Source organism: Streptomyces kronopolitis, assembly GCF_050953795.1.
GTDB classification, from domain to species: domain Bacteria; phylum Actinomycetota; class Actinomycetes; order Streptomycetales; family Streptomycetaceae; genus Streptomyces; species Streptomyces kronopolitis_A.
Window position 1 is genome coordinate 3,663,872 of the sequence record NZ_CP191850.1, and the last position, 112,020, is coordinate 3,775,891.

General features: G+C 70.9%; 113 protein-coding genes and 4 tRNA genes (2 of these 117 only partly in view). 18 read left to right on the plus strand and 99 right to left on the minus strand.

Annotated features, from left to right (window positions below):
- Window positions 1–918, plus strand: the 3' portion of a protein-coding gene (locus ACQP17_RS16010) for a cyclase family protein (RefSeq protein WP_433856929.1). 9 nt of this gene lie to the left of the window's left edge; the window shows 918 of its 927 coding nt (coding positions 10–927); its start codon lies off the left edge, out of view; its stop codon occupies window positions 916–918.
- Window positions 919–1,001: 83 nt separating this feature from the next.
- Here ACQP17_RS16010 and ACQP17_RS16015 read toward each other — a convergent pair whose 3' ends face one another.
- The 5 genes from ACQP17_RS16015 to ACQP17_RS16035 form a co-directional block, all read right to left on the minus strand.
- Window positions 1,002–1,487: an ATP-binding protein gene (locus ACQP17_RS16015; RefSeq protein WP_433856930.1), complete on the minus strand. Its 486-nt coding sequence runs from the start codon at window positions 1,485–1,487 to the stop codon at window positions 1,002–1,004.
- 470 nt (window positions 1,488–1,957) lie between these two features.
- The gene (locus tag ACQP17_RS16020; protein WP_433859916.1) at window positions 1,958–2,956 is read right to left on the minus strand and encodes an acyl-CoA dehydrogenase family protein; all 999 of its coding nucleotides are present in this window, start codon (window positions 2,954–2,956) and stop codon (window positions 1,958–1,960) included.
- Window positions 2,957–2,964: 8 nt separating this feature from the next.
- Complete coding sequence (locus ACQP17_RS16025) at window positions 2,965–4,146, minus strand: acyl-CoA dehydrogenase family protein (protein ID WP_433856931.1); 1,182 nt, start codon at window positions 4,144–4,146, stop codon at window positions 2,965–2,967.
- A gap of 261 nt (window positions 4,147–4,407) precedes the next feature.
- Window positions 4,408–6,693 (minus strand): protein kinase, encoded by a 2,286-nt coding sequence (locus ACQP17_RS16030; RefSeq protein WP_433856932.1) that lies wholly within the window; start codon window positions 6,691–6,693, stop codon window positions 4,408–4,410.
- A 206-nt stretch (window positions 6,694–6,899) separates the two neighbouring features.
- Window positions 6,900–9,050: a serine/threonine-protein kinase gene (locus tag ACQP17_RS16035; protein ID WP_433856933.1), complete on the minus strand. Its 2,151-nt coding sequence runs from the start codon at window positions 9,048–9,050 to the stop codon at window positions 6,900–6,902.
- Window positions 9,051–9,239: 189 nt separating this feature from the next.
- Between ACQP17_RS16035 and ACQP17_RS16040 the strand changes: the two genes are divergently transcribed.
- A complete protein-coding gene (locus ACQP17_RS16040; RefSeq protein WP_433856934.1) occupies window positions 9,240–10,544 on the plus strand; it encodes a serine hydrolase domain-containing protein in 1,305 nt (434 codons plus the stop codon).
- Window positions 10,545–10,569: 25 nt separating this feature from the next.
- Here ACQP17_RS16040 and ACQP17_RS16045 read toward each other — a convergent pair whose 3' ends face one another.
- Window positions 10,570–12,276 carry a glycerol-3-phosphate dehydrogenase/oxidase gene (locus ACQP17_RS16045; RefSeq protein ID WP_433856935.1) on the minus strand — a complete coding sequence of 569 codons (1,707 nt, stop codon included), beginning with the start codon at window positions 12,274–12,276 and terminating at the stop codon, window positions 10,570–10,572.
- Between the two features lie 219 nt (window positions 12,277–12,495).
- On the opposite strand from ACQP17_RS16045, the gene ACQP17_RS16050 reads away from it, so the two are divergent.
- Window positions 12,496–13,743 (plus strand): nucleotide sugar dehydrogenase, encoded by a 1,248-nt coding sequence (locus ACQP17_RS16050; RefSeq protein ID WP_433856936.1) that lies wholly within the window; start codon window positions 12,496–12,498, stop codon window positions 13,741–13,743.
- A 524-nt stretch (window positions 13,744–14,267) separates the two neighbouring features.
- On the opposite strand, the gene ACQP17_RS16055 is transcribed toward ACQP17_RS16050, so the two are convergent.
- From ACQP17_RS16055 to ACQP17_RS16070, 4 genes are all read right to left on the minus strand, one after another.
- The gene (locus ACQP17_RS16055) at window positions 14,268–15,383 is read right to left on the minus strand and encodes a GuaB3 family IMP dehydrogenase-related protein (RefSeq protein WP_249633899.1); all 1,116 of its coding nucleotides are present in this window, start codon (window positions 15,381–15,383) and stop codon (window positions 14,268–14,270) included.
- 115 nt (window positions 15,384–15,498) lie between these two features.
- Complete coding sequence (gene guaB / locus ACQP17_RS16060) at window positions 15,499–17,001, minus strand: IMP dehydrogenase (protein WP_364885354.1); 1,503 nt, start codon at window positions 16,999–17,001, stop codon at window positions 15,499–15,501.
- A gap of 139 nt (window positions 17,002–17,140) precedes the next feature.
- The gene (locus ACQP17_RS16065; protein WP_040899000.1) at window positions 17,141–17,716 is read right to left on the minus strand and encodes a sigma-70 family RNA polymerase sigma factor; all 576 of its coding nucleotides are present in this window, start codon (window positions 17,714–17,716) and stop codon (window positions 17,141–17,143) included.
- 279 nt (window positions 17,717–17,995) lie between these two features.
- Window positions 17,996–18,607 carry a response regulator transcription factor gene (locus tag ACQP17_RS16070; RefSeq protein ID WP_003948568.1) on the minus strand — a complete coding sequence of 204 codons (612 nt, stop codon included), beginning with the start codon at window positions 18,605–18,607 and terminating at the stop codon, window positions 17,996–17,998.
- 380 nt (window positions 18,608–18,987) lie between these two features.
- On the opposite strand from ACQP17_RS16070, the gene ACQP17_RS16075 reads away from it, so the two are divergent.
- Window positions 18,988–19,320: a WhiB family transcriptional regulator gene (locus ACQP17_RS16075; RefSeq protein WP_433856937.1), complete on the plus strand. Its 333-nt coding sequence runs from the start codon at window positions 18,988–18,990 to the stop codon at window positions 19,318–19,320.
- A gap of 469 nt (window positions 19,321–19,789) precedes the next feature.
- Here ACQP17_RS16075 and ACQP17_RS16080 read toward each other — a convergent pair whose 3' ends face one another.
- Complete coding sequence (locus ACQP17_RS16080; RefSeq protein ID WP_189101039.1) at window positions 19,790–20,701, minus strand: LysR family transcriptional regulator; 912 nt, start codon at window positions 20,699–20,701, stop codon at window positions 19,790–19,792.
- 172 nt (window positions 20,702–20,873) lie between these two features.
- Between ACQP17_RS16080 and ACQP17_RS16085 the strand changes: the two genes are divergently transcribed.
- Complete coding sequence (locus tag ACQP17_RS16085) at window positions 20,874–21,539, plus strand: MOSC domain-containing protein (RefSeq protein ID WP_433856938.1); 666 nt, start codon at window positions 20,874–20,876, stop codon at window positions 21,537–21,539.
- A gap of 180 nt (window positions 21,540–21,719) precedes the next feature.
- Window positions 21,720–22,493 (plus strand): SDR family NAD(P)-dependent oxidoreductase, encoded by a 774-nt coding sequence (locus ACQP17_RS16090; protein WP_433856939.1) that lies wholly within the window; start codon window positions 21,720–21,722, stop codon window positions 22,491–22,493.
- 143 nt (window positions 22,494–22,636) lie between these two features.
- Here ACQP17_RS16090 and ACQP17_RS16095 read toward each other — a convergent pair whose 3' ends face one another.
- Window positions 22,637–24,580 (minus strand): DUF2264 domain-containing protein, encoded by a 1,944-nt coding sequence (locus ACQP17_RS16095; protein WP_433856940.1) that lies wholly within the window; start codon window positions 24,578–24,580, stop codon window positions 22,637–22,639.
- Window positions 24,581–24,739: 159 nt separating this feature from the next.
- Here ACQP17_RS16095 and ACQP17_RS16100 point away from each other — a divergent pair, with 159 nt between their 5' ends.
- Window positions 24,740–25,798, plus strand: coding sequence for a hydroxyacid dehydrogenase (locus tag ACQP17_RS16100; RefSeq protein WP_433856941.1), 1,059 nt, complete (start codon window positions 24,740–24,742; stop codon window positions 25,796–25,798).
- Between the two features lie 495 nt (window positions 25,799–26,293).
- On the opposite strand, the gene groL is transcribed toward ACQP17_RS16100, so the two are convergent.
- Together groL and groES are read right to left on the minus strand one after the other, a co-directional pair.
- Window positions 26,294–27,919, minus strand: a complete 1,626-nt coding sequence (gene groL / locus ACQP17_RS16105; RefSeq protein ID WP_189101158.1) for a chaperonin GroEL — start codon at window positions 27,917–27,919, stop codon at window positions 26,294–26,296.
- Between the two features lie 134 nt (window positions 27,920–28,053).
- Window positions 28,054–28,362, minus strand: a complete 309-nt coding sequence (gene groES / locus ACQP17_RS16110; RefSeq protein WP_189101048.1) for a co-chaperone GroES — start codon at window positions 28,360–28,362, stop codon at window positions 28,054–28,056.
- Between the two features lie 582 nt (window positions 28,363–28,944).
- On the opposite strand from groES, the gene ACQP17_RS16115 reads away from it, so the two are divergent.
- Both ACQP17_RS16115 and ACQP17_RS16120 read left to right on the plus strand, forming a co-directional pair.
- Entirely contained in the window at window positions 28,945–30,303 is a 1,359-nt protein-coding gene (locus ACQP17_RS16115) for an FtsW/RodA/SpoVE family cell cycle protein (protein WP_433859917.1), read from the plus strand.
- A 684-nt stretch (window positions 30,304–30,987) separates the two neighbouring features.
- Window positions 30,988–32,247, plus strand: a complete 1,260-nt coding sequence (locus ACQP17_RS16120; RefSeq protein WP_433856942.1) for a THUMP-like domain-containing protein — start codon at window positions 30,988–30,990, stop codon at window positions 32,245–32,247.
- Here the strand turns inward: ACQP17_RS16120 and ACQP17_RS16125 are convergent.
- The 4 genes from ACQP17_RS16125 to tsaB form a co-directional block, all read right to left on the minus strand.
- The gene (locus ACQP17_RS16125) at window positions 32,231–32,596 is read right to left on the minus strand and encodes a hypothetical protein (protein WP_433856943.1); all 366 of its coding nucleotides are present in this window, start codon (window positions 32,594–32,596) and stop codon (window positions 32,231–32,233) included. The genes ACQP17_RS16120 and ACQP17_RS16125 overlap by 17 nt on opposite strands.
- 129 nt (window positions 32,597–32,725) lie before the next feature.
- Window positions 32,726–33,883 (minus strand): tRNA (adenosine(37)-N6)-threonylcarbamoyltransferase complex transferase subunit TsaD, encoded by a 1,158-nt coding sequence (gene tsaD / locus ACQP17_RS16130; protein WP_433856944.1) that lies wholly within the window; start codon window positions 33,881–33,883, stop codon window positions 32,726–32,728.
- Between the two features lie 5 nt (window positions 33,884–33,888).
- Window positions 33,889–34,446 (minus strand): ribosomal protein S18-alanine N-acetyltransferase, encoded by a 558-nt coding sequence (gene rimI, locus ACQP17_RS16135; protein WP_433856945.1) that lies wholly within the window; start codon window positions 34,444–34,446, stop codon window positions 33,889–33,891.
- On the minus strand, window positions 34,443–35,117 hold the full coding sequence (gene tsaB / locus ACQP17_RS16140) for a tRNA (adenosine(37)-N6)-threonylcarbamoyltransferase complex dimerization subunit type 1 TsaB (protein ID WP_433856946.1): 675 nt from the start codon (window positions 35,115–35,117) through the stop codon (window positions 34,443–34,445). The genes rimI and tsaB overlap by 4 nt, the downstream gene beginning before the upstream one ends.
- Window positions 35,118–35,249: 132 nt before the next feature.
- Between tsaB and ACQP17_RS16145 the strand changes: the two genes are divergently transcribed.
- A complete protein-coding gene (locus tag ACQP17_RS16145) occupies window positions 35,250–35,825 on the plus strand; it encodes a hypothetical protein (RefSeq protein WP_433856947.1) in 576 nt (191 codons plus the stop codon).
- 41 nt (window positions 35,826–35,866) lie between these two features.
- Here the strand turns inward: ACQP17_RS16145 and ACQP17_RS16150 are convergent, their stop codons facing one another.
- The 9 genes from ACQP17_RS16150 to ACQP17_RS16190 form a co-directional block, all read right to left on the minus strand.
- Window positions 35,867–36,148, minus strand: a complete 282-nt coding sequence (locus ACQP17_RS16150; RefSeq protein WP_433856948.1) for a hypothetical protein — start codon at window positions 36,146–36,148, stop codon at window positions 35,867–35,869.
- A 187-nt stretch (window positions 36,149–36,335) separates the two neighbouring features.
- Window positions 36,336–36,854 (minus strand): tRNA (adenosine(37)-N6)-threonylcarbamoyltransferase complex ATPase subunit type 1 TsaE, encoded by a 519-nt coding sequence (tsaE, locus tag ACQP17_RS16155; RefSeq protein WP_433856949.1) that lies wholly within the window; start codon window positions 36,852–36,854, stop codon window positions 36,336–36,338.
- Window positions 36,855–36,991: 137 nt separating this feature from the next.
- Complete coding sequence (locus tag ACQP17_RS16160; protein WP_433856950.1) at window positions 36,992–38,329, minus strand: alpha/beta fold hydrolase; 1,338 nt, start codon at window positions 38,327–38,329, stop codon at window positions 36,992–36,994.
- Complete coding sequence (gene alr, locus ACQP17_RS16165; RefSeq protein WP_433856951.1) at window positions 38,326–39,513, minus strand: alanine racemase; 1,188 nt, start codon at window positions 39,511–39,513, stop codon at window positions 38,326–38,328. The genes ACQP17_RS16160 and alr overlap by 4 nt, the downstream gene beginning before the upstream one ends.
- A 59-nt stretch (window positions 39,514–39,572) precedes the next feature.
- A complete protein-coding gene (locus tag ACQP17_RS16170) occupies window positions 39,573–40,388 on the minus strand; it encodes a L,D-transpeptidase family protein (protein ID WP_433856952.1) in 816 nt (271 codons plus the stop codon).
- Between the two features lie 109 nt (window positions 40,389–40,497).
- Window positions 40,498–41,922, minus strand: coding sequence for an NAD(P)H-hydrate dehydratase (locus tag ACQP17_RS16175; protein WP_433856953.1), 1,425 nt, complete (start codon window positions 41,920–41,922; stop codon window positions 40,498–40,500).
- A gap of 61 nt (window positions 41,923–41,983) precedes the next feature.
- The gene (locus ACQP17_RS16180; RefSeq protein ID WP_189101073.1) at window positions 41,984–42,352 is read right to left on the minus strand and encodes a holo-ACP synthase; all 369 of its coding nucleotides are present in this window, start codon (window positions 42,350–42,352) and stop codon (window positions 41,984–41,986) included.
- Window positions 42,349–44,196 (minus strand): glutamine--fructose-6-phosphate transaminase (isomerizing), encoded by a 1,848-nt coding sequence (gene glmS, locus ACQP17_RS16185; protein ID WP_433856954.1) that lies wholly within the window; start codon window positions 44,194–44,196, stop codon window positions 42,349–42,351. The genes ACQP17_RS16180 and glmS overlap by 4 nt, the downstream gene beginning before the upstream one ends.
- 81 nt (window positions 44,197–44,277) lie before the next feature.
- Window positions 44,278–44,556: a hypothetical protein gene (locus ACQP17_RS16190; RefSeq protein ID WP_364880200.1), complete on the minus strand. Its 279-nt coding sequence runs from the start codon at window positions 44,554–44,556 to the stop codon at window positions 44,278–44,280.
- 195 nt (window positions 44,557–44,751) lie between these two features.
- Here ACQP17_RS16190 and coaA point away from each other — a divergent pair, with 195 nt between their 5' ends.
- Both coaA and ACQP17_RS16200 read left to right on the plus strand, forming a co-directional pair.
- Window positions 44,752–45,735, plus strand: a complete 984-nt coding sequence (gene coaA, locus ACQP17_RS16195; protein ID WP_433856955.1) for a type I pantothenate kinase — start codon at window positions 44,752–44,754, stop codon at window positions 45,733–45,735.
- Between the two features lie 22 nt (window positions 45,736–45,757).
- Window positions 45,758–46,699, plus strand: coding sequence for a DUF389 domain-containing protein (locus ACQP17_RS16200; protein ID WP_433856956.1), 942 nt, complete (start codon window positions 45,758–45,760; stop codon window positions 46,697–46,699).
- A gap of 41 nt (window positions 46,700–46,740) precedes the next feature.
- On the opposite strand, the gene glmM is transcribed toward ACQP17_RS16200, so the two are convergent.
- The 4 genes from glmM to ACQP17_RS16220 all read right to left on the minus strand — a co-directional run bounded on the left by glmM (window position 46,741) and on the right by ACQP17_RS16220 (window position 51,204).
- A complete protein-coding gene (gene glmM, locus ACQP17_RS16205; RefSeq protein ID WP_433856957.1) occupies window positions 46,741–48,099 on the minus strand; it encodes a phosphoglucosamine mutase in 1,359 nt (452 codons plus the stop codon).
- Window positions 48,100–48,237: 138 nt separating this feature from the next.
- Entirely contained in the window at window positions 48,238–48,747 is a 510-nt protein-coding gene (gene rpsI / locus ACQP17_RS16210; RefSeq protein WP_159744876.1) for a 30S ribosomal protein S9, read from the minus strand.
- A 42-nt stretch (window positions 48,748–48,789) separates the two neighbouring features.
- The gene (gene rplM, locus ACQP17_RS16215) at window positions 48,790–49,233 is read right to left on the minus strand and encodes a 50S ribosomal protein L13 (RefSeq protein WP_362605970.1); all 444 of its coding nucleotides are present in this window, start codon (window positions 49,231–49,233) and stop codon (window positions 48,790–48,792) included.
- 336 nt (window positions 49,234–49,569) lie between these two features.
- A complete protein-coding gene (locus ACQP17_RS16220; protein WP_433856958.1) occupies window positions 49,570–51,204 on the minus strand; it encodes an ATP-binding cassette domain-containing protein in 1,635 nt (544 codons plus the stop codon).
- Window positions 51,205–51,260: 56 nt separating this feature from the next.
- Here ACQP17_RS16220 and ACQP17_RS16225 point away from each other — a divergent pair, with 56 nt between their 5' ends.
- Window positions 51,261–52,133 carry a hypothetical protein gene (locus tag ACQP17_RS16225; protein WP_433856959.1) on the plus strand — a complete coding sequence of 291 codons (873 nt, stop codon included), beginning with the start codon at window positions 51,261–51,263 and terminating at the stop codon, window positions 52,131–52,133.
- Between the two features lie 43 nt (window positions 52,134–52,176).
- Here ACQP17_RS16225 and truA read toward each other — a convergent pair whose 3' ends face one another.
- The 48 genes from truA to ACQP17_RS16465 all read right to left on the minus strand — a co-directional run bounded on the left by truA (window position 52,177) and on the right by ACQP17_RS16465 (window position 90,131).
- Complete coding sequence (gene truA / locus ACQP17_RS16230; RefSeq protein ID WP_433856960.1) at window positions 52,177–53,031, minus strand: tRNA pseudouridine(38-40) synthase TruA; 855 nt, start codon at window positions 53,029–53,031, stop codon at window positions 52,177–52,179.
- A gap of 92 nt (window positions 53,032–53,123) precedes the next feature.
- The gene (rplQ, locus tag ACQP17_RS16235) at window positions 53,124–53,600 is read right to left on the minus strand and encodes a 50S ribosomal protein L17 (protein WP_433856961.1); all 477 of its coding nucleotides are present in this window, start codon (window positions 53,598–53,600) and stop codon (window positions 53,124–53,126) included.
- A gap of 128 nt (window positions 53,601–53,728) precedes the next feature.
- On the minus strand, window positions 53,729–54,751 hold the full coding sequence (locus ACQP17_RS16240; RefSeq protein ID WP_003956430.1) for a DNA-directed RNA polymerase subunit alpha: 1,023 nt from the start codon (window positions 54,749–54,751) through the stop codon (window positions 53,729–53,731).
- Window positions 54,752–54,860: 109 nt separating this feature from the next.
- Window positions 54,861–55,487: a 30S ribosomal protein S4 gene (rpsD, locus tag ACQP17_RS16245; RefSeq protein ID WP_249637718.1), complete on the minus strand. Its 627-nt coding sequence runs from the start codon at window positions 55,485–55,487 to the stop codon at window positions 54,861–54,863.
- Between the two features lie 29 nt (window positions 55,488–55,516).
- Entirely contained in the window at window positions 55,517–55,921 is a 405-nt protein-coding gene (gene rpsK, locus ACQP17_RS16250) for a 30S ribosomal protein S11 (RefSeq protein WP_004571845.1), read from the minus strand.
- Window positions 55,922–55,985: 64 nt separating this feature from the next.
- A complete protein-coding gene (rpsM, locus tag ACQP17_RS16255; RefSeq protein WP_129295752.1) occupies window positions 55,986–56,366 on the minus strand; it encodes a 30S ribosomal protein S13 in 381 nt (126 codons plus the stop codon).
- 196 nt (window positions 56,367–56,562) lie between these two features.
- Window positions 56,563–56,676 carry a 50S ribosomal protein L36 gene (gene rpmJ, locus ACQP17_RS16260; RefSeq protein WP_003956441.1) on the minus strand — a complete coding sequence of 38 codons (114 nt, stop codon included), beginning with the start codon at window positions 56,674–56,676 and terminating at the stop codon, window positions 56,563–56,565.
- A gap of 60 nt (window positions 56,677–56,736) precedes the next feature.
- Entirely contained in the window at window positions 56,737–56,958 is a 222-nt protein-coding gene (infA, locus tag ACQP17_RS16265; protein WP_003956442.1) for a translation initiation factor IF-1, read from the minus strand.
- 213 nt (window positions 56,959–57,171) lie between these two features.
- The gene (gene map, locus ACQP17_RS16270) at window positions 57,172–58,014 is read right to left on the minus strand and encodes a type I methionyl aminopeptidase (RefSeq protein WP_364880212.1); all 843 of its coding nucleotides are present in this window, start codon (window positions 58,012–58,014) and stop codon (window positions 57,172–57,174) included.
- 177 nt (window positions 58,015–58,191) lie between these two features.
- Window positions 58,192–58,845, minus strand: coding sequence for an adenylate kinase (locus ACQP17_RS16275; protein WP_433856962.1), 654 nt, complete (start codon window positions 58,843–58,845; stop codon window positions 58,192–58,194).
- Window positions 58,845–60,158: a preprotein translocase subunit SecY gene (gene secY, locus ACQP17_RS16280; RefSeq protein ID WP_364880215.1), complete on the minus strand. Its 1,314-nt coding sequence runs from the start codon at window positions 60,156–60,158 to the stop codon at window positions 58,845–58,847. The genes ACQP17_RS16275 and secY overlap by 1 nt, the downstream gene beginning before the upstream one ends.
- 226 nt (window positions 60,159–60,384) lie before the next feature.
- Window positions 60,385–60,840, minus strand: a complete 456-nt coding sequence (gene rplO / locus ACQP17_RS16285) for a 50S ribosomal protein L15 (RefSeq protein WP_189101096.1) — start codon at window positions 60,838–60,840, stop codon at window positions 60,385–60,387.
- Window position 60,841: 1 nt separating this feature from the next.
- Entirely contained in the window at window positions 60,842–61,024 is a 183-nt protein-coding gene (gene rpmD, locus ACQP17_RS16290; protein WP_030074796.1) for a 50S ribosomal protein L30, read from the minus strand.
- Window positions 61,024–61,626, minus strand: a complete 603-nt coding sequence (gene rpsE / locus ACQP17_RS16295) for a 30S ribosomal protein S5 (RefSeq protein WP_006604888.1) — start codon at window positions 61,624–61,626, stop codon at window positions 61,024–61,026. Before rpsE ends, rpmD begins: the two co-directional genes overlap by 1 nt.
- A 46-nt stretch (window positions 61,627–61,672) precedes the next feature.
- Window positions 61,673–62,056 carry a 50S ribosomal protein L18 gene (rplR, locus tag ACQP17_RS16300; RefSeq protein WP_249637716.1) on the minus strand — a complete coding sequence of 128 codons (384 nt, stop codon included), beginning with the start codon at window positions 62,054–62,056 and terminating at the stop codon, window positions 61,673–61,675.
- A gap of 3 nt (window positions 62,057–62,059) precedes the next feature.
- On the minus strand, window positions 62,060–62,599 hold the full coding sequence (gene rplF, locus ACQP17_RS16305) for a 50S ribosomal protein L6 (RefSeq protein WP_189101100.1): 540 nt from the start codon (window positions 62,597–62,599) through the stop codon (window positions 62,060–62,062).
- Between the two features lie 22 nt (window positions 62,600–62,621).
- Entirely contained in the window at window positions 62,622–63,020 is a 399-nt protein-coding gene (gene rpsH / locus ACQP17_RS16310; RefSeq protein ID WP_260639342.1) for a 30S ribosomal protein S8, read from the minus strand.
- A gap of 239 nt (window positions 63,021–63,259) precedes the next feature.
- Complete coding sequence (locus tag ACQP17_RS16315; protein WP_003956452.1) at window positions 63,260–63,445, minus strand: type Z 30S ribosomal protein S14; 186 nt, start codon at window positions 63,443–63,445, stop codon at window positions 63,260–63,262.
- A 5-nt stretch (window positions 63,446–63,450) separates the two neighbouring features.
- Window positions 63,451–64,011, minus strand: coding sequence for a 50S ribosomal protein L5 (rplE, locus tag ACQP17_RS16320; RefSeq protein WP_364880217.1), 561 nt, complete (start codon window positions 64,009–64,011; stop codon window positions 63,451–63,453).
- A complete protein-coding gene (gene rplX / locus ACQP17_RS16325) occupies window positions 64,011–64,334 on the minus strand; it encodes a 50S ribosomal protein L24 (protein WP_006604883.1) in 324 nt (107 codons plus the stop codon). Before rplX ends, rplE begins: the two co-directional genes overlap by 1 nt.
- Before the next feature lie 3 nt (window positions 64,335–64,337).
- Window positions 64,338–64,706: a 50S ribosomal protein L14 gene (rplN, locus tag ACQP17_RS16330; protein WP_003998823.1), complete on the minus strand. Its 369-nt coding sequence runs from the start codon at window positions 64,704–64,706 to the stop codon at window positions 64,338–64,340.
- A 104-nt stretch (window positions 64,707–64,810) separates the two neighbouring features.
- Entirely contained in the window at window positions 64,811–65,092 is a 282-nt protein-coding gene (gene rpsQ, locus ACQP17_RS16335) for a 30S ribosomal protein S17 (protein ID WP_006604882.1), read from the minus strand.
- Window positions 65,092–65,316, minus strand: coding sequence for a 50S ribosomal protein L29 (gene rpmC, locus ACQP17_RS16340; protein WP_018090896.1), 225 nt, complete (start codon window positions 65,314–65,316; stop codon window positions 65,092–65,094). The genes rpsQ and rpmC overlap by 1 nt, the downstream gene beginning before the upstream one ends.
- Entirely contained in the window at window positions 65,316–65,735 is a 420-nt protein-coding gene (gene rplP, locus ACQP17_RS16345; protein ID WP_006604880.1) for a 50S ribosomal protein L16, read from the minus strand. Before rplP ends, rpmC begins: the two co-directional genes overlap by 1 nt.
- Window positions 65,736–65,740: 5 nt before the next feature.
- The gene (gene rpsC / locus ACQP17_RS16350; protein ID WP_433856963.1) at window positions 65,741–66,568 is read right to left on the minus strand and encodes a 30S ribosomal protein S3; all 828 of its coding nucleotides are present in this window, start codon (window positions 66,566–66,568) and stop codon (window positions 65,741–65,743) included.
- Window positions 66,568–66,915 (minus strand): 50S ribosomal protein L22, encoded by a 348-nt coding sequence (rplV, locus tag ACQP17_RS16355; RefSeq protein WP_037839423.1) that lies wholly within the window; start codon window positions 66,913–66,915, stop codon window positions 66,568–66,570. Before rplV ends, rpsC begins: the two co-directional genes overlap by 1 nt.
- A 43-nt stretch (window positions 66,916–66,958) precedes the next feature.
- Entirely contained in the window at window positions 66,959–67,240 is a 282-nt protein-coding gene (gene rpsS / locus ACQP17_RS16360) for a 30S ribosomal protein S19 (RefSeq protein WP_018090899.1), read from the minus strand.
- 12 nt (window positions 67,241–67,252) lie between these two features.
- Window positions 67,253–68,089, minus strand: a complete 837-nt coding sequence (rplB, locus tag ACQP17_RS16365; protein ID WP_018090900.1) for a 50S ribosomal protein L2 — start codon at window positions 68,087–68,089, stop codon at window positions 67,253–67,255.
- Window positions 68,090–68,128: 39 nt separating this feature from the next.
- The gene (gene rplW, locus ACQP17_RS16370) at window positions 68,129–68,452 is read right to left on the minus strand and encodes a 50S ribosomal protein L23 (RefSeq protein WP_069567068.1); all 324 of its coding nucleotides are present in this window, start codon (window positions 68,450–68,452) and stop codon (window positions 68,129–68,131) included.
- Window positions 68,452–69,105 (minus strand): 50S ribosomal protein L4, encoded by a 654-nt coding sequence (rplD, locus tag ACQP17_RS16375; RefSeq protein ID WP_189101108.1) that lies wholly within the window; start codon window positions 69,103–69,105, stop codon window positions 68,452–68,454. The genes rplW and rplD overlap by 1 nt, the downstream gene beginning before the upstream one ends.
- Window positions 69,106–69,113: 8 nt before the next feature.
- Window positions 69,114–69,758 (minus strand): 50S ribosomal protein L3, encoded by a 645-nt coding sequence (gene rplC / locus ACQP17_RS16380; protein ID WP_030986140.1) that lies wholly within the window; start codon window positions 69,756–69,758, stop codon window positions 69,114–69,116.
- Between the two features lie 14 nt (window positions 69,759–69,772).
- A complete protein-coding gene (rpsJ, locus tag ACQP17_RS16385; RefSeq protein ID WP_003948644.1) occupies window positions 69,773–70,081 on the minus strand; it encodes a 30S ribosomal protein S10 in 309 nt (102 codons plus the stop codon).
- Between the two features lie 644 nt (window positions 70,082–70,725).
- Complete coding sequence (panD, locus tag ACQP17_RS16390) at window positions 70,726–71,148, minus strand: aspartate 1-decarboxylase (protein WP_433856964.1); 423 nt, start codon at window positions 71,146–71,148, stop codon at window positions 70,726–70,728.
- A 218-nt stretch (window positions 71,149–71,366) separates the two neighbouring features.
- Window positions 71,367–72,560 carry an elongation factor Tu gene (tuf, locus tag ACQP17_RS16395; protein ID WP_433856965.1) on the minus strand — a complete coding sequence of 398 codons (1,194 nt, stop codon included), beginning with the start codon at window positions 72,558–72,560 and terminating at the stop codon, window positions 71,367–71,369.
- 158 nt (window positions 72,561–72,718) lie between these two features.
- Window positions 72,719–74,839, minus strand: a complete 2,121-nt coding sequence (fusA, locus tag ACQP17_RS16400; protein WP_433856966.1) for an elongation factor G — start codon at window positions 74,837–74,839, stop codon at window positions 72,719–72,721.
- A 39-nt stretch (window positions 74,840–74,878) separates the two neighbouring features.
- The gene (gene rpsG / locus ACQP17_RS16405) at window positions 74,879–75,349 is read right to left on the minus strand and encodes a 30S ribosomal protein S7 (RefSeq protein WP_004571813.1); all 471 of its coding nucleotides are present in this window, start codon (window positions 75,347–75,349) and stop codon (window positions 74,879–74,881) included.
- 2 nt (window positions 75,350–75,351) lie between these two features.
- A complete protein-coding gene (rpsL, locus tag ACQP17_RS16410; protein ID WP_003948652.1) occupies window positions 75,352–75,723 on the minus strand; it encodes a 30S ribosomal protein S12 in 372 nt (123 codons plus the stop codon).
- 379 nt (window positions 75,724–76,102) lie between these two features.
- Window positions 76,103–76,585, minus strand: a complete 483-nt coding sequence (locus tag ACQP17_RS16415; RefSeq protein WP_433856967.1) for a DUF1707 and DUF4190 domain-containing protein — start codon at window positions 76,583–76,585, stop codon at window positions 76,103–76,105.
- A 244-nt stretch (window positions 76,586–76,829) separates the two neighbouring features.
- Window positions 76,830–80,729: a DNA-directed RNA polymerase subunit beta' gene (locus ACQP17_RS16420; RefSeq protein WP_189101116.1), complete on the minus strand. Its 3,900-nt coding sequence runs from the start codon at window positions 80,727–80,729 to the stop codon at window positions 76,830–76,832.
- Between the two features lie 100 nt (window positions 80,730–80,829).
- The gene (rpoB, locus tag ACQP17_RS16425; RefSeq protein ID WP_364880230.1) at window positions 80,830–84,315 is read right to left on the minus strand and encodes a DNA-directed RNA polymerase subunit beta; all 3,486 of its coding nucleotides are present in this window, start codon (window positions 84,313–84,315) and stop codon (window positions 80,830–80,832) included.
- A 622-nt stretch (window positions 84,316–84,937) separates the two neighbouring features.
- Window positions 84,938–85,324, minus strand: a complete 387-nt coding sequence (gene rplL / locus ACQP17_RS16430) for a 50S ribosomal protein L7/L12 (RefSeq protein ID WP_189101118.1) — start codon at window positions 85,322–85,324, stop codon at window positions 84,938–84,940.
- Window positions 85,325–85,432: 108 nt separating this feature from the next.
- Entirely contained in the window at window positions 85,433–85,984 is a 552-nt protein-coding gene (rplJ, locus tag ACQP17_RS16435; RefSeq protein WP_364880232.1) for a 50S ribosomal protein L10, read from the minus strand.
- 317 nt (window positions 85,985–86,301) lie between these two features.
- A complete protein-coding gene (locus ACQP17_RS16440; RefSeq protein WP_433856968.1) occupies window positions 86,302–87,165 on the minus strand; it encodes a hypothetical protein in 864 nt (287 codons plus the stop codon).
- Window positions 87,166–87,315: 150 nt separating this feature from the next.
- Complete coding sequence (rplA, locus tag ACQP17_RS16445) at window positions 87,316–88,032, minus strand: 50S ribosomal protein L1 (RefSeq protein WP_433856969.1); 717 nt, start codon at window positions 88,030–88,032, stop codon at window positions 87,316–87,318.
- A gap of 82 nt (window positions 88,033–88,114) precedes the next feature.
- A complete protein-coding gene (rplK, locus tag ACQP17_RS16450; protein WP_083105792.1) occupies window positions 88,115–88,549 on the minus strand; it encodes a 50S ribosomal protein L11 in 435 nt (144 codons plus the stop codon).
- A 168-nt stretch (window positions 88,550–88,717) separates the two neighbouring features.
- Window positions 88,718–89,581, minus strand: coding sequence for a transcription termination/antitermination protein NusG (gene nusG, locus ACQP17_RS16455; RefSeq protein WP_433856970.1), 864 nt, complete (start codon window positions 89,579–89,581; stop codon window positions 88,718–88,720).
- Between the two features lie 73 nt (window positions 89,582–89,654).
- Complete coding sequence (gene secE, locus ACQP17_RS16460) at window positions 89,655–89,951, minus strand: preprotein translocase subunit SecE (RefSeq protein WP_189101125.1); 297 nt, start codon at window positions 89,949–89,951, stop codon at window positions 89,655–89,657.
- A 107-nt stretch (window positions 89,952–90,058) separates the two neighbouring features.
- Window positions 90,059–90,131: transfer RNA gene (locus ACQP17_RS16465), tRNA-Trp, on the minus strand.
- A 183-nt stretch (window positions 90,132–90,314) separates the two neighbouring features.
- Here ACQP17_RS16465 and ACQP17_RS16470 point away from each other — a divergent pair.
- Entirely contained in the window at window positions 90,315–91,550 is a 1,236-nt protein-coding gene (locus ACQP17_RS16470) for a pyridoxal phosphate-dependent aminotransferase (RefSeq protein ID WP_364880241.1), read from the plus strand.
- 147 nt (window positions 91,551–91,697) lie between these two features.
- The gene (locus ACQP17_RS16475; protein WP_433856971.1) at window positions 91,698–92,756 is read left to right on the plus strand and encodes an adenosine deaminase; all 1,059 of its coding nucleotides are present in this window, start codon (window positions 91,698–91,700) and stop codon (window positions 92,754–92,756) included.
- Between the two features lie 15 nt (window positions 92,757–92,771).
- Here ACQP17_RS16475 and ACQP17_RS16480 read toward each other — a convergent pair whose 3' ends face one another.
- The 6 genes from ACQP17_RS16480 to ACQP17_RS16505 all read right to left on the minus strand — a co-directional run bounded on the left by ACQP17_RS16480 (window position 92,772) and on the right by ACQP17_RS16505 (window position 95,308).
- Entirely contained in the window at window positions 92,772–93,827 is a 1,056-nt protein-coding gene (locus ACQP17_RS16480; RefSeq protein WP_433856972.1) for a UDP-N-acetylmuramate dehydrogenase, read from the minus strand.
- Between the two features lie 62 nt (window positions 93,828–93,889).
- Window positions 93,890–94,324 carry a MaoC family dehydratase gene (locus ACQP17_RS16485; RefSeq protein WP_006604857.1) on the minus strand — a complete coding sequence of 145 codons (435 nt, stop codon included), beginning with the start codon at window positions 94,322–94,324 and terminating at the stop codon, window positions 93,890–93,892.
- Window position 94,325: 1 nt separating this feature from the next.
- Window positions 94,326–94,778, minus strand: coding sequence for a MaoC family dehydratase N-terminal domain-containing protein (locus tag ACQP17_RS16490; RefSeq protein WP_189101133.1), 453 nt, complete (start codon window positions 94,776–94,778; stop codon window positions 94,326–94,328).
- Window positions 94,779–94,862: 84 nt separating this feature from the next.
- Window positions 94,863–95,027 (minus strand): 50S ribosomal protein L33, encoded by a 165-nt coding sequence (gene rpmG / locus ACQP17_RS16495; protein ID WP_006604855.1) that lies wholly within the window; start codon window positions 95,025–95,027, stop codon window positions 94,863–94,865.
- Between the two features lie 89 nt (window positions 95,028–95,116).
- Window positions 95,117–95,189, minus strand: a tRNA-Met gene (locus tag ACQP17_RS16500).
- Window positions 95,190–95,235: 46 nt separating this feature from the next.
- Window positions 95,236–95,308: transfer RNA gene (locus ACQP17_RS16505), tRNA-Thr, on the minus strand.
- Between the two features lie 182 nt (window positions 95,309–95,490).
- Between ACQP17_RS16505 and ACQP17_RS16510 the strand changes: the two genes are divergently transcribed.
- Both ACQP17_RS16510 and ACQP17_RS16515 read left to right on the plus strand, forming a co-directional pair.
- Window positions 95,491–96,753: an amidohydrolase family protein gene (locus tag ACQP17_RS16510; protein WP_433856973.1), complete on the plus strand. Its 1,263-nt coding sequence runs from the start codon at window positions 95,491–95,493 to the stop codon at window positions 96,751–96,753.
- A gap of 90 nt (window positions 96,754–96,843) precedes the next feature.
- The gene (locus ACQP17_RS16515; protein ID WP_433856974.1) at window positions 96,844–97,506 is read left to right on the plus strand and encodes an SDR family oxidoreductase; all 663 of its coding nucleotides are present in this window, start codon (window positions 96,844–96,846) and stop codon (window positions 97,504–97,506) included.
- Window positions 97,507–97,687: 181 nt separating this feature from the next.
- Here ACQP17_RS16515 and ACQP17_RS16520 read toward each other — a convergent pair.
- Window positions 97,688–97,769 (minus strand) — tRNA-Tyr (locus ACQP17_RS16520).
- 188 nt (window positions 97,770–97,957) lie between these two features.
- Here ACQP17_RS16520 and ACQP17_RS16525 point away from each other — a divergent pair.
- Complete coding sequence (locus ACQP17_RS16525) at window positions 97,958–98,446, plus strand: YajQ family cyclic di-GMP-binding protein (protein WP_018090929.1); 489 nt, start codon at window positions 97,958–97,960, stop codon at window positions 98,444–98,446.
- 76 nt (window positions 98,447–98,522) lie between these two features.
- Here ACQP17_RS16525 and ACQP17_RS16530 read toward each other — a convergent pair whose 3' ends face one another.
- The 13 genes from ACQP17_RS16530 to ACQP17_RS16590 all read right to left on the minus strand — a co-directional run.
- Window positions 98,523–98,915, minus strand: coding sequence for a YccF domain-containing protein (locus ACQP17_RS16530; RefSeq protein WP_433856975.1), 393 nt, complete (start codon window positions 98,913–98,915; stop codon window positions 98,523–98,525).
- 132 nt (window positions 98,916–99,047) lie between these two features.
- Window positions 99,048–99,911, minus strand: coding sequence for a zinc metalloprotease HtpX (htpX, locus tag ACQP17_RS16535; protein WP_364880253.1), 864 nt, complete (start codon window positions 99,909–99,911; stop codon window positions 99,048–99,050).
- A 239-nt stretch (window positions 99,912–100,150) separates the two neighbouring features.
- Complete coding sequence (locus tag ACQP17_RS16540; protein ID WP_433856976.1) at window positions 100,151–101,683, minus strand: NADH-quinone oxidoreductase subunit N; 1,533 nt, start codon at window positions 101,681–101,683, stop codon at window positions 100,151–100,153.
- Complete coding sequence (locus tag ACQP17_RS16545; protein ID WP_433856977.1) at window positions 101,683–103,401, minus strand: complex I subunit 4 family protein; 1,719 nt, start codon at window positions 103,399–103,401, stop codon at window positions 101,683–101,685. The genes ACQP17_RS16540 and ACQP17_RS16545 overlap by 1 nt, the downstream gene beginning before the upstream one ends.
- 98 nt (window positions 103,402–103,499) lie before the next feature.
- On the minus strand, window positions 103,500–105,497 hold the full coding sequence (locus ACQP17_RS16550; protein WP_433856978.1) for an NADH-quinone oxidoreductase subunit 5 family protein: 1,998 nt from the start codon (window positions 105,495–105,497) through the stop codon (window positions 103,500–103,502).
- Window positions 105,494–105,856: an NADH-quinone oxidoreductase subunit NuoK gene (nuoK, locus tag ACQP17_RS16555; protein WP_433856979.1), complete on the minus strand. Its 363-nt coding sequence runs from the start codon at window positions 105,854–105,856 to the stop codon at window positions 105,494–105,496. The genes ACQP17_RS16550 and nuoK overlap by 4 nt, the downstream gene beginning before the upstream one ends.
- Entirely contained in the window at window positions 105,856–106,464 is a 609-nt protein-coding gene (locus ACQP17_RS16560) for an NADH-quinone oxidoreductase subunit J family protein (protein ID WP_433856980.1), read from the minus strand. Before ACQP17_RS16560 ends, nuoK begins: the two co-directional genes overlap by 1 nt.
- Window positions 106,461–107,051 carry a NuoI/complex I 23 kDa subunit family protein gene (locus tag ACQP17_RS16565; protein ID WP_433856981.1) on the minus strand — a complete coding sequence of 197 codons (591 nt, stop codon included), beginning with the start codon at window positions 107,049–107,051 and terminating at the stop codon, window positions 106,461–106,463. The genes ACQP17_RS16560 and ACQP17_RS16565 overlap by 4 nt, the downstream gene beginning before the upstream one ends.
- The gene (locus tag ACQP17_RS16570; protein WP_364880261.1) at window positions 107,048–108,016 is read right to left on the minus strand and encodes a complex I subunit 1/NuoH family protein; all 969 of its coding nucleotides are present in this window, start codon (window positions 108,014–108,016) and stop codon (window positions 107,048–107,050) included. The genes ACQP17_RS16565 and ACQP17_RS16570 overlap by 4 nt, the downstream gene beginning before the upstream one ends.
- A complete protein-coding gene (locus ACQP17_RS16575) occupies window positions 108,013–109,326 on the minus strand; it encodes an NADH-quinone oxidoreductase subunit C (protein ID WP_433856982.1) in 1,314 nt (437 codons plus the stop codon). The genes ACQP17_RS16570 and ACQP17_RS16575 overlap by 4 nt, the downstream gene beginning before the upstream one ends.
- Window positions 109,323–109,961: an NADH-quinone oxidoreductase subunit B gene (locus ACQP17_RS16580; RefSeq protein ID WP_249637696.1), complete on the minus strand. Its 639-nt coding sequence runs from the start codon at window positions 109,959–109,961 to the stop codon at window positions 109,323–109,325. The genes ACQP17_RS16575 and ACQP17_RS16580 overlap by 4 nt, the downstream gene beginning before the upstream one ends.
- Window positions 109,952–110,353, minus strand: coding sequence for an NADH-quinone oxidoreductase subunit A (locus ACQP17_RS16585; protein WP_364880264.1), 402 nt, complete (start codon window positions 110,351–110,353; stop codon window positions 109,952–109,954). Before ACQP17_RS16585 ends, ACQP17_RS16580 begins: the two co-directional genes overlap by 10 nt.
- A 232-nt stretch (window positions 110,354–110,585) precedes the next feature.
- Window positions 110,586–112,020 carry the 3' portion of a hypothetical protein gene (locus ACQP17_RS16590; protein ID WP_433856983.1) on the minus strand. It continues 20 nt past the right edge of the window, so only the last 1,435 of its 1,455 coding nucleotides appear in the window; its start codon lies beyond the right edge, outside the window; its stop codon occupies window positions 110,586–110,588.

The window sequence follows — 112,020 nt, forward strand, 5'->3', positions numbered from 1 at the left end:
CCGCAGGAGTTCCACGACATCGCCGCACGCGTGAACAACTGGGGCCGCTGGGGGGCGGACGACGAGATCGGCACCCTCAACCTGATCACCGGCCGGGTCGTACGGGAGGCCGCCGCCTGCGTCCGCAGCGGCCGCCGCGTCCCGCTCGCGCTGCCGCTCCAACAGGACGGCGTACAGACCGGCGTGATCCCCGGCCGGATCAACCCGCTGCACACCATGACCGCCGTCAACCACGAGATCTTCGGCCCGGACACCGTCGCGACCTCGGACGACGCGGTCACCATGGGCCTGCAGTGCGCCACCCACTGGGACGGCCTCGCCCATGTCTCGCACTCCGGGCGGCTCTACAACGACCGCCCCGCCCATACGGTCACCGCACACCTCGGCGCCACCGCCCTGGGCATCGAGCGGGCCACGCCGATCGTCTCCCGCGGCGTCCTGCTGGACGTCGCCCGCGCCCACGGCACCGACCGGCTGCCGCCCGGCCACGCCGTCACCCCCGAGGACCTGGACGCCGCCGAGGAGCTGGCCCGCACCACGGTCCGGCCCGGCGACGTCGTCCTCGTACGGACCGGCCAGCTGCGGCACTACCTGGCCGGCGACCGCCAGGCGTACGCCTTCCCGTCACCGGGCCTGTCGCTGCGCACCCCGGAATGGTTCCGGGCGCGCGATGTCGCGGCGGTCGCCAACGACACCCTGACCTTTGAGATCTTCCCGCCGGAGATCGAGGACCTGTGGATGCCGGTGCACGCCCTCCACCTGGTCGAGATGGGCATGCCGCAGGGCCAGAACTGGAATCTTGAGGAGCTGTCCGCGGCCTGCGCGCAGGAGGGGCGCGGCGCGTTCTTCCTGTCCGCGACGGCCGAGCCCTTCGTCGGCGGGACCGGCGCACCGGTCGCGCCCGTGGCGGTGCTCTGAAGCGGCCTCGCCGGGCCACTCCACGCTCCCCGCACCCGCCGGGGCACCGGACCGGCCGACTGCCCCGCGGCCTCGTCCTCGTACTACGCCCGATGCGTCACGGCGCGCGGCGCCGCGTGACGGGGCTCGAAGGCCCCCAGATCGGCCCCCGCCGCCATCAGCAGCGGCTGGCCGCGGTCCACCTCGCACCAGATCCGCTTGCCGGTGCCCTCCTGCTGCCAGCCCCACCGGTCGGCCAGACCGTCGACCAGCTCCAGACCGCGGCCGTTGGTGTCGTCGCCCTCGGCGTGCCGCTGGCGCGGCGGGCGGCCGCTGGCATCGGCGACCTCGACCCGGACGGTGCCGACCACGGCGCCCGACCCGGTGAAACACATCCGCAGCACGGCCGAAGCGCCGGTGTGGACCACGGCGTTGGTGACGAGTTCGGAGATCAGCAGGATCAGCGTCTCCGCCACCGGCTCATCGACCCCTATGCCGGAGCCCACGAGCCGCGACCGGGCCCATCGCCGAGCCCGCCCCACCTCCGCGGGGTCGGGTCGTACGTCCAACTGCACCTGAAGCACCTGCACCGCTCACACCATCCGAACCGGCGGAAACATCGCCTCGCGCCTCCACGGAGTCACGGTGCGTGACCCCGGTGGAGCACAGCATGGTTGACGTTGAGTCACCCCAACAAGCGCTTCGGGCATATTCCAGCGCAAGGGAGTATGCATCCTGCATACTGTGCGACGCACTTTGCGGGGAGTCGAACAAGGGGGGCGACCGGGCCCACGCCTTGGGCGGGCGGCGCGCAGTCCGTCACCCGGAGCCGTCGCCACGACGACACCGGGTTCGTTGCGCCTCAGAACCACTCGCACCCAACGGAGCGTACCCGAGCCGAACGCCGACTCCCCCCTGTGACGAGTCACGCATAGGACACAACCCGATATCGACCCTCCGTGACCACTTCTGCGTAGTGAGTCCGACATTTCGCGCAGAGGTTGCCAGAGTCTGACGTCCACCCCTCCCGGCACCGCCGTCACCGCTCCGCCCCGCGCCGTCAGGCGATCAGGTCCGCGGCCAGCAGTTCTTCCGCCTCCCCGGCGACCCCCCAGCACTCCGCCCGCAGCCAGGCCCGCTTGAGGTGCAGATGGACATCGGCCTCCCAGGTGAAGCCCATACCGCCGTGGACCTGCACACAGTCCCGCGCGTTGCGCACCGCGGCCTCGTCGGCCAGCAACTTCGCCCCGGTGACATCGAGATCACCCTCCGTGACCGATGCCGCGTAGACCGCACACCGGGCCATTTCCGCCCGTACCAGCATCTGCGCGCAGAGGTGCTTGACCGCCTGGAACGAGCCGACGGGGGCGCCGAACTGCTCGCGCCGGCGGGCGTGGGCGACCGCCAGCTCGACCGTCCGGGCCGCGCTGCCCAGCTGTTGCGCCGCGGTGAGCAGGGCGGCCTCGCGGCGCAGCCGGGGCACGTCGAGGGCGAGGGCCTCGGTGCGCGGCAGCCCCGTGACGCGGGCGAGCGGGGTGAGCGGATCGACGGAAGCAAAGGGGGCGCAGGACACGCGCTCCGCCGCGCTCCGGTACACGCCAGCGATGCGCCCCTGTGCGCCCCCGCCCGCGCCGTCGCGGCACTCCGCGCCCCGCTCCGTGCCCCGCCCCACCAAGATCAACTCATCGCAGACGGCCGGGTGTTCCCACAGCGCCGGCTCCCGCCCGCCCTCGCACAGCCCGACGATCCTCTCCCCGGACGCGACCCCGGCCACGACCCCGGCCAGCAGGTGGCACGCCACCAGCGGTCCGGGCAGCAGCGCCCGCCCGGTCTCCTCCAGGACCAGCACCGCCTCCGGCAGCCCCAGCCCCACCCCGCCCGCCTCCTCCGGCAGCCGCAGCGCGAAGAACCCGGCCGCGCCCAGCTCCCGCCACAGCGCACGGTCCGGCGCCGCGCCGGCGACCGCGTCCCGCAGCCGCTCCGGCCCGAATCGCTTGGCCAGCAGCTCCCGGGCGGCTCGCCGCAACGCCCGCTGGTCCTCGGTGAGTTGGAAGTCCACCGGCCCGGTCACCGCCCCTTCGGCAGGCCGAGGATGCGCTCGGCGACGATGTTGCGCTGGATCTGCGAGGTGCCGGCCGCGATGGTGTACGAGAGGGACGAGAGCCGGCCGGCCACCCACTCGTGGTCCACGTCCAGCGCACCGGCCCCCAGCACCTCCGCCGCCGCGTCGTACAGCTCCTGGCGGGCGTGCGAGTAGCGCAGCTTGAACACCGAGCCGCCGGCCCCCGGGACGCCCCCGCCACCGGGCCGCCCGCCGTGCGGCCGGGCGGCGGCCGCCTCGCTCACGTTCCACTGGGTCAGCCGCCACAGCGCCGCGAACTCCGCGTGCAGCCGGCCCAGCCGGCGGCGCAGCACGGCGTCGTCCCAGCGGCCGTTGTCCCGGGCCGTGCGGGCGAGCGCGCCGAGCATCCGGCGGCACGCCACCACCTCGCCGACGAAGGCGGTGCCGCGCTCGAAGGACAGCGTCACCATCGTCACCCGCCAGCCGTCGTTCTCCGCACCGACCCGGTGGGTGACCGGCACCCGGACCTCGTCGAGGAACACCTCGGCGAACTCCGCCGAGCCGGCGAGGGTGCGCAGCGGCCGGACCGTCACGCCCGGGGCGTCCATGGGCATCGCCAGCCAGCTGATGCCGCGGTGGCGGGGCGCGTCCGGGTCGGTGCGGACGAGGAGTTCGCACCAGTCGGCGACCTCGGCGTGCGAGGTCCACAGCTTGGTGCCGCTGACGACGTAGTGGTCGCCGTCGCGCACCGCCGTGGTGCGCAGCGCGGCGAGGTCGGAGCCGGCGTCCGGTTCGCTGAAGCCCTGGCACCAGATCTCGTCGCCGCGCAGGATCGGCGGCAGCCAGCGGGCACGCTGCTCCGCGCTGCCCTCGGCGGCGACGGTCGGCCCGGCGTGCAGCAGCCCGACGAAGTTCGCACCGACATAGGGGGCCCCGGCCCGCTCGGTCTCCTCCAGGAAGATCAGGTGCTGGGTGGGGGTGGCGCCCCGCCCGCCGGCGTCCTCGGGCCAGTGCAGCCCCGCGTATCCGGCGTCGTACAGCATCCGCTGCCAGGCCGCGTCGTACGCCCGCCGGCCGGGCCAGTCGTCCGCCGCGGGCTTCGCGGGGAGGGTGGGCAGCACCTCGCCGAGCCACCGCCGCAGCCGCGCCCGGAAGGCGTCCTCCTCCTCGGTGCAGGTGAGGTCCATGGCGCGCCTACCGGCCGGGGGCCGCGCGGGGCGGGCGGCCCGCGGGCGGGCGCACCGGGTCGTCGGCGCCGAGGAGGCGCGGTGGCTCCATGGGGTTGCGCATCGTCGTCCCCTCACCCCGTGTCCGGCCGGGCCGACCGGCATCGACAGATCTGACGCCTCGTCAGAATTAGCCTAGCCGCGGACGCGGTGAGCCGACAAGACGTCGACTACCCATCCGCATAAGCGATATGACGACACGTCAGAGATGCATACGGCCGCTCAGCCCGGGCGGTAGGCGCTGGTGGCCTGGGAGTAGAGCTGGTCGATCTCGTGCCGGCCGCTGTCCGGGCCGATCACCAGGACGAGGTGGTAGCGGCCGTTGTGGATCATCGCGAGGTTGCGGACGTAGACCACCCGGCCGCTGTTGTCGCGCCAGGAGAAGGTGCCCTCGGCCATCGCCGTCTTCCCGACGTCGATCCGCTGCAGGCCGGAGGCCGAGGCCCAGCCCGAGGAGCGGTACGGCGCCAGCTCGGCTTCCTTGTTCTGCAGATACGCCATCGGGTCGGTGCCGAAGCGCGCCGTGGTGTCCCGGCCGGGCACGACCACCAGCTCGTAGTCCCCGCCGACGTACCGCACCTGGCGCCGGTCGTTGGCCCCGCGCCGCTGCCAGCCCTTGCGGACCGCGACCTGGAAGCCCTCCGGGTCGGTGCGGACCTCGAAGCCCTTGGCGACGCCCGCGGGCGCGGTGGTCTGCGACGCGCCCGTGCCGCCGCCCCGCTCACCGCCGTCGGACGGTGCGGCGCTGTGACCGGGTGCCGCGCTCGCGCCCGGACGGCCCGCGCCGTGCCCGCCGGCCTTGGAGTCCTGGCCGGAGTCCGGCAGGAACGCCAGCGCGTAGACGACCGCACCGACGAGCAGCAGCACGACCGCGACGAGCAGCAGCCGGGCCCGCGGGCGCGGGGCGCGGCCCGGGCCCGCCGACGGGGACGCGGCGTCCGGGCCGGACCCGCTCCCGTGCGGCCCGGCCGGCTCGCCGTCCGCCGGCCCCGGCGACGCGGTCGGCCGGACGGGCCGGGCCTGCCGGGGCGGCCGGAGCGGCTTGGGCTGCTTCGGGGGGCGGGGCGGACGGGGGGCGGGGGCGAGCGGGGCGGACTGCTCCGCCTCCGGCGCGGCCCGTCGGGGCGCCGGCGCGGCGGGTGGTGCCGCGAGCGGCGTGATCGGCGGTGGCGCGAGCGGGGCGGCGGGGGCCGCGGCGACGGCCGGCGCGGGCTGCGGCCGGGCCCGCCGGGAGGCCCGGGTCTTCTTGTGACGCCCCTTCCGCACGAGTTCACCACGGCGCCGCACGATCGGCAGCCGCCGCGGATCGGCCTCCTGCTCCAGCGCCGGCACGGTCACCAGCCGGCTCTGGGCCACCGGCTCCGGCGCCGTACGGATCAGCGACCGCAGCCAACCGTTCAGCTCCTCGAAGTCCGGACGGTCGGCGGGGTCCTGACGCAGCAGCGACTCGACGACGGGACGCAGCGCCCCGCACTCCTCGGCCACCGCCGGCGGCCGGGAGCAGACCAGCTGCGCCAGCTCGGCGGCGCTGTCCTCCGGGAACGGCGGCTCCCCCTGCACACACCGGTAGAGCAGCGCGCCGACCGCCCACAGATCGGTGGCCGGACCCACCGGCGGCGCCAGCTGCCAGTTCGTGTGGACCGGTCCCGCCTGCTCCGGCGCCCAGCGCTCGGTGACCGGGCCGATCACCGTCAGCCGGGCCTGCCGCGCCCGCTCGGCGGCGAGCCCGGCGCTGGGGCGGCCGAAGGCGGGGGCGGCGCCGTCCGCCGCGGGCGGCCGCTCGTCCGGCGCGGACTTGGTCAGGGAGGTCCGCTCGGCGGAGCCGCCCGGCGCGGGGTCCTTCGCCGCCGGGCCGTCGGTTGCCGCGGCCCGCGGGCTCCCGGTCGCGGCGGGTGACTCGTCCCCGCACAGCGCCTCCTGGGCCGCGCCCGCCGCCAGGCCGGTCAGGATGGCCCGGCCGTCTTCGCAGACCAGGACCGTACGGGCGGTGATGTTGCGGTGCAGCCAGCCGTCCGCGTGCAGCACCCGCAGCGCGGCCAGCAGATCCGCGGCGATCTCCGCGGCGCGGTGCGGGGACAGCGCCCGCTCGGCGAGCAGCGCGGACAGCGGGCGCGCGGTGAGGAGTTCCGCGACCACCCACAGGCTGCCGTCCTGGACGAAGACGTCGAAGACCTGCTCCAGCCGGGGGTGATCGGCCAGCTGGGCCGCCGTCGTCGCGGCTTGGAGCGCGCGCCGCACGGCGGGATCGCGGGGACTGCGGTCGGCCGCGGACACGCCCGGCGGGCGCGCCCCGCCCGGACGGACGCCGTGCCCCGCCTCGGGCGGCCCGGCCGCCTCGGCTCCCACGACCTCCGCCTCGACGACCTCCGGCAGCGGCACCTGACGGAGCAGGACCTCCTGCCCGCTGAAGGTGTCGAAGGCCCGGGTCTCGGCGAATTCGTCCTCGCCGAGGGGCCGCAACGGCAGGCGGTATCTCTCGGCGAGCACCCTTCCCGCGTACTCGTCCACGACGCCTCCCCGCAGCGCGCACTGTGTCTGCCGTCGCGCGCCGGAGCCGCCCATCGGCGCCGGCGCCTCCGGTCACTTCCGGTCGCATTCCCGCCGATTGCGGATGCGTACGGTCCTCGCCGTCTCACGATACGTGCCACCGCCGGAGCGCGCGGCCCGCTCGGCCCAACGACGCGCGCCCCGTCCGTTCTTCACCCGGACCGTCCTCAGCCCTTCAGCGCGAACGTCTTGAAGGCGGTGTGGATCAGGTCCTGGCACGCCTTGTCCGACCAGGCGTCCGCCTTGCAGGTGATCATGATCGCGTAGCCGTGCCGGTCGTCGGCCCGGAAACCGCGGTCGAGGACCCGGACCTTCTCCCCGCTCTGCCGGCGGGTGAACGACCAGTCGGCGACCGTCGGGTAGCCCCGCCACTTCACGGACTTGATGCCGATGAGGTGGTAGTCCTCGCTGGAGCCGCGCACGGCCGGCTCCAGGCTGCGCCAGGAGGCCGCCGCGTCGGTGCCGGGCTTGGCGTTGTAGTCGATCTGGACCCGCGGGAAGCCGCCCGAGGCGCTGTAGATGACGCCGGAGCCCTGGCCCGCGGTGCCCGTCTGGTGGAAGCCCTCGGGCATCGCCATACGGAAGTGGTAACCGCCGTTGGAGACATCGGCGAAGCCGTCCGGCACCGCCTTGCCGCCCGCGTCGCCCTTGTCGCCCTTGTCGTCCCCGGCGTCCGTACCGCTCGTGTCGCCGGCGGGTGTGACCTCCGTCGACTGCGGGGCGGGATCGCCGGGGGCGTCCTTCGCGGTGTCCCCGTTCGAGGTGTCCGACTCCGCCGAGGGCTTCGACCGGCCCGCGGAGGCCGCCTTGTCGTGTGTGCCGGCGGCCTTGCCGTGCGTCTGCGCGGAGTCGTCGCCGCTGAGCGCGAGGGCCAGCACCGTGCCCAGCACCGCCAGGGCGACGACCACGGCCACGATGATCAGGGTGCGGCGCGGGACGACATCGGTCACCGAAGCGCGGGTCGACGGACGGTTCCCGTCGCCGGGCCTGGCGGCCTCCACCCGGGCCTTCGCGGCGACCGCCGCGGCGCGCACGGCCTGCAGGGCACCGTGCATCCGCTCCTTGGCGGCCTCGGTGTCGAACCCGGGGCGGGCGCTCGCCGGGCGGTCCGCCTCCGCGGCGGCGGTGGCGGCGTCCTTGTCCGCCGCCTTCGCCGGCGCGGCACCGGAGGCGTCCCGGACGGGCTTCGCTGCCGCCTTCTGCGGGCGCCCGGTCCACTCCGGCGTGCGCGCCGCGGCGGCCTTGCCGGCCGCGGCCGGCTTCTCGTCCGCGGCGGCGGTGCCGGAGCCGCTCGCGCTCCCGGCCGCCGGCTCGGTGACCGGCACGGCGGCCGGCCTCGCCTTCGGCTTGCGCGCCGGCCGCGCCTTCGGGGCGGGCTTCGGGGCGGCCTTGGGCTTCGCCTCCGCCCGCTTCCCGGGCGCCGTCGGCAGCACCATGGCCCGGGTCTCGTCCAGCGGGGGCTCGGGCTTGCCGGGCTCGGGCGCGTGCACCACGTCCAGCAGCAGCGCCCGGGCACCGGCGTCGTCCAGCCGGGCCGCCGGGTCCTTCACCAGCAGCCCGTAGATGACCTCTTCCAGCACGCCGGCGCTCTTCGGCGGCTCGACCGGCTCGGTCATCACCGCGGTCAGGGTGGCGATGGCCGAGCCCTTGTCGTACGGCGGCACGCCCTCGACACAGGCGTACAGCAGGCCGCCCAGCGACCACATGTCGGCCGGCGGCCCGGGCTTGTGGCCGCGGGCGCGCTCCGGGGAGATGTAGGAGGGGGCGCCGACGAGCATGCCGGTCGAGGTCACGGAGGGGTCGCCCTCGACCTGGGCGATACCGAAGTCGGTCAGCACGACCCGGCCGTCGTCGGACATCAGGACGTTGGACGGCTTCACATCACGGTGCAGGATGCCCTCGCTGTGCGCGGCACGCAGCACGTCGAGCACGGCCATGCCCACCTCGGCGGCGCGGCGCGGGGTCAGCGGGCCGTCGTCACGGACGACCTCGGCCAGCGAGCGGCCCTCGACCAGCTCCATCACGATCCACGGGCGGTCGTCCTCGTCGACCACGTCGTAGACCGTCACGGCGCCGTTGTTCCGGATCCGGGCGATCGCCTTGGCCTCGCGGAGCGTACGGGTGATCAGACGACGCTTCTCGTCCTCCTCGACCCCGCCCGGGAAGCGCAGCTCCTTGACTGCGACCGTACGGCCCAGGACCTCGTCGCGTGCCCGCCAGACGGTGCCCATACCGCCCCGGCCGAGAACATCGGCGAGCCGGTACCGGCCGGCGAGCAGCCTGCCCTCCTTGCCGTCCATCTCGACCTCGTCACCCACTGAATCCCCTCTGCAATCCAGTCGAGTTGGCAGCTTCGACGTCCCATCGATCACCAAACTGACCCAACTCGGACAACCCACCCTGGCAGAGCCTTCATTCTCCCTCATCCGGAGCCATGCGGAAGGCCCGGGTCGGTGCCGGGCAACACCGCGTACCCGTCATGATGGCCCGGACGAACGGGAGTCCCGATGACGATGCGCCCGCCGCGCCCGGCCCCGGCCGGTGACCTGCGCCCGGCCGGGCGCCGCCGCGCCGCGGTCCCCACGGGCGTGCTGGCCGCGCTGGCCCTGGCGGCCTGCACCGCCCGGCCCGTCCTTGCCCCCGCCCCGCCCGCGCACGTCGTCCACCGCTCGCCGGCGGCGGGAACGGCCCGGCCGGCCCCGCCCCGGCCGGCCGCCGACGGAGCGGGAACGGCCACGTCCGCACTGCGCCGTCTGGTCGACGACGGTGCGCCGGGCGCCGCCTCGCTCACCACCCGCGCCGGCGCCTCCTCCGCCGCGCGCTTCCGCGCGGCCGGGGTCGCCGATCTGCACAGCGGCCGCCGGATCGGGCGACAGGACCACTTCCGGGCCGGCTCCCTCACCAAGACCCTGGTCGCGACCGTGATCCTGCAACTCGTCGCCGAAGGCCGGCTGACCCTCCACGACAGCGCCGCCGCCCACCTCCCGCCGGGCCTGCCGACCAGGGGGAACGGCACGGGCAGCGATCTGCGGCGGGTGACGGTCCACCAGCTGCTGGACCACACGAGTGGTTTGTTCAACTACACCGCGGACCCCCGGCTGTCCCGGCAGCTGAGCGGCACGGGCTTCAGCCCCCACCGCTACGACAGCCACACCCCGGGCGAGCTGCTGCGGATCGCGCTGGACCATCCCCCGGTGGCCGCGCCGGGCGCCCGCTACGCCTACTCCAACACCAACTACCTCGTCCTCGGCCTGGTCATCGAGGCCGTCACCGGACACCCGTACGCCACCGAGATCCGCCGCCGCCTCCTCGTTCCCGCCGGTCTCGGCCACACCTCCTTCCCCGGCACCGACCCGGCGCTGCCCGAGCCGCACGGCCGGGGGTACTCCCGGATCGGCCACCGCCGCGTCGACGCCACCTCCCTGAACCCCAGCCGGGCCGGCGCGGCCGGCGAGATGGTCACCACCCTCGGCGATCTCAACCGCTTCTTCTCCGCGCTGCTCGGCGGGAAGTTCCTGGCGCCGCGCCAGATGGCCGAGATACGCAGCGAGAAGGGCACCGGCGGCGCCTACGGCCTCGGCCTGTACGCCACCGGGCTGCCCTGCGGCGTCACGGTCTGGGGCCACGACGGCGACATCAACGGCTCCTTCGCCCGGACCGCGGGCACCGCCGACGGCCGTCATGTCGTCAGCTACCGCATCAACACCGACCACCTGGCCGACCCGGCGCACGGCACCGACGTCCTGACCGCGGAGTTCTGCCCCCGGCGGCCCGGGGACCGGCCCGGCACCGGCCCGCCGTCCCGGCCGTAGGAGTCGCGACCGCAGGGCTCGCGGCCTACAGCGGCACGATGTCCGGCGCTCCCAGCCGCGCCGCATCCGCCGTCAGATCGTCCGGCTGGCGCTGCGATTCACGTTCCGCCTCGACCCGCTTGTGGTAGTGCGCGATCTCCTTCTCGACCTGGTCGCTGTCCCAGCCCAGCGCCGGGGCGATCAGCTCGGCCACCTCGCGGGCGCTGCGGGCGCCGCGGTCGAAGGTCTCGAAGGAGATCCGGGTGCGCCGGGTCAGCACGTCGTCGAGGTGCCGGGCGCCCTCGTGCGTGCAGGCGTAGACCGCCTCGGCCCGCAGGTAGTCGTCCGCGGCCGCCAGCGGTTCGCCCAGCGAGGGATCGGCCACCACCAGCTCCAGCAGCTCCTCGGCCAGCGAGCCGTAACGGTTCAACAGATGCTCGATGCGCGCCACGTGCAGCCCGGTGCGTGCCGCGATCCGGGCCCGCGCGTTCCACAGCGCCCGGTAGCCCTCCGCCCCGACCAGCGGCACGTCCTCGGTGACGCACTCCGCCACCCGCTGGTCGAGCGCGTGCACCGCCTCGTCCACCGCGTCCTTGGCCATCACCCGGTACGTCGTGTACTTGCCGCCCGCGACCACCACCAGGCCCGGCACCGGATGGGCGACGGTGTGCTCGCGCGACAGCTTGCTGGTGGCGTCCGACTCCCCGGCCAGCAGCGGACGCAGCCCGGCGTAGACACCCTCCACGTCGTCCCTGGTCAGCGGCGTCGCGAGCACCTCGTTGACATGCTCCAGCAGATAGTCGATGTCCGCGCTGGAGGCCGCCGGATGCGCCTTGTCGAGATCCCAGTCGGTGTCCGTGGTTCCCACGATCCAGTGCCGCCCCCACGGGATGACGAACAGCACGCTCTTCTCGGTCCGCAGGATCAGCCCGCTCGTCGAATGGATCCGGTCCTTCGGGACGACCAGGTGGATCCCCTTCGACGCGCGGACGTGGAACTGCCCGCGCTCCCCGATCAGCGCCTGGGTGTCGTCCGTCCACACCCCGGTGGAATTGACGATCTGCCGCGCCCGGATCTCGTACTCACCGCCGCCCTCGACGTCCTCCACCCGCGCGCCGACCACCCGCTCGCCCTCGCGCAGGAAGCCCACCACCCGCGCCCGGTTGGCGACCGCCGCCCCGTAGGACGCCGCGGTCCGCACCATCGTCGCCACGTAGCGCGCGTCGTCCATCTGGGCGTCGTAGTACTGCAACGCTCCGACCAGCGCACCCTTCTTCAGGCAGGGCGCGACCCGCAGGGCCCGCTTGTGCGAGAGGTGCCGGTGCACGGGCAGCCCGCGGCCGTGCCCCGACGAGACCGACATCGCGTCGTACAGCGCCACACCCGCACCCGCGTACCAGCGCTCCCAGCCCTTGTGCCGCAGCGGATAGAGAAACGGCACCGGCTTGACCAGATGCGGCGCCAGCCGCTCCAGCAGCAGCCCGCGTTCCTTCAGCGCCTCTCTGACCAGCGCGAAGTCCAGCATCTCCAGATACCGCAGACCGCCGTGGATGAGCTTGCTCGACCTGCTGGACGTGCCCGAGGCCCAGTCCCGCGCCTCGACGAGTCCGGTGGACAGGCCGCGGGTCGCCGCGTCCAGCGCGGTCCCCGCGCCGACGACTCCCCCGCCGACCACGAGGATGTCCAGCTCCCGCTCCGCCATTCGGGCGAGCGCCTCGGCCCGCTGCGCCGGTCCCAGTATCGCTGTCTGCACCGCTGCCTCCCGCTGTGATCGGGGCCACACCCCCCGGTCCGTCGATTCTGTCCGCGCTGCGTTCCGGTATCCACCCTCCGCTCACGACGGCAACACCCCGCCGGGCTTGATCCACCAATCCCTATTCTGGGTCAAATATCCGCTTAGTCTACTTATGCGCCATCCGCATACGTCATGCGCACACGTCATTCGCAGTCGCTCGGGAAGGACGGCCGCAGCATGCCCGCAGATCTCGCCGTCATCGGACTCGGTCACCTCGGCCTCCCCCTCGCCCAGGCCGCCACCACCGCCGGCATCACCACCCTCGGCTACGACCCCGACCCGCACTCCGCCGCCCTCTCGGGCGCCGACGGGCCGCTGTCCGCCACCGAACTCCGCCGCCTGCTCTCGGCCGGCTTCCGCACCACCACCGATCCCACCGCCCTCAGCCGGGTCCGCACGGCCGTCATCTGTGCGCCCACCCCCCTAGGCGAGGACCGCACCCTGGACCTGGGCGGCATCGCCGACGCCGCCCGCACCCTGGCCGCGCAGCTGCGGCCGCACACCACGGTGATCCTCGAATCCACCGCGTACCCCGGCACCACCGAGGAATTCCTGCGCCCCCTCCTGGAGGAGGGCTCCGGCCTCACCGCCGGACGCGACTTCCACCTCGCCTGCTCCCCCGGCCGCCACGACCCCGGCAACCGCACCCACCACTACGCCAACACCCCCAAGGTCATCGGCGGCCTCACCCCGGCCTGCACGGAGGCGGCCGCCGCCTTCTACAACCGCCTCACCGACAAGGTCGTCCGCGCCCGCGGCCTCCGCGAGGCCGAGACCACCAAGCTGCTGGAGGCCAACTACCGCCACCTCAACATCGCGCTGATGAACGAGATGGCGGTCTTCTGCCATGACATCGGCGTCGACCTGTGGGACGTCATCCGCTGCGCCGAGACCAAGCCGTTCGGCTTCCAGTCCTTCCGCCCCGGCCCCGGCGTGGGCGGCCACGCCGCCCCCATCGACCCCAACCACCTGGCCCACACGGGCGGTTCACCGGGCCACCCGCTCCGCATGGTGGAGCTCGCCCAGGAGGTGAACGCCCGGATGCCCCGCTACGTCATCCAGCGCTGCGCCACCCTCCTCAACCACCACGGCAAGTCCGCCCGCGGCGCCCGCGTCCTGCTGCTCGGCGTCACCTACAAGCCGGACATCGCCGACCTGACCGGCTCCCCGGCCCACGAGATCGCCTCCCGGCTGCGGGAACTGGGCGCGCACCTCACGTACCACGACCCGTACGTCCCCCGGTGGAACGTCCTGGACCGCCCCGTCCCCCGCGCCGACTCCCTCTACGAAGCGGCCGCCGCCGCGGACCTGACCGTCCTCCTCCAGGCCCACCGCACGTACGACCTCCAGGGCCTGTCCGTGAAGGCCCAGCTCCTCCTCGACACCAGGGGGGCCACCCCCGCCGGGGCGGCGCATCGGCTTTAGCGCCGGGCATCGGCGAACGTGTGTGACTGCGGCGCCGTTTCGCCCTTCGCCTTCGGCGGGGTGGGTTGGTTGGGCGGGGGCGCCTGTGCTGTGTGGTGGGTGCCGGTGGCGGTCCTCCGGGGCCTGTGTTGTGGACTGCTTCGCTTTACGTCCACAACACAAGCCCCTCCGGCCCACCCCCTCCCGTCCGGATCGGCACCCCCGCCCGGTGGGAGGAATGGTGAAAAACCAGAAGCTCGGCCGTGGCGTACTCCGGCCGAGCTTCTGGCTTTTGTCTTTGACACTCCCCCCACCGGGGTGGGGCCCCCACAACTACGGGAGGGGGCAGGGGCGGAGGGGTGTGTTGTCGGACGTAAAGCGAAGCAGTCCGACAACACACCCCGGAGCCCCTGCCACCGCCACCCCCACACAGCAACCGGGACCCCACCCCACAACCACCCCCGCTCCCGCCGAAGGCGGGAAAAACCCACGGAAGAACCACGGCGGGAAACCCGGCAACGTGGGAAGGCCCAGCTCAGCGCAGCTCAGCGCCGCGGCGCCACCGTGACCTCAACCCGCTGGAATTCCTTCAGCTCCGAGTACCCGGTCGTCGCCATCGCCCGTCGCAGCGCGCCGAAGAAGTTCATCGAGCCGTCGGGAACCGTCGACGGCCCGAGCAGCACCTCCTCGGTGGTGCCGACCGCCCCGAGGTCCATCCGCTTGCCGCGCGGCACGTCCTCGTGCACGGCTTCCATGCCCCAGTGGTGGCCGCGGCCGGGCGCATCCGTGGCGCGGGCCAGCGGGGAGCCCATCATCACGGCGTCGGCGCCGCAGGCGATCGCCTTGGGGAGGTCGCCGGACCAGCCCACGCCGCCGTCGGCGATGACGTGGACGTAGCGGCCGCCGGACTCGTCCATGTAGTCACGGCGAGCGGCCGCGACATCCGCGACGGCGGTCGCCATCGGGACCTGGATGCCCAGGACGTTACGGGTGGTGTGCGCCGCGCCGCCGCCGAAGCCGACCAGCACACCGGCCGCGCCGGTCCGCATCAGGTGCAGCGCCGCGGTGTAGGTGGCGCAGCCGCCGACGATGACCGGGACGTCCAGCTCGTAGATGAACTGCTTGAGGTTCAGCGGCTCGGCCGCGGAGGAGACGTGCTCGGCGGAGACCGTCGTGCCGCGGATGACGAAGATGTCGACGCCGGCGTCCACGACGGCCTTGGAGAACTGGGCCGTGCGCTGCGGGGAGAGGGCCGCGGCGGTCACCACGCCCGCGTCCCGCACCTCCTTGATGCGCTGGCCGATCAGCTCTTCCCTGATCGGCGCGGCGTAGATCTCCTGGAGCCGCTTGGTGGCCGTGGGGCCGTCCAGCTCCGCGATCTCGGCGAGCAGCGGCTCCGGGTCCTCGTACCGGGTCCACAGGCCTTCGAGGTTGAGGACGCCCAGGCCGCCCAGCTCGCCGATGCGGATGGCGGTCTGCGGCGAGACCACGGAGTCCATGGGAGCGGCCAGGAAGGGCAGCTCGAAGCGGTAGGCGTCGATCTGCCAGGCGATCGAGACCTCCTTCGGGTCGCGGGTGCGGCGACTCGGTACGACGGCGATGTCGTCGAATGCGTATGCCCGGCGGCCGCGCTTGCCGCGCCCGATCTCGATCTCAGTCACGTGTGTGGCCTTTCCCTCTACGTCTGCCGTACCAGTATCCCCGACACGCCGAAGCCCGCGGCCGGGGTGCGGCCACGGGCTTGTGCACGCGTACGGACGGTGCCGTACGCGCAGGTCAGCGCCGAGTGTAGTTCGGAGCCTCGGTGGTCATCTGGATGTCGTGCGGGTGGCTCTCCTTGAGACCCGCGGAGGTGATGCGCACGAAGTGGCCCTTCTCCTTGAGCTCGGAGATGTCGGCGGAGCCGACGTAGCCCATGGAGGCCCGCAGACCGCCGACGAGCTGGTGGGCGACCGAGGAGAGCGGGCCGCGGTAGGGCACCTGGCCCTCGATGCCCTCGGGGACCAGCTTGTCCTCGGACAGCACGTTGTCCTGGAAGTAGCGGTCCTTGGAGAAGGAGCGGGCCTGGCCGCGGGACTGCATCGCGCCCAGCGAGCCCATGCCGCGGTAGGACTTGAACTGCTTGCCGTTGATGAAGACCATCTCGCCGGGCGACTCCTCGCAGCCGGCCAGCAGTGAGCCCAGCATGACGGTGTCCGCGCCGGCCGCGATGGCCTTGGCGATGTCACCGGAGAACTGGAGGCCGCCGTCACCGATCAGCGGTACGCCCGCGGCGTGCGCGGCCCGCGCCGCCTCGTAGATCGCGGTGACCTGCGGGACGCCGACGCCGGCGACGACGCGGGTGGTACAGATCGAGCCGGGGCCTACCCCGACCTTGATGCCGTCGGCGCCCGCGTCGATCAGCGCCTGCGCGCCGTCGCGGGTGGCGACGTTGCCGCCGACGACATCGACGCTGATGTTGGACTTGACCTTGGCGATCATGTCGAGGATGCCGCGGCTGTGGCCGTGCGCACTGTCGATGACGAGGAAGTCGGCACCGGCCTCGACCAGCGCCTGCGCCCGCTCGTACGCCTCGCCGCCGACACCCACCGCGGCACCGACGACCAGCCGGCCCTCGGCGTCCTTGGCCGCGTTCGGGTACTTCTCGGCCTTGACGAAGTCCTTGACCGTGATCAGGCCCTTGAGCACGCCCGCGTCGTCGACCAGCGGCAGCTTCTCGATCTTGTGGCGGCGCAGCAGCTCGATGGCGTCCTCGCCGGAGATGCCGACCTTGCCGGTGACCAGCGGCATCGGCGTCATGACCTCGCGGACCTGACGGCTGCGGTCCATCTCGAAGGCCATGTCACGGTTGGTGACGATGCCCAGCAGCTTGCCCGCGGCGTCGGTGACCGGCACCCCGCTGATGCGGAACTTGGCACACAGCGCGTCGGCCTCGGCCAGCTCGGCGTCCGGACGGACCGTGATCGGGTCGGTGACCATGCCGGACTCGGAGCGCTTGACCAGGTCGACCTGGTTGGCCTGGTCCTCGATGGACAGGTTGCGGTGGAGTACGCCCGCGCCGCCCTGCCGTGCCATGGCGATGGCCATGCGCGCCTCGGTCACCTTGTCCATCGCCGCCGACAGCAGCGGGATGTTCACCGTGACATTGCGCGAGACCCGGGACGCGGTGCTCACCGCGTTCGGCAGCACCTCCGACGCACCCGGCAGCAGCAGCACGTCGTCGTATGTCAGCCCGAGCATGGCGAATTTGGCGGGCATACCGTCGACGTTGTCACTCATGACACCTTCCCCAATGCTCTTGCCTCAGCGCGGACTCCCATGCTAACGGCCTAAGGAAGTGTCCCAATCCACGAGCGATGAGGGCCTCGTCACTTGTGTATTTCTACGGCGAATCCACGCCGCGCGGACCGGGAATCTGCTACTGCTCGGCGAGCGCCCGCAGCCTGCTCAGCGCACGGTGCTGGGCGACCCGGACGGCGCCGGGCGACATCCCCAGCATCTGCCCGGTCTCCTCCGCCGTCAGCCCGACGGCGACCCGCAGCAGGACCAGCTCCCGCTGGTTCTCCGGAAGGTTCGCCAGCAGCTTCTTGGCCCACTCCGCGTCGCTGCTCAGCAGCGCCCGCTCCTCGGGACCGAGGGAATCGTCCGGCTGCTCCGGCATCTCGTCGGACGGCACGGCCGTGCTGCCCGGGTGCCGCATCGCCGCCCGCTGCAGATCGGCGACCTTGTGGCCGGCGATGGCGAAGACGAACGCCTCGAAGGGCTTGCCGGTGTCGCGGTAGCGCGGCAGCGCACAGAGCACCGCGACACACACTTCCTGTGCCAGATCCTCGACGAAGTGCCGGGCGTCACCCGGCAGCCGCGACAGCCGGGTGCGGCAGTAGCGCAGGGCGAGGGGGTGCACATGGGCCAGCAGGTCGTGGGTGGCCCGCTGGTCGCCCTCGACTGCGCGGGCGACGAGATCGCCGATTTCCTGCTTCCCGTCCTCACGCATCGGACCATGGTGCCTTGGCGCCGCACGATCCGCGGCATCAGGTCCGTACTTGTGCACTGAAGCGTTATGCGCGGCAGGTGCGCCGGCTGTCATGTCCTGCGCCCTCCCCTCGTGCCCGACCGACCCGTCCCCGAGGAACTCCATACCTCAAGGATGCGGCACCGCGCGGCGAATCGGACCGCCGGCGGACGCGGCGGCCTGCGGGGCACCCTGCCACCCCGCCCGCCGCAGGGCGGGCGGGGATCTTCACTCCCCCGCATCGCTGCACGTCATAACGCCTTAGCGGACCAGTCCCCAGCGGAAGCCCAGGGCCACCGCATGTGCGCGGTCCGAGGCGCCGAGCTTCTTGAAGAGGCGCCGGGCATGCGTCTTGACGGTGTCCTCGGAGAGGAACAGCTCACGGCCGATCTCGGCGTTGGAGCGGCCGTGACTCATGCCCTCCAGCACCTGGATCTCCCGCGCGGTGAGCGTCGGTGCGGCGCCCATCTCGGCGGAGCGCAGCCGCCGCGGGGCGAGCCGCCACGTCGGGTCGGCCAGCGCCTGGGTCACCGTCGCCCGCAGTTCGGCGCGCGAGGCGTCCTTGTGCAGATAGCCGCGGGCACCGGCGGCGACCGCGAGCGCGACCCCGTCCAGATCCTCGGCCACCGTGAGCATGATGATCCGGGCGCCGGGATCGGCGGACAGCAGCCGGCGCACGGTCTCGACACCGCCGAGACCGGGCATCCGTACGTCCATCAAAATAAGGTCCGAGCGATCGGCGCCCCAGCGGCGGAGGACTTCCTCGCCGTTGGCCGCGGTCGTCACGCGCTCGACGCCGGGCACGGTCGCAACCGCCCGACGGAGCGCCTCTCGGGCAAGCGGGGAGTCGTCGCAGACGAGGACGGATGTCATGACCGTCCTCCGCAGCTGATGCGCGTCACCTTGAGCCTCCAGGCTGGTACGTATCGTCACCTGTTGCGATTGACGGCCTCGGACACCTGCCCTACGGCTACCTCTGCCAATCGCCTCCGCACACTCAACGACGGTCACTCGAAAGAGTTACGGCTTCGGCGACCGAGTTCAGCACGCTCCGTAAGGAGCCGGATACGCAGACGACTCAATGGGCGACCGGCATCCGCGCGTGCACCATATGCCCTATTTAGCTCTCTTTCTTCCATTTTCGTGGTGACTGTGGCTAGATTCGCAATGAGTCATATTTACATCTACTTCGACAGTAGATGTACCGTCGTGAGCACCGAGCCCGCACCAGCATCGCTTCGAGGGGACACGCAATGGCAGATTTCTCCCGCCTCCCGGGCCCGAACGCCGACCTGTGGGACTGGCAGCTGCTGGCCGCCTGCCGTGGCGTGGACAGCTCCCTCTTCTTCCATCCGGAGGGTGAGCGCGGAGCGGCCCGCAGTGCGCGTGAGACATCGGCGAAGGAAGTCTGTATGCGCTGCCCGGTACGGGCCGAGTGCGCGGCGCATGCACTGGCCGTCCGTGAGCCCTACGGGGTCTGGGGCGGCCTGACGGAGGACGAACGCGAGGAGCTCATGGGCCGGGCCCGCCACCGGCTGATCCCCGCGTCCTCCATGACCGGCCACGCGAGCACCCCGGGCGCCTGACCCACGCGGAGCGGATCGCCCCTGAAGAAACGTTCCTGCAAGAGCTGTGCGTCTGCGGGCTCGGGTGGGGGCTTTGCGGCGGGGGAGGGATGGGGGTGGTGGTGCGGCTGGGCGCGGGTGCGTCGGGTGCGTTGGGTGCGTTGGGTGCGTTGGGTGCAGTGACGATGCGGGACGAGTTCGGGTGTGGCTGGGTGCGGGTGTGGCCAGGTGCGGGTGTGGTTGTGGCCAGGTGCGGGTGTGGTGGTGTAACTCAGCGCGGGCGGGTGCGGTGACGAGGCGGGCGGGCGCGGATGCGGTCGGGTGCGGGGGTGGCCGGGCGCGTGCGGCCGGGCGCCTTGACCGAGGTGGGGCGGGGGGGCGGGTGCGGGTGTAGCAGGGCGGGTGCGGTGACGCGGGCCGGGTGGGTGGTGTCGGGGTGCCGGAATCTCGGCGGAGGGCGGTGCGGGGACGGCCCGGTGCGCGGGTTCGCTCAGCGGCCCGCGGCGTCCGCCAGCTGGTCGAGCGTGGCCTCGACGGCGGGGACGTGTGCCAGATCCGGCAGGGTGAGCGCGACGATCTCACGGTGGACGGCGGGCTCCATCCGTACGGCCGTGGCCCCCTTGAGGCGTACCGATGTCAGGGTCAGCTCGGGCAGCGCGGCGACCCCCAGGCCGACGCCGACCAGGCCGATCACCGCGGGGTAGTCGTCCGTCGCGAAGTCGATGCGCGGGGTGAAGCCGGCGCTCTCGCAGACCTCCACGAGATGCCGGCGGCAGCGCGGACAGCCCGCGATCCAGGGCTCGTCGGCCAGCTCGGAGAAGTGCGCGCTCTTCGCCGTCGCCAGCCGGTGCCCGTCCGGCACCAGGCCCACCAGCCGGTCCGCCAGGATCGGCCGCACCACCAGGTCGTCCCACTCGGCGGCGGCCGCCGGGTCCGCTCCGCGCACTTCCGGATAGCGGAAGGCGAGCGCGATCTCGCAGTCGCCGTTGCGCAGCATCTCGATCGAGCGCGGGGGCTCGGCCTCGACCAGCGAGACCCGGGTGCCCGGGTGGGCCGCGCGCATGGCCGCCAGAGCGGTCGGGACCAGCGTCGAGCTGCCGGAGGGGAAGGACACCAGCCGCACCCGTCCGGCGCGCAGGCCCGCGATGGCCGCGATCTCCTCCTCGGCGGCGGTGAGCCCGGCGAGGATGCCGACGGCGTGCCGCACGAGTGACTCGCCCGCCTGGGTCAGCCGCATCTCCCGGCCCGTACGGACCAGCAGCGGGGTGCCGGCGGACTGTTCCAGCGCCTTCATCTGCTGGCTGACGGCCGGTTGGGTACAGCCCAGTTCGCGCGCGGCGGCGGAGAACGAACCGGTCCGGGCGACCGCACGCAGCACACGGAGATGACGGGCCTCGATCATGCCCCAAGCATAAGCGGGTCTTGGGTTGATCGGGAAAAAGTGTGCCGATGCTTTTGGGCGGACGCGCGATACGTGGCGCCGGCCCGCTTCGCCGCTCCATGACGGGCGGCGAACGGGGAAGATGCTGAGGAGGCCCTCGGGGGCCACGTCGAGCGAGCAATCGGAGCGCCACATGAAGCTGCTGACCGTGAACGTGGGGCGGCCCGCACCGTCCGGGCACACCGACGCGGTGGGTGGCACGGGTATCGACAAGCGACCCGTGGACGGACCGGTGGCGGTGACCGCCCCGGGACCCAAGGGCACCGGCGGCAGCGGGCTGGCCGGTGACGCGGTGGTCGATCTGCGCCATCACGGCGGCGACGACCAAGCGGTTTACGCCTATTCCCGGGAGGATCTGGACGACTGGGAGCGGGAGCTGGGCCGCGAGCTGGCCAACGGGTCGTTCGGCGAGAACCTCACGACGGCAGGGGTGGAACTCACCGGCGCGCTGATCGGCGACCGCTGGCGGGTGGGCCCGCGGCTGCTGCTGGAGGTGAGCTGTCCGCGCATTCCCTGCCGGACGTTCCAGGGGTGGCTGGGCGAGCACGGCTGGCTGAAGCGGTTCACCCAGGCCTCGGTGCCCGGCGCCTATCTGCGGGTGATCGAGCCGGGCGAGATCAGCGCCGGGGACGCCGTCGAGCTGGTGCACCGCCCGGCGCACGAGGTGACCATCCAGCTGATGTTCCAGGCCCTGACCCTCCGTCGGGAGCTGCTGCCGCGGCTGCTGGAGGCGGGTGAGGCGCTCCCGGCGGAGGCGCGGCGACGGGTGCTGGCGTACGAGGAGCGAAGGAAAGCCTGAGTCCCGGGGCCGGACGGCCGGCCCGGGTGGTGCGGGGTGCCCGGGCGGCAAGGCCCCCGCGGGCGGCGGACGGTGGGCTTCCGGCCGGGGCGGCGGACGGCGGCGCGGCGCTCGGAGGGGGTGGCCGCGTCGGTGGGGTTGGGGCTCGGGCCCCGCGGCCGGTGCGGATAGCGTGCCCGTATGACGACTGCACTGATCACAGGAGCCACGGCGGGCATCGGGGCGGCGTTCGCCCGACGGCTCGCGAGCGACGGCCACAGCGTGGTGCTGGTGGCCCGGGACGAGAAGCGACTGCACGAGCAGGCCACCGAGTTGCACGACCGGCACGGCATCGAGGCGGAGGTGCTGAGCGCCGACCTGGCCACCGAGGACGGCATCGCCGCCGTCGAGGCGCGGCTCTCGGACACCAGGCACCCGGTGGATCTGCTGGTGAACAACGCCGGGTTCGGCAACAAGGGCGAGTACCTCGAAGTCCCGATGGCCGACGAGCTGACGATGCTGAAGGTGCACTGCGAGGCCGTACTGCGGCTGACCACGGCCGGGGTGCGCGGGATGCGGGACCGCCGGCGCGGCGCGGTGGTCAACGTGGCGTCGGTGGCGGCGTTCGTGCCGCGCGGCACCTACGGCGCGAGCAAGGCGTGGGTCGTGCAGTTCACCCAGGGCGCCGCGCGGGATCTGGCGGGCAGCGGGGTGCGGCTGATGGCGCTGTGCCCCGGGTTCGTCCGGACCGAGTTCCACCAGCGGGCCGGGATGGGGACGGACAACATCCCCGGCTGGATGTGGCTGGACGCGGACAAGCTCGTCGACGCCGCGATGAAGGACCTGACACGGGGCAAGTCGCTGTCCATTCCGGACCCCCGCTACAAGGCACTGATGGGCGCGGTGAAGCTGGCGCCCCGTGGCGTGCTGGGCGGGGTCACCTCCCGTACGGGCCGGAAGTTCGGGCCGCGCTGACGCACGGTCGCCTTCCGCGCCGGCGGACGCGGCGCCGTGGGGGCGCGCCGACCGGAAGCACGGGGGTGCGGGGAGCCGTGACGACACGGAGCGGTGACGGCGGGCGGTGAGGGCCCGGTTCCGGAGCCCGGGGGCGGTTCGCCTCATGGCCGGGACACCTGCCCTGACACCCCGTCATCCTCCGTGTCCGGCGGGGGCAGGTCGAGGCGGGTGCGGGTGCCGTCCTGCCAGGTGACCTCCATGCCGTGCCGGGTGAGGCGGACGGTCGCCAGGGTGTGGACGGGGGCCGGGTCAGGGTCGGCGGTCAGCGACGCCAGGGCCGCGAAGAGGGTGCCCCCGGGACCGGCGGTGACGGTGCCCTCCACGGCGAGGGTCGCGGTACGGGGACCGATGAGGGTGCTTCCCGTAGGGGTGCGGCGGGCCGGGGTGTCGTAGCCGTGGACGGGGTGGAGCTGGGCGGTGGGGCCGTCGGGGGTGGTGGCCCAGCCGGTCTGGCGGACGCGGGTGCCGGGGGCGGCGCCGGTGACCCGGTGGACGCGGAGTTCGGCGCGGCCGTGGACGAGGGTGGCGGACAGGATCCGGATGCCGGCGAGTTCGGTGCCGTCGGGGGCGCGCGGGGTGTGGACGGAGGAGGCCCGATCGGGGCCGGTGGCCTGCGGGACGGCGGGGCCGCGGGTGGTGGGGCGGCCGTCGAGCAGCAGGGCGAGGTGGTTGTCGGGCAGGGCCGGGTCGTCGTCGGTGGGCGCCGTGGGCCCGGTGCGGGTGGAGTAGGCGAAGCGGGCGTAATAGGGGTCGGGGGTGGTGCGGACGGAGTTGCTGCCGTGGTTGTGGAGGCGGACCAGTCCGTCGGAGGCGGTGGACTGGAGCAGCAGGCCCGTGGTGCCGAAGGGCCCGGCGGCGTCGGCGGTTTCGGCGGGCAGCGCCTCCTCGGGGGCGGTCCAGGCGGGATGGCCGGCGGGCAGCAGCAGGCCGAGGAAGCCCTTGGCCGCCCAGTACGGCGACGCCGGGCCGGAGTAGCTCTGGAGCATCGGCGCGTACGGCCCGTACCAGCCGAGGGGTAGCAGGCCGTCCGGGGTGAGGGCGCCGCGGTCGAGGAAGTGGCGCACGGCACCGGAGGCGAGACGGCGGGTGGCACCGGGGGTGAGCGGCGTGTGGCCGGTGAGGGCGCCCAGCCACGGGGCGGCTGCGGCGGCGAAGCGGTAGGTGAGGGAGCGGCCGAAGGGCAGAGGCGCGCCGTTGGCGTCGAAGAGGCGGGTGCTGGCGTCCAGTTGGGCGCGCAGCCGGGGGCCGTACGTCGCCAGCAGGGTCCGGTCGGCCGCCAGATGGGCGTGCAGGACCGGGTAGAAGTGCAGCGCCCAGCCGTTGTAGTGGTCGAAGGCGCGGTTGTCGCCGTCCGCGTACCAGCCGTCGCCCCGGTACCAGTCCTCGATGCGGGTCAGCGCACGGTCGATGGCCGCCCCGGAACGGTCGGTCTCGATGCCCGTCTCGCGCAGGAAACCGCCGACGGTCAGACCGAAGAGCCACCAGTTGTTGTCGACGGGGGACGGGCCCAGGGCCGGCAGCAGCCACTCGGCGACGCGGGTGCGGACGCGCTCGTCGAGGGTGTCCCACAGCCATCGCCGGGTCAGGCGCAGCCCGAGGGCGAGCGAGGCGGCCTCGACGCGGGCCTGGCGCACGGTCTCGATGCGGGGCCAGGACTCCGGGTCGGCGGGGGTGGGTTCGCGGGCGGCACCGGACCTGCGGGTGCCCGCGGCGAGCCCCTCGGCGTAACGGGGGAGGTGGCCGTGTGGATCGTGTCCGTTGTCGCCGGCCACCCGGAGCGCGGCGAGCAGGAACGTACGGGCGAAGCCTTCGAGGCCGTCCGAGCGGGGGCCGGAGGAACTGGGGCGGGCCCCGGGGAGCACGATCAGGCCGTGTTGCGGGGAGGCATGGCGGGCGGTGGCCCGCAGCAGGGCATCGGCCGTCACCTCCCAATGGGCCCGGGTCCAGCCGGTGTACGGGCTGCGGCGGCGGTCCTCGGGCGGCAGCGCCCAGGGCGGATGCCCCGGAGAAGGCCGATGGCGGCCCGCACTCCCCCATGTCCTCACGTCTCCGCCCCCTTTCCGTACCGGTCCGCTCCCCGCCGTCCGCCCCCGGCGCCCTCGCACCGACGGCTCCGCGGCGACACACTGAGGTGCCGCTCCCCCCGACGGTGGCGGCAGGTGACGCGCACTGACGGGCGACCGCGAAGGAGCACGTTCCTCACTATGCACCCGACCCCTGACCACCCCGCCAGGCCTGTGGATAACCCTCCCGCCCGGCCCGCCGTGCTGCTGTCGATGGAGCCCGGCATCGCCGGCCGGCTGCTCGACACCCGCCATCGCACCCGCCTGACGGCCCTGGCCCGTACCGACCCGCACCTCGTCGCCCACGACCTGACCGCCCCCTCCCCCGCGGTCGCCGCCGCCCTCGCCGAGGCCGAGGTCCTCCTCACCGGTTGGGGTGCCCCACCGCTCACCGGCGCCGTCCTGGCCGCGGCGCCCGGGCTACGCGCCGTCATCCACGCCGCCGGCTCGGTACGGCATCACCTCACCGACGCCTGCTGGGAGCGCGGCATCGCCGTCAGCTCGGCCGCCGCCGCCAACGCGCTCCCGGTCGCCGAGTACACGCTCGCCGCGATCCTCTTCGCCAACAAGCGCGTGCTGCACGCCGCCCACCGCTACCGGGACCTGCGCGCACCGCATGACTGGGCCGACGCACTCGACGGCGCCGGCAACCACCACCGCACCATCGGCATCATCGGTGCCTCCCGCATCGGCCGCCGCGTCATCGAACTGCTGCGCCCGTTCGACCTGCGGGTGCTGCTTTACGACCCGTACGTGGACGCGGACGAAGCCGCCCGGCTCGCCGTGACGCCGGTCCCCCTCGACGCGCTCTGCGCCGGCAGCGACCTCGTCACCGTGCACGCCCCGCAACTGCCCGCCACCCGCCATCTGCTCGGCGCCCCCGAACTGGCCCTGATGCCCGACGGCGCCACCCTGATCAACACCGCCCGCGGCTCCCTGGTCGACCCGGACGCGCTGCTCCCCGAGCTGGTCAGCGGCCGTCTGCACGCCGTCCTCGACGTCACCGAACCCGAACTCCCGCCGCCCGGCTCGCCGTTGTGGGACCTCCCGAACGTCCTGCTGACGCCCCACGTGGCGGGGTCCCTGGGCACCGAACTCCACCGCCTGGCCGACCACGCCCTCGACGAACTCGAACGGTACGCACACGGCCGCCCCTTCAGCGCCCCCGTACGACTGGAGCATCTGCACCGCTCGGCATAGCGCGCCGGTCCGGGGTCCAGCAGGCGCGCACGGGCGGGGTGCCCGGGAGCCCGGCAAGCGCGCACGGGCGGGGCGGGCCTCGCCCCCCGCGCCCCCGCATGGCCGCACGGCCGCGCGGCCGCACACGGGGCTCCCCTCCATTCCAGTCCCGCCCACCCCCCGAAGGGGGGTGGGCGGCGGGGAAACAACACACCAGGGGATGGGCGGCGCGGAAACAACACACCAGGGGACGAGTTACGGAAGCCACCGCCCCGGGGCCCCTGGCGTCCGAGGCCGCCCCGGGGATCCCGAAACCCGAGCTCACCCCGGAGCCCTGGAAGCCCCAAACCCGGGAACCCAGAAAGCCCCCGAGAGCCCCCCGTAAAACCCCTCCCCGCCCCGCCCCTCCCCTCCCCAAAAACCCCGAAGACCCGGCCCCCGCCGAAGCGGAAGCCGGGTCTTCGGAAGACGGTCCACGGCGGGCCCGCAGGCCTGCCGTCACCGTGTCAGCTCACGTCAGTGCGCGTGGCCGTGGCCGTGGCCGGCCTCGGCCGCGTCGTCCTCGGCGGGCTTCTCGACGACCAGGGTCTCGGTCGTCAGCAGCAGCGACGCGATGGACGCGGCGTTCTCCAGGGCGGAGCGGGTGACCTTGACCGGGTCGATGACGCCGGCCTTGACCAGGTCGCCGTACTCACCGGTGGCGGCGTTGAAGCCGTTGCCCTTGTCCTGCTCGGCGACCTTCGAGGTGATGACGTAGCCCTCGAGGCCCGCGTTCTCCGCGATCCAGCGCAGCGGCTCGACGACGGCGCGGCGGACGACGGCGACACCGGTGGCCTCGTCGCCCTCCTTGCCGAGGGAGCCCTCCAGCACCTTGGCGGCGTGGACCAGAGCGGAGCCACCACCGGAGACGATGCCCTCTTCGACCGCGGCGCGGGTCGCGGAGATGGCGTCCTCCAGACGGTGCTTCTTCTCCTTGAGCTCGACCTCGGTGGCCGCACCCACGCGGATGACGCAGACGCCACCGGCGAGCTTGGCGAGGCGCTCCTGGAGCTTCTCGCGGTCCCAGTCCGAGTCGGTGCTCTCGATCTCGGCCTTGATCTGCGCGACGCGACCGGTGACGTCCTCGGACTTGCCGCCACCGTCGACGATGGTGGTGTCGTCCTTGGTGACGGTCACGCGGCGGGCGGTGCCCAGCACGTCCAGACCGGCCTGGTCGAGCTTGAGGCCGACCTCCTCGGCGATGACGGTGGCACCGGTGAGGGTGGCGATGTCGCCGAGCATGGCCTTGCGGCGGTCACCGAAGCCGGGGGCCTTGACGGCCACGGCGTTGAAGGTGCCACGGATCTTGTTGACGACCAGGGTCGACAGGGCCTCGCCCTCGACGTCCTCGGCGATGATCAGCAGCGGCTTCGAGGCGCCGGCCTGGATGACCTTCTCCAGCAGCGGCAGCAGGTCCTGGATCGAGGCGATCTTGCCCTGGTGGATCAGGATGTACGGGTCCTCGAGGACGGCCTCCATACGCTCCTGGTCGGTGACCATGTACGGCGAGAGGTAGCCCTTGTCGAAGGCCATGCCCTCGGTGAAGTCGAGCTCCAGGCCGAAGGTGTTGGACTCCTCGACGGTGATGACACCGTCCTTGCCGACCTTGTCCATCGCCTCGGCGATCAGCTCGCCGACCTGCTTGTCCTGGGCGGACAGGCCGGCCACGGCGGCGATGTCGGACTTGTCGTCGATCGGGCGCGCGGTCGCGAGGAGCTCGTCGGACACGGCCTTGACGGCGGCGTCGATGCCCTTCTTGAGCGCGGCCGGGGAGGCACCCGCGGCGACGTTGCGCAGACCCTCGCGGACCAGCGCCTGGGCCAGCACGGTGGCGGTGGTGGTGCCGTCACCCGCGATGTCGTTGGTCTTGGTCGCGACCTCCTTGACGAGCTGCGCGCCAAGGTTCTCGTACGGGTCGTCGATCTCGACCTCACGGGCGATGGTGACACCGTCGTTGGTGATGGTCGGGGCGCCGAACTTCTTGTCGATGACGACGTTGCGGCCCTTGGGGCCGATCGTCACCTTGACGGTGTCGGCAAGCTTGTTGACGCCGCGCTCAAGGGCGCGACGGGCGTCCTCGTCGAACTTCAGGATCTTCGCCATGGGTTGCTTCAAGTCCTCTCATTGCGATCCTCGGCCACGCAGTGGGGACCGCTGTCGCTCAAACGAACTGCGCCCCTGCCCCGGGTTGTTTAGACGCGGGAACCAGGGGCGCAGATCACGGCAAATCCGGTGACTTACTTCTCGACGATCGCGAGAACGTCGCGAGCCGAGAGAACGAGGTACTCCTCGTTGTTGTACTTCACCTCGGTGCCGCCGTACTTGCTGTAGAGAACGACGTCGCCGACGGTGACGTCGAGCTCGATGCGCTTACCGTCTTCGACACGGCCCGGGCCCACGGCCAGGACGACGCCCTCCTGGGGCTTCTCCTTGGCGGTGTCCGGAATGACCAGGCCCGAGGCCGTGGTCTGCTCGGCGTCGAGCGGCTGGACCACAATGCGGTCCTCGAGCGGCTTGATGGCAACCTTGGAGCTGGTGGTCGTCACGATCCGACCTCCCCCTTCGGAGATCTCACGGGGTTAACTGTCTGAGGTGGCGACCAGGTCGATCCGTCGTCGCGGGTGCCGGACCTGCCCGTCGCTGTATGTCTGGCACTCCCCACTGGAGAGTGCCAACGCCGAGACTATGACGCGGTTAGCACTCGGTCAAGCGGAGTGCCAGCGCGGCGGGGGGAGGTTCCGCCACCGCCGGGTTGACCCGCCCCGCGACGACCCGGCCCCCGCCGCCCGGGCGCGGCCCATCTGCGGCGGGATCCCGGCGGGTTCGGGCGCTCTCGCGACCGGGTCCGGGCGGGTGCAGGCACTCCCTCACGGCGGGATCCGGGCGGATTCAGGGGCGTTCCTCCCGGACGCGAGGGGTCCGTTTTCCGTCAAAAAGGACACACCTCCCCTTCCCCCGCAACCACGCCACCGGCTGCCTCGTCTACCTCCCCGGCTGCCGAACCGGCGAACCGGACGCACTCCCGGACGGCCGGCGGCCTCGACGACCGATGGCGGAGGACTCCCGTGCGTGGACTGACCAGCGTGCCCCGGGCCGCCGCGCGGCCGGAGAGCGAAGCGGAACGCACCATGACGTTCGCCGCGCTGGCCCGGGCACCGGACCGCCGGCGGACCGAGGCGTGGCTGCTCACCCTCGTCGTCCTGATCGCGGACTTCGGCTACGCCTACACCGGGCTGTCGATGACCGGCCGGCTGCCCGGCGGGCTGACCGGCTTCGCCGTCAGCATGTTGTTCGTGGCGCTGGTCCCGCATCTGGTGCTGCGCCGCTACGCGCCGCGCGCCGACCCGCTGATCCTGCCGCTGGCGACGCTGCTGACCGGGATCGGCCTGGTGCTGCTGCACCGCCTGGACGTCACCTATGCGCAGACGCCCCGGCTGAAGATCGCCGAGGCCGCGAGCGGCCAGCTGGTGTGGACGGTGATCGGGGTGGCGACCTGCATCGCCATCCTGTTGCTGCTGCGCGACCACCGCATTCTCCAGCGCTACACCTATCTGACGATAGCGGTCGCGCTGGTGCTGCTGATGGCGCCGGCTTTCTTCGGCGCCGACATGTACGGCGCCAAGCGCTGGATCCTGCTGGGCCCCCTGTCGCTGCAGCCCGGCGAGTTCGTGAAGATCATGATCTCGGTGTTCTTCGCGGGCTATCTCACCGTCAACCGCGACGCGCTGGCGCTGGCCGGACGACGGGTCCTGGGCGTCCAGCTGCCCCCGGGACGGCAGCTCGCGCCGATCTTCACGATCTGGGTGATCAGCCTGCTGGTGCTGGTCTTCGAACGGGACCTGGGCACCTCGCTGATCTTCTTCGGGGTCTTCGTGATCATGCTCTACATGGCGACCGAGCGCACCAGTTGGGTGCTGTGCGGCCTCGCCATGGCCGTGGTCGGGGCCACCGTCGTGGGCTCGACGGAACCGCACGTCAAGGGCCGGATCATGGCCTGGCTGCACCCCATGGACATCTTCCTGCCCCCGGGGCAGCGGCCACCGGGCCTGATCTCCGACCAGGCCGCGCAGGCCCTGTTCAGCTTCGGCAGCGGCGGCATCTCGGGCAGCGGCCTGGGCCAGGGCCACCCCGAGCTGATCGGATTCGCCGGCAACAGCGACTTCATCCTCACCACCGTCGGCGAAGAGCTGGGCCTGGCCGGGGTGATGGCCGTCCTGATGCTGTACGTGCTGCTCGCCCAGCGCGGGATGCGGGTCGGCCTGACGGCGCGCGACCCCTTCGGCAAGCTGCTGGCGGTCGGGCTCTCCGGGGCCCTGCTGCTCCAGGTCTTCGTCGTCGCCGGCGGGGTCACCGGCCTCATCCCCCTGACCGGCAAGGCCCTGCCCTTCCTCGCCAAGGGAGGCTCCTCCCTCGTCGCGAACTGGGTGATGGTGGCGCTACTGCTCCGCATCAGCGACCATGCGCAGCGCCGGCGGGAGCCGGCGTAGTTCTTCCCACGTTTTCTGCTTTCCCGCCGTGGGGGTTTCTCGCCGTTTGTCGCCCGCTTCGCGGTGCGCTGTCCGCTGCGCGGGGCTGTTTCGTACGGTGTCGGCTGTCCCGCCGTGGGGGTTTGTCGCCGTTGCGCCTGCGGCCGGTCCGCTGCGCTTCACCGTCTCCCCCACGTTGTCGGCTGTCCCGCCGTGGAGGTTGCTCGCCGTTGCGCCTGCGGCGGGCGGTGGGTGTCGGGTGCGGTGACGGACCTGCGGGGGTGGGTGTTCGGACTGCTTCGCTTTACGTCCGAACACCCACCCCCTCCGGCCCGTCCCCTCCCGTGGGGAGAGAAGTTTCGGTGGGTGGGGGCGGGCCGTGGGGGCCTGTTTCTGTGCGAGGCATCAGGCGCGCTGGACCGGCCACGTTCACCCCCACCGGCCTCTCCTCCCTCCCCCAAACGGGAGGGGGCGGGCCGGAGGGGCCTGGTGTGTGGACGTAAAGCGAAGCAGTCCACACACCAGGCCCCGGAGGTCCGTCACCGCACCCGACAGCCCCGCGCAGCGGACCCCGCCCGCCGCCGGCGCAACGGCGACAAACCACCACGGCGGGACAGCCGACACCGTACGAAACAGCCCCGCGCAGCGGAAAGGTGAGCAACCCCCACGGCGGGACAGCCAAAAACGTGGGGAGACAATGGACCCGTGAATGACCTCGACGTTTTTGCCGGCCTGCTCGCCCCGGAGGGACAGGCTCTGTTGGCCGAGTTGCGGGACCACGATCCGGCGGACGAGCTGGCGGCGGCCACCCGGCTGCGGCGGGAGCACCCGGCGGAGCTGGTCTCCGCCGCGCTCGGCCAGGCCCGGCTGCGGCAGCGCGCGGTGGCGAAGTTCGGGGCGGACGCGCGGCGGATGTACTTCACGCCGAACGGTGTCGAGCAGTCCACCCGCACCACCGTCGCCGACCACCGCGCGGCCCGCTTCGCCGCGCTGGGCGTCCGTACGCTGGCCGATCTGTGCTGCGGCATCGGCGGTGACGCGCTGGCGCTGGCCCGGGCCGGGATCCGGGTGCTGGCCGTCGACCGTGATCCGCTGGCCTGCGCGGCGGCCCGGGCCAACGCGGAGGCGCTGGGGCTCGCGGATCTGATCGAGGTGCGCTGCGCGGACGTGACGGAGGTGGACACCGCCGGGTATGACGCGGTGTTCGTCGATCCGGCGCGGCGCAGCACGAAGCGCGGGGGCCGAATCTTCGATCCGGAGGCGTACGCGCCGCCGTTGTCGTGGGCCGTGGAGGCGGCCCGTGCGGCGCCGTGCGCGGCGCTGAAGATCGCGCCCGGGGTTCCGCACGAGGCCCTGCCCGCGGACGCCGAGACGGAGTGGATCTCGGACGGGGGCGACGTCAAGGAGGCCGTGGTGTGGTTCGGGCCGGCCTCGCGGGGTTCGGACGGTCCGGTCCGGGGCGGCCGCCGCGCGACCCTGCTGCCGGCCGGCGACTCCCTGCTCGGCGCCGCGCGGCCGGATCCGGCCGGGGACGAGGCGGACCGGGCCCCCGTGGGACCGGTCGGGGAGTGGCTGTACGAGCCGGACGGCGCGGTGATCCGGGCCCATCTGGTCGCGGACGTCGCCCGGCAGCTCGACGGCCGGCTGATCGACCCGACCATCGCGTACATCACCGCGGACCGGCTGACGGCCACGCCGTACGCGACCGCCTACGCGCTCACCGACGTGCTGCCGTTCAACGTCAAGAAGCTCAAGGCGCTGCTGCGCGAGCGCGGGGTCGGGATCGCGGTGATCAAGAAGCGGGGGTCCGCGGTGGAACCCGAGGAGCTGCGCAAGAAGCTGAAGCTGGGCGGCGGCCGCAACTCCTGCACGATCTTCCTCACCCGGGTCGACGGCGCCCCCTCGATGCTGCTGGGCCGGCCGGCCGCCGAGGCGGCCGGGGAGCCGGTCACGTCAGGTCGGTGAGGTCCTCGGCGTAGATCTGGGAGAGCGGCTGCGGGCCGATGTACTGCTGGCAGGTGCACTGGCCGGCCTCGTACTGCACCGGCCGGTGGTCCTCGTCCCAGACCACCGCCACCTCCACCCGCTCATGGCACTTGCCCCGCTTGTCGTGTTTGGCGAGGTGGTGGGTGCAGCCGCACACCGGCTCCGGCTGCTTGTGGGCGGCGGCGAGTTCCTGGCGCTCCTGGCGCGCGGACTCCAGCCGTTCCATCTTCCGTTCGTGCCGGGTGCGCAGCGCCGTGCGTGCGGTGTCGGCGACCTTCGCGAATCCGCCCGCCATGAAGAAGATGAAGACCCACCAGAACCAGTCCACAGCCTTGCCGCCTCCCCACGTGCGCGCCCGGTGCTGGTTGCCAGGGTAAGACCTCGGACCACGCACCGGGCGGGGGGAGGCCACAGCACGCGAAGAACGACAAACCAAGTCCCCGCGGCGGCCGCCCTCTCAGGAGTAGAGGTTGTGCTTGCTCACCTCGTGGACGTGGCCGTGGCCGTGGCCGTGGCCGTGGCCGTGGCCGTGGCCGTGGCCGTGCGTCTGCGGGTCGGCAGCCTCGCCGGGGACGTGCGGCTCGGTGACCGGCAGCGACGAGTCCGCGGACAGGTCCCAGGCGGAGGCCGCGCGGCCGCGGGCCACCATCTCCGCGCCCAGGGCGGCGACCATCGCGCCGTTGTCGGTGCACAGCTTGGGCCGCGGCACCCGCAGCGTGATGCCGGCGTCCTCGCAGCGGCGCTGGGCCATCGCCCGCAGCCGGGAGTTGGCCGCCACCCCGCCGCCGATCATCAGGTGGTCCACGCCGTTGTCCTTGCAGGCCCGGACGGCCTTACGGGTCAGCACGTCCACCACGGCCTCCTGGAAGGACGCCGAGACGTCCGCCACCGGCACCTCCTCGCCGGCCGCCCGCTTGGCCTCGATCCAGCGGGCGACCGCCGTCTTCAGGCCGGAGAAGGAGAAGTCGTAGACCGGGTCGCGGGGGCCGGTCAGTCCGCGCGGGAAGCGGATCGCGTCGGGGTTGCCCTCGCGTGCGTAGCGGTCGATGACCGGGCCGCCGGGGAAGCCGAGGTGGAGCACCCGTGCGATCTTGTCGAAGGCCTCGCCGGCCGCGTCGTCGATCGTCGAGCCGAGGGGGCGTACGTCGGCGGTGATGTCGGGCGCGAGGAGCAGCGAGGAGTGACCGCCGGAGACCAGCAGCGCCATCGTCGGCTCCGGCAGCGGGCCGTGCTCCAGCTGGTCGACGCAGATGTGCGAGGCGAGGTGGTTGACGCCGTAGAGCGGCTTGCCGAGGGCATAGGCGTACGCCTTGGCGGCCGAGACGCCGACCAGCAGCGCGCCGGCCAGGCCCGGTCCGGCGGTGACCGCGATCCCGTCCAGGTCGGAGGCGGCGACGCCGGCGTCCTTCAGGGCGCGCTGGATGGTGGGGACCATCGCCTCCAGGTGGGCGCGCGAGGCCACCTCCGGCACCACCCCTCCGAAGCGGGCGTGCTCGTCGACGCTGGAGGCGACCGCGTCCGCGAGGAGGGTGTGGCCGCGGACGATGCCGACACCGGTCTCGTCGCAGGAGGTCTCGATGCCGAGGACGAGCGGTCCGCCGCGTGAGTCAGCCATGAGTCTCAAGTTCCTTGTACGGGAGGTGCTTCGGAGGAGGTCTGGGTGGTGCGGCGCATCACCAGGGCGTCGACGTTGCCGGGCTGGTAGTAGCCGCGGCGGAAGCCGACCGGCTCGAAGCCGAAACGCTCGTAGAGGCGCTGGGCGCGGAGGTTGTCGACCCGCACCTCCAGCAGCACCTCGTGGCACTCGAAGTCGGTGGCGGCGCCGAGCAGTTCGGTGAGCATCCGGGCGCCGAGGCCGGAGCCCCACCGGTCGCGGGCGGTGGCGATGGTCTGGATGTCGCCGGTGCCGTCGACGGCGGCCAGTCCGCCGTAGCCGAGCAGCCGGCCGTCCCGCTCGGCGACGAGGTAGCGGCGGCTGGCGCGGGGGCCGCGCGCGTGGGCCAGCTCGGACCAGAACATGCCGGGCGACCAGGCGTCCTCGGGGAACAGTTCCCGTTCCAGCGCCAGCACCGGCCCGAGGTCCCACCAGCGCATCTCGCGCAGCACCGGGTCGCGGTCCGCGGAGCCGTCCGGCGGCGGCGCCGGGGGGCGCGGGTCGGGCGAGGGGCGGACGCTCACCGGGGGGTGACCACCTTGTAGTTGGCCGGGACCTGGGCGTCCGGGCGGCGCAGGTACAGCGGCTGCGGGGGCAGCAGCTCCTCGCCCGCCGCCAGCTTCCGCACGGCCAGCGCGGCCAGGGCGGCGGCCGACTGGTGCTCGGGCCCGTCGCGCCGTACGCCGGTGAAGACCGTGTCGTAGAGCAGCGCGCCCGCGCCCACGGCGGGGACGCCGGCCACCTCGGCGGCGATGTCGGCGGGGCGGTCGACGGCGGGCTCGGTCAGCCGGGTCGCCGGGCCGGACGCCGTACGGGGCTCGTAGCGCGCCCAGTAGACCTCCTTGCGGCGGGCGTCGGTGGCCACGACGAAGGGCTCGGTCAGCCCGGCGGCGTGGGCGAGGCCGTCGAGCGTGCACAGGCCGTGGACGGGGACGCCGAGCACCGCCCCGAAGGTCGCGGCGGTGACCAGGCCGACCCGCAGGCCGGTGTAGGGCCCCGGGCCCACGCCGACCACGATGTCGCTGACCGCGTCGAGCGTGTGGCCGGCCTCGGCCAGCACCCGGTCGACGGCGGGCAGCAGCAGTTCACCGTGCCGGCGGGCGTCCACCTGACGGGACTCGGCGAGCACGCCGGATCCGTCGTGGAGCGCGACGGTGACGGCGGGGGTGGCGGTGTCAAGAGCTAGCAGCAGCACGCCCTCAAGACTACGGCTCGGCGGGCGGTCCCCGTTCCGGTGCTACCGTCGCCCCCGTAGTCAGCAGCATGCAGCCCGGCGTCCAGGACCGGGCCTCCCCGCCGGGGAGTGGTGAGGAAAGGTGGCACAGCGGTGCCCGCTAAGAGCAGCACGATCGTCACCGCGCTGACGGCGGCGGCCCTGGTCGCGGTCGGGGTGCTCGGGTACCAGGCCTCGGCGTCCGCCCCGGACACCCTCAGCCAGGCCCGTAGGGGCGATCACCAGGCCCCCAAGGGCCACCCGGACGGGCACGACAAGAAGAACACGAAGGACCCCGCCCCCGCCCCGGCCCCGGTTCCGGCCGCCTCCGGCGCGGGCCAGCGGATCGTCTACTCGCTCGCCGCCAAGCGGGTCTGGCTGGTCGGCACGAAGGGCACGGCGCAGCGGACGTTCACGGTCACGCCCAGTACGGTCAGCCCGCCGCGGGGCACCTACGCGGTCGGCTCGCGGTCGGTGAGCGTCACGGGCTCCGACGGCATCGCCATCGAGCACGTCGTGCGGTTCACCAGCGTCAGCGGCGTCACGGTCGGCTTCAGCGCCGCCGTGGACGGCTCGCGGCCCGACCCGGGCGCGGGGAAGAAGACCGGCGGCATCCGTGAGTCGCGCGAGGACGGCAAGGCGATGTGGGACTTCGCGCTGCACGGCACCAAGGTCGTCGTCGTCCCCTGACCGCACGTGGCCGGCCCGCCGCCGGGTGTCGCCCCTACGGGCTACGCCGCGTCGCGGCCGCCGGTGGACAGCGGTCCGCTCCCGGCCCCGTCCGTCCCTTCCGGCTCGCATGGCTCCCGCGTCCCGCCGTCCGGCCCCGCGGTGTCGCGGCGGGCCTCGTCGGCGGTGTCGGGGGGCGTGGAGACGGCGCTCGCCGCCGCGCAGGCCGCCAGCAGTTCATCCATGGTCGGCGTCTCGCGCGCCTCGTGGGCGGCGCGCCCGGCCGCCGCGAGGGCGGCGATCCCGCGCCCGTCGGGCGTGGGAGAGGGCTGCTGGGCGGACATGGACGCCTCCCGGGGCTCCTGGGGCAAAGCGACAGAAGCTAGGCTGGCTACTTAGGCTGACCTAACTAGGGGTCTCTCCCCATGTCACCACGCCCGGTACCAGGTGCGCAACATCTTACCGACGGCTTGTCGGAAACTACCGGCCCGCGACGCGTCCCGCCCCCGCGGTTTCCGGGTCCGCCCGCGGTCAGCAGGCCTCCAGGGCGGGCAGCCCGGCGTCCGCCCAGCGCGGGCCGAGGCCGGTCACCGTCACCTCACGGACGTCGTCCGCGTCGGACTCCGGCACCCCGTCACTGCCCATGGCGCGCCCGATGACCACCTGGAGCCGGTTCTCGGACAGCTCCTCGACCTTGCCCTCGCCCCACTCCACGACCACCACCGACTCCGGCAGCGAGACATCGAGGTCGAGGTCCTCCATCTCGTCCAGGCCGCCGCCGAGCCGGTAGGCGTCGACGTGCACCAGCGCGGGGCCGCCGGTCAGCGAGGGGTGGACCCGGGCGATGACGAACGTGGGGGAGGTGACGGCGCCGCGCACGCCCAGCGCCTCCCCCAGGCCGCGGGTCAGCGTGGTCTTGCCGGCCCCCAGCTCACCGGTGAGCAGCACCAGGTCGCCGGGGCGCAGCAGCGGGGCCAGCCGACGGCCCAACTCCTGCATCCGGTCGGGGGACTTGACGGTTACGTGCGCCATCGCGCCGGTGGTGCTCATGCCGCAAATGGTACGGCCCGGACGCGGTGGCGCTTCCGGGCCGGGTTCCGGGCGGACCGCCCGGCGAGTGGATCATGCCTGGTCGGGGGCCCGGCGCAGGTGCGGAGCGGGCCGGCCGGGCCACCCGGGCGGAGGGTTCAGGCGCGGGCGTGCCGGGAGCTGCGGGCCGCCGCGCTCGCCCGCTCCACCAGCGACACCAGATGCTCGTTGACCAGCTCGGGCCGCTCCAGCATCACCAGGTGGCCGGCCTCCGGGACGCACACCAGCTCGGCGTCGGGCAGCACCTCGGCGATCGTCCGGCTGTGGTCGGCGGGGGTGATCAGATCACTCTCCCCGGCGAGCACCAGCGCGGGCACCGCGTCGTACGCCACCAGCGCCTCGGTCTTGTCGTGCACCGCGAAGGCCGGGAAGAACTCGGCGACCACATCGATCGGGGTCGCCTCGATCAACCGCTCGCCGAACCGCGCGATGCCCGGGTCCACCTTCTCCGGTGTCCCGAACGAATAGCGCTTGATCAGCCCCGCGAAGAGGTCGGCGGTGGCCCGGCGCCCGCGCTCGACGATCTCGTGCTGCCAGCCCAGCGCCCTGAGGACGCCCGGCGCGAGCCAGTGGAAGGCCTTCATGCCCATCGACGGCAGCCCGTAGGTGACCTCGCTGAGCCGCCCCGCGGACGTGCCGATCAGGGCCACCCCGACCACCCGCTCCGCGACGAACTCCGGGAACTGGTCGGCCAGCGCCATCACCGTCATCCCGCCCATGGAGTGCCCGACCAGCACGATCGGCCCCTCGGGGACCGCGGCGTCCAGCACCGCCTTCAGGTCGCGGCCCAGCAGGTCGATGGTGACCTCCTCGGTGCCGTCGATCTGGGCGTGGCCGCGCGAGGAGCGGCCGTGGCTGCGCTGGTCCCAGTGGACGGTGCGGACCGTGCCGCGCAGCGCCGAGCGCTGGAAGTGCCAGGAGTCCTGGCTGAGGCAGTAGCCATGGCTGAAAACGACCGTGGGAGCCGTGCCCCGCCGGCCGAGCGCCGCGGTCAGCCGCTTGCGCAGACCGCTGTGCGCCTCCTGCGCGGCACGGGCCTCCTTGCCACGGACGGGCTTGGCCGACCGGTCGCCCTTGCCGCTCCCGGCGCTCCTGGCGCCCTTGCCCGTCCGCGCGTCCTTCTCCGGACGGCCCGGCTCCGGGCCCGGCTCGTCGACCTCGTAGTACAGCTCGGTGCCGTCCTCGGCGATCGCCGCGCCCGGTGTGCCGCGCAGCGTGCCGTACGGGCCGGCGGCGTCCAGCGCGAGCCGGGCCCGGCGGCGCATCCCGCGGCCGACGGTCATCCGCTCTATCGCCACCCCGGCCGCGGCACCCGCCGCGACCACGCCGATGGCGGCGCCGGCGATACCGGCGTGCCGGCCCGCCCGCGCCCAGTTTCCGGCGGCCTCGGCCGCCGCCTCCACCGCCTGTGCGGCGGCCTCCTGCCCCTCGGTCATGCCGTACCCCCCGTGAGCGTGCGGTCTCCTCCGGCTTCGCTGCGTGTGGCGCTGTCCACATGGACGCGCGGGACCCGGGTTCCGATCCGGGTGACGATTTCATAGCCGATGGTTCCGGCCACCCTGGCCCAGTCCTCGGCGGTCGGCTCGCCGCCGTCGCCGGGGCCGAACAGCACCGCCCGGTCGCCCGGCTCGGCGCGGTCGCCGCCCAGGTCGACCACGAACTGGTCCATCGCGATCCGCCCGGCGACCGTGCGCCACGCGCCGGCGACCAGCACCGGGCCGCTGTTGGAGGCGTGCCGCGGGATGCCGTCGGCGTAGCCGAGCGGGACCAGCGCCAGGGTCGTCTCGCCGGGCGTCGTGTACTGGTGCCCGTACGACACACCGTGGCCGCCCGGGACGCGCTTGACCGACGCCAGCGCGGCCTCCAGCGTCATCGCCGGCCGCAGCCCCAGCTCCTGCGAGGTGCCGAGCTCGGGGCTGGGTGAGATGCCGTAGATCCCGATGCCGGTGCGGACCAGGTCGAAGTGCGCCTCGGGGAGGGTCAGCAGCGCCGGGGTGTTGGCGAGGTGCCGGACCTCGGGACGCAGCCCGGCCCGCCCGGCGATCGCCAACGCCTCGTGGAAGGCGGTCAGCTGGAGGGCGATCGAGGGGTGGCCGGGCTCGTCGGCGCAGGCGAAGTGCGACCAGACGCCGGTGACCCGCAGCGTGCCCTCCGCCTCGGCGGCGCGGGCCGCGGCGGTCAGCTCCGGCCAGTCGGCGGGCGCGCAGCCGTTGCGGCCGAGACCGGTGTCGATCTTGAGCTGGACGCGGGCGGTGCGGCCGCACTCCCGCGCGGCCGCGGTCACCTCGCGCAGTGCCCACAGCCCGCTCACGGAGATGTCGATGTCCTGCTCGACGGCCCGGCGCCAGGGGCCGCCCGGCGTCCACAGCCAGCACATCAGCCGTCCGGTGTCGCCGGCCGCCCGCAGCGCGAACGCCTCCTCAGGCAGCGCCGTGCCCAGCCAGCCGGCGCCGGCCTCACGGGCGGCGCGCGCACAGCGCACCGCCCCGTGTCCGTAGCCGTCGGACTTGACCACGGCCATCAGCTCTGCCCGGGGTGCGCGCTCCTTGAGGGCACGCACATTCGACCGCACGGCGGCGAGGTCGATGGTGGCGCGGGCGCGCTTCGCTGTCTCGTTCATCCCCCTCAGTGTCGCAGGCGGCACCACGACACCCCGGGGGACGGGCGGGGAAACCGTGCTCACACGCCGGGTTTCCGCCCCCAGACGTACACGACGTCGCCCTTCCTCAGCACTTCCCAGACCCTGCGCGCGTCCGTCATGGTGAGGTTGACGCAGCCGTGCGAGCCCGGCCCGGAGTAGATGTCCTCGTAGACGCCGTGCAGCGCCTCCCCGCGGTCGAAGAACTGCGCGTAGGGCATGGCCGTGTGGTAGAGGTTCGAGATGTGCCGCCGGTGGCGCAGATAGATCCGGTACGACCCGGTGCGGGTCTCCATCGTCGGCGCGCCGGAGCGGATCGTGACCGGGTCGAAGAGCACCCGCCCGTCCTGCTGCACCCACATCAGCTGCCGGTTGAGATCGACGCAGGCCGTGCGCTCGGCGGTGTCGGGGCAGTGTCCGGCCCGGTTGGGGTCCTTCCTGGCCCGCAGCACCCGCACCGTGGCACCGGTGACCGGCCCGGCGAACCCGGTGGCCGGCGCGATGCGGTGCTCCTGCTGGAAGCGCCGGATCGCCCGGCAGTCCCCCTCGCTCTGCCGCCCGTCCACCTCGCGCCCCAGATAGCGCTCCGCCTGCCGCTGGTAGGGCCCGGTGGTCCGGCTGCACGCCGGCTCCCGCAGGCCCCGGCGCACCGCCTCGGACCGCGGCACGTACTCCAGGTGCGGCCGCGGCACCCCGTCCGGGGAGACCGCGGGCGCCCGGCCCGGCTCCCGCGCGAGGCCGGGGACCGGTCCGGGCACCCGCCACGGCGCGGACGACGGGGCGACGGCCACCGCGGACGGTCCGGCGGCGGCGAGCAGCGAGGCGCAGACCAGCAGCGCCGAGAAGGTGCGTTTCATGCCCTCACGCATGCCGTGGCCGTGCGGTCATACAAGCCCTCCGCACGCCAGGTTCGCCCTGGTGCCCGCCCCGTTCCCCCGCGGGGCGTAACGCCTCACGGGAGAACTGTCAAGCCGTCACATCCCGCCAGGCCGCGTCCAGATGGGCGGCCACCTCCGAGGCGAGGATCGGGGCGCCCTCCCGTCCGGCCGCCCGGCGCGCGGCCAGCCCGTGCAGGTACGCGCCGACGGATCCCGCGTCCAGGGCCGGCAGTCCCGCGGCGAGCAGCGAGCCCGTCACCCCCGACAGCACGTCCCCGCTGCCGGCCGTCGCCAGCCAGCCGGTTCCGGTGGGGTTCACCCGCACCGGGCCGCCGGCCGCCGCGACCAGCGTCGTCGACCCCTTGAGCAGCACCGTGGCGCCGAAGTCGCGCGCCAACTCCCGTACGGACGCCAGCCGTGCCGCCTCGACCTCCGCGCGCCCGCACCCCAGCAGCGCCGCCGCCTCCCCGGCATGCGGCGTCAGCAGCGTCGGCGCACCGCGCTCCCGCACCCGCCGCGGCGTCAGGAACCGCAGCCCGTCGGCGTCCACCAGCACCGGCACGTCCGACGCCAGCACGTCCTCCAGCGCGTCCGACTCGTCCCCGATCCCGGGCCCGATCACCCACGCCTGTACCCGCCCGGCCTTGTCCGGCGGCCCGGCGTGCACCAGCGTCTCCGGGAAGCGGGCCAGGACCGCGGCCGCGGCCGGGCCGACGTAGCGCACCGCGCCCGCGCCGCCGCGCAGCGCCCCGGCCACCGCGAGCACCGCCGCGCCCGGATACCGCGCGGACCCGGCGACCACCCCCACCACGCCCCGCCGGTACTTGTCGCTCTCGGCCGACGGGCGCGGCAGCAGCCGTGCCACGTCCGCGTGCTGCAGGGCCTCCATGGCGGCCTCCGGCGGCAGCGTGAGCCCGATGTCCACCAGCCGCAGCGCGCCGGCCCGCTCCCGCGCCGGGTCGGTCAGCAAGCCCGGCTTGTACGCGCCGAAGGTCACCGTGGCGTCGGCCCGTACCGCCTCCCCGCTCACCTCGCCGGTGTCCGCGTCCACCCCGCTCGGCAGGTCGACGGCCAGCACCGGCGCCGACTCCCGGGCCGCCCGCGCCAGTTGCGCCGCCTCGGGCCGCAGTCCGCCGCGTCCCCCGATCCCGACGATGCCGTCCACCACCAGATCGGCCCGGGCGAGGTCCCGCGGCGCGTCGCCCGACACCCGCCCGCCGGCCGACCGCAAGGCGGCGAGCCCGCCGGAGTGGGCCCGTTCGGGCGACAGCAGCACGGCCGCCACCCCGGCCCCCCGCCGCGCCAGCCGGGCACCGGCGTACAGCGCGTCGCCGCCGTTGTCGCCGCTGCCCACCAGCAGCACCACCCGGGCGCCGTACACCCGTCCCAGCAACTCCGCGCAGGCCACGGCCAGTCCGGCCGCGGCCCGCTGCATCAGGGCCCCTTCGGGCAGCCGGGCCATGAGCTCCCGCTCGGCGGCCCGCACGGTCTCCACGCTGTAGGCAGTCCTCATACCGCCAAGTCTCGCCCCTCGTCGGCGGGGCGTGGCGGATTTCCCGCCCGCCGCCGCACCCCTACCCCTCGGCGATCACCACGGCGGAGGCCACGCCCGCGTCATGGCTCAGCGAGACGTGCCAGGACCGGACGCCGAGTTCCGCGGCGCGCGCCTCGACCGTCCCGCGCACCCGCAGCCGCGGCTGCCCGCTGTCCTCGACGTACACCTCGGCATCGCTCCAGTGCAGCCCGCCCGGCGCCCCCAGCGCCTTGGCCAGCGCCTCCTTCGCGGCGAACCGGGCCGCCAGCGAGGCGGTGCCGCGGCGCTCCCCGCTCGGCAGACACAGCTCCGAGGGGAGGAACAGCCGCCCCGCCAGCTCGGGCGTGCGGTCCAGCGCCGCCCCGAAGCGCTCGATCTCCGCCACGTCGATCCCCACCCCGATGATCATTCGACGGTCACCGACTTGGCGAGGTTGCGCGGCTGGTCGACCTCGTTGCCGCGGGCGGTGGCCAGCTCACAGGCGAAGACCTGCAGCGGCACCGTGGACACCAGCGGCTGCAGCAGCACCGGCGTCCGCGGGATCCGTACGAGGTGGTCGGCGTAGGGCACCACCGTCTCGTCGCCCTCCTCCGCGATCACGATGGTCCGCGCGCCGCGGGCCCGGATCTCCTGGATGTTGGACACGATCTTGTCGTGCAGCACGGACCGCCCGCGCGGCGACGGCACGACCACCACCACCGGCAGGTCCTGCTCGATCAGCGCGATCGGCCCGTGCTTCAGCTCGCCGGCCGCGAAGCCCTCCGCGTGCATGTACGCGAGTTCCTTGAGCTTGAGCGCGCCCTCCAGTGCCACCGGATAGCCCACGTGCCGGCCGAGGAAGAGCACCGTGTTCTTGTCGGCGAGGCTGCGCGCCAGCTCCCGCACCGGCTCCATCGTGCCGAGCACCTGCTCGACCTGGGTGCCGATGGCGGCGAGTTCGCGCACCACCGCCCGGATCTCGTCGCCCCACTTCGTGCCCCGCACCTGCGCCACGTACAGCGCCACCAGATAGCAGGCCACCAGCTGGGTCAAGAACGCCTTCGTGGACGCCACCGCGACCTCGGGCCCGGCGTGGGTGTACAGCACCGCGTCCGACTCCCGCGGGATGGTCGACCCGTTGGTGTTGCAGATGGCGAGCACCTTCGCGCCCTGCTCACGGGCGTGCCGCAGCGCCATCAGGGTGTCCATGGTCTCGCCGGACTGGCTGATGGCGATGACCAGGGTGTGCCGGTCCAGGATCGGGTCGCGGTAGCGGAACTCGCTGGCCAGCTCGGTCTCGCAGGGGATCCGCGTCCAGTGCTCGATCGCGTACTTGGCGATCATCCCCGCGTGGTACGCCGTCCCGCACGCCACGATGACGACCTTGTCGACCTCGCGCAGCACCTCCGGCGGGATCCGCACCTCGTCCAGGGACAGCACCCCCGAGGCGTCGATCCGGCCCAGCAGGGTGTCCGCGACGGCCTTCGGCTGCTCGGCGATCTCCTTGAGCATGAAGTAGTCGTAGCCGCCCTTCTCGGCGGCCGAGGCGTCCCAGTCGACGTGGTACTCCCGCACCTCGGCGGGCGCCCCGTCGAAGCCGGTGACCGTCACCGCCTCCCGGCGCAGCTCCACGACCTGGTCCTGGCCCAGCTCGATCGCCTCACGGGTGTGCGCGATGAACGCCGCGACGTCCGAGGCGAGGAAGGCCTCACCGTCCCCGACCCCCACCACCAGCGGGGAGTTGCGGCGCGCCCCGACCACCACGTCCGGCTCGTCGGCGTGCACCGCGACCAGCGTGAAGGCGCCCTCCAGCCGGCGGCACACCTGCCGCATCGCCTCGGCCAGCTCCCCGCAGGACGAGTAGGCCTCGGCCAGCAGGTGGGCCACCGTCTCGGTGTCGGTCTCGGACGTCAACTCGTGCCCGCGGTCGGTGAGTTCGGCGCGCAGGGCGGCGAAGTTCTCGATGATGCCGTTGTGCACGACGCAGACCCGGCCGGCGTTGTCCAGATGCGGATGGGCGTTGGCGTCGGTGGGCGCGCCGTGGGTGGCCCACCGGGTGTGCCCGATGCCGGCCGCGCCGGTGGGCAGCGGACGGTCCGCCAGCTCCTTCTCCAGATTGGCGAGTTTGCCGGCCTTTCTGGCCGCGGCCAGTCCGCCGTCGGCAAGTACAGCCACACCCGCCGAGTCGTAGCCGCGGTACTCCAGCCGCTTCAGTCCGGCCAGGACGACGTCCAGGGCGCTCTGCCCGCCCACATATCCCACGATTCCGCACATGGGGGCAGCGTACGCTGCGGGCCCCTGCGGCCCGCGGTGCACGTGGCGGCGGGTCACGGCCGGCCCACCGCGGCCCGGAGGTCAGTACCCGAGCGCTATCCGGTCGTGCGCCTCACGCACCGTCTCCAGGAACTCCTCATCCGCCTCCGCGTCCACGCCGAGCCCGCTGACCGGCTCGTAGCGCTCCAGGAAATCGGCGAGGTCCTCGCCCAGGTCCTCGTCCGGCAGATCCTCCGCCAGCTCGGCGTACACCCGCGCGGCGAAACAGTCCGACGCGGCCTTCGTACCCCGGCCGCGGACCGTGCTCGCGGTCCTCCCCCACGGTCGCTGTCCCAGCAGACCGGCCTTACGCGCTCCCACACGTGCCCCCTTGCGTCGTCCACGGCCCTGGGCGGGCGTGTCCCCGCCACCGACCGTACCGGGCAATATCCATTCGGGTACAGACAGCAAGGGGGAGATGCACCCAAGCCCGCCCTGACAGGCACAACCCCACTCGCAGACGTCAGCCTGGCACCCGGAGGTGAACGGCACGTGACGCCTGCGCACAATGGGCGCGTGCCCCCGACGACCGATCCGCAGCACCGACGCCGCGCCGACAGCTCCCCGTACGTCGATCTGACGCGCGCGCAGTGGAGCGCCCTGCGGGAGAAGACCCCGCTGCCCCTGACGGCCGAGGAGGTCGAACGGCTGCGGGGGCTCGGTGATGTCATCGACCTCGACGAGGTCCGCGACGTCTACCTCCCGCTGTCCCGGCTCCTCAACCTCTACGTCGGCGCCACCAGCAACCTGCGCGGCGCGCTCAACACCTTCCTCGGCGACGCGGGCGGCGGCCCCCAGACCGGCACCCCCTTCGTCATCGGGGTCGCGGGCAGCGTGGCGGTCGGCAAGTCCACCACGGCCCGGCTGCTCCAGGCGCTGCTGGCCCGCTGGCCCGAGCACCCCCGGGTGGAGCTGGTCACCACCGACGGCTTCCTCTTCCCCAACGCCGAGCTGCACCGCCGCGGCCTGATGTCCCGCAAGGGCTTCCCGGAGTCCTACGACCGCCGGGCGCTGACCCGCTTCGTCGCCGATGTGAAGTCCGGCCGGGCCGAGGTCTCCGCGCCCGTCTACTCCCACCTGATCTACGACATCGTGCCCGACGAGCGGCTGACCGTGCGCCGCCCGGACATCCTCATCGTCGAGGGGCTGAACGTCCTCCAGCCGGCGCTGCCCGGCAAGGACGGCCGCACCCGCCTGGGCCTCGCCGACTTCTTCGACTTCTCCGTCTACGTCGACGCCCGCACCGAGGACATCGAGCGGTGGTACCTCGGCCGCTTCCGCAAGCTGCGCCGGACCGCCTTCCAGAACCCGTTCTCGTACTTCCGCAAGTACACCCAGGTCTCCGAGGACGAGGCCCTCGACTACGCCCGGAAGATGTGGCGGACCATCAACAAGCCCAACCTGCAGCAGAACGTGGCCCCGACCCGCGGCCGCGCGAACCTGGTCCTGCGCAAGGGGCCGGACCACAAGGTGCAGCGGCTGTCGTTGCGCAAGCTCTGAACCCCGAGGGAGCCCGTCACCCGTGCTGCACCTGCGTCTGATCGTGCCCGCCGACCGCACACCCGCGGTCCTCCGACTGCTGGAGGACACCGTCGGCACCACCCACCTGATCGTGTTCACCGGCGCCGCCCGCGATCCGCGGGGCGATGTCGTGCTGTGCGACGTGGCGCGCGAGGCGGGCGACGGCTTGCTCGCCGACCTGCGGGCACTGGGCATCGACGAGTCCGGTTCGATCGCCGTGGAGGACGTGGCCCTGTCGCTGTCCCGGCACGCGGACCGGGCGGAGCGGGACGCGCCCGGCGAGGGCGCGGACGCGGTGCTGTGGGAGTCCCTCACCGAAGCCACCCACGAGGAGTCGACGCTCTCGGTCACCTACCTCGCGTTCCTGACCCTGGCGACGATGATCGCGGCGTGTGGCGTGGTGCTCGACAACGCCATCCTGATCGTCGGCGCGATGGCGGTCGGCCCGGAGTTCGGTCCAGTTGCCGGCATCTGCACCGCGATGGTGCGCCGCGCCCCGCGACTGGCCTGGCGCTCGGTGCTGGCCCTGGTCGTCGGGTTCGCGGTGGCCATGCTCGCGACCGTGGGCTTCACCCACCTCATGGACGCGGTCGGGCTCTTCCGCCTCACCGACCTGGACGCGGCGCGGCCCAACACCAACTTCATCTACCGGCCCGACTGGACCTCCTTCGTCGTCGCCGTGCTCGCCGGCTGCGCCGGGGTGCTCTCGCTGACCTCCGCAAAGTCGGGTGCCCTGGTCGGGGTGGCCATCTCCGTCACCACGGTCCCGGCGGCCGCCAACGCCGCCGTCGCCCTCGGCTACGGCGAATACGGGCAGGCCTGGCACTCCATGGAACAGCTCCTGCTGAACCTCGTCGGCATCGTCCTGGCCGGCGTGCTCACGCTCCTGGCCCAGAAGGCCGTGTGGGCCCGCGCCCGCCGACGCGAACGGGCGGGCGCCTGACCACCGTCAGGAACCCGCCCGCCGAAGCACCCCGCCGCGGCTCAGCCCAGCGCGGACTTGACCGCGTCGGCCAGCCGTCCGGCCACCGCCCGGGCCTGCTCGATGTCGGCCGCCTCCACCATCACGCGCACCAGCGGCTCCGTGCCGGAGGGCCGCAGCAGCACCCGCCCGGTCGCCCCCAGCTCCCGCTCCGCCTCGGTGACCGCCGCGGTCAGCTCGGGCGAGGTGGCCACCCGCGACTTGTCGACGTCGGGGACGTTGATGAGGATCTGCGGCAGCCGCTCCATGACGCCCGCCAGCTCGGCCAGCGGCCGGCCGGTCGCGGCGACCCGCGCGGCCAGCATCAGACCGGTCAGCGTGCCGTCACCGGTGGTGGCGTGGTCCAGCACGATGACGTGCCCGGACTGCTCGCCGCCCAGCGCGAAGCCGTGCGCCTTCATCTCCTCCAGGACGTAGCGGTCGCCGACCGCCGTCTGGACCAGCTCGATGCCCGCGCGCTCCATGGCCAGCTTGAAGCCCAGGTTCGACATGACGGTGGCGACCACGGTGTTCTTGCGCAGCGTGGCGGCCTCGCGCATCCCCAGCGCCAGCACCGCGAGGATCTGGTCCCCGTCGACCTCGTTGCCCTCGCGGTCCACGGCCAGGCAGCGGTCCGCGTCGCCGTCGTGGGCGACACCCAGGTCGGCGCCGTGCTCGACGACGGCCGCGCGCAGCAGCGCGAGGTGGGTGGAGCCGCAGCCGTCGTTGATGTTCAGGCCGTCGGGCTCGGTGCCGAGGGTGATGACATCGGCGCCGGCCCGGGCGAACGCCTCGGGCGAGACCCGCGACGCCGCGCCGTGCGCGCCGTCGATGACGATCTTCAGCCCGTCCAGGCGGTTGGGCAGGACCCCGACGAGGTGCGCGACATAGTTGTCGAAGCCCTCGTCGTAGACGGTGACCCGGCCCACGCCGGCGCCGGTCGGCCGCTCCCAGGGCTCACCGGAGCTGTGCGCACGGTAGGTCCGCTCGATCCGGTCCTCCAGCTCGTCGGCGAGCTTGTGGCCGCCGCGGGCGAAGAACTTGATGCCGTTGTCGGGCATCGCGTTGTGGCTGGCCGAGAGCATCACACCGAGGTCCGCGCCGAGCGAGCCGGTCAGATACGCGACCGCCGGGGTCGGGAGCACACCCACCCGCAGCACGTCCACCCCGGCACTGGCCAGGCCGGCGACGACCGCGGCCTCCAGGAACTCCCCGGAGGCGCGTGGATCACGCCCGACCACGGCCACCGGCCGGTGACCTTCGAAGGTGCCCGCTTCGGCGAGTACGTGCGCCGCAGCGACCGACAGACCGAGCGCCAGCTCCGCCGTCAGGTCCGCATTGGCGACACCGCGCACACCGTCCGTGCCGAAGAGTCGTCCCACAGGTGTCCTCCGAGTAGATGAGCTTGGACCAGAGATGTACGTCCAGGTATACGCGTCCGGTCCCGGATAGCCGAACGCCCCGGCAGCACGGAGGTGCCACCGGGGCGTACGCCAAGGGCTGCATGGAGCAGCGCGCGGTTAGCGCTTGCTGTACTGCGGCGCCTTGCGGGCCTTCTTCAGACCGGCCTTCTTGCGCTCGACCGCACGGTCGTCACGCTTGAGGAATCCGGCCTTCTTCAGCGCGCCGCGGTTGTTGTCGACGTCCGCCTCGTTCAGCGCACGGGCCACGCCCAGGCGCAGCGCACCGGCCTGGCCGGAGATGCCGCCGCCGGAGATGCGGGCCACGACGTCGTAGCGGTTGTCGAGCTCGAGCACCTTGAAGGGCTCGTTGACTTCCTGCTGGTGCACCTTGTTGGGGAAGTAGCCCTCAAGGGTACGACCGTTGATCTTCCACTGGCCGGTGCCCGGGACGATCCGGACGCGGGCGATGGCGTTCTTGCGACGGCCCAGGCCGGCCGCCGGCTGCGGGTCGCCGAAGCGGGACGCGAGGGACTCGGAGGTGTACTCCGACTCCACGACCTCGGTCTCGGTGGTGTACTCCTCGACCTCAACCTCGTCCAGCGGGGTCTCGGGGGTGGTCTCAGCCACGATGCTCCTCAGATTCTCTGTCGTCTTAGGGGGTGGCCGGACTTACTGCGCGACCTGGGTGATCTCGAACGGGACCGGCTGCTGCGCAGCGTGCGGGTGCTCGGCACCCGCGTAGACCTTCAGCTTCGAGAGCATCTGACGGCCGAGGGTGTTCTTGGGGAGCATGCCCTTGATGGCCTTCTCGACGGCCTTCTCGGGGTTCTTGTCGAGCAGCTCGTCGTAACGGACGGAGCGCAGACCACCCGGGAAACCGGAGTGACGGTAGGCCATCTTCTGGGTCCGCTTGTTGCCGGACAGGTGCACCTTGTCGGCGTTGACGATGATGACGAAGTCACCCATGTCAACGTGCGGCGCGTAGACCGGCTTGTGCTTGCCCCGCAGGAGGGTCGCGGCCTGGGTGGCCAGACGGCCCAGGACAACGTCCTGCGCGTCAATGATGTGCCACTGGCGCTGGACATCGCCGGGCTTGGGGCTGAACGTACGCACGTCTTAGCCTTCGCTTCTGAGTGAATGGGTCCTGTACTGGTCGCCGTGGCTGACACACAGCAGGGCGGCACTACGGGTGACGCAACCCGATCGTCCGCCGCTGGTTATCGGCCCAGGGACCGGCGTAAGGGCCCCTCACGTGAGATAGAGCAAGCCAATACGCATAACGAACTGGCAGAATACCGGGCCGTCCCCAGTGGGGTCAAAACACGCCCCGAACCGGCGTGCGGTTCCGGACCGCCGCTCACCGTCCGGTCACCGTCGGTACCCTGCCCCCCACGGCGGGCATCCGCCGCCCGGCGCCCGCCGTCACGGCCCGCCGGACGGCCGCGCCCGCTACCGCTTCCGCTCCACCCGGCGCTCGTCCCACACCGGCTCGGAGGTCTCGCGCACCAGCCCGTCCGACCCGAACACCAGGAACCGGTCGAAGGCCTTCGCGAACCACCGGTCGTGGGTCACCGCCACCACCGTGCCCTCGTACGCCTCCAGCCCCTCCTGGAGCGCCTCAGCGGACTCCAGGTCCAGGTTGTCCGTCGGCTCGTCGAGCAGCAGGGCAGTGGTGCCGGCCAGCTCCAGCAGCAGGATCTGGAAGCGGGCCTGCTGGCCGCCGGAGAGCCGCTCGAAGCGCTGCTCGGCCTGCTTCTCCAGCTCGTAGCGGCGCAGCGCCGACATGGCCTGGCCCTTGTCCCTGGCGTGCTCGGTCCACAGGATGTCGAGCAGCGGGCGGCCCATCAGCTCGGGGTGGGCGTGCGTCTGGGCGAAGTGGCCGGGGACCACCCGGGCGCCCAGCTTCCAGCTGCCGTTGTGCGCGACGGGACGGTCGGTGTCCCCGGCCAGCAGACGTAGGAAGTGCGACTTGCCAGAGCCGTTGGAGCCCAGGACCGCGACCCGCTCGCCGTAGAAGATCTCCAGGTCGAACGGGCGCATCAGACCGGTCAGCTCCAGACCCTCGCAGGTCACCGCCCGGACGCCGGTGCGCCCGCCACGCAGCCGCATCGTGATGTCCTGCTCACGCGGCGGCTCCGGCGGCGGCCCGGCCTCCTCGAACTTCCGCAGCCGGGTCTGCGCCGCCGCGTAGCGCGAGGCCAGCTCGTGGCTGACCGAGGCGGCCTGCCGCAGCGAGATCACCAGCTTCTTCAGCTGCGCGTGCTTCTCGTCCCAGCGCCGCCGCAGCTCCTCGAAGCGGGCGAAGCGCTCCTTGCGCGCGGCGTGGTACGTGCCGAAGCCCCCGCCGTGCACCCAGACGTCGGAGCCCGCCGGGCCCGGCTCGACACTGACGATCTTCTCCGCGGCGCGGGCCAGCAGCTCCCGGTCGTGGGAGACGAACAACACGGTCTTGCGGGTGGTCCGCAGCTGCTCCTCCAGCCAGCGCTTGCCGGGGACGTCCAGATAGTTGTCCGGCTCGTCCAGCAGCAGCACCTCGTCGGTACCGCGCAGCAGCGACTCCAGCACCAGCCGCTTCTGCTCGCCCCCGGACAGCGTGCGCACCTGCCGCCACTGCGCCTTCTCGTACGGCATCCCCAGCGCGGCCGTGGTGCACATGTCCCAGACCGTCTCGGCCTCGTAGCCGCGCGCCTCGGCCCAGTCACTGAGCGCCTGGGCGTAGCTCATCTGCGCGGCCTCGTCGTCGCCCTCGGCGCTCATCATGGCCAGCTCGGCGGCGTCCACCGCAGCGGCCGCCGCCCTGATCCGCGGCTGCGCCACCGAAACCAGCAGGTCACGCACCGTACGGTCATCGCGGACCGAGCCCACGAACTGCGGCATCACGCCCAGTCCGCCGCTGACCGTGACCGCCCCGCCGTGCGGCTGCAGCTCCCCCGCGATCAGGCGCAGCAGCGTCGTCTTCCCGGCGCCGTTGGCTCCCACCAGTGCGACCGACGCGCCCTCCCCCACTCGGAAGGACACGTCTCCCAGCAGGACCCTCCCGTCCGGCAGGTAGTACTCCAGATGCCCGGCCTCAAGATGTCCCATGAGCGGGATTGTCACCGGTCGTTCCGCGTTCCACCAACCCGATTAGGATGCGCGGCATGAGCTTTGGGCAAGGGGGGCCGTTCGACGGCCCCGGGGGATCTTCGTCGTCCACGCCGGACTGGGGCGCGCTCGCCGAGGAGAGCGAGGCACGGTCCCGCCGCAAACGCCGACTGTGGATCGTCGGCGGCGCCCTGGCGACCCTCGCGGTGGCCGGCATCGTCACCGCGGCCGTCATGGCGAGCGGCGGCGGCTCCGCGAGCGGCGGCGCGACGGCCGCACCCACCGCGTCCGACCAGGCCGCGGCCCCGGACGACAAGCCGTCCTTCCCCGACGTCTCGGTGCCGCCCCCGCCGAACCCGCGGGACTACATCACCGACCCGAAGAAGGACACCGCGCCGCTCACCCCGGCCACCCTCTTCCCGCAGAAGACCATGGTCGTCGGCGAGCACAGCTACCCGCGCACCGCCACCGCCGGCACGAAGGACTGCACCGCCGCCGCCCAGGGCGCGCTGGTCTCCTCGCTGTCCCACAACGGCTGCAAGCAGCTGCTGCGGGCCACGTACTCCAAGGGCGGCGTCGCGGTCACCATCGGCGTCGCGGTCTTCGACTCGCCCGCCGGGGCCGCCAAGGTCATGAACGAGGGCAGGCCCAACCTGATGCCGCTGGCCGGCGGCGGGGTCCCCTCGGACTTCTGCCAGGGCACCAAGTGCCGGATGGCGACCAACGCCACGGGCCGCTACGCCTACTTCACGATCGCCGGCTACCTCAACGGCAAGGACGTCACCGGCTCCGAGACCAGGGCCCGGCAGATCGCCCGGGACGGCGGGGCCTACGCCTTCACCCAGATCACCCAGCGCGGCAAGGACCAGGCCGCGAAGGCCGCCGAGCGCCAGCTCAAGGAAGCCCGGCGCAAGGCCGGCCACTCCTGACGCCGGCCGGTGGCGCCCCCGCCGGGCGGGGCGCCCCGCCGCCTCAGCAGCAGCCGGCCCCCGGCAGCGTCCGCTTGTTCCGCGCCTCCAGGTTGCGCGCCATCAGCAGCTCGTCGGCCGGATAGCCGACCTCCTCCAGCGTCAGCCCGTGCGGCCGCACGACGTGCACCGCGGAGTCCCGCACCCCGGCCGCCAGCACCTTGCCGGGCCAGTCCGGCGGCCGGTGCCCGTCCCCGACGAACAGCATCGCGCCCACCAGCGAGCGCACCATGTTGTGGCAGAAGGCGTCGGCCCGCACGGTCGCCGTGATGATCCCGTCCGCGCCCCGCTCCCAGCTGAGCCGCTGCAGGGTGCGGATCGTCGTCGCGCCCTCCCGCCGCTTGCAGTACGCCGCGAAGTCGTGCTCCCCCAGCAGCGCCCGCGACGCCTCGTTCATGGCGTCGACGTCCAGCTCCCAGTCGTGCCACAGCACATGGCTGCGCAGCAGCGGATCCACGCCCCCGTGGTGATCGGTCACCCGGTAGGCATAGCGCCGCCAGACCGCCGAGAACCGCGCGTTGAAGCCGTACGGGGCCTCACCGACCCGCCAGACCCGCACGTCCTTCGGCAGCCGCCCGGCCAGCCGCCGCAGCAGCCGGTCCGCGTGCGCGGCCCACACCTCGGACGGCAGGTCGACGTGCGCCACCTGGCCCCGCGCGTGCACCCCCGCGTCCGTCCGCCCGGCGACGGTCAGCTCATAGGTCTGTGTGGACCGCGTCACCGTCCGCAGCGCGTCCTCGATCTCTCCCTGCACGGTCCGTCGGCCGCCGGGCTGCTTGGCCCAGCCGGAGAACTCCGCTCCGTCGTACGACAGGTCCAGCCGCACCCGTACGAACCCGGGCTCCACTTCGTCACTCACGTCAGCAATCCTCCCTCACGCCACGGACGGCCCCGCACACACGAAAGCGGGCCCGCCCCGAAGGGCGGACCCGCTCATCGCGAGACGGTGCCTCAGGCGTCCTTGGACTCCTCGGCGGGAGCCTCGGTGGACTCCGCCGCGGTGGCCTCGGCGTCCTTGGCCGCACGCTTGGTCGCGGCCTCGGCCTCACCGGTGGCCTGCTGGGCCACGGTCAGGGCCTCCACCAGCTCGATGACGGCCATGGGCGCGTTGTCGCCACGGCGGTTACCGATCTTGGTGATGCGGGTGTAGCCACCCGGACGGTTCTCGAACCGCGGGGCGATCTCGGTGAAGAGCGTGTGGACGACGCTCTTGTCCGAGATCAGCTGCATGACCTGGCGGCGGTTGTGCAGGTCCGCCTTCTTCGCCTTGGTCACCAGACGCTCGGCGTACGGACGCAGACGGCGGGCCTTGGCCTCGGTCGTCGTGATGCGGCCGTGCTCGAAGAGCGCGGTGGCCAGGTTGCGCAGCATGAGACGCTCGTGCGCCGCGCTGCCGCCCATACGGGCACCCTTGGCGGGCTTCGGCATGGTGTTTCTCCTTCATTGCTGCACCGGCCGTATCAGGTACCGGTGTCAGTTCCCACGAGGCGGCCGCCCCGCGGAAGATCACGCACGGCTGGGGCCCGGGGCGTGGCCCCGGACCCCAGCCGGAAAACTCAGTACTGCTCGGTCTCCACGAACCCGGCGTCCGCGTCGTCGTCGGCGCCGAAGGCGTCGGCGGCAGCGGTCGGGTCGAATCCGGGCGGGCTGTCCTTGAGGGCCAGGCCCATGCCGGCCAGCTTCGCCTTGACCTCGTCGATCGACTTCGCACCGAAGTTGCGGATGTCGAGCAGGTCGGCCTCGGAGCGCGCCACGAGCTCACCCACGGAGTGGATGCCCTCACGCTTGAGGCAGTTGTAGGAGCGGACCGTGAGCTCCAGCTCCTCGATCGGCAGCGCCAGGTCGGCGGCGAGGGCGGCGTCCGTCGGGGACGGGCCCATGTCAATGCCCTCGGCGTCGATGTTGAGCTCGCGGGCCAGACCGAACAGCTCGACCAGGGTCTTTCCGGCCGACGCCATGGCGTCACGCGGACGCATGGCCTGCTTGGTCTCGACGTCGACGATCAGCTTGTCGAAGTCGGTGCGCTGCTCGACACGGGTCGCCTCGACCTTGTAGGTGACCTTGAGCACCGGCGAGTAGATGGAGTCGACCGGGATACGGCCGATCTCCTGGCCCACCTGCTTGTTCTGCACGGCGGAGACGTAGCCGCGACCGCGCTCGACGGTCAGCTCCATCTCCAGCTTGCCCTTGCCGTTGAGCGTGGCGAGGACCAGGTCGGGGTTGTGCACCTCGACGCCGGCCGGCGGGGCGATGTCCGCGGCGGTGACCAGACCCGGGCCCTGCTTGCGCAGGTACATCACGACGGGCTCGTCGTGCTCCGAGGAGACGACCAGCTGCTTGATGTTGAGGATCAGGTCGGTGACGTCCTCCTTGACGCCCGGCACGGTGGTGAACTCGTGCAGGACCCCGTCGATCCGGATGCTGGTCACGGCAGCACCGGGGATCGAGGAGAGGAGGGTGCGACGCAGGGAGTTGCCGAGGGTGTAGCCGAAGCCCGGCTCCAGCGGCTCGATCACGAACCGGGAGCGGTATTCGTCGACGACCTCTTCGGTCAACGAGGGACGCTGAGCAATCAGCATGGTGTTCGATCCTTCAGTCGTGGACGCCCGCTATTTGACGCCCGCTGTACTGACAAGGGTACGGGCGGCACGGCGCTTGACGCTCCGTACCGCCCCCACCGGTCAGCTCTTACTTGGAGTAGAGCTCAACGATCAGCTGCTCCTGCACCTGGGTGTCGATCACCTGGCGCTCGGGCATGCTGTGCACGAGAATCCGCAGGTTCGACGGAATCGCTTCCAGCCAGGCCGGAACCGTCTTCTCGCCGGCCTCGGCCTTGGCCACCTCGAAGGGGGTCAGGGTCCGAGAGCCCTCGCGGACCTCGACGATGTCGTTCACGGCCACGCGGGCCGACGGAATGTCGGTCTTGCGGCCGTTCACGGTGATGTGTCCGTGACGCACCAGCTGACGGGCGTGGTCGCGGGACTTGGCAAAGCCGGCCCGGTAGACCACGTTGTCGAGGCGGGTCTCAAGGATGCGCAGAAGGTTCTCACCGGTCTTGCCGGTCTTCTGGTTCGCTTCCTTGTAGTAGTTCACGAACTGCTTCTCAAGGACACCGTAGATACGGCTGCACTTCTGCTTCTCACGAAGCTGGAGCAGGTACTCGCTGTCCTTGGTGCGCCCGCGACCGTGCTCACCCGGGGGGTAAGGACGGATCTCGATCGGGCACTTCGCGCTCTCGCACTTGCTCCCCTTGAGGAAGAGCTTCTGCTTCTCCCGACGGCAACGCTTGCAGTCGGCCCCGGTGTAACGCGCCATTGTCTAGTTGTCTCCTACTTCAAGGGTGGTCAGACGCGGCGACGCTTGGGCGGGCGGCATCCGTTGTGCGGGGTGGGCGTGACGTCCTGGATCGAACCCACCTCGAGGCCGGTGGCCTGGAGGGAGCGGATCGCGGTCTCACGGCCGGAGCCGGGACCCTTGACGAAGACGTCGACCTTGCGCATGCCGTGCTCCTGCGCGCGGCGGGCGGCCGACTCGGCGGCCATCTGCGCGGCGAAGGGGGTGGACTTGCGCGAGCCCTTGAAGCCGACGTGGCCGGCAGAGGCCCAAGAGATCACGTTGCCCGTGGGGTCCGTGATCGAGACGATCGTGTTGTTGAACGTGCTCTTGATGTGAGCGTGCCCGTGGGCAACGTTCTTCTTCTCCTTGCGGCGCACCTTCTTGGCGCCGGCCGTACGGCCCTTCGGAGGCATTCATTACTCCCGTGGAGGTGGTCGGTCCTACAGCGAAGACCGCTGGTGAGCGTCCTGCTGAGGACTACTTCTTGCCCGGCTTCTTCTTGCCGGCGATCGCGCGACGCGGACCCTTGCGGGTACGGGCGTTCGTGCTGGTGCGCTGACCGTGCACCGGCAGACCACGACGGTGACGCAGACCCTGGTAGCAGCCGATCTCGACCTTGCGGCGGATGTCGGCCTGGATCTCGCGACGGAGGTCACCCTCGGTCTTGAGGTTGTTGTCCACGAATTCGCGGATCTTGATCAGGTCTTCCTCGGCCAGGTCGCGAACCCGGGTGTTCGGGTCCACGCCGGTGGCGGCAAGGGTCTGCTGCGAGAGCGTCCGCCCGATACCGAAGACGTAGGTGAGGGCGACCTCCACGCGCTTTTCGCGCGGGAGATCAACGCCTGCGAGGCGTGCCATTGATGTGGCTCCTGATGGCTATTCGGAGGTCTTCCACAGCACCGTTCCCGTAAGACTCTGGAGAATTACGAGCCGGGTCCCCGGCCTCCGAGCCGGGGGTGTCGTCCCACGCGAGAGATGCGGGGGTCGGGTGACTGCGTATGTACGTATGTGTTGCGTCGCGCGAAAACTGCGAAATGCAGGTGGTCGGCGTGCGTCAGCCCTGGCGCTGCTTGTGGCGCAGGTTGTCGCAGATGACCATGACCCGGCCGTGGCGGCGGATCACCTTGCACTTGTCGCAGATCTTCTTGACGCTCGGCTTGACCTTCATGGGATGTGAGGTTCTCCGGGTCAGTGCCGTCACCCCACGGGAGCGGGGCGGCGACAAGATCTACTTGTAGCGGTAGACGATCCGGCCACGCGTCAGGTCGTAGGGAGAAAGCTCCACGACGACCCGGTCATCCGGGAGGATACGGATGTAGTGCATCCGCATCTTGCCGCTGATGTGCGCGAGGACCTTGTGACCGTTCTGGAGCTCCACCTTGAACATGGCGTTCGGGAGGGACTCGATCACGGTGCCCTCGATCTCGATGGCACCTTGCTTCTTGGCCACGCTTCGCCCTTCGAATCGGCTACCTTGATCGACTCTCTCGCCTCGCGCCCTCAACCAAGAGGGCATACGGATGCACGAGAGCCGACGCGTCAGTCTACGTCAGTGCCTGGGAAAAGACGAATCCAGCATTATTGCCCACCGCGAGTGATCCTTATGCCGCACGGGCGCCGTACGCCCCGGTCCGGCCCCTCTCGCGGGGGTGCCCCGCGGTCCTTACGACCGGGCGGCGGGGTCGGGCGCCACCGTGATGCCCAGCTCGGCGAGCTTGGCCTTGCCGCCGTCCGGGGCGGTGAGCACCAGCGGGCCCTCCTCGGTCAGCGCGACCGAGTGCTCCCAGTGCGAGGACCAGCTGCCGTCGTTCGACTTGACCGTCCAGTCGTCGTCCAGGACGTGGGTCTTGGCCGTGCCGAGATTGACCATCGGCTCGATGGCGATACAGAAGCCGGGCACCAGCTTGGGGCCGCGGCCGCGCTTGCGGTCGACGTAGTTCAGCAGGTGCGGGTCCATGTGCATCTGCGAGCCGATGCCGTGGCCGCCGTAGTCCTCGACGATGCCGTACTTACCGCCGGCCGGCCGCGGCTGGCGGCGGATGTAGCCCTCGATCGCCTTGGAGATGTCGACCAACCGGTTGCCCTTGGCGACGGCCGCGATGCCCGCCCACATCGACTCCTCGGTGACCCGGCTGAGCTCGATCAGCTCGTCGGAGTGACCGGTGCCGACGAAGGCCGTGTAGGCCGCGTCGCCGTGCCAGCCGTCGATGATCGCGCCGCAGTCGATGGAGATCAGGTCGCCGTCCCGCAGCACCGTGTCGCTGTCGGGGATGCCGTGGACCACCACGTCGTTGACCGAGGTGCAGATCGTCGCGGGGAAGCCGCCGTACCCGAGGAAGTTCGACTTCGCTCCGTGCTCGGCGAGCACCGCGCGTGCCGCGTCGTCCAGGTCCTTGGTCGTGGCGCCCGGCACCGCGGCCTTACGGGTGGCCGCGTGGATGGCGGCGACCACCAGCCCCGCCTCGCGCATCTTGGCGATCTGCTCGGGGGTCTTGATCTCCACCATTACGGCCTTCCTCCGCGGCCGGGCCGCCGCCGCTCCCGCGGGGCCGGCGGACCGCCGCTGTGGTCTTTCACTCGATGGTCGCTGCCTACGGTAACCGTTCGTGCGCCGGACCGGCGCACCCCGGATACGCCGCGGCCGCGGTACCCACCAGGGGCACCGCGGCCGTCGGTCTGCTGCTTATGCGCCGCGCTGGAGGGCGTCCATCGCGCGCTTGGTGACCTCTTCGACCTTGCCGAGGGCCGGGATCGTGACGACCAGATCCTGGTCCTTGTAGTAGTCGATGATCGGCTCGGTCTCCGTGTGGTAGACCTCCAGCCGCTTGCGGACGGTCGCCTCGCGGTCGTCGTCCCGCTGGTACAGCTCGCCGCCGCAGACGTCGCAGACGCCCTCGGCCTTCGGCTTGTTGTACTCCGCGTGGAAGACGTGGCTGGAGTCGTTGCGGCAGATGCGCCGGCCGGCGATCCGCTTGACGACCTCCTCCTCGGGGACCTCCAGGTCCAAAACCGCGTCCAGCTTGAGGCCGCTGTTCTTGAGGTACTCGTCCAGCGCCTCGGCCTGGCCGAGGTTGCGCGGGAAGCCGTCGAGGAGGAAACCCTCGGCGGCGTCGGCCTGCTCCATACGGTCCTCGGCCATCCCGATGGTCACCGAGTCGGGGACCAGGTTGCCGGCGTCCATGTATGACTTCGCCTCGACACCCAGGGGCGTGCCCTGACTGATGTTGGCGCGGAACAGGTCCCCCGTGGAGATGTGCGGGATCGCGAGGTTCTTGGCAAGGTACGCAGCCTGCGTACCCTTGCCGGCCCCCGGGGGTCCGACGAGGACGATTCGCATCAGCGGAGGAACCCTTCGTAGTTGCGCTGCTGAAGCTGGCTCTCGATCTGCTTCACGGTCTCCAGGCCCACACCCACGATGATGAGGATGCTCGTCCCGCCGAACGGGAAGTTCTGGTTCGCGTTGAAAAGCACCAACGCCACTGTTGGTACGAGCGCGATCAGCCCCAGGTACAGCGAGCCCGGCCACGTGATCCGGTTGAGCACGTAGCTGAGGTACTCGGCCGTCGGGCGACCAGCCCGGATACCCGGGATGAAGCCACCATACTTCTTCATGTTGTCGGCAACTTCTTCGGGGTTGAAGCTGATGGCCACGTAGAAGAAGGCGAAGAACACGATCAGCAGGAAGTACGTAACGATGTAAACCGGGTGATTTCCCTTGGTGAAGTTGGTGGCGATCCACGTCGCCCATGCCGCCTTCGACCCGCTGAACTGTGCGATGAGGGCTGGAATGTAGAGCAGCGATGACGCGAAGATGACGGGAATCACACCCGCCTGATTCACCTTGAGCGGGATGTACGTGGACGTACCGCCATAGGACCGGCGGCCGATCATCCGCTTCGCGTACTGCACGGGGATGCGCCGCTGGGCCTGCTCGACGAAGACCACCAGCGCGACCATCGCCAGGCCGACCGCGATGACCGAGAAGAACTCGATCCAGCCGTCGGCCAGCTTGCCCTGGGCCTTGATCTGCCACAGCGCGCCCGGGAAGCCGGCGGCGATCGAGATGAACATCAGGATCGACATGCCGTTTCCGATGCCGCGGTCGGTCACCAGCTCACCGAGCCACATGATCAGGCCGGTGCCGGCGGTCATCGTGATGACCATGGTGATGGTGGTGAAGATCGAGTCACTGGGCACGATCTCGGTGGCGACCGGGCAGCTCTGGAAGAGCGCACCGCTGCGGGCGGTGGCCACCAGGCCGGTGCCCTGCAGGATGGCGAGCGCCACGGTCAGATAGCGGGTGTACTGGGTGATCTTCGCCTGGCCGGACTGCCCCTCTTTCTTGAGGGCCTCCAGCCGCGGGATCACCACGGTCAGCAGCTGGAGGATGATGCTCGCCGTGATGTACGGCATGATCCCCAGCGCGAAGATCGTGATCTGCAGCAGCGCACCACCGCTGAACATGTTCACCAGGGCGAACAACCCGCTGTTGCCGCCGGCCTGCTTCATGCAGGTCTCGACGTTCGCGTAGTTCACCCCGGGGACCGGGACGTGTGCGCCGATCCGGTAGAGCACCACGATGCCCAACGTGAACAGCAGCTTCTTGCGCAGGTCGGGCGTCTTGAACGCTCGGGCGAACGCGGTGAGCACGGTGCCTCCTGCGCCTCCCGCCTCGAATGCGGGAGGTGACGGTCTTGAGGATCGACGAATACTTGGCGGCCACAACCACGCGGAAAACGGTCCGCGCGGCGGGGGCCGGGGCCTGGGCCCCGGAAATAACGGTCCATGCCACCTTACCGGCGACGGAACCCCCGTGGAACGACCAACCGGGGATGCCCCAATCGATGGGCATCCCCGGTCAGTTGAACCGAACAGCTCAGATGAGCTCGGTCACGCTGCCGCCGGCAGCGGCGATCTTCTCCTTGGCGGAGCCGGAAACGGCGTCAACCGAAACCTGCAGCGCCACGGAGACCTCGCCGGCGCCGAGCACCTTGACGAGCTCGTTCTTGCGCACCGCGCCCTTGGCGACCAGATCGGCCACCGTGACCTCGCCACCCTGCGGGTAGAGCGCGGCCAGCTTGTCCAGGTTCACGACCTGGAACTGCTTGTGGGCGGGGTTCTTGAAGCCCTTCAGCTTCGGGAGGCGCATGTGGAGGGGCATCTGCCCGCCCTCGAAGCGCTCCGGAACCTGGTAACGGGCCTTGGTGCCCTTGGTACCACGACCAGCGGTCTTACCCTTGGACGCCTCACCACGACCGACACGGGTCTTGGCGGTCTTGGCACCCGGGGCGGGCCGGAGGTTGTGGACCTTCAGCGGGTTGTTTTCCGCCATGTCAGTCGACCTCCTCAACCGTCACGAGGTGGCGGACGGTGTGCACCATGCCGCGGAACTCGGGACGGTCCTCCTTGACAACCACGTCGTTGAGCCGCTTGAGGCCCAGCGAACGAAGGGTGTCGCGGTGATTCTGCTTGCTACCGATGAAGGACTTCGTCTGCGTGATCTTGAGGTGCGCCATTACGCGGTCACCCCTGCACGCGCCCGCAGCAGAGCGGCGGGAGCAACGTCCTCCAGCGGCAGGCCACGACGGGCCGCGATCTCCTCGGGGCGCTGCAGGCCCTGAAGCGCGGTCACCGTGGCGTGCACGATGTTGATCGGGTTCGACGAACCGAGCGACTTGCTCAGCACGTCGTGGATGCCCGCGCACTCCAGAACGGCACGCACGGGGCCACCGGCGATCACACCGGTACCGGGGGAAGCAGGCTTGAGCAGGACGACGCCCGCAGCCTTCTCGCCCTGGATGGGGTGAGGGATGGTGCCCTGGATACGGGGGACCTTGAAGAAGTTCTTCTTGGCCTCTTCCACGCCCTTGGCGATGGCAGCCGGAACTTCCTTGGCCTTGCCGTAACCGACACCTACGGTGCCGTCACCGTCGCCCACCACGACCAGCGCGGTGAAGCTGAAGCGACGACCACCCTTGACTACCTTGGCGACGCGGTTGATCGCGACAACGCGCTCAACGTACGCGGTCTTCTCGGCGGCAGCGCCACCGTCGCGACCCTTCCGGTCCCGCCGCTCGCCGCCACCGGCACCGCTCCCGCGGCGCTGGGGTCCAGCCATTGGAATTACCTCTCTCTGTTACGTCCGCTAGCTCCGGAACCGGGGCTTAGAACTTCAGCCCGGCTTCGCGGGCGGCGTCGGCCAGAGCGGCAATCCGCCCGGCGTACTGCTTGCCACCACGGTCGAACACGACGGCCTCGACACCGGCGGCCTTGGCACGCTCAGCGACCAGGGAGCCGACCTTCTGGGCCTGGGCGCTCTTGTCGCCCTCGCCACCACGGATCGACGCGTCCAGGCTCGACGCCGAGGCCAGCGTGTGGCCCTTGATGTCGTCGATGACCTGCGCGGTGATGCCACGGTTGGACCGCGTCACCACCAGACGCGGGCGCTCCGGGGTACCCGAAATCCGCTTACGGATGCGGATGTGGCGACGCTTGGCGGCGGCGCGCTTGTAGGCGTCACCCTTCGCGATCTTCACACCGTATGCCATGGCTTACTTACCAGCCTTTCCGACCTTGCGGCGGATGACCTCGCCGGCGTACTTGACGCCCTTGGCCTTGTACGGGTCAGGCTTGCGCAGCTTGCGGATGTTCGCCGCCACCTCGCCGACCTTCTGCTTGTCGATGCCCTCGACGCTGAGCTTGGTCGGGGACTCGACCTTGAAGGAGATGCCCTCGGGCGCCTCGACGATGATGGGGTGGCTGTAGCCCAGCGAGAACTCCAGGTTGGAGCCCTTCGCCTGAACGCGGTAGCCGACACCGCTGATCTCGAGCGCCTTGCTGTACCCCTGGGTCACGCCGGTGATCATGTTCGCCACCAGCGTGCGGGACAGGCCGTGCAGGGCCTTGTTCTGACGCTCGTCGTTCGGGCGGGAGACGTTGATCACGCCGTCCTCACCCTTGGCGACCTCGATGGGCGCCACAACGGTGTGCGAGAGGGAACCCTTGGGGCCCTTCACCGCGACCGTGCGGCCCTCGATGGTGACGTCCACACCAGCGGGAACCTGGATGGGCAGCTTGCCAATACGCGACATTAGCTATTCCTCCGTTCCCTGGTTACCAGACGTAGGCGAGGACTTCCCCACCCACGCCCTTCTTGCTGGCCTGCTGACCGGTCAGGAGACCGTGGGACGTGGAGATGATCGCCACGCCCAGGCCGCCGAGGACCTTCGGCAGGTTGGTGGACTTTGCGTAGACCCGGAGGCCCGGCTTCGAGATCCGCTTGATGCCGGCGATCGAGCGCTCGCGGTTCGGGCCGAACTTCAGCTCGAGGACGAGGTTCTTGCCGACCTCGGCGTCCTCGACCTTCCAGCCGGTGATGTAACCCTCCTGCTGGAGGATCTCCGCGATGTGCGACTTGATCTTGCTGTGCGGCATCACGACGGTGTCGTGGTACGCCGAGTTCGCGTTCCGCAGACGGGTCAGCATGTCTGCGATGGGATCAGTCATGGTCATGAATTGGCCTTCGGCCTCTCTCGCCGGGGTTTCCTATGTGCGCCATCCCTCTCCCCGATCAGAGTCGGGACGGGTGCGGCGCGGGGACCTACGGCGTAGTAAGCGACGTTATGCGGGCTCGGCCCGCGGTCGGTCTCGGCGGCGGTGCGCCCAAACCCTTCCACCCTACGGGATAGAAGGGCCCGGGCGCCCACCGACCGAATACTTACCGAGAGCTTCTGGTCATCCCAACTAAGGGATTACCAGGAGCTCTTGGTCACGCCCGGCAGCTCGCCACGGTGAGCCATCTCACGAAGGCACACGCGGCACAGGCCGAACTTACGGTAAACGGAGTGCGGACGGCCGCAGCGCTGGCAGCGCGTGTAGGCACGCACACCGAACTTCGGCTTGCGAGCAGCCTTGGCAATCAGAGCCTTCTTCGCCATCTCGCTCACGCCTCCTTGAACGGGAAGCCGAGGTGACGAAGGAGGGCGCGGCCCTCGTCGTCGTTGGTCGCCGTGGTGACCACGGTGATGTCCATACCCCGGGTACGGTCGATCTTGTCCTGGTCGATCTCGTGGAACATGACCTGCTCCGTGAGACCGAAGGTGTAGTTGCCCCGGCCGTCGAACTGCTTCGGGGACAGACCACGGAAGTCGCGGATGCGCGGCAGCGCGAGCGACAGCAGACGGTCCAGGAACTCCCACATGCGGTCACCGCGGAGGGTGACGTGGGCACCGATCGGCTGGCCCTCACGCAGCTTGAACTGCGCGATGGACTTACGGGCCTTGGTGACGGCCGGCTTCTGGCCGGTGATCGTGGTGAGGTCCTTGATGGCACCCTCGATCAGCTTGGAGTCGCGGGCGGCGTCGCCCACACCCATGTTGACCACGATCTTGGTCAGACCGGGGATCTGCATGACGTTCTCGAGCGAGAACTCGTCCTTCAGCTTCCCGGCGATCTCTTCGCGGTAGCGCGTCTTGAGACGCGGCGCGTTGGTGGTGGCAGTCATCAGATGTCCTCACCGGTCCGCTTGGCAACGCGGATCTTGTTGCCCTCGTCGTCGAAGCGGTATCCGACGCGGGTGACGACCTTGTTCCCGTCCTTCTCCACAACCAGCTGCACGTTGCTGACGTGGACGGGAGCCTCGGTCGTCACGATGCCGCCGGTCTTCGACCCACGAGCGGTCTGTCCGGCCTTGGTGTGCTTCTTGACCCGGTTGACACCCTCGACCAGGACGCGGTCCTCGCGGGGGAAGGCCTGGATGACCTTGCCCTGCTTGCCCTTGTCCTTACCGGTGATGACCTGGACCAGGTCGCCCTTCTTGATCTTCATCGGTTACAGCACCTCCGGCGCGAGCGAGATGATCTTCATGAACTTCTTCTCGCGCAGCTCCCGGCCCACCGGGCCGAAGATGCGGGTGCCGCGGGGGTCGCCATCGTTCTTGAGGATGACGGCCGCGTTCTCGTCGAAGCGGATGTACGAGCCGTCCGGACGGCGGCGCTCCTTGACGGTGCGAACGATGACGGCCTTGACGACGTCACCCTTCTTCACGTTGCCACCGGGGATCGCATCCTTGACGGTGGCGACGATGACGTCACCGATGCCCGCGTAGCGGCGACCGGAACCACCGAGAACACGGATGCAAAGGATCTCCTTCGCACCAGTGTTGTCGGCGACACGCAGTCGCGACTCCTGCTGGATCACGTCTATCTCCTGATTGTCTGCCGGTTCCCGGTGAGAAGCGCGAGTGCTTCGCGCTTCTCACCGAGCCTGGCGGAACTGCTCCTGGGGCGGACCCCCAGGAGGGATTACTTGGCCTTCTCGAGGATCTCGACGATGCGCCAGCGCTTGGTGGCGGACAGCGGCCGGGTCTCCATCAGGAGGACGCGGTCGCCGACACCGGCAGCGTTCTGCTCGTCGTGCGCCTTGAGCTTGTTGGTACGGCGGATGACCTTGCCGTACAGCGCGTGCTTGACGCGGTCCTCGACAGCGACGACGACGGTCTTGTCCATCTTGTCGCTGACGACGAGACCCTCACGGGTCTTGCGGAAACCGCGCTCGTTCGTCTCAGTCACATTCTTCTCGCTCATCAGGCGCTCTCCACCGTCTCGATGCCCAGCTCGCGCTCACGCATCAGGGTGTAGATCCGGGCGATGTCCTTACGGACGGACTTGAGCCGACCGTGGTTCTCGAGCTGTCCGGTCGCCGCCTGGAAGCGGAGGTTGAACAGCTCCTCCTTGGCCTCACGAAGCTTGCCGACGAGGTCCTCGTCATTCAGCTCGCGCAGCTCGGTCGCCTTGGTACCGGCCGCCATCACGACTCACCTGCCTCGCGCCGCACGATGCGGCACTTCATCGGAAGCTTGTGGGCGGCGCGGGTCAGCGCCTCCTTGGCAACCTTTTCGTTCGGGAAGGACAGCTCGAACATCACCCGACCGGGCTTGACGTTCGCGACCCACCACTCCGGAGAACCCTTACCGGAACCCATGCGGGTTTCGGCCGGCTTCTTCGTGAGCGGGCGGTCCGGGTAAATGTTGATCCAGACCTTGCCGCCACGCTTGATGTGACGGGTCATCGCGATACGAGCGGACTCGATCTGACGGTTCGTCACGTAAGCCGGGGTGACGGCCTGAATGCCGTACTCACCGAAGGCCAGCTCGGTGCCACCCTTGGCCATACCGCTGCGCTTCGGGTGGTGCTGCTTGCGGTGCTTGACCCTGCGAGGGATCAGCATGTCGGTCAGGCCTCCGTTCCGGGGGTCTCCGCCGGAGCAGCGGCAGCAGCCTCGGCCTTGGGGGCCTCGGCGCCGGCGTTCTGCTGCTGCGGCTTGCGGCCACCGCGGCCGCCACGCTCGCCACCGCGGCGCGGGCGGTCGTTGCCGCCACCGCGGGCCGGGCGGTTACCCGCACGGGCGGCAGCGTTCTCGGCACGCACCTCGGCGATGTTCTTGACGTCGCCCTTGTAGATCCAGACCTTCACACCGATACGGCCGAAGGTGGTCTTGGCCTCGAAGAAGCCGTAGTCGACGTTCGCACGGAGCGTGTGCAGGGGCACACGGCCCTCGCGGTAGAACTCCGAGCGGGACATCTCGGCGCCGCCGAGACGGCCACCGCACTGGATCTTGATGCCCTTGGCGCCGGCCTTCATCGTCGACTGCATGCTCTTACGCATGGCGCGACGGAAGGAGACGCGGGAGGACAGCTGCTCGGCGACGGCCTGGGCCACCAGCTGAGCGTCGGTCTCGGGGTTCTTGACCTCGAGGATGTTCAGCTGGACCTGCTTGCCGGTCAGCTTCTCCAGCTCACCGCGGATGCGGTCGGCCTCGGCGCCGCGGCGGCCGATGACGATGCCCGGACGAGCGGTGTGGATGTCAACGCGGACGCGCTCACGGGTGCGCTCGATCTCCACCTTGGAGATACCGGCGCGCTCCATGCCCTTCGTCATCATGCGACGAATGGCGACGTCTTCCTTGACGTAGTCCTTGTACAGCTTGTCGGCGTACCAGCGGGACTTGAAGTCCGTCGTCACGCCGAGACGGAACCCGTGCGGGTTTACCTTCTGGCCCATTACCGGGTTCCTTCCTTGCTGCTGACGACCACGGTGATGTGGCTGGTCCGCTTGCGGATCCGGTAGGCACGGCCCTGGGCACGCGGACGGAACCGCTTCAGGGTCGGGCCCTCGTCGACATAGGCCTCGGAGATGACGAGGCTGCCGGCGTCGGTGTGGTCGTAGTTGTGCGCGGCGTTGGCAATGGCGCTGTCGAGCACCTTGCCCACCGGCACGCTCGCGGCCTGCGGGGCGAAACGCAGGACCGCCTGAGCCTCCGTGGCATTCATGCCACGGATAAGGTCCACCACGCGGCGGGCCTTCATGGGCGTGACGCGGATGTACCGCGCCTGGGCCCTGGCTTCCATGGTTGTCCCTTCGGTGTCAGTCATAGTCTTCGCACTCCGCCGATCAACGACGCCGCGACTTGCGGTCGTCCTTCTCGTGGCCGCGGAAGGTGCGGGTCGGCGCAAACTCGCCGAGCTTGTGGCCGACCATCGACTCGGTGACGAACACCGGGACGTGCTTGCGGCCGTCGTGCACCGCGATCGTGTGGCCGAGCATGGCCGGGACGATCATGGAGCGGCGGGACCAGGTCTTGATGACGTTCTTGGTGCCGGCATCGTTCTGAACATCCACCTTCTTGGAAAGGTGGTCGTCGACGAAGGGCCCCTTCTTGAGACTGCGCGGCATCTAAACCCGCTCCTAGCGCTTCTTGTTCGTCTTGCGGCGGCGGACGATGTACTTGTTGCTCGCCTTCTTCGGCGAACGAGTACGACCCTCCTTCTGACCCCAGGGCGAGACCGGGTGGCGACCACCGGAGGTCTTGCCCTCACCACCACCGTGCGGGTGGTCGACCGGGTTCATGACGACACCACGCACGGTCGGGCGGACGCCCTTCCAGCGCATACGGCCGGCCTTGCCCCAGTTGATGTTCGACTGCTCGGCGTTGCCGACCTCGCCCACAGTGGCGCGGCAGCGGACGTCGACCAGGCGGATCTCACCCGACGGCATACGGAGGTGGGCCATGCGGCCCTCCTTCGCCAGCAGCTGCACGGAGGCACCGGCCGAGCGGGCGAACTTCGCACCGCCGCCCGGACGCAGCTCGATCGCGTGGATCGTCGTACCCACGGGGATGTGACGCAGCGGCAGGTTGTTGCCCGGCTTGATGTCGGCGCCAGGGCCGTTCTCAATCCGAGCACCCTGGGCCAGGCCACGGGGCGCGATGATGTAGCGCTTCTCGCCGTCTGCGTAGTGCAGGAGCGCGATGCGCGCGGTGCGGTTGGGGTCGTACTCGATGTGCGCGACCTTGGCCGGCACGCCGTCCTTGTCGTGACGACGGAAGTCGATCACTCGGTAGGCGCGCTTGTGGCCACCGCCCTGGTGGCGAACGGTCACACGACCGGCGTTGTTACGGCCGCCCTTGCTGTGCAGGGGGCGGACCAGCGACTTCTCCGGCGTGGACCGCGTGATCTCGACAAAGTCGGCGACGCTGGAGCCACGACGGCCCGGGGTCGTCGGCTTGTACTTGCGGATACCCATTTCTCAGTCCTCGTCCGATTCCGGACGACTCGGACTCCGTTAGGAGACCGGGCCGCCGAAGATGTCGATACGGTCGCCCTCGGCGAGGGTCACGATGGCGCGCTTGGTGTCTGCGCGCTTGCCGTAACCGGTGCGGGTGCGCTTGCGCTTGCCCTGCCGGTTGATCGTGTTGACCCCGGTGACCTTGACCGAGAAGACCGCCTCGACGGCCTGCTTGATCTGGGTCTTGTTCGAGCCGGGCGCGACGATGAACGTGTACTTGTTCTCGTCCAGCAGCGCGTAGCTCTTCTCGGAAACCACCGGCTTGACGAGAACGTCGCGCGGGTCCGTGAAGGTCTTGCTGGTGACGACGGCCTCAGTCATCAGGCGTCGCTCCCTTCGGTCTCAGCGTTGGCCTTGGGGCCAGACACGAAGGACTCGAAGGCGGCCTTGGTGAAGACCACGTCGTCGGAGACGAGCACGTCATACGTGTTCAGCTGGCCCGGCTCCAGGATGTGCACCTGGGGCAGGTTGCGGGCGGACAGCCACGCGGCCTCGTCGCTGCGCTCGACGACCAGGAGCACGTTCTTGCGCTCGCTGACCTTGCCGAGGAGAGTCTTGGCGGCCTTGGTGGAGATGTCGCCCTCGACCACGCCGGAAACGACGTGGATACGGCTGTTGCGGGCCCGGTCGGTGAGGGCACCGCGCAGGGCGGCGACCTTCATCTTCTTCGGGGTCCGCTGGCTGTAGTCACGCGGCACGGGGCCGTGGACGATGCCACCGCCGGCGAACTGCGGCGCACGGGTCGAACCCTGACGCGCCCGGCCGGTGCCCTTCTGGCGGTAAGGCTTCTTGCCACCGCCGCGGACCTCGCCGCGAGTCTTGGTCTTGTGCGTGCCCTGACGGGCCGCGGCCAGCTGCGCGACAACGACCTGGTGGATCAGCGGAACGCTGACCTTGGCGTCGAAGATCTCCGTGGGGAGTTCGACGCTACCGGCCTTGTCGCCTGCCGGCGAAAGGATGTCAATGGTGCTCATCGGTTACCTCAGGCCCCCTTGGCCGCGGTACGGACCAGGACGAGGCCGCCGTTCGGACCAGGAACTGCGCCCTTGATGAGCAGCAGACCCTTCTCCGCGTCAACGGCATGGACGGTCAGGTTCTGGGTGGTGACCCGCTCATTGCCCATACGGCCGGCCATCCGCATGCCCTTGAACACGCGGCCCGGGGTGGCACAGCCACCGATGGAGCCAGGCTTACGGTGCACGCGGTGGGCACCGTGGGAGGCCTTGCCGCCATGGAAGCCGTGACGCTTCATGACACCGGCGAAGCCCTTGCCCTTGCTCTTGCCGGTCACATCCACCTTGACGCCGGACTCGAAGGTCTCAGCGGTCACTTCCTGGCCGAGGGTGTACTCACCGGCATCGGTGGTACGGACCTCGACGAGGTGGCGACGGGGGGTGACGTCGGCCTTCGCGAAGTGGCCCTTGAGGGGCTTGTTCACCTTGCGCGGGTCGATCTCGCCGAAGGCGATCTGGACGGAGTCGTAACCGTCCTGGTCATTGGTGCGCACCTGGGTAACGACACAGGGGCCGGCCTTCACCACGGTCACCGGGACGACACGGTTGTTCTCGTCCCAGACCTGGGTCATGCCGAGCTTCTCGCCCAGGATGCCCTTGATCTGCTTTGCCATCTCTTCCGCGCCTCTCAGAGCTTGATCTCGATGTCAACGCCGGCCGGAAGGTCCAGGCGCATCAGCGAGTCAACGGTCTTGGGCGTCGGGTCGAGGATGTCGATCAGGCGCTTGTGCGTGCGCATCTCGAAGTGCTCGCGCGAGTCCTTGTACTTGTGCGGCGACTTGATGACGCAGTACACGTTCTTTTCAGTGGGCAGCGGCACCGGGCCCGCGACCGACGCACCAGTACGGGTCACCGTCTCGACGATCTTCTTCGCCGAAGAGTCGATGACCTCGTGGTCGTAGGCCTTGAGCCGGATGCGGATCTTCTGTCCCGCCATGGCTACTTCGTAGTCCTGTCTCTCGTAACGCTCTGGGACCCGGTGCGCTGCGCCTCCTGAGAGACGCTGTTCTTCTCCGACCCACGCGGTCGGGCGTGTCGCACCCCTTCTCGTAAATCCCCACACGAGGGATCCTTCAAGAAGGAGATGGCAGGGGAAGAACACCCACCGGGCGCCTGGCCGAGGCACCCCGCTGACGCTTCCCGGAAGATTCCCGTATTTCCGGCCCTGAGAAGGGACGACGAATACCTGGGACTCGCTTCCGGTCCTCCCGGCGGGAGGCGCGCAGCATCGGCACTCAACCGAGCAACCTGGACAGTGTGCCACACGGGCTACACCACTGGCCAACCGAAGCCGGAGACACTACCCGACCGCCGGACCGATCGGCGCCCCCGGGAGGGGGAACTCGCGGGAAAGTCGCCGGATTTCCCCTTCGTCACGCGGCGGGGAACCCGGCGGGGACACCCCGGCGGGAACCCGGCAGGGACACCCCGCAAGGGCGGCTCGTCCGCCCCCTGCGGCCCTGCGCCGGGGGCGGCGGCGCCCCTGGACCCCCGCGCCGCGTCGCGCCGCGAGGGGCGCCCCTACCGCCTCGGAGGAGGCCGCCCGGCCCGGCGCCGCCGCGCGGCGCCCCGGCCGGCGGGCTAAGCCCGCGCCACCGCCCCCGGCCCCCGCACCGTCCCGCTGCCCGGGGCCGGCTCCGAGGGGTCCGCGCCGAGGTCCACGATGCGGTTGCCGGCGTCGACATGGACCACCCGCGGCCGCAGCGTCCGCGCCTGCGCGTCGTCGACCTGCGCGTAGCTGATCAGGATGACCAGGTCCCCGGGGTGGACCATATGGGCGGCCGCCCCGTTGATGCCGATCACGCCGGAGCCGCGTTCGCCCTCGATCGTGTAGGTCTCCAGCCGGGCGCCGTTCGTGACGTCGACGATGTGGACCAGCTCGCCGGGCAGCAGATCGGCGGCGTCCAGCAGGTCGGCGTCGACGGTGACCGAACCGACGTAGTGCAGATCGGCCTGGGTCACGGTGGCACGGTGGATCTTGGACTTGACCATGGTGCGCAGCACGGTGTCACTCCTGTGGCGAAGGGTCGCGTCTCCGTTGTGGAGTACGCGCCGACCGCCCCATGCTCCGCGAGCCGCGCCGGCCTGACAAGGTCCGCGGGGCCGGCGCCGCCCCTCCCCCGCCACACACGCAGAAGTGCCCGTACGACCGAGGTCGTACGGGCACTTCTCACGAGCACACGGCTCGAAAGCTCCGAGGAGCTACCGGGTCAGCTCACCAATTACTTGATGACCTTGGTGACCTGGCCGGCGCCGACGGTACGGCCACCCTCACGGATGGTGAACCGCAGGCCCTCCTCCATGGCGACCGGCTGAATCAGCGAGACGTTCATGGTGGCGTTGTCGCCCGGCATGACCATCTCGGTGCCCTCCTGGAGGGTCACCACGCCGGTCACGTCAGTCGTACGGAAGTAGAACTGCGGGCGGTAGTTGTTGAAGAACGGGGTGTGACGGCCACCCTCGTCCTTCGACAGGATGTAGGCCGTGGCCTCGAACTCGGTGTGCGGGGTGACCGAACCCGGCTTGATGATGCACTGGCCGCGCTCGACGTCCTCGCGCTTGATGCCGCGGAGCAGCAGACCGACGTTCTCACCGGCCTGGCCCTCGTCGAGCAGCTTGCGGAACATCTCGATACCGGTGACCGTGGTGGTGGTCTTCTCGGTCTTGATGCCGATGATGTCGACGGTCTCGTTGACCTTGAGGACACCGCGCTCGATGCGGCCGGTGACGACGGTGCCACGACCGGTGATCGTGAAGACGTCCTCGATCGGCATCAGGAACGGCTGGTCGACGTCACGCTTGGGCTCGGGGACGTTCTCGTCCACGGCCTTCATCAGCTCGACGACGGACTTGGTCCACTCCGGGTCGCCCTCGAGCGCCTTGAGAGCGGAGACCTTGACGACCGGCAGGTCGTCGCCCGGGAACTCGTACTCGGACAGGAGCTCACGAACCTCGAGCTCGACGAGCTCCATGATCTCCTCGTCGTCCACCATGTCGGCCTTGTTCAGGGCGACAACGATGTACGGAACGCCGGACTGACGCGCCAGGAGCACGTGCTCCTTGGTCTGCGGCATGGGACCATCGGTCGCGGCGACCACGAGGATCGCGCCGTCCATCTGGGCGGCACCGGTGATCATGTTCTTGATGTAGTCCGCGTGACCCGGGCAGTCAACGTGGGCGTAGTGACGGTTGGCCGTCTGGTACTCCACGTGCGCGATCGAAATGGTGATACCGCGCTGCCGCTCCTCCGGCGCCTTGTCGATGTCCTCGAAAGGCGTGAAGGGGTTCAGGTCAGGGAACTCGTCATGCAGCACCTTGGTGATCGCCGCGGTAAGAGTCGTCTTACCGTGGTCGACGTGACCGATGGTGCCGATGTTGACGTGCGGCTTAGTCCGCTCGAACTTCGCCTTCGCCACGGGGGTCCTCCTGAAGAGTGGTTCTGTACGCCTTACTCATCGGCGCCAGGTGATCTTTGCTGGGGTGCCGGCTGGCGGGGCAATCCTCACGGATTGCGGGGATTGCCCCACCAGACGGTGTCAAGCCTAAAGCGTGTTCCGGCTCTCGGGAGACGGAGCTATTCGCCCTTGGCCTTCGCGATGATCTCCTCGGCGACGTTCCGGGGAACCTCGGCGTAGGAGTCGAACTGCATCGAGTAGCTTGCGCGACCCGACGTCTTGCTGCGGAGGTCTCCGACGTAGCCGAACATCTCCGAGAGCGGAACCAGGCCCGTGACGAGCTTGGCGCCGCTGCGGTCCTCCATGGACTGGATCTGACCACGGCGGGAGTTGATGTCGCCGATCACATCGCCCATGTAGTCCTCGGGCGTGGTGACCTCGACCTTCATCATCGGCTCGAGCAGGGCCGGGGAGGCCTTGCGGGCGGCCTCCTTGAAGGCCATCGAACCGGCGATCTTGAAGGCCATTTCCGACGAGTCAACCTCGTGGAAGGCACCGTCGAGGAGGGTGACCTTGACACCGGTCAGCGGGTAGCCGGCGAGAACACCGAACTCCATGGCCTCCTGGCAGCCCGCGTCCACGGACGGGATGTACTCCCGCGGGATACGGCCACCGGTGACCTTGTTCTCGAACTCGTACCCGTCGCCCTCGAGCGGCGCGATCGCGATCTGCACCTTCGCGAACTGGCCGGAACCACCAGTCTGCTTCTTGTGCGTGTAGTCGAGACGCTCGACCGGCTTGCGCAGGGTCTCGCGGTACGCGACCTGCGGCTTGCCGACGTTGGCCTCGACCCGGAACTCACGCTTCATACGGTCGACCAGCACGTCGAGGTGCAGTTCGCCCATACCCGCGATGATGGTCTGGCCGGTCTCCTCGTCGGTGTGAACCTGGAACGAGGGGTCCTCTTCGGCGAGTCGCTGGATGGCGACACCCAGCTTCTCCTGGTCGCCCTTGGACTTGGGCTCGATGGCGACCTGGATGACCGGGGCCGGGAACTCCATCGACTCCAGGATGACCGGGTTGCCCGCGTCACAGAGGGTCTCACCGGTGGTGGTCTGCTTCAGACCCATGACGGCGACGATGTCACCGGCACCCACCGAGTCGATCTCCTCACGCTTGTTCGCGTGCATCCGGTAGATCTTGCCGATGCGCTCCTTCTTGCCCTTCACGGAGTTCTGCACCTGCGAGCCGGCCTCAAGGCGGCCCGAGTACACCCGGATGAAGGTGAGCTTGCCCAGGTGGGGGTCGCTCGCAATCTTGAACGCGAGGGCGGAAAGCGGCTCGTCCACGGACGGCTTGCGCTTGATGACCTCTTCCGCGTCGTTGACCGCGTGGCCCTCGATGGCCTCGACGTCCAACGGGGAGGGGAGGTAGCGCACGACCGCGTCGAGCAGGGGCTGCACGCCCTTGTTCTTGAACGCGGTACCGCAGAACACCGGGGTGACGGTGGTGTTCTCGGCCTTGCCCGAAGCGATGGTGATCCGGCGGATCGCGGCGTAGAGCTGCTCCACGGTGGGCTCCTGGCCCTCCAGGTACTGCTCCATGACCTCTTCATCGTTCTCGGCCACGGCCTCGAGCAGCTTGCCGCGCCACTCGTCGGCAGCCTCGATGTGGGTGTCCGGGATGTCGACGGTGTCGTACATCTCGCCCTTGGCGGCCTCGGCCGACCAGACCAGGGCCTTCATCGTCACGAGGTCGACGACGCCCTTGAAGTCGGCCTCGGTGCCGATCGGCAGCTGCATCACGATCGGGGTCGCGCCCAGGCGGTCGACGATCATGTCGACGCAGCGGTGGAACTCGGCACCCGTGCGGTCGAGCTTGTTGACGAAGCAGATACGCGGCACGCCGTAGCGGTCCGCCTGACGCCAGACGGTCTCGGACTGGGGCTCGACACCGGCAACGCCGTCGAACACCGTCACCGCACCGTCCAGGACGCGCAGCGAGCGCTCCACCTCGACCGTGAAGTCGACGTGGCCCGGGGTGTCGATGATGTTGATGGTGTTGTCGACGTCTTCCAGCGGCCAGTGGCAGGTCGTCGCGGCAGACGTGATGGTGATGCCGCGCTCCTGCTCCTGCTCCATCCAGTCCATCGTGGCAGCGCCGTCGTGGACCTCACCGATCTTGTACGAAACACCGGTGTAGAACAGGATCCGCTCGGTGGTGGTCGTCTTGCCCGCGTCGATGTGGGCCATGATCCCGATATTGCGGACCTTGGCCAGGTCAAGCGAAGTGGTGGCCATAGTGGCTCAATCTTCTCTCGGTCTCGATGTGGGTTGCGACTACCAGCGGTAGTGCGCGAAGGCCTTGTTGGACTCGGCCATCTTGTGCGTGTCCTCACGCTTCTTGACCGAAGCGCCGAGGCCGTTGGAGGCGTCGAGCAGTTCGTTCATGAGGCGCTCGGTCATGGTCTTCTCGCGGCGGGCGCGGGAGTAGCCCACGAGCCAGCGGAGCGAGAGGGTGGCGGCGCGGCCGGGCTTGACCTCGACCGGGACCTGGTAGGTCGCGCCACCGACACGGCGGGACTTGACCTCAAGGGTCGGCTTGATGTTCTCGAGCGCGCGCTTGAGCGTGATGACCGGGTCGTTACCGGTCTTCTCGCGCAGACCCTCCATGGCGCCGTAGACGATGCGCTCGGCGGTGGAGCGCTTGCCGTTCAGCAGCACCTTGTTGATGAGGGAGGTCACCAGAGGAGAACCGTAGACCGGGTCGATGATGACCGGGCGCTTCGGGGCGGGGCCCTTACGAGGCATTCTTACTTCTCCTTCTTGGCGCCGTAGCGGCTGCGAGCCTGCTTGCGGTTCTTGACGCCCTGCGTGTCGAGGGAGCCGCGGATGATCTTGTACCGAACACCCGGCAGGTCCTTCACACGACCACCACGCACGAGCACGATCGAGTGCTCCTGCAGGTTGTGGCCCTCACCCGGAATGTAAGCGGTGACCTCGATCCCGCTGGTCAGACGCACACGCGCGACCTTACGCAGGGCCGAGTTCGGCTTCTTCGGGGTGGTCGTGAAAACACGCGTGCAGACGCCACGGCGCTGGGGGGAACCCTCGAGCGCGGGCGTCTTGTTCTTCTCGACCTTGTCCTGCCGGCCCTTGCGGACCAGCTGCTGGATCGTAGGCACCGTTTCTCCGGTTTCTGTGTGCCAGTCTCGGTAAAGCTAACCTGGAACTTCCCCGACCCACGCGGTCGGGTGTGTCGAATACTGCAGTCCGAACCCTCGCTGGAACGAGCGTGGCGGCAGATTGCGGTGTCAAAACCTGGCCACCGCGGTGAGCGCACTCCGGGCAGAAGCTCGGGAGATTGCGCATACGGCAGCCCAGGGACACCCCAGGCACAAGGTCAGAGCGTACCTACCGCATTGGCTGCGGTCAAAACAAATGCACACGCGAAGGACACGCCGGACTCCTCACGGCGTTGCGGCCACCGTAGTGCGATCCACGGCCCTACGGAAGAAGGCACCGCTCCCCCGCCACGACCGGGGCCGGCCGGCCCCGCAGCCCCTAGAGGTTGGACACGGCGAGCAGGACCGACAGCAGGAGGAACAGCGTCCAGCCGCCGATGCCCAGCCAGCCGAGCACCAGGCCGGCGAGGGCCTGCCCGTCCCCGCGCTCGCCGGTGCGGCGGATCTCGGCACGCGCCTTGTGCCCCAGGATCACGGCCGGGATCGCCGTCAGCCCCCAGGTCACCGGCGTCATGATCCCACAGACCAGGGCGCCCGTCGCCGAACCGTTCGTGGGCACCGGCGGCGGCATCTGCATCGGCAGGAAGGTCGCCGGCATCATCGGGCGCTGCGGCAGGAACTGCGCCTGCGGCACCGGCCCCTGCGGCAGATCCGCGACCAGCATCTGCAACTCGGCGTGGGTCTGGGCCTGGTAGGCCCGCGCGAGCCGCTGCTCGTACTCCGGCTGCTGCAGCCGCCCCTCGGCGAATCCCGCCTTGAGCACATCGACCGCCCGCTCACGATCGGCGTGCGAGGCACGCATGACCGGCACCTGATTCGACGGCTGAGCAGGCTGCCCACCCTGCCACGGCTGGAATGCCACTTCGCGAACCTCCCCCCGCTCGACAGTTCTCCCCATCTTCTCATCACAGACGCAGAGAAGGGAGGACAAGTTCCCCCGCACGCACGCCTGCCACGGGAGGACGGGCGGAAAGGGGGCGCCCGCACACGCCGCAGGGCGGCCACCCCGAGGGGTGACCGCCCTGTTGCTGTCGTACGGACCAGGATTACTGGTTGTACGGACCGTAGTCGTAGTCCTCCAGCGGGACCGCCTGGCCGGAGCCGGTGCCGAAGGGCGAGTAGTCGATGTCGTCGTAACCGACGGCCGAGTACATCGCGGCCTTCGCCTCCTCGGTCGGCTCGACCCGGATGTTGCGGTAGCGGGACAGGCCCGTACCGGCCGGGATGAGCTTACCGATGATGACGTTCTCCTTGAGGCCGATCAGGGAGTCCGACTTGGCGTTGATCGCCGCGTCGGTCAGGACCCTGGTCGTCTCCTGGAAGGACGCCGCCGACAGCCACGACTCGGTGGCCAGCGACGCCTTGGTGATACCCATCAGCTGCGGACGGCCGGAGGCCGGGTGGCCACCCTCCGCCACGACCCGACGGTTCTCACCCTCGAACTTCGTGCGCTCCACCAGCTCGCCCGGCAGCAGCTCCGCGTCGCCGGACTCGATGATCGTCACACGGCGCAGCATCTGCCGGATGATGATCTCGATGTGCTTGTCGTGGATCGCCACGCCCTGGCTGTTGTAGACCTTCTGGACCTCGCCGACCAGGTGGACCTGGACGGCACGCTGGCCGAGGATCCGCAGCACGTCGTGCGGGTTGACGGCACCCACGGTCATCGGCTGGCCGACCGTGACGTGGTCGCCCTCGCCCACCAGGAGACGGGCACGCTTGGAGACGCCGTAGGCCATCTCGTCGCTGCCGTCGTCCGGGGTGACAACGACCTTCTTGGTCTTCTCGGTCTCCTCGATCCGGACGCGGCCGGCCGCCTCCGAGATCGGGGCGACGCCCTTGGGCGTACGGGCCTCGAAGAGCTCGACGACACGCGGCAGACCCAGGGTGATGTCGTCACCGGCCACACCACCGGTGTGGAAGGTACGCATCGTCAGCTGGGTGCCGGGCTCACCGATGGACTGGGCGGCGATGATGCCGACCGCCTCACCGATGTCGACCAGCTTGCCGGTGGCCAGCGAACGGCCGTAGCAGAAGGCACAGGTGCCGACCGCGGACTCACAGGTCAGGACCGAGCGGGTCTTGACCTCCTCGACGCCCGCGTTGACCAGCGCGTCGATGAGCACGTCACCGAGGTCGACGTTCGCCGGGGCGACGACCTTGCCGTCGACGACGACATCCTCGGCCAGCATGCGTGCGTAGACGCTGGACTCGACGTCGTCCGCCTTGCGCAGGACACCCGCGGCGTCCTTCGAGGCGATCCGCAGCTTGAGGCCGCGCTCGGTGCCGCAGTCCTCCTCGCGAATGATGACGTCCTGGGAGACGTCGACCAGACGACGGGTGAGGTAACCGGAGTCGGCGGTACGCAGAGCGGTGTCCGCCAGACCCTTACGGGCACCGTGCGTGGAGATGAAGTACTCCAGCACGGACAGACCCTCGCGGAACGAGGCCTTGATCGGACGCGGGATGGTCTCGTTCTTGGCGTTCGACACCAGACCACGCATACCCGCGATCTGCCGCATCTGCATCATGTTTCCTCGGGCACCCGAGTCAACCATCATGAAGATGGGGTTCGTCTTGGGGAAGTTCTCATTCATCGCCTCGGAGACCTCGTTGGTCGCCTTGGTCCAGATGTTGATGAGTTCCTGCGTGCGCTCGTCCTTGGTGATCAGACCGCGCTCGTACTGCTTCTGGACCTTCTCGTCCTGGGCCTCGTAGCCCGCGACGATGGCCTTCTTGGCCTCCGGCACGACGATGTCCGAGACGGCGACGGTGACGCCGGAACGGGTCGCCCAGTGGAAGCCGGCCGCCTTCAGGTTGTCGAGCGTCGCCGCAACGATGACCTTGGGGTAGCGCTCGGCCAGGTCGTTGACGATCGCGGAGAGCTGCTTCTTGCCCACCGAGTAGTCGACGAACGGGTAGTCCTCGGGCAGCAGCTCGTTGAAGAGCGCGCGGCCCAGGGTCGTCCGCAGGCGGAAGCTGTCACCGGGCTGCCACTCGGGCTCGCCCTCTTCCGGAACCGGCGGGGTCCAGCCGCGCGGCGGGACGGTGCCGATCGGGAAGCGGATGTCGACCTTCGCCTGGAGCGAGAGCTCCTTGGCGTCGAACGCCATGATCGCCTCGGCGGTCGAGCCGAACGCCCGGCCCTCACCGATGACCTTGCGCTCCTCTTCATCCGTGGTGAGGAAGAAGAGACCGAGCACCATGTCCTGGGTCGGCATGGTGACCGGACGGCCGTCGGCCGGCTTGAGGATGTTGTTCGAGGACAGCATCAGGATGCGGGCCTCGGCCTGGGCCTCCGCGGACAGCGGGAGGTGGACGGCCATCTGGTCACCGTCGAAGTCCGCGTTGAACGCGGTGCAGACGAGCGGGTGAATCTGAATGGCCTTGCCCTCGACCAGCTGCGGCTCGAAGGCCTGGATGCCCAGACGGTGCAGGGTGGGTGCACGGTTCAGCAGCACCGGGTGCTCGGCGATGACCTCTTCGAGGACGTCGTACACGACGGTGCGGCCGCGCTCGACCATGCGCTTGGCGCTCTTGATGTTCTGCGCGTGGTTGAGGTCCACCAGGCGCTTCATCACGAACGGCTTGAAGAGCTCCAGCGCCATGGCCTTGGGCAGACCGCACTGGTGCAGCTTGAGCTGCGGGCCGACGACGATGACGGAACGCGCCGAGTAGTCGACTCGCTTACCGAGCAGGTTCTGACGGAAGCGGCCCTGCTTGCCCTTCAGCATGTCACTGAGGGACTTCAGCGGGCGGTTACCGGGACCGGTGACCGGGCGACCGCGGCGGCCGTTGTCGAACAGCGCGTCGACGGCCTCCTGCAGCATCCGCTTCTCGTTGTTCACGATGATCTCGGGCGCGCCGAGGTCGAGAAGCCGCTTGAGGCGGTTGTTGCGGTTGATCACACGGCGGTACAGGTCGTTCAGGTCGGAGGTCGCGAAGCGGCCACCGTCCAGCTGCACCATCGGACGCAGGTCCGGCGGGATCACCGGGATGCAGTCCAGCACCATGCCCTTGGGGCTGTTGCGGGTCTGCAGGAAGGCGGAGACGACCTTGAGGCGCTTGAGCGCACGGGTCTTCTTCTGGCCCTTGCCGGTCCGGATGATCTCGCGGAGGCGCTCGGCCTCCTCGTCGAGGTCGAAGGTCTCCAGGCGCTTCTGCAGGGCGGCGGCACCCATGGAGCCGTCGAAGTACGTGCCGAAGCGGTCCCGCAGCTCGCGGTAGAGCAGCTCGTCGCCCTCGAGGTCCTGGACCTTGAGGTTCTTGAAGCGGTTCCAGACCTCGTCGAGACGGTCGATCTCGCGCTGCGCACGGTCGCGCAGCTGCTTCATCTCGCGCTCGGCACCCTCGCGCACCTTGCGGCGCACGTCCGCCTTGGCGCCCTCGGCCTCCAGCTCGGCCAGGTCGGTCTCGAGCTTCTTGGCGCGGGCCTCCAGGTCGGAGTCGCGGCGCTGCTCGATCTGCTGACGCTCGACGGAGACGTGCGCCTCCAGCGAGGGCAGGTCGCGCGTACGGCGCTCCTCGTCCACCCACGTGATCATGTAGGCGGCGAAGTAGATGACCTTCTCGAGGTCCTTGGGCGCGAGGTCCAGCAGGTAGCCCAGCCGGCTCGGCACGCCCTTGAAGTACCAGATGTGGGTCACGGGAGCGGCAAGCTCGATGTGGCCCATCCGCTCACGCCGCACCTTGGCGCGAGTGACCTCGACGCCGCAGCGCTCGCAGATGATGCCCTTGAAGCGGACGCGCTTGTACTTACCGCAGTAGCACTCCCAGTCCCGGGTCGGACCGAAGATCTTCTCGCAGAAGAGTCCGTCCTTTTCGGGCTTGAGCGTGCGGTAGTTGATGGTCTCGGGCTTCTTGACCTCGCCGTGGCTCCACTGACGGATGTCGTCAGCGGTGGCCAGACCGATCCGGAGCTCATCGAAGAAGTTGACGTCGAGCACTATGCGTCAATCCCTCTCAGGGTTGTAAGTCTTGGGGTCTGAAACGGGGGTCCTGGGGCCGGCCGGGGGAACCATCGCTGGCTCCCCGGCCGGACTCCCGTCAGACCTCTTCGACGCTGCTCGGCTCGCGCCGGGACAGGTCGATGCCGAGCTCCTCCGCTGCGCGGAAGACGTCCTCGTCGGTGTCGCGCATCTCGATGGACATGCCGTCCGAGGACAGCACCTCCACGTTGAGGCACAGGGACTGCATTTCCTTGATGAGCACCTTGAAGGACTCGGGAATGCCGGGCTCGGGGATGTTCTCGCCCTTGACGATGGCCTCGTAGACCTTCACGCGGCCGGTCACGTCGTCGGACTTGATCGTCAGCAGCTCCTGGAGGGCGTATGCGGCGCCGTATGCCTCCAGCGCCCACACCTCCATCTCACCGAACCGCTGGCCACCGAACTGAGCCTTACCACCCAGCGGCTGCTGGGTGATCATCGAGTACGGACCGGTCGAACGCGCGTGGAGCTTGTCGTCGACCAGGTGGTGCAGCTTGAGGATGTACATGTACCCGATCGAGATCGGGTCCGGGAACGGCTCACCGGAGCGGCCGTCGAACAGCCGGGCCTTGCCGGAGCCCTTGACCATCCGCTCACCGTCACGGTTGGGGATCGTCGACTCGAAGAGACCGGAGATCTCGTCCTCGCGCGCACCGTCGAACACCGGGGTGGCGACGTTGGAGCCGGGGGCGACCTCGTCGGCGGAGATCGAGTGGAGACGCTTCTTCCACTCCTCCTCGACACCCTCGACCTTCCAGCCCTGGCTGGCGAGCCAGCCGAGGTGGATCTCCAGGACCTGTCCCGGGTTCATTCGGGACGGGACACCCAGCGGGTTGAGGATGATGTCGACCGGGGTGCCGTCCTCGAGGAACGGCATGTCCTCGACCGGCAGGATCTTCGAGATGACGCCCTTGTTGCCGTGCCGGCCGGCGAGCTTGTCGCCGTCGGTGATCTTGCGCTTCTGGGCGACGTAGACGCGGACCAGCTGGTTCACGCCCGGGGGCAGCTCGTCGCCCTCTTCGCGGTCGAAGACGCGGACGCCGATGACCTTGCCGATCTCACCGTGCGGCACCTTCAGCGAGGTGTCGCGCACCTCGCGCGCCTTCTCACCGAAGATCGCGCGGAGCAGGCGCTCCTCGGGGGTCAGCTCGGTCTCACCCTTGGGCGTGACCTTGCCGACGAGGATGTCGCCGGCGACGACCTCGGCACCGATACGGATGATGCCGCGCTCGTCGAGGTCGGAGAGGACCTCCTCGGAGACGTTCGGGATGTCCCGGGTGATCTCCTCGGGGCCCAGCTTGGTGTCACGGGCGTCGACCTCGTGCTCCTCGATGTGGATCGAGGAGAGGACGTCGTCCTGCACGAGGCGCTGCGACAGGATGATCGCGTCCTCGTAGTTGTGACCCTCCCACGGCATGAACGCCACGAGCAGGTTCTTACCGAGGGCCATCTCGCCCTCTTCGGTGGACGGACCGTCGGCGAGGACCTGGCCCTCGATGACGCGCGCGCCCTCGTCCACGACGACCTTCTGGTTGAAGGAGGTGCCCTGGTTGGAGCGGGTGAACTTGGCGACGCGGTACGTGGTGTACGTGCCGTCGTCGTTGGCGACGGTGATGTAGTCCGCGGAGACCTCCTGGACCACACCGTCCTTCTCCGCCTTGATGACGTCGCCGGCGTCGACCGCGCAGCGGTACTCCATGCCGGTGCCGACCAGCGGCGACTCCGCCTTGATCAGCGGAACGGCCTGGCGCATCATGTTCGATCCCATGAGCGCGCGGTTGGCGTCGTCGTGCTCGAGGAACGGGATCATGGCGGTCGCGGCCGACACCATCTGGCGCGGCGAGACGTCCATGAAGTCGACCTCGTCGGCCGGCACCAGGTCGACCTCGCCGCCGCGGCGGCGGACCAGGACACGCTGCTCGGCGAAGCGCATGTCCTCGGAGAGCTTCGCGTTGGCCTGGGCGATCAGGAAGCGGTCCTCCTCATCAGCGGTGAGGTAGTCCACCTCCTCGGTGACCTGGCCGTCGACGACCTTGCGGTAGGGCGTCTCGATGAAGCCGAAGACGTTGACCCGGCCGTAGGAGGCCAGCGAGCCGATCAGACCGATGTTGGGACCTTCAGGGGTCTCGATCGGGCACATGCGGCCGTAGTGCGAGGGGTGCACGTCACGGACGTCCAGGCCGGCCCGCTCACGGGAGAGACCGCCCGGGCCCAGCGCCGACAGACGGCGCTTGTGGGTCAGACCCGACAGCGGGTTGGTCTGGTCCATGAACTGCGACAGCTGGCTGGTGCCGAAGAACTCCTTGATGGAGGCGACGACCGGCCGGATGTTGATCAGGGTCTGCGGCGTGATCGCCTCGACGTCCTGGGTGGTCATGCGCTCACGCACGACGCGCTCCATACGGGCGAGACCCGTACGGACCTGGTTCTGGATCAGCTCGCCGACGTTGCGCAGACGGCGGTTGCCGAAGTGGTCGATGTCGTCGGTCTCGACGACGATCTCCGTGCCGTTCTCGCCGATCGTCTCGGTCTCACCGGCGTGCAGCTTGACCAGGTACTTGATCGTGGCGATGACGTCATCGGTGGTCAGCACACCGGCGTCGAGCGGCTCGTCGCCGCCGAGCTTCTTGTTGACCTTGTAGCGGCCGACCTTCGCGAGGTCGTAGCGCTTCGGGTTGAAGTAGAGGTTCTCGAGCAGCGTCTGCGCGGCCTCACGGGTCGGCGGCTCGCCCGGACGCAGCTTGCGGTAGATGTCGAGCAGCGCGTCGTCCTGGCCCTGGGTGTGGTCCTTCTCCAGGGTGGCGCGCATGGACTCGTACTCGCCGAACTCCTCGAGGATCTGCTCGGTGGTCCACCCGAGCGCCTTGAGCAGGACGGTGACGGACTGCTTGCGCTTGCGGTCGATGCGCACACCGACCATGTCGCGCTTGTCGATCTCCATCTCCAGCCAGGCACCCCGGGACGGGATGATCTTGGCGGAGAAGATGTCCTTGTCGGACGTCTTGTCGATGGAGCTGTCGAAGTACACGCCCGGCGAGCGGACCAGCTGCGAGACGACGACACGCTCGGTGCCGTTGATGCAGAAGGTTCCCTTGTTGGTCATGAGCGGGAAGTCGCCCATGAAGACCGTCTGGGACTTGATCTCGCCGGTCTCGTTGTTCGTGAACTCAGCGGTGACGAAGAGCGGAGCCGCGTACGTGAAGTCGCGCTCCTTGCACTCGTCGATGGAGTTCTTCGGGGGCTCGAAGCGGTGGTCGCGGAACGTCAGCGACATCGACCCGGAGAAGTCCTCGATCGGGGAGATCTCTTCGAAGATCTCTTCCAGACCGGACTTGGTGGGGACTTCCTGCCCACTCTCCAGCGCAGCCTCGACGCGACCCTTCCATGCGGCATTGCCGAGCAGCCAGTCGAAGCTTTCGGTCTGCAGCGCAAGGAGGTTCGGAACCCCGAGGGGCTCCTTGATCTTCGCAAAAGAGATGCGCAGCGGGGCGGTGCTGTCGCCGTTGTTCGTATTGGCAGTCGAGGCGTTGCGCGAGGCGGCCAAGAGGGGGTCCTTCCGAGGGCTCGGACTCACTACGCGCGTACCGGTCCCGAACCGAACAGACTGAGGGAAAGCCCAGATCAGGGCGGATCATTCAGCTTTGCTCGGGCTCGGGTATGCCCCTGGTGACGGGCAGGGAGCAGCTAACAGGCAGCGCAAAGGGTCAGTGTAGCCACTTGGCACACTGATGTCCAGAGCGAGTTTCCGGAGACCGGTTCAGCACCGTGATACCGATCTTCTCCCTCCGGGGGGCCGTGTCCTCCGCACCGGAGGAAGCCCTCGTTTGTTCTTCTCAATGCCCTGCGCCTGCCGAAAGCCCTGCGCCAGTGGCGCACACCGATGCTTCCCTCTTCGTCGGCGATCCATGCCTCGAACCCTGGATCGCTTCTGCGTCGCGTCCCGAGAATTGCGCGCCGCGTCCGGTTCGTCAAGGCCCCCCACCTCGGGGAGATCGTCACATGGGGGCAGGTCCGGGCAACGAAGATCACCATACTCGCACGCAGGCGCGAGGGAATGCAGCCGTGACGAGCACGCCGAAGGGCGACCACCCGCATGGGTGATCGCCCTTGGCACGTGTCCCTGACGCCTCAGGCGCCCGGGACGTGAGTCGGAAGACTCAGTGAAGTCACTTGACCTCGACGGAGGCGCCGGCGCCCTTGAGGGACTCGGCGGCCTTCTCGGCGGCGTCCTTGGCGACCTTCTCGAGGACGGGCTTCGGGGTGCCGTCGACGAGGTCCTTGGCCTCCTTCAGACCCAGGGAGGTCAGCTCACGCACGACCTTGATGACCTGGATCTTCTTGTCGCCCGCACCGGTGAGGATGACGTCGAACTCGTCCTTCTCCTCCTCGGCGGCGGCGGCCGGGGCGCCCGGGGCACCGGCGGCGGCAACGGCGACCGGGGCAGCAGCCTCGACGTCGAACTTGTCCTCGAAGAGCTTCACGAACTCGGAGAGCTCGATGAGGGTCATCTCCTCGAACTGCGCGAGCAGGTCTTCCTGGCTGAGCTTCGCCATGGTGGCGGTCCTTCCACTAATTCGGCGGGTGCCGGATGTACATGAATGGCGGGCGTACGGGCCCGCTGGGCCTACGAGTGCCACGCCCCGGCAGGGGCATGAGTGTGGTTACTCGGCAGCCTCGGCGGGAGCCGGCGTACCGGCACCGCCCTGCTCGACCTTGCTGCGAAGCGCGTCCGCGGTGCGGGCGAACTTCGTGAGCGGGGCCTGGAAGGTCGCCGCGGCCTTGGCCATGGACGCCTTCATGCCACCCGCCAGCTTGGCGAGCAGAACCTCGCGGGACTCGAGGTCCGCAAGCTTCTTGATCTCGTCGGCGGACAGCGCCTTGCCGTCAAGGACACCGCCCTTGATGACGAGAGCGGGGTTTTCCTTGGCGAAGTCACGAAGACCCTTCGCCGCCGTGACCGGGTCACCGGTCACGAAGGCAACAGCGGTCGAGCCCTTGAGGTGCTCGTCCAGCTGAATCCCGGCCTCCTTGGCCGCGATCTTGGTCAGCGTGTTCTTCACCACACGGTACTGAGCGTTCTCGCCGAGAGAACGACGCAGCTCCTTGAGCTGCGCCACACTCAGTCCGGTGTAAGAAGTCACAACAGCTGCGTGGGAGTCACGGAGCTTCTCCGTGATCTCCGCAACGGCTGCGTTCTTGTCAGACGTCGCCATGAGCCTCGGCCTCCTTCCGGGTGATGAGGACCGCGCAGAAGGGGCTGGGCAAAACAAACGCCCCGGCGCAGGCGCACGGGGCGTACTCGACCGTACGGAAATCCGTCCGGGAGTTCATCCATACACACCTGCGCAGGCCGTCCGCAGCTAGCGGATCCTTCGGCCACCGCGCGCCCGGAATCCGGACGCACAGAGACAACCAGCGGTCTTTGGCTTCCGGGAAAAGATACGGGAGCCGACCGCGGTCAGGCAAATCGGCCCGGGCGGGGGACCTCGGAGGGCCCCCGCCCGGGCCGGCGCACGCGCGGTGGAGCCGGTCAGGCGCCGGGTGCGGTGGCCGTCCGGCCGGCCGGCGGCGGGGTCAGGTCGACCGTGGCGCCGTAGTCCGAGAAGAGCGCCGTGGAGCTGCTCGGCTGCTTGCCGCCGAGCTTCTCCACCTTCTTGACCAGCAGGTTGTGGTCGTCGATCCAGACGTCGAGCTGCTCGCTCTTCGCGCCGCCCTTCGCGAGCTGCTTCTGGACGAGGTCCCGGACCGACTTGCCGGCCTTGTCGCTCAGCTGATCCATCGTGACGGTGCCGGTGTAGTGCGTGGCCCGGACGCCGTTCACGCTCTCCTTGCCGACGGCCTTGGCCGTGCCGGAGGCGATCAGCAGCTCGATCGGCTGGCTCGGGTCGGCGTTCTGCAGGACGTCCTGGAAGAGCGTGCCCGAGCCGCCCAGCCCCTTCGACAGCGCCTCGTACGAGTACTTCATCCAGGGCTTGCCGCCCATGCCCGGCATGACGGCGCTCATGTTCATGTACACGGCGTCCTTGGTGTAGATCGCCTTGATCGGCTTGCCGGGGCCGCCCCCGCCGCTCACGGTGTTCGACACGTTCATCTGCATGCCGTGCGTCCAGTCCAGCCCGCCCTTGATGGACTGCTTCATCCGGCCGCGGGGCGTGGTCGTGTCGGTGGTGCCGTCGATCTGCGCGGTCTTCTTGCCGGAGGTCGCCTCCTGGGCGGCCTTCAGCGCGTCCACCGGGTTCTGTGCCGGGTCCTGCTTGCCGCCCGCTGCGTCGCTGCTCCCACCGCTGCCGCTGCCGCTGCCGGCCGCCTTGCCACCGTCGTCGTTACAGGCGCTCAGGCTGCCGACCAACATCACCGCACCCGCCACGGCGGCGGCTATACGCGTGCTCCGCATGTGAGGCTCCCCCTTTAGATCATCTTTATGGACCTCGGGGCGACTGTAATGCAGGGCACCGACAGCGCATGCGTCAGGCCCCGTCCCTCCCGGAGGGGAGACGGGGCCTGACGTGAAACATCACGCGCTACGAGGCGCTGATCGAGGAGATCAGACGGCGTCGTCCTCGACGAGGAGGTTGCGGGTGCGGTTGGCGTCCAGCGGGATGCCGGGGCCCATCGTGGTGGTGACGGTCGCCTTCTTGATGTAGCGGCCCTTCGCGGCGGACGGCTTGAGGCGGTTGATCTCCTCGAGCGCCGCGGCGTAGTTCTCCACCAGCTTGGTCTCGTCGAAGGAGACCTTGCCGATGATGAAGTGGAGGTTCGCGTGCTTGTCCACGCGGAACTCGATCTTGCCGCCCTTGATGTCGGTGACAGCCTTGGCGACATCCGGGGTGACGGTGCCGGTCTTCGGGTTCGGCATCAGACCACGGGGACCGAGCACGCGGCCGAGGCGGCCGACCTTGCCCATGAGGTCCGGGGTGGCGACGACGGCGTCGAAGTCCAGACGGCCCTTGGAGACCTCGTCGATCAGTTCGTCCGAGCCGACGATGTCGGCGCCGGCGGCTTCCGCGGCCGCAGCACGGTCACCGGTCGCGAAGACCAGGACCCGGGCGGTCTTACCGGTGCCGTGCGGGAGGTTCACGGTGCCACGGACCATCTGGTCGGCCTTGCGCGGGTCAACGCCCAGACGCATGGCGACCTCGACGGTCGCGTCGAACTTGACGGAGGTGGTCTCCTTGGCGAGACGGACGGCCTCGAGGGGGGCGTACACGCGCTCCCGGTCGATCTTCGCGTCCGCGTTGCGAAGAGTCTTGCTGCGCTTCACTTCTGCTCCTGGTGCAGTGGGGTGGAGTCGTGGTGCGGACCAGCGCCTGGTCCTGCCACGGGGTGCCGTGAGGGGCTGAGGATCAGCCCTCGACCGTGACGCCCATGGAACGGGCGGTGCCGGCGATGATCTTCTCGGCGGCGTCCAGGTCGTTGGCGTTCAGGTCGGGCATCTTGGTGGTGGCGATCTCGCGGACCTGGTCGCGGGTGATCTTGGCGACCTTGGTCTTGTGCGGCTCGCCGGAGCCCTTCTCCACGCCCGCGGCCTTCAGGATCAGCTTCGCGGCCGGCGGAGTCTTGGTGATGAAGGTGAAGGAACGGTCTTCGTAGACCGTGATCTCCACCGGCACGACCATGCCACGCTGCGACTCGGTCGCGGCGTTGTAGGCCTTGCAGAACTCCATGATGTTGACGCCGTGCTGACCCAGCGCGGGGCCGACCGGCGGAGCCGGGTTTGCGGCACCGGCCTGGATCTGGAGCTTGATAAGCCCCGTGACCTTCTTCTTCTTGGGAGGCATGCTCTCTCCGGGTCCTAGTGAGAGGTGTTTCGCCTGGCCATCCGGTCATCCGGATGGAGGCATACCGCACCACGATAACGGGTATCGTCGTGCGGCCAAAAACCGAGCAGGTCAGACCGGCTGTGAGCCCGTCTGACCTGGTCGGTTTGGCTGGTGGTCCGGAAGAACCTAGTTCTTCTGGATCTGGTCGAAGCTCAGCTCGACCGGGGTCTCGCGGCCGAAGATCTCGACGAGGCCCTTGACCTTCTTCGAGTCGGCGTTGATCTCGTTGATCGTCGCCTGCAGCGTCGCGAACGGGCCGTCGGTGACGGTGACGGAGTCGCCCACCTCGAAGTCCAGCACCTGGACCTCGACCTTGCGGGACGGCGCCGGCTTACCCTCGGCCGCGGCGGCCTCCTTGGCGGCCTTCTCCTCGGCCTCCGGGGCGAGCATCTTGACGATCTCGTCCAGCGTCAGCGGGTAGGGGTCGTAGGCGTTGCCGACGAAGCCGGTGACACCCGGGGTGTTGCGGACGACGCCCCAGGACTCGTTCGTCAGGTCCATGCGCACGAGAACGTAGCCCGGGAGCTTGTTCTGGCGGATGGTCTTGCGCTCGCCGTTCTTGATCTGGGCGACCTCTTCCTGCGGCACCTCGGCCTGGAAGATGAAGTCCTCGACGTTCAGCGAGACGGCACGCTGTTCGAGGTTGGTCTTCACGCGGTTCTCGTAGCCCGCGTAGGTGTGGATGACGTACCACTCACCGGGCAGGCCGCGGAGTTCCTCGCGGAGGGCGGCGATCGGGTCGACCGGCTCCTGCTCCTCGTCCTCGGCGACCTCGGCGGTGGCCTCGGCGTCCTCCTCGACGTGCACCGCGGCCTCTTCGGCGGGCTCACCGGCGGCGTCCTCGGCGTCGACCTCGTCGACCGCGTCGGCGTTCTCGACGATGTCACGCGCGGTGTCGTCGCCCTCGACCTCGGCCGAGGCGGCCGCGTCCACGTCGGCCGCTGCCGTTTCGGCGGAGTCGGCGGCGTCGTTCAGGTTCGGGTCAGACACGGTGGCTGCTTCTTCCTGGCTTCAAGGGGTTGAACATGCGAAACGGGCGCCCGCTGAGGCGCCCTCCGCGGGATCAGCCGAAGACGTACCCGACGACTCGGTTGATTCCCAAGTCAATCACGGTTACGAGACCGATGATGATGACAACGAAGACGATCACCACACTGGTGTACGTCGACAGCTGGCTGCGCGTCGGCCAGACGACCTTGCGGAGCTCCGCCACGATCTGGCGGTAGAAAAGCGCGAGCCGCGCGAAAGGGCCCTTCTTGCCGCGCTTGCCGCCGCGACGGGGCTTCTTCTGGGAATCCGCGGTGTCGTCCTCGGAATGACCGCGCTCAGGCATGTCGATGGAGCCCAGGGCGTCCGTCACTCGTCCTCACCTGAATCCGGATCGTGGCCGTGCCGCGCCCTGCCCTGCCGCACGGCGGTGCATTTCCTACGTACGCGTGCACGCACCGTGGTGGAGAGTGCGTGTAGCAGGGCCGGAGGGACTTGAACCCCCAACCGCTGGTTTTGGAGACCAGTGCTCTACCAATTGAGCTACGACCCTTTGTGGTTCCCCCAACCTACCGCATACGGGCGACTGCACCTGGTGCATGTCCCGCGGCGACCTGTTGGGAGCCAACGGTCAGCGAGTGTACGTGCTTCGGGGCCGGGCGTCGAACACGATCCATGCGGGTGGTGCCCGCAAACCCGTGTGCCGGGCTCGTCGGGGGTCTGCAACGATGCATGTATGAGCGCTGCAACCCCTTCCGCATCGTCCCCCACCGAACGCCGGGTCTCGGCCCGCGTCGGTTCGATCTCCGAGTCGGCGACCCTCGCCGTCGACGCCAAGGCGAAGGCCCTCAAGGCCGCCGGACGTCCGGTGATCGGCTTCGGCGCCGGTGAGCCCGACTTCCCCACGCCCGACTACATCGTCGAGGCGGCCGTCGAGGCCTGCCGCAACCCGAAGTACCACCGCTACACCCCGGCAGGCGGCCTGCCCGAGCTGAAGACCGCGATCGCCGCGAAGACGCTGCGCGACTCCGGCTACGAGATCGAGGCCGCGAACGTCCTGGTGACGAACGGTGGCAAGCAGGCGATCTACGAGGCGTTCGCAGCGATCCTCGACCCGGGCGACGAGGTCATCGTCCCGGCGCCGTACTGGACCACCTACCCCGAGTCGATCCGTCTCGCCGGCGGTGTGCCGGTCGACGTGGTCGCCGACGAGACCACCGGCTACCGCGTGACCGTGGAGCAGCTGGAGGCCGCCCGCACGGACCGCACCAAGGTGCTGCTGTTCGTCTCGCCGTCGAACCCGACCGGCGCGGTCTACACCCGCGAGCAGGTCGAGGCGGTCGGCCGCTGGGCCGCCGAGCACGGCCTGTGGGTGCTGACCGACGAGATCTACGAGCACCTGGTCTACGGCGACGCCGAGTTCTCGTCGCTGCCGGTGGTCGTGCCCGAGCTGCGCGACAAGTGCATCATCGTCAACGGCGTGGCGAAGACCTACGCGATGACCGGCTGGCGGGTGGGCTGGGCGATCGGTCCCAAGGACGTCATCAAGGCCGCGGCGAACCTCCAGTCGCACGCCACGTCCAACGTCTCCAACGTCGCCCAGGCCGCGGCCATCGCGGCGGTCTCCGGCGATCTGACGGCCGTCGAGGAGATGAAGGTCGCCTTCGACCGCCGCCGTCGCACCATCGTGCGGATGCTCAACGAGATCGACGGCGTGCTGTGCCCCGAGCCGGAGGGCGCGTTCTACGCGTACCCGTCGGTCAAGGAGCTGCTGGGCAAGGAGATCCGCGGCAAGCGCCCGCAGACCAGCGTCGAGCTGGCCGGGCTGATCCTGGAGGAGGCGGAGGTCGCCGTCGTCCCGGGTGAGGCCTTCGGCACCCCCGGCTACCTGCGGCTTTCCTACGCACTGGGCGACGAGGACCTGGTCGAGGGCGTGTCGCGGCTGCAGAAGCTGCTGGCGGAGGCCAAGTAGCCCCTGAAGGACTGCCGGCACCTGGGATACCCGCATGCCGTGAGCGGGCGCCGGGACACCGTCCCGGCGCCCGCTCGTCCGTTCTCCCGGACACCCCTTCGGGAAAGGCCCTACCGGCGCGCCGGTCCCATGCGGCAAGATCTTGGGATGGAGAGCGTTCGTGCCCGCGGCGGAGCCGCCATTCGAGACCTGCGCCAGCTGCCGAAGGCCCATCTGCACCTGCATTTCACCGGTTCGATGCGGCCCGCCACCCTGCTGGAGCTCGCCGACAAGTACGGCGTCCATCTGCCGGAGGCGCTGCGCGGCGGTGAGCCGCCCCGGCTGCGCGCCACGGACGAGCGCGGCTGGTTCCGCTTCCAGCGGCTGTACGACCTCGCACGGTCGTGCCTGCGGGAGCCCGAGGACATCCAGCGGCTGGTGCGCGAGGCCGCCGAGGAGGACGTCCGCGACGGGTCGCGGTGGCTGGAGATCCAGGTCGACCCGACCTCGTACGCACCGCGGCTGGGCGGGCTGATCCCGGCCCTGGAGATCATTCTGGACGCGGTGCGCGGCGCGTCGCGGGACACCGGGCTCGGCATCCGCGTGCTGGTCGCCGCGAACCGCATGAAGCACCCGCTGGACGCCCGCACGCTGGCCCGGCTCGCGGTGCGCTACGCCGACCACGGAGTGATCGGCTTCGGGCTGTCCAACGACGAACGCCGGGGATTCGCCCGGGACTTCGACCGCGCCTTCGCGATCGCGCGCGAGGGCGGTCTGCTGGCGGCGCCGCACGGCGGGGAGCTGTCGGGGCCGGCCAGCGTCCGCGACTGTCTGGACGATCTGCACGCCGGCCGGGTGGGGCACGGCGTCCGGGCCGCGGAGGACCCCGCGCTGCTGCGCCGGCTGGCCGCGCGCGGGGTGACCTGCGAGGTGTGCCCGTCGTCGAATGTGGCGCTGGGGGTCTACGAGAAGCCGGAGGACGTGCCGCTGCGGACGCTGTTCGACGCGGGCGTGCCGATGGCGCTGGGCGCCGACGACCCGCTGCTGTTCGGGTCGCGGCTGGCCGCGCAGTACGAGATCGCCCGCGGCGTGCACGACTTCACCGATGCCGAACTCGCCGAGCTGGCCCGCCAGTCGGTCCGCGGCTCGTGCGCCCCGCAGGACGAGAAGCAGCGGCTGCTGGCGGGGATCGACGCCTGGCTGGCCGAGCCGGGTGCGGCGGCCTGATCCGAACGGCAGAGCCTAGAGGCTGACGCCGACCGTGACCGGTTCGTTGACGAGCGTGACGCCGAAGGCCGCGTGGACCCCGTCGCGGACCTCACGGGCCAGGGCGAGCAGGTCCTCGGTGGTGGCCTGCCCGCGGTTGGTGAGCGCGAGGGTGTGCTTGGTGGAGATGCGGGCCGGGCCGCTGCCGTAGCCCTTGGTGAAGCCGGCCCGGTCGATCAGCCAGGCGGCGGAGGTCTTGACCAGGCCCTCACCGGCCGGGAAGGCGGGCGGGGCGGTCTCGGGGCCGAGCCGGTCCCGGACCCGCCGGAGGAAGGCGGCGTGCTCGGCCTCGGTGAGGATCGGGTTGGTGAAGAAGGAGCCGGCCGACCAGGTGTCGTGGTCGGCGGGGTCCAGCACCATGCCCTTGCCGGCGCGCAGCGCCAGCACGGTCGTACGGGCGGCGGCGGCCGGGACCCGGTCACCGGCCCCGACGCCGAGGGCGCGGGCGGTCTCGGGGTACTTCAGGGGCGCGGACAGCCCCCCGGCGTCCTCCAGGGCGAAGCGCACGCGCAGCACGACGAACCGGTCGGGGTGCTCCTTGAAGCGGCTGTGGCGGTAGGAGAAGCCGCACTCCGCGCCCGGGATCGTGACGGTCTCGCCGGCCCGGCGGTCGTAGGCGACGACCTCGGTGATCGTGGTGGAGACCTCCTGGCCGTACGCGCCCACGTTCTGGATCGGGGTGGCGCCCGCCGAGCCGGGGATGCCGGCCAGGCACTCCACGCCGGCCAGCCCGGCCTCGACCGTACGGGCGACCGCCTCGGACCAGTTCTCGCCGGCGGCGAGGGTGAGGGTCGTGCCGTCGAGTGCGAAGCCCCGGGTGGCGATGCGCAGGGCCGTACCGTCGAAGCCCTTGTCGCCGATGACGAGGTTGCTGCCGCCGCCGATGATCAGCAGCGGGTCCCCGGCCGCGTCGGCCGCGCGGACGGCCGCGATCACCTCGTCGTCGGTGGTGGCCGTGACGAGGCGGGTGGCCGGTCCGCCGAGGCGGAAGGTGGTCAGCGGGGCGAGGGGCGCGTCATGGAGTTCCTGCACGCGCCCAAGGGTACGGGGGCGGCCCCGGCGTCCTCGGCCGGCCGCCCCCGGACGGCGCCGGCTCAGGCGAGGCGGACCACGGCGCGGGACATGCCCAGCACCTTCTGGCCCGCGCTCATCGCGGTGAGATCGACCCGGACCGTACGGTCGTCGTCGTCCAGCTTGGCGGCGACCTTGGCGCTGACCTCGATCAGCGCGCCGGTCTCGTCGTTGGGGACGACCACCGGCTTGGTGAAGCGCACGCCGTACTCGGCGACCGCGCCGGGGTCGCCGGCCCAGTCGGTGACCACGCGGATCGCCTCGGCCATGGTGAACATGCCGTGGGCGATGACGTCCGGCAGCCCGACCTCCTTGGCGAACTTCTCGTTCCAGTGGATCGGGTTGAAGTCACCGGAGGCGCCCGCGTACCGCACGAGCGTGGCGCGGCTCACGGGGAAGGTCTGCGCCGGGAGTTCGGTGCCGACCTCGACCTCGTCGTAGGAAATCTTGGCGGTCATCTCAGGCCTCCCGGTCGGCGCGGGCCACCAGCTTGGTGAACGCGGTCACGACGTGCTCGCCGGCCTCGTCGTGCACCTCGCCGCGGATGTCGATGATGTCGTTGCCCGCCATGGACTTGATGGCCTCGATGGTGGAGGTGACGCTCAGCCGGTCCCCGCTGCGCACCGGCCGGGTGTAGGCGAACTTCTGGTCGCCGTGCACCACCCGGCTGTAGTCCAGCCCGAGTTGCGGGTCCTCGATGACCTGTCCCGCGGCCTTGAAGGTGATCGCGAACACGAAGGTTGGCGGCGCGATCACATCGCAGTACCCGAGCGCCTTCGCCGCTTCGGCGTCGGTGTAGGCGGGGTTGCTGTCACCGATGGCCTCGGCGAATTCGCGGATCTTTTCCCGGCCGACCTCGTACGGGTCGGTGGGCGGGTACGTGCGTCCCACAAATGACTGGTCGAGCGCCATGGGCTCGCAACCTCCCTGTACTGATGGTGATAACGCCGTGAGGCCGCCCCCACGAATGGGGACGGCCTCACGAACGAGCCTGTGTTATCGCGTCTCGCGGTGCGCGGTGTGCGAGTTGCAACGGGGGCAGTGCTTCTTCATCTCAAGACGGTCCGGGTCGTTACGCCGGTTCTTCTTGGTGATGTAGTTCCGCTCCTTGCACTCCACGCAGGCCAGCGTGATCTTCGGGCGGACGTCGGTGGCAGCCACGTGAGTGCTCCTTGGACGGACGGGTGGTCGGATTAACGCATAAAAGAGTAGCCGATCGGAGGACCGACCCCACAATCGGCTACTGTCAGTAGCGGTGACCGGACTTGAACCGGTGACACAGCGATTATGAGCCGCTTGCTCTACCGACTGAGCTACACCGCTGCGATGCGAGGGGATCCCGCCCGAAGACGGGAACCTCACACATCAGAGCCCCAATACGGAATCGAACCGTAGACCTTCTCCTTACCATGGAGACGCTCTGCCGACTGAGCTATTGGGGCGAGCGATGAAGACATTACACGGCCCGCCGCCAAACGTGAAATCCGTATCCGGGCCGTGCCCCAAGTGCCCCGGGCACCACACCGGTACGACTATTTCGCGCCTGCGCACCGCTCTCCCGGCGGCGTCCTAGGCTCGGGAGAACGCTGCGTGATCTTGCACGCCGGTGCTTTCGAGGAGCGCGATGTCCGACAGCAGTTCGCCGCAGCCCCAGCCGGGAAAGCCCGGCGGCGCCGGCCGGTACGCCAGGCCGGACAGCGGCGCGCTGGTGCTGTGCGGTGCCCGGCTCGCCGACGGCCGGACGGTGGACGTGCGGCTCGGCGGTGGCCGCATCGAGGCCGTCGGGACGGCCGGCAGCCTCGCCCCGCAGGGCGCCCGCGTCGACCTCGCCGGCTACCTCCTGCTCCCCTCCCCCGTCGAGCCCCACGCGCACTGCGACACCGCGCTGACCGCGGACCGCGACGGCCCCGTGTCCGGCTCGGCCGAGGACGTCCAGCGGCGGACCACCGAGGCCGCGCTGCTCCAGCTGGGACACGGCGCCACCGCCTCGCGCAGCCACGTCAGGATCGGCGACGTCCAGGGCCTGCGCTCGCTGGAGGCCGTGCTGCAGGCCCGCAGGTCGCTGCGCGGGCTGGCCGATCTGGCGGCGGTGGCGGTGCCGCGGGTGCTGACCGGGGTGGCCGGCGCGGACGGGCTGGCGATGCTGCGGGACGCGGTGAAGATGGGCGCCTCGGTCATCGGCGGCTGCCCCGACCTCGACCCCGACCCCGCCGGGTACGTCGAGACGGTCCTGGAGCTCGCGGGCGAGCACGGCTGTCCGGTGGACCTGCACACCGACGGCGCCGATCCGGCGCGGCTGGCGCGGATCGCGGCGATGGCGGGCGGGCTGCGGCCGGGGGTCGCACTCGGGCCGTGTGCGGGGATGGCGCGGATGCCGCGGAGCGTGGCGGCGCGGGTCGCCGAGCAGTTGGCGGCCGCCGGGGTCGCCGTCGTGTGCCTGCCGCAGGGCGACTGCGCGGGCCTGGAGCGGCACGGCTCGCGGGTGGCGCGGCCGGCGCCGGTGCGGTTGCTGCGGGCGGCCGGAGTCCGGGTGGCGGCGGGCAGCGGGGCGCTGCGGGACGTGGCGAACCCGGTGGGGCGGGGCGACCCCCTGGAGGCCGCGTATCTCCTGGCGTCCCTGGGGGAGGCCACGCCCGAGGCGGCCTACGGGACGGTGAGTTCGGCGGCGCGGGCGACGCTGAACCTGCCGGAGGTGCGGGTCGAGGCGGGCTTCCCCGCGGAGCTGCTGGCGGTGCGCGGGGAGCGGATCGCCGGGGTGCTCTCGCTGGCGTACAGCCGGATCGTGATCCACCGCGGGCGGGTGGTCGCCCGCACCAGCGCGGTACGCGAGTACTGCGACTCGGCGGCGGAGGTGGCGCTGGAGCTGCCGCGGCAGTCGCAGCGCTGAGCGGCGGCGCTGCGCCGCGGGGGCGGGAAGGCGGCGGCCGCCCGGCCGGTCCCGCACCGCGCGGCGGCCCTTCGGCGTACGGTCGGGATCATGCGCATTGTCATCGCAGGTGGACATGGTCAGATCGCGCTGCGGCTGGAGCGGTTGCTCGCCAAGCGCGGGGACGAGGTCGCGGGCATCATCCGCCGGCCGGAACAGGCCGGCGACCTGCTGGCCGCGGGAGCCGAACCGGTGGTCTGCGACCTGGAGTCGGCGTCGGTGGAGGATGTCGCCCGGCACATGGAGGGGGTGGACGCGGCCGTCTTCGCGGCGGGCGCGGGCCCGGGCAGCGGCGTCGGGCGCAAGGACACGGTGGACCGGGGCGCGGCGGCGCTCTTCGCGGACGCGGCCGAGGCGGCGGGCGTTAGGCGCTTCCTCGTCGTCTCCTCGATGGGCGCGGACCGTGAGCCGCCGGAGGGCACCGATCCGGTCTTCGCGGCGTATCTGCGGGCGAAGGGCGCCGCGGACGCGGACGTACGGGCCCGCGCCGGCCTGGACTGGACGATCCTGCGGCCGGGCCGGCTGACCGACGATCCCGGGACGGACCTGGTGCGGCTCGGCGAGTCCACCGGCCGGGACGAGGTGTCCCGTGACGACGTGGCCGCCGTCCTGGCGGCCCTGCTCGACGAACCGGGCACCATCGGGCGGACGCTGGAGCTGATCGGCGGCGAGGTCCCCGTGAAGGACGCGGTACGGGCGGCGGCCGGGGGCTGAGAAGCGGCCTCCGCGCGGCGGACCGGGGCGGCGTCCCGCGTCCGCCGTGCGGGGAAGCCGTGCGGGGGTGCCGTGCGGAACGGTGTGGCGGCGGGGCGTTGGTGCCCGGTCAGGTCGACGCATATCGCAAAGGGCCCCTGGCTTGTGATCTCACAAGCCAGGGGCCCTTTGCGTTTCCCTGTGGCGGCGCCAGGATTCGAACCTGGGAAGGCTGAGCCGGCAGATTTACAGTCTGCTCCCTTTGGCCGCTCGGGCACACCGCCTGGGTTTGCTGCCGGGAGACTCCGCCGGGGCGGTGCTCGGTGGCAACGACGTAAACCATACCCGATGACCGGGGGTGGTCCGCCACTCGATTCGGGAGCCCTGGATCTTGGTCGGGTGGCTAGGCTTGGCAGGCGGTCCGGGTCGGACCGTACCCCTGACGGATCTACGTACGAGGAGCCAACTCAACATGGCCGACTCCAGTTTCGACATCGTCTCGAAGGTAGAGCGGCAGGAGGTCGACAACGCGCTCAACCAGGCCGCCAAGGAGATCTCGCAGCGCTACGACTTCAAGGGCGTGGGCGCGTCGATCGAGTGGTCGGGCGAGAAGATCGAGATGCGGGCCAACGCCGAGGAGCGGGTCAAGGCCGTACTCGACATCTTCCAGTCCAAGCTGGTCAAGCGCGGGATCTCGCTGAAGGCGCTGGACGCCGGGGAGCCGCAGGCCTCGGGCAAGGAGTACAAGATCTTCGCCTCGATCGAGGAGGGGATCTCGCAGGACAACGCCAAGAAGGTCGCCAAGATCATCCGCGATGAGGGCCCGAAGGGCGTCAAGGCGCAGGTGCAGGGCGACGAACTGCGGGTCAGCTCGAAGAGCCGGGACGACCTGCAGGCGGTGCAGCAGCTGCTGAAGGGCAAGGACCTGGACTTCGCGCTGCAGTTCGTGAACTACCGCTAGGAGCCCGGTTCCGGGTGCCACAAGGATGGGGCGGCGCGCTTCGGCGTGCCGCCCCACCTGTGTGTCCGGCGGCGGGTCAGCGCGCCGCGAACGGCTCTTCGGTCAAGACGATGTCGCGGCCCAGCGGCATGAGGGAGATCGGGATCATCTTGAAGTTCGCGATGCCGAACGGGATGCCGATGATCGTCACGCACAGGGCGATGCCGGTGACGATGTGCCCCAGGGCCAGCCACCAGCCCGCGAAGATGATCCAGATGATGTTGCCGATCGCCGAGCCGACGCCGGCGTCGTGGCGCTGGACGGTCGTCCGGCCGAAGGGCCACAGGGCGTAGCCGGCGATCCGGAAGGACGCGATGCCGAACGGGATGGTGACGATCAGGATGCAGCAGACGATGCCCGCGACGACATAGCCGATCGCCAGCCAGAAGCCGCTGAGGACCAGCCAGAGGACGTTGAGGATGAGCTTCATGATCAGCAGCCTTCCGAGGGCACGGTGGAGAGTGTGTCTGCCGTGCTAGACGCGCTGAGCCGGGTGAATCGTTGCATTCATGATGCGACGGCTCCGGGGTGACGGCCACCGCTCCCGGCGCCGGCCGGGACCTCAGGGGCGGGGGCCCGCCTGCTGTTCGAGGCGGGCGATGCGCTCGCGCATCGGGGGGTGGGTGGAGAACAGCCGGGACATGCCCTCGCCGGCCCGGAACGGGTTGGCGATCATCAGGTGGCCGGCGGTCTCCAGACGGGGTTCGGGCGGCAGCGGCAGCTGCTGGGTGCCGGCCTCCAGCTTGCGCAGGGCGGAGGCCAGGGCCAGCGGGTCGCCGGTGAGCCGGGCGCCCGAGGCGTCGGCCTCGTACTCGCGGGAGCGGCTGACGGCGAGCTGGATGAGGGAGGCCGCGACCGGGCCGAGGATCATGATCAGCAGCATGCCGACGAGGCCGGGGCCCTCGTCGTCGTCGGAGCGGCCCACCGGGATCAGCCAGGCGAAGTTGACGAGGAACATCACCACCGAGGCCAGCGCGCCCGCGACGGAGGAGATCAGGATGTCGCGGTTGTAGACGTGGCTCAGCTCGTGGCCGAGGACGCCGCGCAGCTCGCGTTCGTCGAGGAGCTGGAGGATGCCGTCGGTGCAGCAGACCGCGGCGTTGCGGGGGTTGCGGCCGGTGGCGAAGGCGTTGGGCGCCTGGGTCGGGGAGAGGTACAGGCGGGGCATCGGCTGGCGCGCGGTGGTGGAGAGCTCGCGGACCATGCGGTACAGCTGCGGGGCCTCGAACTCGCTGACGGGGCGGGCGCGCATGGCCCGCAGCGCCAGTTTGTCGCTGTTCCAGTACGCGTAGGCGTTGGTGCCCAGGGCGACGAGGACGGCGATGATCAGCCCCGTACGGCCGAAGAAGCCACCGATGACGATCAGGAGGGCGGACAGCCCCCCGAGGAGTACGGCGGTCCTGAGCCCGTTGTGCCGGCGGTGCACGGTGCGCCCTCCAAGCGGTCCGGCAGGGGAACCCTGTGCTGCGTTGCTCCACGCTCCGGTGGATCCTTACTCACTGGTCAACGCGGGATGAACGGGCCTGGTTCCCCGGTGTGCGCACGGCGGCCCGGGCCGGGCACCCGAAAGCGCCCCGTGGGCGGGGGCCCCGCGGGGGCGGGCAGGCGGCCGTGCGGGCCGTCAGGGGCGGCGGGTGCGCGGGGTGCGGCGGGCCGGCCACCGGCTCAGAGCAGCGTCCCGGAGGCGAAGCGCAGCACGAGCTGCGGGGCGCCGGAGAGGGCGATGCCCAGGACGGCGGCGAGAGCGATGGCGGTGGCGAGCGGGGCCGGGATCGCGGCGCGGTGCGGGGCCTGCGCGGGCGCCTGCTCCGGCGCGCTCTCCTCGGCTCCCCGGAAGAGGACCGTGGTCCACTGCAGGTAGTAGTAGAGCGCGATCACGACATTGACCGCCATGACGACCGCGAGCCAGGCCAGGCCCGCTTCGACGGCCGCGGAGAACACCGTGACCTTGGCGAACAGGCCGATGATGCCCGGCGGCAGGCCGGCCAGGCACAGCAGGAAGAAGCCGAGGGCGAGCGCCACCAGGGGCCGCCGGTGGTACAGGCCCCGGTAGTCGGTGATCCGGTTGGCGGGCCGGGTGCGGGCCACCACAGCGGCGACCGCGAAGGCGCCGAGGTTCACGGCCGCGTACATCAGGGCGTAGGCGACGGTGGAGCCGATGGCGTGCGCCGGGTCGTGGACGGAGCCGGCCGCCGCGATCGGGACCAGGAGGTAGCCGGCCTGGCCGACCGAGGACCAGGCGAGCAGCCGCACGGCGCTGTGGGCGCGCCGGGGGTCCTGGCGCAGGGCCGCGACGTTGCCGACGGTCATGGTCAGCGCGGCGAGGACGGCCAGCGCCGGGCCCCAGACACCGGCGTACGAGGGGAAGCCCTCGACCGTGACGAGGATCAGGCCGGAGAAGCCGACGGCCTTGCCGACCACGGAGAGGTAGCCGGCGATGGGGAGCGGCGCGCCGACGTAGGTGTCCGGCACCCAGAAGTGGAACGGGGCGGCGGCGGTCTTGAAGGCGAAGCCGACCAGGGTGAGGGCGACGCCGGCGCTCGCCAGGGTGGCCAGCCGCGGGTCGGGCAGGGCGGTGAGGGCGTGCGCCACCCGGGAGAGGTGCAGGCTGCCGGTGGCCGCGTACAGGAAGCTGACGCCGAGCAGCATCACGGCGGTGGCGGCCACCGAGGACAGGAAGAACTTGAGGGCGGCCTCGGAGGAGAGGCGGTCCCCGCGGCGCAGGCCGACCAGCGCGAAGGCGGGCAGCGAGGCGACCTCGAGGGCGATGACGAGGGTGGCCAGGTCCCGGGAGGCGGGCAGCAGGGCGGCGCCGGCCGCCGAGGACAGCAGCAGGAACCAGTACTCGCCGGCGGGCAGCTCCCCGTCCTTGACGGACTCCAGGGACAGCAGCGCGGTCAGCAGCGCCCCGGCGAGCACCAGGAACTGGATCACCAGGGTGAACGGGTCGGCCACATAGCTGCAGACCGCGGGGTGGCCGGACAGGCAGAAGGTGCGGCGCTCGCCGCCCAGGAGCGGCAGCAGCGAGAGCCCGGCGAGCACCAGTCCCGCCGTCGCGACCAGGCCCAGCAGCGGCTTGCGGGCCGCGGGCAGGAAGAGGTCGGCGACCAGCACCACCAGCGCGACGACCGCGGTGAGGGTGGGCGGCGCGAGGGCGACCCAGTCCACGGACTGGACCAGCGAGGGGACCGAGCTCATCACTTACCGCCTCCGAGGAGCTGCTGGACGGCCGGGTCGCTGAGGCCGAGGAGGGCCGCGGGCCACAGTCCGGCGAGGACGGTGAGGACGGCCAGGGGGCTCCAGGCCGCGTATTCGTAGCGCGCGAGGTCGGGCAGGGCGGGGACCGGAGCGGGCGGGCCGTCCGGGGCCGCGCCGCCCTTGCCGGCCGGGTTCCCGTCGCTCGTGGCGGCCGGGTCGGTGGCGCCGAGCACGGCGGCCCCGGCCAGGTCGACGGTGCCGCCCATACAGACACGGCGGACGACGAGCAGCAGGTAGGCGGCGGTCAGCAGGGTGCCGAGGCCGGCCATCACCATGAACGTCAGGAAGGCGGGGCGGCTGAGGCCGGCGGCCGGCCGGAAGGCACCGAACATCGCGAGCATCTCGCCCCAGAAGCCGGCCAGTCCGGGGATGCCCAGGGAGGCGACGGCCCCGAAGGCGAGCAGTCCGCCGAAGCGGGGTGCCCGGGCGTAGAGGGCGGCGCCGGACGGGGCGGGCAGCAGCGCGGCGGCGCCGGACGCCGCGGGGCGCCGGCCGGCGGAGCGGGCGAGGGTGTCGAGGTCGGTGCTGCCGGTGCGGTCCTTGAGCGCGCCGACCAGGAAGAAGAGCAGGCCGGTGATCAGGCCGTGCGCGATGTTGGCGAACAGCGCGCCGTTCACGCCGGTGGGCGTCATGGTCGCGATGCCGAGCAGTACGAAGCCCATGTGGCCGACGGAGCTGTAGGCGATCAGACGCTTGAGGTCGCCGCCCGCGCCCTTGCGCACGAGGGCCAGGCAGGCGAGCGAGCCGTAGAGGATGCCGACGGCGGCCAGCGCGGCGAGGTACGGCGCGAAGGTGTGCATGCCCTCGGGGGTGATGGGCAGCGCGATCCGTACGAAGCCGTAGGTGCCCATCTTCAGCAGCACGCCGGCCAGCAGCACCGAGCCGACGGTGGGGGCGGCGGTGTGCGCGTCGGGCAGCCAGCTGTGCAGCGGCCACATCGGGGACTTGACGGCCAGTCCGAGGCCGATCGCGAGCACCGCGAGCAGCTGGACCGTGTGGCTGAGCTGGGCTTTCGGGCCGTTGTCAGTGGCCAGTGCCACCATGTCGAAGGTGCCGGACTTCATGCCGATGAGAAGGAGGCCGAGCAGCATCACGACGGAGCCGAGCAGCGTGTAGAGGATGAACTTCCAGGCCGCCGCCTGCCGCCTCGCACCGCCCCAGCGGGCGATGAGGAAGTACATCGGGATGAGGACCATCTCGAAGGCGAGGAAGAACAGCATCAGGTCGAGGACGGCGAAGGTGGCGAGGGTGCCGGCCTCAAGCATGAGCAGCAGGGCCACGAATGCCTTGGGGGACGGGCCAGCCGGCATGTGGAAATAGCTGTAGAGCGCGCAGAGGAAGGTCAGCAGCGCGGTCAGGACGACGAGGGGGAGCGAGATGCCGTCGACGCCGAGGTGGATACGGATGTCGAGCGCGGGGATCCAGCTGATGTCGGTGGTGGCCTGCATACGGGCCGGCCGGGCGTGGTCGAAGCCGACGGCCAGGGCGATGGCCGCGGCGAGCACGGCACCGGTGACGGTCACGCCGTGGCGCAGTACGGCCTGGTCGGGGTTCTTGCCCCGGAGGCCGGGCGGCGCCGGGAGGAGCGCAGCGAGCGCGCCGACGAGGGGGAGGACGACGATGCCCGCGAGGAGAAGCTGCAGGGCGGTGTGATTCACGGGTCAGGCCCTCCTCAGGGTTTCGGCTCCGGCGAGGCAGACCACGTGGGCTGTCGGCTGGGGATGCGGGGGTCGGCCCCCGGGGGATGGCTGCACGGTCAGACTCCGGTGCCCGTGGCGACGAGGACGGCGGCGACGGCCAGCACGAGCGAGCCCGCGAGCAGCGCGCCGAGGTAGGTCTGCACGTTGCCGGTCTGGGCCCGTCGGACGGCGGCCCCCAGCAGGCGGGGTCCGGCGCCCGCGGCGCGGACGTAGGTGTCGACGACCTCACGGTCCAGGAAGCGGACGAGGGTGGCGGCCGCGCGTACGGGCCGCACGAACAGCGCCGAGTAGAGGGCGTCGAGGTGGAAGCCGACTGCGGCGTGCGGCTGGAGCGGGCCGAGGAGGAGGCGGCCGGGGTCGGCCGGGTCCGCGGCGCCGGCGTTGTCGCCGTAGACCGGGGCGTGGGTGGCGATGGCCGTCTCCTCGGCGGCCTCGGGGCCGGCGTCCGGGTCGGCCACGACCGCACCGATGGGGGTGCGGGCGGCCAGGGCGGTGGTGTGGCGCCAGGCGGCGTAGGTGACCAGGCCGCCGACGAGGGCGACGCCGGTGCCCAGGACGGAGGTGGTCAGGGTCGGGGCGAGGGAGCGTCCGTCGAACCACCGCGGCAGCAGCGGGGCGGCCAGGCCCAGCGCGGCGGTCGGCACGAAGAGCACCCACAGCACGGCGTTCATCACGACCGGCCGGCGGCCGTGGTCGGGTGCTTCGGCGCCCTTGCCGCGGAAGACCCGCAGCCACAGGCGCATGGCGTAGGCCGCGGTGAGGAGGGCGGTGAGGAGTCCGGAGACCAGGACGGTCCAGCCGACCGCGCCGGGGATGCCGTGCGCGTCGCCGGTGGCGGCGTGCTCGGCGGCGCCCAGGACGGCTTCCTTGGAGAAGAAGCCGGCGAACGGCGGGATCGCGGCGAGCGCGAGCAGCGCGACCGTCATCGTCCAGTAGGCGTCCGGGATGCGCCGGGCCAGGCCGCTCATCCGGGACATGGCGGCCAGCGAGTTGGTGCCCGCGGCGTGGATGATCACGCCGGCGCCGAGGAAGAGGAGGGCCTTGAAGGCACCGTGCGAGATCAGGTGGAAGACGGCGGCGCCGCGGTCGCCGACGGCCAGCGCGCCGAGCATGTAGCCGAGCTGGCCGACCGTCGAATAGGCCAGGACCCGCTTGATGTCGTCCTGGGCCAGGGCGGCCAGGCCGGAGCCGACCATGGTGATCGCGGCCATGACGGCGAGCACCACCAGCGCCGCCGCGGAGGCGGCGAACACGGGGAGGAGGCGGGCCACGACATAGACACCGGCCGCCACCATCGTCGCGGCGTGGATCAGCGCGGAGACCGGTGTCGGGCCGGCCATCGCGTCCGGGAGCCAGGTGTGCAGCGGGAACTGCGCCGACTTGCCCGCGACACCGGCCAGCAGCAGCAGCGCGACCAGCGTCGGGTGGTGCAGCCCACCGCCGGCGACGGAGCCGAGGATGCCGGTGATGCGGAAGGTCCCGGCGTCGGTGGCCAGCGCGAAGATGCCGAAGAGGAAGGGGACGTCGCCGAGCTTGGTGACGAGGAAGGCCTTGAGGGAGGCGGACCGGGCGGCCTCGGTCTCCCAGTAGTGGCCGACGAGGAAGTAGGAGCAGATGCCCATGACTTCCCAGCCGACGAGCAGCACCATCAGGTCGCCGGTGTAGACGACCAGCAGCATCGCGGAGGTGAAGAGGGAGACCAGCGCGGCGTAGGAGGCGTAGCGCGGGTCGTCGCGCAGGTAGCCGGTGGAGTAGAGCTGCACGCAGGTCGCCACGGTGCCGACCAGGACGGCGATCAGCACCGCGAAGCCGTCGAGGTGCAGGGACAGGTCGATGGGGATCGAGCCGGTCGGGGTGAGTTCGGTGGCCACGTCGGTGGCCGGGCCGGTGCCCTGCCCGACGGCGACGACCACCGTCAGCACGGCGGCGGCCAGGGTCGGCAGCACCGCCAGCGGCCGCACGAACCCCGGTGCCCGGCGGCCCAGCAGAAGCCCGGCGACGGCCCCGAGGAAGGGCAGGAGAGGAACGAGGACGGCAGTGGTCGTGAGCGTCACGCGGCGGCCTCCGCCGTGGTGTCCGGCTGCGGTTCCCCGTCCGCGGCGTCCGCCCGCTCGGCGAGGTCACGGAGCCGGTCGATGTCGGAGCTGCCGCGGTTGCGGTAGACGAGCAGCACGATCGCCAGCCCGATGCCGATCTCGGCGGCGGCGATGGCGATGGTGAAGAGGGTGAGCGCCTGGCCGGCGTGCAGGGTGTCGCGCAGCCAGACGTCGAAGGCGACGAGGTTGAGGTTGACGGCGTTGAGCATCAGCTCGACGGACATCAGCACCAGGATCGCGTTGCGGCGTGCGAGGACGCCGTAGAGACCGGTGCAGAAGAGGAGGACGGCGAGGACGGCCGGGTAGGCGAGATGCATCAGCGCTGCTCCTCCCGGGGAGCGGGGGCGGGGGCGGCACCGTCGTCGAGGGCGGCCGCCGCGGCCTTGCCCTCGCCGGTCCTGCGGGACAGCACGATCGCGCCGACGAGCGCGGCGAGCAGCAGCACGGACAGCGCCTCGAAGGGCAGCACCCAGTACTGGAAGAGGCTGCGTCCGGTGACCTCGGTGGAGCCCTGGACGGCGCGGTCCAGGTCGATCCAGGTGGCGCGGAAGGCGTCCACGACGACCCAGACCAGCGCCGCCGCCGCGGCGAGGGCCACCGTGAGCGCGGCCCAGCGGTTGCCCGAATCGGCGTCCGGGGAACGGCCGATGGGCGCCTTGGTGAGCATCAGCCCGAAGAGCAGCAGGACGACGACCGAGCCGACGTAGATCAGTACCTGCACCCAGGCGATGAACTCGGCCGTCAGCAGCAGGTATTCCACGGCGATCCCGCCGAGGGCGACGACCAGCCAGAGGGCGGCGTGGATCAGCTGCCGGGTGGTGACGGTCAGCAGGGCCGCGCCGAGGGTGGCGATCCCGACGAGGACGAAGGCGATCTCGACGCCGCTGGGCGAGAGGAAGCCGTGGCCGGTGGCAGCGAGGGTCACGTTGCCTCCCCCGGGTTCTCCGGCCGGTCCTGCCGCGGTTCTTCCCGCGTCTCGGCCTCCGCGGCCTGCTGCGCGGCGAGCTTGTCCGCCGTCTTGCGGGCGGCGGTGAGTTCCTTGGGGTCCTCGGCCGCCGGGTCGAGCGCCGGCGGTTCGGGCACCGTCCACATCCACTCGCGCAGCTTGTCGCGCTCGTGGGTCAGCTCGCGGATGTCCGTCTCGGCGTACTCGAACTCCGGTGACCAGAAGAGCGCGTCGAAGGGGCAGACCTCGATGCAGATCCCGCAGTACATGCACAGCGCGAAGTCGATGGCGAAGCGGTCCAGCACGTTGCGGCTGCGCTCGCGGCCTCCGGGGGCGGCGGGCGGCACCGTCTCCTTGTGGGAGTCGATGTAGATGCACCAGTCGGGGCACTCGCGGGCGCACAGCATGCAGACCGTGCAGTTCTCCTCGAACAGCCCGATGACGCCGCGGGTGCGGGGCGCGAGGTCGGGCTGGACGTCCGGGTACTGCGCGGTGACCGATCGTTTCGTCATCGTCCGCAGGGTGACGGCCAGCCCCTTGGCGAGGCCGGAACCGGGGAAGCTCATGACGAGATCACCACCTTGACGACGCCGGTGAGGGCGATCTGGGCGAGCGAGAGCGGGATGAGGACCGTCCAGGCGAGCTTTTGCAGCTGGTCCTCGCGCAGCCGGGGGTAGGTCACCCGCAGCCAGATGACGCCGAAGGCGAGGAGCACGGTCTTCACCAGCGTCCACAGCCAGCCCAGGCCGTCGGCGCCGAACGGGCCGTGCCAGCCGCCGAGGAAGAGGACGGCGGTCAGCGCGGAGAGGACGACGATGCCCGCGTATTCGGCGAGGAGGAAGAGCGCGAAGCGCAGCCCGGTGTACTCGGTGTAGGCCCCGAAGATGATCTCCGAGTCGGCGACCGGCATGTCGAACGGCGGCCGCTGCAGTTCGGCGAGCCCCGCGACGAAGAAGACGACCCCGCCGACGATCTGCCAGGGCACCCACCACCAGTGGAAGGCCTCCAGGATGCCGGGCAGCGAGAGGGTGCCGGCCGCCATCGCGACCGAGGCCGCGGCGAGCAGCATCGGCAGCTCGTAGGCGAGCAGCTGGGCGGCCGTGCGCAGGCCTCCGAGCAGCGAGAACTTGTTGGCCGAGGCCCAGCCCGCCATCAGCGAGCCGAGCACGCCGACGCCCATGACGGCGAGCACGAAGAAGATCCCCGCGTCCAGATCCTGTCCCACGGCGTTGTGCGGGCCGATCGGGACGGCGACCAGGACCAGGAGGTAGGGCAGCAGGGCGACGGCCGGCGCGAGCTGGAAGATCCGCCGGTCGGCGCCGGCCGGGACGATGTCCTCCTTCTGCGCGAACTTCACGCCGTCGGCGACCAGTTGCGCCCAGCCGTGGAACCCGCCCGCGTACATGGGGCCGAGGCGGCCCTGCATATGGGCCATGACCTTGTGCTCGGTCTGGCCGATGACCAGTGGGAACACCAGGAAGACGACGAAGACGGCCACGAGGCGCAGCGCGATGTCGAGCGCGTCGCTCATGGGGTGTCGCCTCCTTCCGGTTCCTGGGACTCGTCCGTCGCGGGGCCGGGCGGCCCGGGCGGCGGCGTGGGCTCCGGCTTCGGTGCGGACTCCCGATCCGGCTTCGGTGCCGGCACCTGTTCCTGCTCCGGCGCCGGTTTCCGCGTCGGACCGGGCTCCGCCGTGCCGGATTCCCGGGGCTTCCCCGGCTCCCCCGACTCCTCGAAGGCCGGGCGGGCGTGGTGCCACGGTGCGTCGGAGGAGCCCGCGGGCGCCGCCTTCGGGGCGGCCTGCGGGGTCTCCGGGGGCTCCGGGGGCTCTGCGGTCTTCGGGGTCTCTGCTGTCTCCGGGGGCTCCGGGGCCGTCTCCGCGGGCTCCGCGGCCGGGGCCGCCTCCGCCTGCTGACTGGCCGAGCCGGCGCTCGCCGACCGCGTGCGGCGGGCCGGGCGCTCCGGACGGTCGCCACCGGGCGCGGTGGCCGGAACCTCCGGCGTCCCCGCGGCCCCGCCGTCCGCCTGCTGACCGGCCGAGCCCGCGCCGGCGGTCCGGGTCCGCCGGGCCGGGCGCTCGCCCGCCGCGCCGGCCGCACGGGCACCGCCCGCGGCCCGCGCACCCCGTGCCGGACGCGCCGGGGCCGGCGGCAGCTGGCCCTTCAGCGGGCCCCATTCGTTCGGGTCCGGGACGCCGGGGGGCAGCATCTGACGGCGCTTGGGCCCGCCGTGCTCGGGCTCCCCCGGCTCCTTGGCCCCCGGCCACGCCTTCGCGACCCGCGCCGCCAGCACGAAGTCCTTGCGCAGCGGGTGGCCTTCGAAGCTGTCCGGGAGGAGCAGCGGGACGAGGTGCGGATGGCCGGTGAAGTCGATGCCGAACATCTCGTGGGTCTCGCGCTCGTGCCAGCCGGCGCCCGGGTAGACCCCGAGAGCGGTGGGCAGCGCGGCCGCCTCGTGCGGCACGGTCGTCCGCAGCAGCAGCCGGCGGACGGTGCCGGGGCCCGCCACCCGGACGAGATGGGCGCAGACCCGGAAGCCGGTGCCGGGTTCGTCGACGGCGCTCAGCCAGTCGAAGTAGCGGCAGCCGAGATCGTCGCGGGCGGCCGTCAGCGCGGGGAGCCAGCCGTCCGCGGGGACGTCGACGGTCAGCAGGTCGTAGGCCAGCTCCGCCGTGGCCCCGGTGCCGAAGATCTCGCTCGCGGGCCGCGGCAGCCAGCCGACGACGGGCTCGGGCTGCTCGGCGGCTGCCGGCTGCTCGGCGGCTGCCGGCTGCTCGGCATCCGCCGGCAGTTGCTCGGGCTTGCCCGGCTGCTGCCCGGGATTCTCGGGCTGCTCGCTCATCGGGGCTCCTCCCCCGCCGGCGCGGGCGGCGTGACCAGTCCGCTGCGCAGCGCGGCCGTCGAGGGCCGGGCCGTGCCGCCCTGCGCGTACCGCTCCCCCAGCGACTCGCGGGCGATCTTCTCCTGGAGCTTGAGGATGCCCTGGAGCAGCGCCTCCGGCCGCGGCGGGCAGCCCGGGACGTACACGTCCACCGGAATGATCTGGTCGACGCCCTTGGTGACGGCGTACGAATCCCAGTAGGGGCCGCCGCAGTTGGAGCAGGCGCCGAAGGAGATGACGTACTTCGGCTCGGGCATCTGCTCGTAGAGCCGCTTGACCGCCGGCGCCATCTTGTCGGTGACCGTGCCGGAGACCACCATCAGGTCGGCCTGGCGCGGGCCGGGCGCGAACGGGATGACGCCGAGCCGGATGAAGTCGTGCCGTGCCATGGACGCGGCGATGAACTCGATGGCGCAGCAGGCCAGACCGAAGTTGAAGACCCACAGGCTGTAGCGGCGGCCCCAGTTGAGGACCACCTTCATCGGTTCGGGCGCGAGCCGGGCGAGGGTGCCCAGGCGCCGCGGCTCCGGCAGGAACTCGGGGCCGGCGCCCTCGGACGCTGCTGCGGGCCCGTGGGGTGCGGGGTTCACGTCCATTCCAGGACGCCCTTCTTCCATGCGTAGAGCAGGCCGATGGCGAGGAAGCCGAGGAAGATGAACATCTCCACCAGCGTCACACCACCGAAGCCGGGGGCGGCGAAGATCGTCGCCCAGGGGAACAGGAAGATCGAGTCGACGGCGAAGACGACGTAGAGGAAGGCGTAGACGTAGTAGCGGACCTGGGTGTGCGCCCAGCCCTCGCCGACCGGGTCCACGCCGCATTCGTACGTCAGCAGCTTCTCGGGGGTCGGCACCACCGGTCGTAGCAGCCGCCCGGCCCCGAAGGCCACGGCCACGAAGAGCACCCCGATCAGGGCGATGATCCCGACGACCGAGTAACCCTGGAAATACTCCGTGGCGACGGTGGTGCGTCCGGTCGCGTCCACCACGTCCGCCCCTCGCTCCCTGACTGCGCTTGTGCAACGACTTCGACGATCTGTACGGACGGGAGTCTAGGCCCTGGCCGGGCCGCCCCGAGAAGCCGCGTCGTCGCCGACGGTGAGCTTGTCCCCACTTCGCCCTACCTGGGCGGCAGGGAGCGTAAGCCGCACCTCCGGTGGTCTCGGCGACTGTCTCACAGAGCGGACGCGCGCGAGGCCGCGACGGACGCCGGCCACCCCGTCAGCGGGCCGGCGGCGGGGCGTCCCGGCCGGTCCGCGAGCGGCCGTTCTCGGTCCGTGAGACGGCCCGGTTCATCGCCTCGGCCGCGATCCCCGCCGCCGCCTGGAGCGTCCGCTCGCCGAGCAGCTCCGTACGGATCGCCCCGCCCGCCGCGAGGTGGCGGTCGTACGGAAGCGGAAGCACCGCCGCGCCGCCGACGGCGAGATGCTCGGCGGCCCTGCGGACATCGAGCCCGGTGTCGGGCGCGGCATGGCTGAGCACCACGACGGTCGTCGGCAGCATCCGGGGGTGCAGACCGCCGACCCAGTCCAGGACGGAGCGGGTGGCGGCCACGCCCTCCGGGGTCGCCGGGCAGACCAGGATGCGGGCCTGCGTCGTCACCAGCGCGGTGCGCGCCACCTCGGCGGGCAGCGTCTCGCAGTCGACGACGGTGGTCGCGAAGTACCGGCGCAGCGAGGTCATCACGACCCGGTAGGTGTCGAGGTCCAGGCGGGTGCCGATGGCGCCCTGGCTGCCGGGCAGCAGCCAGCCGCCGCCCGGAAACGGAATCAGATACCCGGTCAGGTCCGTGATCAGCATCGACGGATCGACGATCTGTGCCAGGTCGGTTCCCGACCAGCGCACCTCGGTCGCCCCCAGCCGGTGCGGGAGCGTGCCGAGCGCCGGATCGGCCTCGACGGCCAGCACCGGATCGGCGCGGTAGTGCGCGTAGGTGAGGGCCAGCAGCGCGGACACCGTGGACTTGCCCGCGCCGCCGCGGATGCTGGTCACCGCGATCTGCCGGCCGGTGGTGACCGGCTGCTGGATGGCGTATCCGGCCCGGGTGACGGCGGTGGTCTCCGCCGCGGGCGACGAGGCGATCGCCCGCCGTACGGCCCGCCCGGCGCGCTGGGTGACGGACTCCCCGTGCCGGGGCTTGCTCCGCAGCGCGTCCAGCTCGGGCGGCATCAGCGGCACGGAGACGGGGGTGGGCCCGGACCGCCGCATCGGGGCGGCCGCGCGGACGCGGACGGGAGCGGGGGCGTGGACGGGGGTCGGCGTGTGCACGGGGGCGGGCCCGGACGCGGCGGCCCGCGGGTGCGGGGCCGGGGCCGGGTAGGGAGCCGCCCCGGAGGGCCCGGCGGGCGCGGGCGTCCGCGGTGGAGCGGACGGCACGGGCGGATACCCGGAGGGGGCCGGCGGATACGCGGGAGGGGCATACCCCGTAGGGGCGGGCCCGTAGGAGGAGGAAGAGACCGGGGCCGGGGCAGGGGCCGGGGCGACCGGCGGAAGCAGCGCGCCGTCGGGACGGGGCTCCGCCGTCGGCGCCGTGGGGATGTCCCGGACATCCGCCTCGGTGAAGGCGGCTCCGGATCCGGATACCGGCCCGGCTCCGGCCCCCGCGTCGCTCGCGTCCCCCGGTGTCATCGCTTCCCCACCCCGCTCCCGCAGCACC

Bases quoted from the DNA above. Each gene is read 5' to 3' on its own strand.
- ACQP17_RS16180 (WP_189101073.1), bottom strand. From the start codon at position 42,352: ATGATCATCGGGGTGGGGATCGACGTGGCGGAGATCGAGCGCTTCGGG.
- rplB (WP_018090900.1), bottom strand. From the start codon at position 68,089: ATGGGTATCCGCAAGTACAAGCCGACGACCCCGGGCCGTCGTGGCTCC.
- rpsG (WP_004571813.1), bottom strand. From the start codon at position 75,349: ATGCCTCGTAAGGGCCCCGCCCCGAAGCGCCCGGTCATCATCGACCCG.
- rpsC (WP_433856963.1), bottom strand. From the start codon at position 66,568: ATGGGCCAGAAGGTAAACCCGCACGGGTTCCGTCTCGGCGTGACGACG.
- guaB (WP_364885354.1), bottom strand. From the start codon at position 17,001: ATGAGTGACAACGTCGACGGTATGCCCGCCAAATTCGCCATGCTCGGG.
- rpsQ (WP_006604882.1), bottom strand. From the start codon at position 65,092: ATGAGCGAGAAGAATGTGACTGAGACGAACGAGCGCGGTTTCCGCAAG.
- ACQP17_RS16570 (WP_364880261.1), bottom strand. From the start codon at position 108,016: ATGAGCGACGCGCTCGACATCGCGCTGCGCCTCGTGGCCGTCTTCGTC.
- rpsE (WP_006604888.1), bottom strand. From the start codon at position 61,626: ATGGCTGGACCCCAGCGCCGCGGGAGCGGTGCCGGTGGCGGCGAGCGG.
- ACQP17_RS16510 (WP_433856973.1), top strand. From the start codon at position 95,491: ATGTCCGACAGCAGTTCGCCGCAGCCCCAGCCGGGAAAGCCCGGCGGC.
- ACQP17_RS16050 (WP_433856936.1), top strand. From the start codon at position 12,496: ATGCCCGCAGATCTCGCCGTCATCGGACTCGGTCACCTCGGCCTCCCC.
- ACQP17_RS16025 (WP_433856931.1), bottom strand. From the start codon at position 4,146: ATGGACCTCACCTGCACCGAGGAGGAGGACGCCTTCCGGGCGCGGCTG.
- rplF (WP_189101100.1), bottom strand. From the start codon at position 62,599: ATGTCGCGTATTGGCAAGCTGCCCATCCAGGTTCCCGCTGGTGTGGAC.
- rpsS (WP_018090899.1), bottom strand. From the start codon at position 67,240: ATGCCGCGCAGTCTCAAGAAGGGGCCCTTCGTCGACGACCACCTTTCC.
- fusA (WP_433856966.1), bottom strand. From the start codon at position 74,839: ATGGCCACCACTTCGCTTGACCTGGCCAAGGTCCGCAATATCGGGATC.
- ACQP17_RS16485 (WP_006604857.1), bottom strand. From the start codon at position 94,324: ATGACCGCCAAGATTTCCTACGACGAGGTCGAGGTCGGCACCGAACTC.
- rpsJ (WP_003948644.1), bottom strand. From the start codon at position 70,081: ATGGCGGGACAGAAGATCCGCATCCGGCTCAAGGCCTACGACCACGAG.
- rpsK (WP_004571845.1), bottom strand. From the start codon at position 55,921: ATGCCTCCGAAGGGCCGTACGGCCGGCGCCAAGAAGGTGCGCCGCAAG.
- rplQ (WP_433856961.1), bottom strand. From the start codon at position 53,600: ATGCCGAAGCCCGCCAAGGGTGCCCGTATGGGCGGCAGCGCGGCGCAC.
- ACQP17_RS16475 (WP_433856971.1), top strand. From the start codon at position 91,698: ATGGAGAGCGTTCGTGCCCGCGGCGGAGCCGCCATTCGAGACCTGCGC.
- rplO (WP_189101096.1), bottom strand. From the start codon at position 60,840: ATGGCGGAAAACAACCCGCTGAAGGTCCACAACCTCCGGCCCGCCCCG.
- ACQP17_RS16170 (WP_433856952.1), bottom strand. From the start codon at position 40,388: ATGAAACGCACCTTCTCGGCGCTGCTGGTCTGCGCCTCGCTGCTCGCC.
- groL (WP_189101158.1), bottom strand. From the start codon at position 27,919: ATGGCGAAGATCCTGAAGTTCGACGAGGACGCCCGTCGCGCCCTTGAG.
- ACQP17_RS16070 (WP_003948568.1), bottom strand. From the start codon at position 18,607: ATGACATCCGTCCTCGTCTGCGACGACTCCCCGCTTGCCCGAGAGGCG.
- ACQP17_RS16470 (WP_364880241.1), top strand. From the start codon at position 90,315: ATGAGCGCTGCAACCCCTTCCGCATCGTCCCCCACCGAACGCCGGGTC.
- ACQP17_RS16175 (WP_433856953.1), bottom strand. From the start codon at position 41,922: ATGAGGACTGCCTACAGCGTGGAGACCGTGCGGGCCGCCGAGCGGGAG.
- ACQP17_RS16490 (WP_189101133.1), bottom strand. From the start codon at position 94,778: ATGGCGCTCGACCAGTCATTTGTGGGACGCACGTACCCGCCCACCGAC.
- rpmC (WP_018090896.1), bottom strand. From the start codon at position 65,316: ATGGCGGCCGGTACCAAGGCGACCGAGCTGCGCGAGCTGAATGACGAG.
- ACQP17_RS16160 (WP_433856950.1), bottom strand. From the start codon at position 38,329: ATGACCGAGGGGCAGGAGGCCGCCGCACAGGCGGTGGAGGCGGCGGCC.
- ACQP17_RS16220 (WP_433856958.1), bottom strand. From the start codon at position 51,204: ATGGGACATCTTGAGGCCGGGCATCTGGAGTACTACCTGCCGGACGGG.
- rpmJ (WP_003956441.1), bottom strand. From the start codon at position 56,676: ATGAAGGTCAAGCCGAGCGTCAAGAAGATCTGCGACAAGTGCAAGGTG.
- alr (WP_433856951.1), bottom strand. From the start codon at position 39,513: ATGAACGAGACAGCGAAGCGCGCCCGCGCCACCATCGACCTCGCCGCC.
- tsaE (WP_433856949.1), bottom strand. From the start codon at position 36,854: ATGAGCACCACCGGCGCGATGGCGCACGTAACCGTCAAGTCCCCCGAC.
- ACQP17_RS16040 (WP_433856934.1), top strand. From the start codon at position 9,240: ATGACGATGCGCCCGCCGCGCCCGGCCCCGGCCGGTGACCTGCGCCCG.
- ACQP17_RS16085 (WP_433856938.1), top strand. From the start codon at position 20,874: ATGAAGCTGCTGACCGTGAACGTGGGGCGGCCCGCACCGTCCGGGCAC.
- rplP (WP_006604880.1), bottom strand. From the start codon at position 65,735: ATGCTGATCCCTCGCAGGGTCAAGCACCGCAAGCAGCACCACCCGAAG.
- rplK (WP_083105792.1), bottom strand. From the start codon at position 88,549: ATGCCTCCCAAGAAGAAGAAGGTCACGGGGCTTATCAAGCTCCAGATC.
- ACQP17_RS16100 (WP_433856941.1), top strand. From the start codon at position 24,740: ATGCACCCGACCCCTGACCACCCCGCCAGGCCTGTGGATAACCCTCCC.
- rplL (WP_189101118.1), bottom strand. From the start codon at position 85,324: ATGGCGAAGCTCAGCCAGGAAGACCTGCTCGCGCAGTTCGAGGAGATG.
- rplC (WP_030986140.1), bottom strand. From the start codon at position 69,758: ATGGCAAAGCAGATCAAGGGCATCCTGGGCGAGAAGCTCGGCATGACC.
- ACQP17_RS16315 (WP_003956452.1), bottom strand. From the start codon at position 63,445: ATGGCGAAGAAGGCTCTGATTGCCAAGGCTGCTCGCAAGCCGAAGTTC.
- rpsM (WP_129295752.1), bottom strand. From the start codon at position 56,366: ATGGCACGCCTCGCAGGCGTTGATCTCCCGCGCGAAAAGCGCGTGGAG.
- ACQP17_RS16240 (WP_003956430.1), bottom strand. From the start codon at position 54,751: ATGCTGATTGCTCAGCGTCCCTCGTTGACCGAAGAGGTCGTCGACGAA.
- ACQP17_RS16515 (WP_433856974.1), top strand. From the start codon at position 96,844: ATGCGCATTGTCATCGCAGGTGGACATGGTCAGATCGCGCTGCGGCTG.
- ACQP17_RS16075 (WP_433856937.1), top strand. From the start codon at position 18,988: ATGGCAGATTTCTCCCGCCTCCCGGGCCCGAACGCCGACCTGTGGGAC.
- rplR (WP_249637716.1), bottom strand. From the start codon at position 62,056: ATGGCATACGGTGTGAAGATCGCGAAGGGTGACGCCTACAAGCGCGCC.
- ACQP17_RS16415 (WP_433856967.1), bottom strand. From the start codon at position 76,585: ATGCGTGCCTCGCACGCCGATCGTGAGCGGGCGGTCGATGTGCTCAAG.
- ACQP17_RS16565 (WP_433856981.1), bottom strand. From the start codon at position 107,051: ATGAGCTTCCCCGGTTCCGGCCTCGCCAAGGGGCTGGCCGTCACCCTG.
- ACQP17_RS16525 (WP_018090929.1), top strand. From the start codon at position 97,958: ATGGCCGACTCCAGTTTCGACATCGTCTCGAAGGTAGAGCGGCAGGAG.
- rplV (WP_037839423.1), bottom strand. From the start codon at position 66,915: ATGGAAGCCAGGGCCCAGGCGCGGTACATCCGCGTCACGCCCATGAAG.
- glmS (WP_433856954.1), bottom strand. From the start codon at position 44,196: ATGTGCGGAATCGTGGGATATGTGGGCGGGCAGAGCGCCCTGGACGTC.
- rplX (WP_006604883.1), bottom strand. From the start codon at position 64,334: ATGAAGATCAAGAAGGGCGACCTGGTCCAGGTCATCACCGGTAAGGAC.
- map (WP_364880212.1), bottom strand. From the start codon at position 58,014: ATGGTGGAGATCAAGACCCCCGAGCAGATCGCCAAGATGCGCGAGGCG.
- ACQP17_RS16530 (WP_433856975.1), bottom strand. From the start codon at position 98,915: ATGAAGCTCATCCTCAACGTCCTCTGGCTGGTCCTCAGCGGCTTCTGG.
- tsaD (WP_433856944.1), bottom strand. From the start codon at position 33,883: ATGGCTGACTCACGCGGCGGACCGCTCGTCCTCGGCATCGAGACCTCC.
- rpsH (WP_260639342.1), bottom strand. From the start codon at position 63,020: ATGACCATGACTGATCCCATCGCAGACATGCTGACCCGTCTGCGGAAC.
- ACQP17_RS16065 (WP_040899000.1), bottom strand. From the start codon at position 17,716: ATGCGTGAGGACGGGAAGCAGGAAATCGGCGATCTCGTCGCCCGCGCA.
- rplW (WP_069567068.1), bottom strand. From the start codon at position 68,452: ATGACTGAGGCCGTCGTCACCAGCAAGACCTTCACGGACCCGCGCGAC.
- ACQP17_RS16575 (WP_433856982.1), bottom strand. From the start codon at position 109,326: ATGAGCGAGCAGCCCGAGAATCCCGGGCAGCAGCCGGGCAAGCCCGAG.
- rpmD (WP_030074796.1), bottom strand. From the start codon at position 61,024: ATGGCGCACCTCAAGATCACGCAGACGAAGTCCTTCATCGGTAGCAAG.
- ACQP17_RS16225 (WP_433856959.1), top strand. From the start codon at position 51,261: ATGAGCTTTGGGCAAGGGGGGCCGTTCGACGGCCCCGGGGGATCTTCG.
- rplE (WP_364880217.1), bottom strand. From the start codon at position 64,011: ATGACTGCCACCACCAACGCGCCGCGTCTCAAGACGCGCTACCGCGAA.
- ACQP17_RS16440 (WP_433856968.1), bottom strand. From the start codon at position 87,165: ATGCGGAGCACGCGTATAGCCGCCGCCGTGGCGGGTGCGGTGATGTTG.
- nuoK (WP_433856979.1), bottom strand. From the start codon at position 105,856: ATGCATCTCGCCTACCCGGCCGTCCTCGCCGTCCTCCTCTTCTGCACC.
- ACQP17_RS16115 (WP_433859917.1), top strand. From the start codon at position 28,945: ATGACGTTCGCCGCGCTGGCCCGGGCACCGGACCGCCGGCGGACCGAG.
- rplJ (WP_364880232.1), bottom strand. From the start codon at position 85,984: ATGGCGACGTCTGACAAGAACGCAGCCGTTGCGGAGATCACGGAGAAG.
- ACQP17_RS16080 (WP_189101039.1), bottom strand. From the start codon at position 20,701: ATGATCGAGGCCCGTCATCTCCGTGTGCTGCGTGCGGTCGCCCGGACC.
- ACQP17_RS16090 (WP_433856939.1), top strand. From the start codon at position 21,720: ATGACGACTGCACTGATCACAGGAGCCACGGCGGGCATCGGGGCGGCG.
- rpsD (WP_249637718.1), bottom strand. From the start codon at position 55,487: ATGGCGCGTTACACCGGGGCCGACTGCAAGCGTTGCCGTCGGGAGAAG.
- ACQP17_RS16150 (WP_433856948.1), bottom strand. From the start codon at position 36,148: ATGTCCGCCCAGCAGCCCTCTCCCACGCCCGACGGGCGCGGGATCGCC.
- ACQP17_RS16580 (WP_249637696.1), bottom strand. From the start codon at position 109,961: ATGGACGTGAACCCCGCACCCCACGGGCCCGCAGCAGCGTCCGAGGGC.
- ACQP17_RS16275 (WP_433856962.1), bottom strand. From the start codon at position 58,845: ATGCGAATCGTCCTCGTCGGACCCCCGGGGGCCGGCAAGGGTACGCAG.
- rplD (WP_189101108.1), bottom strand. From the start codon at position 69,105: ATGAGCACCATTGACATCCTTTCGCCGGCAGGCGACAAGGCCGGTAGC.
- ACQP17_RS16540 (WP_433856976.1), bottom strand. From the start codon at position 101,683: ATGAGCTCGGTCCCCTCGCTGGTCCAGTCCGTGGACTGGGTCGCCCTC.